92 protein-coding genes and 1 tRNA gene (2 of these 93 only partly in view) are annotated in these 115,343 nt (G+C 52.7%); 57 read left to right on the plus strand and 36 right to left on the minus strand.

What is annotated here, in order from left to right:
• From ABXT62_RS15385 to ABXT62_RS15400, 4 genes are all read left to right on the plus strand, one after another.
• A protein-coding gene (locus tag ABXT62_RS15385) for a winged helix-turn-helix transcriptional regulator (RefSeq protein WP_415356170.1) crosses the window boundary here: on the plus strand, positions 1–355 show its 3' portion. It extends 107 nt beyond the left edge of the window; only the last 355 of its 462 coding nucleotides appear in the window; the start codon falls outside the window, past its left edge; it ends in the stop codon at positions 353–355.
• Positions 352–1,116, plus strand: a complete 765-nt coding sequence (locus ABXT62_RS15390; protein ID WP_415356171.1) for an SDR family NAD(P)-dependent oxidoreductase — start codon at positions 352–354, stop codon at positions 1,114–1,116. Before ABXT62_RS15385 ends, ABXT62_RS15390 begins: the two co-directional genes overlap by 4 nt.
• 364 nt (positions 1,117–1,480) lie before the next feature.
• The gene (locus tag ABXT62_RS15395) at positions 1,481–2,773 is read left to right on the plus strand and encodes a spinster family MFS transporter (protein ID WP_415356172.1); all 1,293 of its coding nucleotides are present in this window, start codon (positions 1,481–1,483) and stop codon (positions 2,771–2,773) included.
• A 335-nt stretch (positions 2,774–3,108) separates the two neighbouring features.
• Entirely contained in the window at positions 3,109–4,203 is a 1,095-nt protein-coding gene (locus ABXT62_RS15400) for a cytochrome P450 (protein ID WP_415356173.1), read from the plus strand.
• Positions 4,204–4,221: 18 nt separating this feature from the next.
• On the opposite strand, the gene ABXT62_RS15405 is transcribed toward ABXT62_RS15400, so the two are convergent.
• The 4 genes from ABXT62_RS15405 to ABXT62_RS15420 all read right to left on the minus strand — a co-directional run bounded on the left by ABXT62_RS15405 (position 4,222) and on the right by ABXT62_RS15420 (position 9,872).
• Positions 4,222–6,174 carry an acetoacetate--CoA ligase gene (locus ABXT62_RS15405; protein ID WP_415356175.1) on the minus strand — a complete coding sequence of 651 codons (1,953 nt, stop codon included), beginning with the start codon at positions 6,172–6,174 and terminating at the stop codon, positions 4,222–4,224.
• Between the two features lie 90 nt (positions 6,175–6,264).
• Entirely contained in the window at positions 6,265–6,840 is a 576-nt protein-coding gene (locus ABXT62_RS15410; RefSeq protein WP_415356177.1) for a lipocalin family protein, read from the minus strand.
• Between the two features lie 19 nt (positions 6,841–6,859).
• Positions 6,860–7,741: a TIGR03619 family F420-dependent LLM class oxidoreductase gene (locus ABXT62_RS15415; RefSeq protein ID WP_415356178.1), complete on the minus strand. Its 882-nt coding sequence runs from the start codon at positions 7,739–7,741 to the stop codon at positions 6,860–6,862.
• A 226-nt stretch (positions 7,742–7,967) separates the two neighbouring features.
• A complete protein-coding gene (locus ABXT62_RS15420) occupies positions 7,968–9,872 on the minus strand; it encodes a TIGR00341 family protein (RefSeq protein ID WP_415356179.1) in 1,905 nt (634 codons plus the stop codon).
• A gap of 176 nt (positions 9,873–10,048) precedes the next feature.
• On the opposite strand from ABXT62_RS15420, the gene ABXT62_RS15425 reads away from it, so the two are divergent.
• Positions 10,049–10,405 (plus strand): DUF3127 domain-containing protein, encoded by a 357-nt coding sequence (locus tag ABXT62_RS15425; RefSeq protein WP_415356180.1) that lies wholly within the window; start codon positions 10,049–10,051, stop codon positions 10,403–10,405.
• Positions 10,406–10,603: 198 nt separating this feature from the next.
• Positions 10,604–11,557 carry a hypothetical protein gene (locus ABXT62_RS15430; RefSeq protein ID WP_415356182.1) on the plus strand — a complete coding sequence of 318 codons (954 nt, stop codon included), beginning with the start codon at positions 10,604–10,606 and terminating at the stop codon, positions 11,555–11,557.
• A 360-nt stretch (positions 11,558–11,917) separates the two neighbouring features.
• On the opposite strand, the gene ABXT62_RS15435 is transcribed toward ABXT62_RS15430, so the two are convergent.
• On the minus strand, positions 11,918–12,364 hold the full coding sequence (locus tag ABXT62_RS15435) for a hypothetical protein (protein ID WP_415356183.1): 447 nt from the start codon (positions 12,362–12,364) through the stop codon (positions 11,918–11,920).
• A 442-nt stretch (positions 12,365–12,806) separates the two neighbouring features.
• Positions 12,807–15,143 carry a Tex family protein gene (locus ABXT62_RS15440; RefSeq protein ID WP_415356184.1) on the minus strand — a complete coding sequence of 779 codons (2,337 nt, stop codon included), beginning with the start codon at positions 15,141–15,143 and terminating at the stop codon, positions 12,807–12,809.
• A gap of 368 nt (positions 15,144–15,511) precedes the next feature.
• Between ABXT62_RS15440 and ABXT62_RS15445 the strand changes: the two genes are divergently transcribed.
• The 4 genes from ABXT62_RS15445 (at position 15,512) to ABXT62_RS15460 (ending at position 19,740) form a co-directional block, all read left to right on the plus strand.
• On the plus strand, positions 15,512–17,107 hold the full coding sequence (locus tag ABXT62_RS15445; protein WP_415356185.1) for a DUF3336 domain-containing protein: 1,596 nt from the start codon (positions 15,512–15,514) through the stop codon (positions 17,105–17,107).
• 142 nt (positions 17,108–17,249) lie between these two features.
• Complete coding sequence (locus ABXT62_RS15450) at positions 17,250–18,023, plus strand: ABC transporter ATP-binding protein (protein ID WP_415356187.1); 774 nt, start codon at positions 17,250–17,252, stop codon at positions 18,021–18,023.
• Positions 18,020–18,793, plus strand: a complete 774-nt coding sequence (locus tag ABXT62_RS15455) for an ABC transporter permease (protein WP_415356188.1) — start codon at positions 18,020–18,022, stop codon at positions 18,791–18,793. The genes ABXT62_RS15450 and ABXT62_RS15455 overlap by 4 nt, the downstream gene beginning before the upstream one ends.
• On the plus strand, positions 18,793–19,740 hold the full coding sequence (locus tag ABXT62_RS15460; protein ID WP_415356190.1) for an ABC transporter substrate-binding protein: 948 nt from the start codon (positions 18,793–18,795) through the stop codon (positions 19,738–19,740). The genes ABXT62_RS15455 and ABXT62_RS15460 overlap by 1 nt, the downstream gene beginning before the upstream one ends.
• Before the next feature lie 166 nt (positions 19,741–19,906).
• On the opposite strand, the gene ABXT62_RS15465 is transcribed toward ABXT62_RS15460, so the two are convergent.
• Together ABXT62_RS15465 and ABXT62_RS15470 are read right to left on the minus strand one after the other, a co-directional pair.
• A complete protein-coding gene (locus ABXT62_RS15465; RefSeq protein WP_415356192.1) occupies positions 19,907–20,944 on the minus strand; it encodes an alpha/beta hydrolase in 1,038 nt (345 codons plus the stop codon).
• A gap of 45 nt (positions 20,945–20,989) precedes the next feature.
• On the minus strand, positions 20,990–22,690 hold the full coding sequence (locus tag ABXT62_RS15470; RefSeq protein WP_415356194.1) for a class I adenylate-forming enzyme family protein: 1,701 nt from the start codon (positions 22,688–22,690) through the stop codon (positions 20,990–20,992).
• A gap of 369 nt (positions 22,691–23,059) precedes the next feature.
• Between ABXT62_RS15470 and ABXT62_RS15475 the strand changes: the two genes are divergently transcribed.
• From ABXT62_RS15475 to ABXT62_RS15485, 3 genes are read left to right on the plus strand one after another with little or no spacing between them, the layout of a single operon-like run.
• Positions 23,060–24,658 (plus strand): FAD-binding oxidoreductase, encoded by a 1,599-nt coding sequence (locus ABXT62_RS15475; protein ID WP_415356195.1) that lies wholly within the window; start codon positions 23,060–23,062, stop codon positions 24,656–24,658.
• A gap of 29 nt (positions 24,659–24,687) precedes the next feature.
• Positions 24,688–26,289 (plus strand): glycerol-3-phosphate dehydrogenase/oxidase, encoded by a 1,602-nt coding sequence (locus tag ABXT62_RS15480; protein WP_415356196.1) that lies wholly within the window; start codon positions 24,688–24,690, stop codon positions 26,287–26,289.
• Positions 26,290–26,313: 24 nt separating this feature from the next.
• Positions 26,314–27,873 carry an FGGY-family carbohydrate kinase gene (locus ABXT62_RS15485; RefSeq protein ID WP_415356197.1) on the plus strand — a complete coding sequence of 520 codons (1,560 nt, stop codon included), beginning with the start codon at positions 26,314–26,316 and terminating at the stop codon, positions 27,871–27,873.
• Positions 27,874–27,992: 119 nt separating this feature from the next.
• Here ABXT62_RS15485 and ABXT62_RS15490 read toward each other — a convergent pair whose 3' ends face one another.
• The 3 genes from ABXT62_RS15490 to ABXT62_RS15500 form a co-directional block, all read right to left on the minus strand.
• A complete protein-coding gene (locus ABXT62_RS15490; RefSeq protein WP_415356200.1) occupies positions 27,993–28,562 on the minus strand; it encodes a hypothetical protein in 570 nt (189 codons plus the stop codon).
• 223 nt (positions 28,563–28,785) lie between these two features.
• Positions 28,786–30,510, minus strand: coding sequence for an N-acyl-D-amino-acid deacylase family protein (locus ABXT62_RS15495; RefSeq protein WP_415356202.1), 1,725 nt, complete (start codon positions 30,508–30,510; stop codon positions 28,786–28,788).
• Positions 30,511–30,691: 181 nt separating this feature from the next.
• Entirely contained in the window at positions 30,692–31,756 is a 1,065-nt protein-coding gene (locus ABXT62_RS15500) for a hypothetical protein (protein ID WP_415356203.1), read from the minus strand.
• A gap of 170 nt (positions 31,757–31,926) precedes the next feature.
• Between ABXT62_RS15500 and ABXT62_RS15505 the strand changes: the two genes are divergently transcribed.
• The 5 genes from ABXT62_RS15505 (at position 31,927) to ABXT62_RS15525 (ending at position 38,853) form a co-directional block, all read left to right on the plus strand.
• Positions 31,927–33,030 (plus strand): calcium:proton antiporter, encoded by a 1,104-nt coding sequence (locus tag ABXT62_RS15505; RefSeq protein ID WP_415356204.1) that lies wholly within the window; start codon positions 31,927–31,929, stop codon positions 33,028–33,030.
• A 72-nt stretch (positions 33,031–33,102) separates the two neighbouring features.
• Positions 33,103–35,127 carry a DUF3604 domain-containing protein gene (locus ABXT62_RS15510; RefSeq protein WP_415356206.1) on the plus strand — a complete coding sequence of 675 codons (2,025 nt, stop codon included), beginning with the start codon at positions 33,103–33,105 and terminating at the stop codon, positions 35,125–35,127.
• Positions 35,128–35,253: 126 nt separating this feature from the next.
• Positions 35,254–36,144 (plus strand): DUF6962 family protein, encoded by an 891-nt coding sequence (locus ABXT62_RS15515; protein WP_415356208.1) that lies wholly within the window; start codon positions 35,254–35,256, stop codon positions 36,142–36,144.
• A gap of 260 nt (positions 36,145–36,404) precedes the next feature.
• On the plus strand, positions 36,405–37,700 hold the full coding sequence (locus ABXT62_RS15520) for a sulfotransferase family protein (RefSeq protein ID WP_415356210.1): 1,296 nt from the start codon (positions 36,405–36,407) through the stop codon (positions 37,698–37,700).
• Positions 37,701–38,079: 379 nt separating this feature from the next.
• Positions 38,080–38,853, plus strand: coding sequence for a prolipoprotein diacylglyceryl transferase family protein (locus ABXT62_RS15525; protein WP_415356211.1), 774 nt, complete (start codon positions 38,080–38,082; stop codon positions 38,851–38,853).
• On the opposite strand, the gene ABXT62_RS15530 is transcribed toward ABXT62_RS15525, so the two are convergent.
• Positions 38,829–39,539: a lytic transglycosylase domain-containing protein gene (locus ABXT62_RS15530; protein WP_415356213.1), complete on the minus strand. Its 711-nt coding sequence runs from the start codon at positions 39,537–39,539 to the stop codon at positions 38,829–38,831. The two genes, ABXT62_RS15525 and ABXT62_RS15530, sit on opposite strands and share 25 nt — an antisense overlap.
• 300 nt (positions 39,540–39,839) lie before the next feature.
• Here ABXT62_RS15530 and ABXT62_RS15535 point away from each other — a divergent pair, with 300 nt between their 5' ends.
• Positions 39,840–40,055, plus strand: coding sequence for an RNA-binding S4 domain-containing protein (locus tag ABXT62_RS15535; RefSeq protein ID WP_415356214.1), 216 nt, complete (start codon positions 39,840–39,842; stop codon positions 40,053–40,055).
• A 103-nt stretch (positions 40,056–40,158) separates the two neighbouring features.
• Positions 40,159–41,586, plus strand: a complete 1,428-nt coding sequence (locus ABXT62_RS15540) for a TRAM domain-containing protein (protein ID WP_415356216.1) — start codon at positions 40,159–40,161, stop codon at positions 41,584–41,586.
• Positions 41,587–41,605: 19 nt separating this feature from the next.
• On the opposite strand, the gene ABXT62_RS15545 is transcribed toward ABXT62_RS15540, so the two are convergent.
• The 3 genes from ABXT62_RS15545 to ABXT62_RS15555 form a co-directional block, all read right to left on the minus strand.
• Complete coding sequence (locus tag ABXT62_RS15545) at positions 41,606–42,256, minus strand: HAD family hydrolase (RefSeq protein WP_415356217.1); 651 nt, start codon at positions 42,254–42,256, stop codon at positions 41,606–41,608.
• A 115-nt stretch (positions 42,257–42,371) separates the two neighbouring features.
• Complete coding sequence (locus tag ABXT62_RS15550) at positions 42,372–43,061, minus strand: PolC-type DNA polymerase III (RefSeq protein WP_415356219.1); 690 nt, start codon at positions 43,059–43,061, stop codon at positions 42,372–42,374.
• A 236-nt stretch (positions 43,062–43,297) separates the two neighbouring features.
• A complete protein-coding gene (locus ABXT62_RS15555; RefSeq protein WP_415356220.1) occupies positions 43,298–43,852 on the minus strand; it encodes a TIGR02281 family clan AA aspartic protease in 555 nt (184 codons plus the stop codon).
• Between the two features lie 301 nt (positions 43,853–44,153).
• Between ABXT62_RS15555 and ABXT62_RS15560 the strand changes: the two genes are divergently transcribed.
• Both ABXT62_RS15560 and ABXT62_RS15565 read left to right on the plus strand, forming a co-directional pair.
• Positions 44,154–45,233 (plus strand): metallophosphoesterase, encoded by a 1,080-nt coding sequence (locus ABXT62_RS15560; RefSeq protein ID WP_415356221.1) that lies wholly within the window; start codon positions 44,154–44,156, stop codon positions 45,231–45,233.
• Positions 45,234–45,276: 43 nt separating this feature from the next.
• Positions 45,277–45,909, plus strand: a complete 633-nt coding sequence (locus tag ABXT62_RS15565; RefSeq protein WP_415356222.1) for a class I SAM-dependent methyltransferase — start codon at positions 45,277–45,279, stop codon at positions 45,907–45,909.
• A 28-nt stretch (positions 45,910–45,937) separates the two neighbouring features.
• On the opposite strand, the gene ABXT62_RS15570 is transcribed toward ABXT62_RS15565, so the two are convergent.
• Positions 45,938–47,008, minus strand: a complete 1,071-nt coding sequence (locus tag ABXT62_RS15570; RefSeq protein WP_415356223.1) for a sterol desaturase family protein — start codon at positions 47,006–47,008, stop codon at positions 45,938–45,940.
• A gap of 202 nt (positions 47,009–47,210) precedes the next feature.
• Between ABXT62_RS15570 and ABXT62_RS15575 the strand changes: the two genes are divergently transcribed.
• From ABXT62_RS15575 to ABXT62_RS15610, 8 genes are all read left to right on the plus strand, one after another.
• On the plus strand, positions 47,211–48,014 hold the full coding sequence (locus ABXT62_RS15575) for an enoyl-CoA hydratase/isomerase family protein (RefSeq protein ID WP_415356224.1): 804 nt from the start codon (positions 47,211–47,213) through the stop codon (positions 48,012–48,014).
• A 27-nt stretch (positions 48,015–48,041) separates the two neighbouring features.
• A complete protein-coding gene (locus ABXT62_RS15580; RefSeq protein WP_415356225.1) occupies positions 48,042–48,917 on the plus strand; it encodes a crotonase/enoyl-CoA hydratase family protein in 876 nt (291 codons plus the stop codon).
• A gap of 134 nt (positions 48,918–49,051) precedes the next feature.
• A complete protein-coding gene (locus tag ABXT62_RS15585) occupies positions 49,052–50,272 on the plus strand; it encodes a TCR/Tet family MFS transporter (RefSeq protein WP_415356226.1) in 1,221 nt (406 codons plus the stop codon).
• A 143-nt stretch (positions 50,273–50,415) separates the two neighbouring features.
• Entirely contained in the window at positions 50,416–52,221 is a 1,806-nt protein-coding gene (locus tag ABXT62_RS15590) for an acyclic terpene utilization AtuA family protein (protein ID WP_415356227.1), read from the plus strand.
• On the plus strand, positions 52,218–53,840 hold the full coding sequence (locus tag ABXT62_RS15595; protein ID WP_415356228.1) for an acyl-CoA carboxylase subunit beta: 1,623 nt from the start codon (positions 52,218–52,220) through the stop codon (positions 53,838–53,840). The genes ABXT62_RS15590 and ABXT62_RS15595 overlap by 4 nt, the downstream gene beginning before the upstream one ends.
• Positions 53,841–53,864: 24 nt before the next feature.
• Positions 53,865–54,674 (plus strand): enoyl-CoA hydratase/isomerase family protein, encoded by an 810-nt coding sequence (locus tag ABXT62_RS15600; protein WP_415356229.1) that lies wholly within the window; start codon positions 53,865–53,867, stop codon positions 54,672–54,674.
• Positions 54,675–54,689: 15 nt separating this feature from the next.
• Positions 54,690–56,687, plus strand: a complete 1,998-nt coding sequence (locus tag ABXT62_RS15605) for an acetyl/propionyl/methylcrotonyl-CoA carboxylase subunit alpha (RefSeq protein ID WP_415356230.1) — start codon at positions 54,690–54,692, stop codon at positions 56,685–56,687.
• A 75-nt stretch (positions 56,688–56,762) separates the two neighbouring features.
• Entirely contained in the window at positions 56,763–58,796 is a 2,034-nt protein-coding gene (locus ABXT62_RS15610) for an FAD-dependent oxidoreductase (RefSeq protein ID WP_415356231.1), read from the plus strand.
• A gap of 134 nt (positions 58,797–58,930) precedes the next feature.
• On the opposite strand, the gene ABXT62_RS15615 is transcribed toward ABXT62_RS15610, so the two are convergent.
• The 7 genes from ABXT62_RS15615 to ABXT62_RS15645 form a co-directional block, all read right to left on the minus strand.
• A complete protein-coding gene (locus tag ABXT62_RS15615; protein WP_415356232.1) occupies positions 58,931–59,104 on the minus strand; it encodes a hypothetical protein in 174 nt (57 codons plus the stop codon).
• Positions 59,105–59,191: 87 nt separating this feature from the next.
• The gene (locus tag ABXT62_RS15620; protein ID WP_415356233.1) at positions 59,192–59,794 is read right to left on the minus strand and encodes a hypothetical protein; all 603 of its coding nucleotides are present in this window, start codon (positions 59,792–59,794) and stop codon (positions 59,192–59,194) included.
• Between the two features lie 41 nt (positions 59,795–59,835).
• Positions 59,836–60,198: a hypothetical protein gene (locus ABXT62_RS15625; protein WP_415356234.1), complete on the minus strand. Its 363-nt coding sequence runs from the start codon at positions 60,196–60,198 to the stop codon at positions 59,836–59,838.
• Positions 60,199–60,481: 283 nt separating this feature from the next.
• Positions 60,482–61,684, minus strand: coding sequence for a 3-hydroxyacyl-CoA dehydrogenase NAD-binding domain-containing protein (locus ABXT62_RS15630; protein ID WP_415356235.1), 1,203 nt, complete (start codon positions 61,682–61,684; stop codon positions 60,482–60,484).
• Positions 61,674–62,498, minus strand: a complete 825-nt coding sequence (locus ABXT62_RS15635) for an acetoacetate decarboxylase family protein (protein WP_415356236.1) — start codon at positions 62,496–62,498, stop codon at positions 61,674–61,676. The genes ABXT62_RS15630 and ABXT62_RS15635 overlap by 11 nt, the downstream gene beginning before the upstream one ends.
• Positions 62,499–62,591: 93 nt before the next feature.
• Complete coding sequence (locus ABXT62_RS15640; RefSeq protein ID WP_415356237.1) at positions 62,592–64,397, minus strand: acyl-CoA dehydrogenase; 1,806 nt, start codon at positions 64,395–64,397, stop codon at positions 62,592–62,594.
• 81 nt (positions 64,398–64,478) lie between these two features.
• Positions 64,479–65,264 (minus strand): Crp/Fnr family transcriptional regulator, encoded by a 786-nt coding sequence (locus ABXT62_RS15645; protein ID WP_415356238.1) that lies wholly within the window; start codon positions 65,262–65,264, stop codon positions 64,479–64,481.
• A 494-nt stretch (positions 65,265–65,758) separates the two neighbouring features.
• On the opposite strand from ABXT62_RS15645, the gene ABXT62_RS15650 reads away from it, so the two are divergent.
• The gene (locus tag ABXT62_RS15650; protein ID WP_415356239.1) at positions 65,759–66,310 is read left to right on the plus strand and encodes a DedA family protein; all 552 of its coding nucleotides are present in this window, start codon (positions 65,759–65,761) and stop codon (positions 66,308–66,310) included.
• 28 nt (positions 66,311–66,338) lie between these two features.
• Here ABXT62_RS15650 and ABXT62_RS15655 read toward each other — a convergent pair whose 3' ends face one another.
• Positions 66,339–68,210, minus strand: a complete 1,872-nt coding sequence (locus ABXT62_RS15655; protein WP_415356240.1) for an N-acyl-D-amino-acid deacylase family protein — start codon at positions 68,208–68,210, stop codon at positions 66,339–66,341.
• A 206-nt stretch (positions 68,211–68,416) separates the two neighbouring features.
• Here ABXT62_RS15655 and ABXT62_RS15660 point away from each other — a divergent pair, with 206 nt between their 5' ends.
• The 3 genes from ABXT62_RS15660 to nhaA all read left to right on the plus strand — a co-directional run bounded on the left by ABXT62_RS15660 (position 68,417) and on the right by nhaA (position 73,065).
• Positions 68,417–69,895 carry a protein adenylyltransferase SelO gene (locus ABXT62_RS15660; RefSeq protein WP_415356241.1) on the plus strand — a complete coding sequence of 493 codons (1,479 nt, stop codon included), beginning with the start codon at positions 68,417–68,419 and terminating at the stop codon, positions 69,893–69,895.
• Positions 69,896–70,014: 119 nt separating this feature from the next.
• Positions 70,015–71,634 carry a tRNA-dihydrouridine synthase gene (locus ABXT62_RS15665; RefSeq protein WP_415356242.1) on the plus strand — a complete coding sequence of 540 codons (1,620 nt, stop codon included), beginning with the start codon at positions 70,015–70,017 and terminating at the stop codon, positions 71,632–71,634.
• A 48-nt stretch (positions 71,635–71,682) separates the two neighbouring features.
• Positions 71,683–73,065 carry a Na+/H+ antiporter NhaA gene (gene nhaA, locus ABXT62_RS15670; RefSeq protein ID WP_415356243.1) on the plus strand — a complete coding sequence of 461 codons (1,383 nt, stop codon included), beginning with the start codon at positions 71,683–71,685 and terminating at the stop codon, positions 73,063–73,065.
• A 14-nt stretch (positions 73,066–73,079) separates the two neighbouring features.
• Here the strand turns inward: nhaA and ABXT62_RS15675 are convergent.
• Positions 73,080–73,156: transfer RNA gene (locus ABXT62_RS15675), tRNA-Val, on the minus strand.
• Positions 73,157–73,496: 340 nt separating this feature from the next.
• Between ABXT62_RS15675 and ABXT62_RS15680 the strand changes: the two genes are divergently transcribed.
• Both ABXT62_RS15680 and ABXT62_RS15685 read left to right on the plus strand, forming a co-directional pair.
• On the plus strand, positions 73,497–74,678 hold the full coding sequence (locus ABXT62_RS15680) for an acyl-CoA dehydrogenase family protein (RefSeq protein ID WP_415356244.1): 1,182 nt from the start codon (positions 73,497–73,499) through the stop codon (positions 74,676–74,678).
• Positions 74,679–74,690: 12 nt separating this feature from the next.
• A complete protein-coding gene (locus tag ABXT62_RS15685; RefSeq protein WP_415356245.1) occupies positions 74,691–75,824 on the plus strand; it encodes an acyl-CoA dehydrogenase family protein in 1,134 nt (377 codons plus the stop codon).
• Between the two features lie 22 nt (positions 75,825–75,846).
• Here ABXT62_RS15685 and ABXT62_RS15690 read toward each other — a convergent pair whose 3' ends face one another.
• Positions 75,847–76,842 carry an SDR family oxidoreductase gene (locus ABXT62_RS15690; RefSeq protein ID WP_415356247.1) on the minus strand — a complete coding sequence of 332 codons (996 nt, stop codon included), beginning with the start codon at positions 76,840–76,842 and terminating at the stop codon, positions 75,847–75,849.
• 184 nt (positions 76,843–77,026) lie between these two features.
• Between ABXT62_RS15690 and ABXT62_RS15695 the strand changes: the two genes are divergently transcribed.
• The 7 genes from ABXT62_RS15695 to ABXT62_RS15725 all read left to right on the plus strand — a co-directional run bounded on the left by ABXT62_RS15695 (position 77,027) and on the right by ABXT62_RS15725 (position 85,983).
• Positions 77,027–77,884, plus strand: coding sequence for a class I SAM-dependent methyltransferase (locus ABXT62_RS15695; RefSeq protein ID WP_415356248.1), 858 nt, complete (start codon positions 77,027–77,029; stop codon positions 77,882–77,884).
• Positions 77,885–78,000: 116 nt separating this feature from the next.
• Entirely contained in the window at positions 78,001–79,536 is a 1,536-nt protein-coding gene (locus tag ABXT62_RS15700; RefSeq protein ID WP_415356249.1) for an HAD-IB family hydrolase, read from the plus strand.
• A 26-nt stretch (positions 79,537–79,562) separates the two neighbouring features.
• Positions 79,563–81,896 (plus strand): glycerol-3-phosphate 1-O-acyltransferase, encoded by a 2,334-nt coding sequence (locus ABXT62_RS15705; protein WP_415356251.1) that lies wholly within the window; start codon positions 79,563–79,565, stop codon positions 81,894–81,896.
• Positions 81,897–81,938: 42 nt separating this feature from the next.
• Complete coding sequence (locus tag ABXT62_RS15710; protein WP_415356252.1) at positions 81,939–82,943, plus strand: NAD(P)H-dependent glycerol-3-phosphate dehydrogenase; 1,005 nt, start codon at positions 81,939–81,941, stop codon at positions 82,941–82,943.
• 149 nt (positions 82,944–83,092) lie between these two features.
• Positions 83,093–83,932: a D-alanyl-D-alanine endopeptidase gene (gene pbpG, locus ABXT62_RS15715; protein ID WP_415356253.1), complete on the plus strand. Its 840-nt coding sequence runs from the start codon at positions 83,093–83,095 to the stop codon at positions 83,930–83,932.
• A 23-nt stretch (positions 83,933–83,955) separates the two neighbouring features.
• Positions 83,956–84,672, plus strand: a complete 717-nt coding sequence (locus ABXT62_RS15720; protein WP_415356254.1) for an outer membrane beta-barrel protein — start codon at positions 83,956–83,958, stop codon at positions 84,670–84,672.
• Between the two features lie 222 nt (positions 84,673–84,894).
• The gene (locus ABXT62_RS15725) at positions 84,895–85,983 is read left to right on the plus strand and encodes a Rieske 2Fe-2S domain-containing protein (protein WP_415356255.1); all 1,089 of its coding nucleotides are present in this window, start codon (positions 84,895–84,897) and stop codon (positions 85,981–85,983) included.
• A 115-nt stretch (positions 85,984–86,098) separates the two neighbouring features.
• Here the strand turns inward: ABXT62_RS15725 and ABXT62_RS15730 are convergent, their stop codons facing one another.
• Both ABXT62_RS15730 and speB read right to left on the minus strand, forming a co-directional pair.
• Positions 86,099–87,283: an acyl-CoA dehydrogenase gene (locus tag ABXT62_RS15730; RefSeq protein ID WP_415356256.1), complete on the minus strand. Its 1,185-nt coding sequence runs from the start codon at positions 87,281–87,283 to the stop codon at positions 86,099–86,101.
• A gap of 31 nt (positions 87,284–87,314) precedes the next feature.
• The gene (gene speB, locus ABXT62_RS15735; RefSeq protein WP_415356257.1) at positions 87,315–88,244 is read right to left on the minus strand and encodes an agmatinase; all 930 of its coding nucleotides are present in this window, start codon (positions 88,242–88,244) and stop codon (positions 87,315–87,317) included.
• 178 nt (positions 88,245–88,422) lie between these two features.
• On the opposite strand from speB, the gene ABXT62_RS15740 reads away from it, so the two are divergent.
• The gene (locus tag ABXT62_RS15740) at positions 88,423–89,790 is read left to right on the plus strand and encodes an aminotransferase (protein ID WP_415356258.1); all 1,368 of its coding nucleotides are present in this window, start codon (positions 88,423–88,425) and stop codon (positions 89,788–89,790) included.
• 57 nt (positions 89,791–89,847) lie between these two features.
• Here ABXT62_RS15740 and ABXT62_RS15745 read toward each other — a convergent pair whose 3' ends face one another.
• The gene (locus ABXT62_RS15745) at positions 89,848–91,413 is read right to left on the minus strand and encodes a SulP family inorganic anion transporter (protein ID WP_415356259.1); all 1,566 of its coding nucleotides are present in this window, start codon (positions 91,411–91,413) and stop codon (positions 89,848–89,850) included.
• A 252-nt stretch (positions 91,414–91,665) separates the two neighbouring features.
• On the opposite strand from ABXT62_RS15745, the gene ABXT62_RS15750 reads away from it, so the two are divergent.
• Positions 91,666–92,247 carry a nuclear transport factor 2 family protein gene (locus ABXT62_RS15750; protein ID WP_415356260.1) on the plus strand — a complete coding sequence of 194 codons (582 nt, stop codon included), beginning with the start codon at positions 91,666–91,668 and terminating at the stop codon, positions 92,245–92,247.
• Positions 92,248–92,291: 44 nt separating this feature from the next.
• On the opposite strand, the gene ABXT62_RS15755 is transcribed toward ABXT62_RS15750, so the two are convergent.
• Positions 92,292–93,905 carry an FAD-dependent oxidoreductase gene (locus ABXT62_RS15755; RefSeq protein ID WP_415356261.1) on the minus strand — a complete coding sequence of 538 codons (1,614 nt, stop codon included), beginning with the start codon at positions 93,903–93,905 and terminating at the stop codon, positions 92,292–92,294.
• A 56-nt stretch (positions 93,906–93,961) separates the two neighbouring features.
• A complete protein-coding gene (locus ABXT62_RS15760; RefSeq protein ID WP_415356262.1) occupies positions 93,962–94,849 on the minus strand; it encodes a LysR family transcriptional regulator in 888 nt (295 codons plus the stop codon).
• A gap of 96 nt (positions 94,850–94,945) precedes the next feature.
• On the opposite strand from ABXT62_RS15760, the gene ABXT62_RS15765 reads away from it, so the two are divergent.
• The 9 genes from ABXT62_RS15765 to ABXT62_RS15805 all read left to right on the plus strand — a co-directional run bounded on the left by ABXT62_RS15765 (position 94,946) and on the right by ABXT62_RS15805 (position 106,556).
• Complete coding sequence (locus ABXT62_RS15765) at positions 94,946–96,082, plus strand: citrate/2-methylcitrate synthase (protein ID WP_415356263.1); 1,137 nt, start codon at positions 94,946–94,948, stop codon at positions 96,080–96,082.
• A gap of 163 nt (positions 96,083–96,245) precedes the next feature.
• The gene (locus tag ABXT62_RS15770; protein WP_415356265.1) at positions 96,246–97,883 is read left to right on the plus strand and encodes a peptide ABC transporter substrate-binding protein; all 1,638 of its coding nucleotides are present in this window, start codon (positions 96,246–96,248) and stop codon (positions 97,881–97,883) included.
• Positions 97,883–98,815, plus strand: a complete 933-nt coding sequence (locus tag ABXT62_RS15775; RefSeq protein ID WP_415356266.1) for an ABC transporter permease — start codon at positions 97,883–97,885, stop codon at positions 98,813–98,815. Before ABXT62_RS15770 ends, ABXT62_RS15775 begins: the two co-directional genes overlap by 1 nt.
• A 2-nt stretch (positions 98,816–98,817) precedes the next feature.
• Positions 98,818–99,705: an ABC transporter permease gene (locus tag ABXT62_RS15780; RefSeq protein ID WP_415356267.1), complete on the plus strand. Its 888-nt coding sequence runs from the start codon at positions 98,818–98,820 to the stop codon at positions 99,703–99,705.
• 4 nt (positions 99,706–99,709) lie between these two features.
• Positions 99,710–101,305: an ABC transporter ATP-binding protein gene (locus ABXT62_RS15785; RefSeq protein WP_415356268.1), complete on the plus strand. Its 1,596-nt coding sequence runs from the start codon at positions 99,710–99,712 to the stop codon at positions 101,303–101,305.
• Positions 101,306–101,403: 98 nt separating this feature from the next.
• Entirely contained in the window at positions 101,404–101,847 is a 444-nt protein-coding gene (locus tag ABXT62_RS15790) for a DUF2721 domain-containing protein (protein WP_415356269.1), read from the plus strand.
• 211 nt (positions 101,848–102,058) lie between these two features.
• The gene (locus tag ABXT62_RS15795; RefSeq protein WP_415356270.1) at positions 102,059–103,018 is read left to right on the plus strand and encodes an alpha/beta hydrolase; all 960 of its coding nucleotides are present in this window, start codon (positions 102,059–102,061) and stop codon (positions 103,016–103,018) included.
• Positions 103,019–103,055: 37 nt separating this feature from the next.
• A complete protein-coding gene (locus ABXT62_RS15800) occupies positions 103,056–104,636 on the plus strand; it encodes an AMP-binding protein (RefSeq protein WP_415356271.1) in 1,581 nt (526 codons plus the stop codon).
• Positions 104,637–104,672: 36 nt separating this feature from the next.
• Positions 104,673–106,556, plus strand: a complete 1,884-nt coding sequence (locus tag ABXT62_RS15805) for a DUF3604 domain-containing protein (RefSeq protein WP_415356272.1) — start codon at positions 104,673–104,675, stop codon at positions 106,554–106,556.
• Between the two features lie 5 nt (positions 106,557–106,561).
• Here ABXT62_RS15805 and ABXT62_RS15810 read toward each other — a convergent pair whose 3' ends face one another.
• The 5 genes from ABXT62_RS15810 to ABXT62_RS15830 all read right to left on the minus strand — a co-directional run bounded on the left by ABXT62_RS15810 (position 106,562) and on the right by ABXT62_RS15830 (position 112,315).
• Positions 106,562–107,773 carry an iron-containing alcohol dehydrogenase gene (locus ABXT62_RS15810; protein WP_415356273.1) on the minus strand — a complete coding sequence of 404 codons (1,212 nt, stop codon included), beginning with the start codon at positions 107,771–107,773 and terminating at the stop codon, positions 106,562–106,564.
• A gap of 156 nt (positions 107,774–107,929) precedes the next feature.
• Entirely contained in the window at positions 107,930–109,099 is a 1,170-nt protein-coding gene (locus ABXT62_RS15815) for an MFS transporter (RefSeq protein WP_415356274.1), read from the minus strand.
• A gap of 92 nt (positions 109,100–109,191) precedes the next feature.
• Positions 109,192–109,971 (minus strand): acetoacetate decarboxylase family protein, encoded by a 780-nt coding sequence (locus ABXT62_RS15820; protein ID WP_415356275.1) that lies wholly within the window; start codon positions 109,969–109,971, stop codon positions 109,192–109,194.
• Between the two features lie 119 nt (positions 109,972–110,090).
• Positions 110,091–111,062, minus strand: coding sequence for a Rieske 2Fe-2S domain-containing protein (locus ABXT62_RS15825; protein WP_415356276.1), 972 nt, complete (start codon positions 111,060–111,062; stop codon positions 110,091–110,093).
• A 38-nt stretch (positions 111,063–111,100) separates the two neighbouring features.
• Complete coding sequence (locus ABXT62_RS15830) at positions 111,101–112,315, minus strand: amidohydrolase family protein (protein ID WP_415356277.1); 1,215 nt, start codon at positions 112,313–112,315, stop codon at positions 111,101–111,103.
• A gap of 123 nt (positions 112,316–112,438) precedes the next feature.
• Between ABXT62_RS15830 and ABXT62_RS15835 the strand changes: the two genes are divergently transcribed.
• The 3 genes from ABXT62_RS15835 to ABXT62_RS15845 all read left to right on the plus strand — a co-directional run.
• The gene (locus ABXT62_RS15835; protein ID WP_415356278.1) at positions 112,439–113,062 is read left to right on the plus strand and encodes a TetR/AcrR family transcriptional regulator; all 624 of its coding nucleotides are present in this window, start codon (positions 112,439–112,441) and stop codon (positions 113,060–113,062) included.
• Positions 113,063–113,138: 76 nt separating this feature from the next.
• A complete protein-coding gene (locus ABXT62_RS15840) occupies positions 113,139–114,293 on the plus strand; it encodes a CaiB/BaiF CoA transferase family protein (protein WP_415356279.1) in 1,155 nt (384 codons plus the stop codon).
• A 69-nt stretch (positions 114,294–114,362) separates the two neighbouring features.
• Positions 114,363–115,343: the 5' portion of an NAD(P)H-quinone oxidoreductase gene (locus tag ABXT62_RS15845; RefSeq protein WP_415356280.1), read on the plus strand. 18 nt of this gene lie beyond the right edge of the window; only the first 981 of its 999 coding nucleotides appear in the window; its start codon is at positions 114,363–114,365; its stop codon lies beyond the right edge, outside the window.

Genomic DNA, 115,343 nt, shown 5'->3' on the forward strand with positions numbered 1-115,343 from the left:
TCGTCGGTTTGATGACATTCAGAAGAGCCTCGGCATCGCTAGGAACATACTGACCCAGCGGCTTAGCAAACTCACTAACGAGGGCATTTTAGTGAAGGCCCGCGGGAAAGCGGGTCGCATGGAATACCAGTTGACAGACAAAGGCTGGGATCTGCAGCCTTTACTACTATCACTGTTCCAGTGGGGTGAAAAATATCAGCCCCACCCCAAGGGTGAGCGGATGTGCTTTGTTGATCGCACCTCTGGAAATCCGATTCAGCCGATGGCGGTGCGCTCATCCGATGGCCGGCTGTTAAAATCAGCAGACGTCTGGGCCAAACGTGGACCCGGCTTGAACAAGGAGATAGTGCGATGAAGCCAGTATGTCTGGTTGTGGGTGCCGGTGCCGGTATCGGGGGAACGGTAGGCAAACGTTTTGCCGGCGAAGGGTATCACGTCGTATTGTGTCGCCGCAGTGATGCAGAGGGCCTCAATACATTGATTGCGGACATAAAAGCCGAGGGGGGAGAAGCCTCTGGTTGTCTGCTGAATGCCGCAGAAGAACACACACTTGAGGATATGATCAGCGCCACAGAGAAGGGTGTAGGCCCCATTGAGGTGGTGGTGTTCAATCTTGGCGCCCAAATCGGTGACCGCGCGTTGCAAGATACGTCCCACAAGGCCTTCGAGTTGTGCTGGCGCCTCGCGACGCTGAGTTTGTTTCGGGTCGCTTCAACTGTGTGCCCACTGATGGAAAAACGCGGCAAAGGTACCCTTCTCATCACGTCTGCAACAGCTGCCGTTCGCGGCAATCCCGGCCAGCATGCCCATGCTGCAGCAATGGGTGGACGCCGCATGCTGTGTCAGTCGCTAAACGCTGAATTTGGACCAAAGGGTATTCATGTCGCGCATATTCTTTTGGACGGCGCAGTCGACGCACCCGACACATTAGGTAAAATGTTGGGGCCGGAACGCTTCCAGGCCCTGCGCGAAAACCGCGGCATGGAGCACGACGGATTGATGTTGCCCACCAGAATCGCCGACACTTACTTGCATCTTGCACAGCAGCACCGTTCAACTTGGACGCACGAGATGGATCTTCGCTCGTTCACGGATCTTCCCTGGTGGAATTCATAGGGCAGCGGAAGACCTCATGCCGATCAGTAGCATAATATACAAGGCCTGCTCTATGACGGAGGCGCTATTAATCTGGGCATCTGGTACAACTAACACCCTGCCAATTATAGGTACTAGGGCTAATCATCACATATCGCCAAAGGCTGGCGCTATTCTCCATAAAGTGGAACTTTAAAGGTTGTTAGCGGTTTTATTGCTTTGTATCGGCCAGTCATCGCACTAGACTAAGAGCCGTGCTTCGGGCCAGCAACAGGACGCCGCCGACTGGAGCACGAAACAATAATAGCTATGCCCGTCGCCGCACCCATTACTGCAACGATGCCCGTGGGTGGTGGCAGGCGCTTACGCCTAGGAACCTTTGCTTATGCAGGATCAGGAAACGACAGACAACCCTTACGCGTCTAAAAAAAGCGCCTATTACGCTCTCGTCCTACTGACTATCGTCTACAGTTTCAACTTTATTGACAGGCAGCTTTTAGCAATACTCCAGGAGTCGGTGAAGGCCGACCTTGATCTCTCGGATAGCCAGTTAGGGCTTCTGACCGGCTTCGCCTTCGCCGCTTTTTACGTGATTGCTGGTATTCCCATTGCACGATGGGCCGACCGTGGCAATAGACGTAATATCGTCGCACTGTCACTGTTTGTGTGGAGTTTCATGACAGCTCTCAGCGGAGCGGTCCTCAATTATACGCAACTATTGCTGGTGCGCATCGGTGTCGGTATCGGTGAGGCCGGCGGCAGCCCGCCCTCTCATTCGATGATCTCCGATATTTTCCCTCCTACCGAACGCGCCAGTGCCATTGGATTTTATTCCATGGGCGTCAGTATCGGAATCCTGTTCGGCTTCTTGGCCGGCGGATGGCTTAATGAATATTTCGGCTGGCGTGTTGCCTTCATTGTGGTAGGAGCCCCGGGAATTTTACTTGCCATTGTCGTGCGCATGAGCATTGCAGAACCTATTCGAGGGCTCGTCGAGCATCGCCAAGTCGTTGATACGCCGGTTCCCATGATGGAGGTCGTATCGCTGCTATGGAGTCGTCGTTCATTCCGACATATGGCAATGGGCGCTGCGTTAAACGCCTTTGCGGGCTACTCCATCAGTAACTGGATTGCGTCCTTTATGATCCGATCCCACGGAATGTCTACCGGCGAACTGGGCACCTGGCTCGCCCTAACCATTGGGCTCGGGGGTGCGGTAGGTGTCTTTTGCGGTGCGTTGCTTGCCGACCGACTAGCGCCGCGTGACAAGCGCTGGTATATGTGGCTTCCCGCCTTGGCCGGTATAATTTGTGTGCCGTTCACGGCTTCCACGTATCTCGTTGCGGGGGCTTACACGTCACTGATGATGGGAATTATTCCAGGCATACTGTTCAATGTTTACCTTGGCAACACCATAGCAACCACTCATGGCCTGGTCGGATTGCGCATGCGCGCATTGTCTTCCGCCATTCTATTTCTCATCATTAATATTATCGGCCTAGGGCTAGGACCCTGGAGTATCGGTATGCTCAGTGACTACTTAGAACCCAGCCTCGGTATAGAGTCACTCCGCTACGCAATGCTATACCTATTGCCGCCAATAATGTTCTGGTCGGCCTGTCACTTCTTCCTGGCGGCACGAACATTGCGCGAGGATCTTGCAGCCGCTCCGCAGTGAAGAAATTTAGAGCCATGCGTTGTCCTAATGCGTGTGCATCATCACCCGCTCCGTCTATCTCTTTATACTAACCACCTATAACTAAAGCGTTGTATAGGCGATTCCTGTAGGTTAATTTGATGCCGCGCTAATATTAGGTATGCTCGATCCCGCAACTGCGACCTCTGTAAACAAGGTAGAAATTTATTACACAACAATGCCCCTTTGCCAATATTCTGGACCCCGATATCTACGTCGACGGTGGTCACCACGAACTGTTTGCCCAAGTTCGTGAACAGTCAGGAGGACTGGCATATATTCAGGACCCGATCACCAACATCCCCTACTGGGCCGTTTTGAAAAAAGACATTGCAGATTACGTGTGCAAGAATCCTCTGCTATTTTCAAGCCAGGCCAAGACCATTCTGCCGAAAGAAATGCCTGAGGAAGAGCGCGCGCTATCGAGGCTCATGCTAGTCAATATGGACCCGCCTGAGCATGTCAAATATCGTCGCATTGTGCGAAACGCTTTCACACCCAAAGCGGTACAGGGTTACGAAGAAAGATTCCGCGAGGTCGCTAAAGCGACCATTGATAGAATTGCCGCGAACGGAAAATGTGAATTCGTTATCGACGTTGCTGCGGAATTACCACTGATTGCGATCATGTCCCTGTGCGGCATTCCTATGGAGGACAAGAAACGCTTTTTTGACTGGACCAACACCATGATCTTTACTGAAGACGAAGACATGAGTGGCGTCGATGGGGCCATCGCCTCGCAGACAGCAGCGATCGAGGTCTATGCCTACGCAGCCTCGCTAGCGGAAAAACATAAGACCCATAAATTAACCGATATCGTTGGCGCGCTACTCGATGGCAGCGTAAACGATGAAAAGCTTACTCCTGACGAGTTTCAAGTGTTCTTCTTGATGCTCATTGCAGCGGGGAATGAGAGTACGCGTTCTGTTATCGCGCACTGCATGCGGTTGCTAATGGAGAACCCCGACCAGTTACAGAAACTGGTTGATGATCCATCGTTGGTGCCCTTTGCCGTAGAAGAAGCCCTGCGCTATAACCCCGCATTTGTTCAGATGCGCCGCACTGTCATGCAAGATATTGAAATTCAGGGCCAGCAACTGAAGGCAGGCGACAAAATGGTTCTCAACTGGCAGGCGATAAACCATGACCCTGACGTTTTTGCAAACCCTGAGACATTTGATATAGAGCGTTTCAAAAGAAACCCTGAGCTTACCAGTCAACACCGTGCATTCGGCAATGGCGAGCATTTCTGTATCGGTGCGCATATGTCGCGACTAGAGATGCAAGTGATGTTTGAGGAGTTGATACCGCGACTTAAAAATCCAAAATTTGCAGCACCCGTCGAGTTCGTACGTGATTATTTTGTGAACAGCATCAAGTCCATGCACATTACATTTGACCCTGAAACATAAACGGCAGACTTTTAGACTTCATATTCTGAGCGCGGATAGATCGCGAAAGAGATCCAGGGAATCGGGATTTTCCAATGCATTAATATTGGAAACCTCTAGCCCATGAACGATGTTGCGCACAGCTAATTCCACGATCTTGCCGCTGCGCGTTCGCGGAATATCGGCTACCTGCAGGATTTTTTCTGGCACGTGACGAGGCGTCGTGTTTTCTCTAATTAAGGTGCGTATCTTCACACAAAGCGCATCGTCCAGCGTAAGCCCTTCTCGCAAGGTGACAAACAGTACGACTCTGACATCATCCATCCACTCCTGACCAATCACAATGCTGTCGAGCACCTCTCTAACAGCGTCTAGCTGACGATAAATTTCTGAGGTGCCAATACGCACGCCACCGGGATTAAGGACAGCATCAGAACGGCCATGAATAATAAAGCCACCGTGTTGTGTGATTTCACCGTAATCACCGTGCGCCCAGACACCGGGCCAGCGATCAAAATACGCTGCGCGAAACTTACTATCGTCCGCATCATTGAAAAAACCTATCGGACAACTTGGAAATGGTGCAGTACAAACCAACTCCCCTTTGCGCTCTATAACGGAATGGCCCTCGTCGTCCCATATTTCAACCGACATACCCAGGCCAGGCGCCTGAATCTCACCCGCATACACAGGTAAAATCGGGCAGCCGCCCACAAAACACGACAGTATATCCGTGCCGCCGGATATACTAGAAAGACGAACGTTCTGCTTGAAGTCACTGTAGACGTACTCAAAACACTCGTGCGACAGCGGCGATCCCGTTGACAGTATGGCATTCAGAGACTTCAGATTATGGCTCTCGCAGGGTCTGTGGCCGGCCTTGTGCAGCGCGGATATGAATTTTGCGCTGGTGCCAAAAATACTGATCTTCTCCTCATCAATAGCATCGAGCAGGCGCAGACCATTGCGAGCAGAAGGTGAACCGTCATATAGAACCAGAGTGGCGCCACTGGCAAGGCCTGAAATAAGCCAATTCCACATCATCCAGCCACAGGTCGTAAAGTAGAAGAAGACGTCTTCGCGCTTAAGATCAAGCAACAGTTGATGCTCTTTTAAATGTTGCAACAACGAACCACCTGAGCCATGCACGATGCACTTTGGAGCGCCAGTTGTGCCGGAGGAATACATAATGTAAAGCGGGTGATCAAAGGGGAGCTGCTCAAACTGCACCCTAGTGGCCGCGTCGTCCAAATAATCCTCAAACAGGATGCCATTGCAAATATTTTCCAGGTCTGGCCGCTTACTCAACACAGGGACAACCACTGTCAGCTCAATACTATCAATACTCTCAACGATGGCAGAGGCGCGCTGCAGCGAATCACAGGCCTTACCATTGTAGTAATAGCCGTCAGCTACAAACAATACCTTTGGTTGAATTTGGCCAATACGATCCGTGGCGCCATTGATGCCAAAATCAGGTGAACAGGAAGACCACACCGCTCCAATACTGGTTGTTGCCAGCATCGCGACAACCGCCTCTTCGATATTGGGTATAAAGGCGGCGACTCGATCACCTGGAACAACGCCCTGCGCACGTAGCGCAGATGCCAACTTAGCAACGCGCAGGTAAAGATTAGCGTAAGAAATCTCACGCCGTTCGCCGTTTTCCCGCAAGGACACAAGGGCGATTCGGTCGTCTCGGTAACGTAACAAGTTTTCCGCAAAATTGAGGCGAGCCTGAGGGAACCATCGTGCTCCTGGGAATTTTTCCGCTTCCTCTAATACTGAGTCGCAACATTGACTCGCTGTGACCTCACAGAAGCTCCACAACCCTTCCCAGAATTCGCGCGGATTGGCAACAGCCCAATTATGCAGAGTGAAGTATTCACCGTCCAGAGCGATGCCATGACGGTCGTTAATCTTAGCAATGAACCGAGTAATTGTAGCGGCGGCTATTCTGCCACGGTCGGGGATCCACAGTGGGCTTGTCATGCTCAATTGACTCTTTCAAGCGATGTTGCGCGGACTGTCTGGTGTGGGTATCCACATCAAAAAAAAAATTCGCTATCACAACTGAAGAATCTATTTCTGGATCGGGAAAATAAGCTCTTCAGTATCAAAACCTAGGCTGGCGGATGTTTCAATAAAATGATCCAGCAACGCCTGCTCTACCGTCGGTGTTCTCGATAGCAGCCAAAGAAACGAGGTATCTGGCCCGGAAACGAAGGCATACTGATAACCGTCTTGATCCAGCTCAAAAATGACATACGAGGCGTAAAAAGGTCTGAAAAAACTCACCTTCAGATACCCTTCATCGCTATCGTTTACAAAGTACGCCCTGCCCTGTGCTTCCTTGTAGACCTTGTCCTTGGACAAAAACCCTCGATTGACGACATTTACGCCGCCATCGTCTCGCAGTGAATACACTGCTGTAACATTGTCTAGCCCTTCTTCAAATGAGTGATCCAACCGTGCAATCTCATACCACTTGCCAAGATAACGGTTGAGATCAAAGCCTTGAACCGGCTCCACAGAGGCTGGCACCCCGAGGCACCCTGATAGCATGGCAGCAGCAAGTAACGTCCAGGCCGATCGGACCATTATCCTAGTGCTCGTGTCAGTCACTGTAATCGCCGAGCCCCGAAAGAACGTGTTCATAGGCAACCGCCTCGAAGGGTCATTTATTACGGTAAGGCTGCATCACATTCTCTGCGTACCAATTGAGCATTCCGAGTTTCTCCTCTACTGACTGCGTATCGGGCTCTCCGTCGTATGGATTACGGAAAGCAATAATCACTTCCGTCACGCCAGCGTTCTCCAAGCTTTCCAAACCGTCGACGGTGTAAGCGGCCTCTGTCATAGCATGATACTCATAAGGAAGGTTTTCTCTTCCGTAATCTTTTCGAAATTCTTCTATCTGGTCAATCATCTGTGTTAATTCCTGCAACGACGAACCCGCAGAAATCCAACCGTCACCGAGTCTAGCCGCTCGGCGCAATGCCGGCTTCGCATGGCCACCGACCAACAACGGAATATGATGGTCTGGCACCGGACAGAGTTTGATCGGATCCATTTGGAAGATCTCGCCGTCGTAGCCAAAATATTCGCCCGTCATCAATCCGTTCACTATTTCCATCATTTCGTCCATACGCTTTCCTCTTTTTTCCCAAGGGATCTGGGAAGCGAGAAAATCCTCTGGCCAAGGACTGATCCCCACACCAAATCCAAAGCGATCGCCAATCATTACACCAAGGCTGGACAGCTGCTTCGCCACAATGACGGGTTGACGAATAGCGAGCTTAATAACCGAGGTTGTAAAACGAATTTTTTCGGTTGCGGCGGCAAGATAGGGAATCGCGACAAAGGGCTCTAAAAATGGCACGCCATCAAGGAAATCGCGTGTACCATCGTCGTTATACGGATATACGTCAGAACCTTCCTGTGGGTAGCAAATGCTATCCGGAAAAGTAAATGTATCAAAACCAATAGCCTCTGCAGCCTTGGCTAAAGGTAGATACTGATCGGGCGGACACATTGTCGGATGGTAGGCAAATTTCATGGTTTTCCTCGATTAACTCACAAGTGTATTTTTTTTACTATACGCATACGGCGCACCAGTGGATTACAATTCTATCGCAAATGGTGTCTCTGTGGATAAGAACAAATGTAACCCGCTGCAAGCAGGGATTAATATTCTGTCATTTATCTGAGAACCTCTTTAAAACTTCTCGATGCTATGGGGCTAGCAACGTCCAACACTGGGGTACCGTTCTGCTACGTTCAGCTCACCGTCGAATATTTGACTGTACCTCTAGCAGGATAGGCTCCCCCACCCGGTCACTAACGACCGCCTTCAGTTCTTCTACATCAGAGGTTCTCAGCATGCGGTTAGCGCTTAGCACCAGCCGCACCAGATGCGGTTGCTGGTTCAGAGCAACATCGACGCGACTGATATTCACAGTGACATCAGATAGTTTAATTTCCCCTGTAGGCACATGCTCCAGAATTCGGTCTTTCTGTACCAGGCTGTAAAACGAAAGGGTCAGGGGCGCACTGATCACCAGCATGATCAACAGGGAGACACCTATGCCGGCCCGCGCACGTCGGAACGGCGCAAAGCCCAGCACTAGGAATGTTGCACTGGCTGCCAGCGCAATACCCACCAGATTAGTTATCAGAAGTAACATTGCCCCGCCGGCCATACTCCAATCGCCCCAACCGAGCCCAATCCCGACCACACTGAGCGGAGGAACTAAGGCTACGGCTATAGCAACGCCCGCCAAACTCTTTGCTACTTCTTCTTTGGCATAGGCATAGGCTCCAGCAACGCCCGAAATCACGGCCACAAACAGATCCATTAAAGTAGGTGACATGCGTGCGGTCATTTCCGCAGTAGGCACATCCAGAGGCATTGCCCAAGCCACAAACACAGCACAGGCAAGTCCCCACAAGACTCCAACCGATAGAGTGTGCATGGAAGTGCGAATCAGATTAGATTCGGTGCGAGCCAGACCCATAGCCAGAGAGACAATAGGCAGCATCAGCGGTGCTAATATCATCGCCCCGATAATCACAGGAGCCGAGTTCGCATACATACCTGCCAGCGCCAGTAACACGCTCAGAATCATCAGTACCTGAAAGGAATGTGTAGCCTTAGCGTTATCTCGTAATGAGACAAACAGTTCACGATACTCTTCCTCTGTCGCATGGCTGAACAGCGGCAAAGGCACATCTGCTAAGGCGCGCGCCCCCTCTTCCACTGGCGTGTGATTAAGGCGCACGGTTTCCTTATCGACCACTTGGTGCTCTTCATGCTGCAGCAATAGTGCCGGCCCCGGCAACAGCCGCAAACGCCCTTCCTGCACCTGCAACTCAATCTCCCCGGCATGCACAGGTTTACCATCAATAATGTATTCCGCACCCTCGGGTGCACTAATATGCAATCGATCGGTCCGCACCAAACTGAGGGACGCTGGCAATTGCGTCAGGCTTATCTTTTGGGGCCACAGTAGACGCAGTAAAAACCACAGATAACTGAGAATACTCCGTGGGGCAAGCACCACGAGCGCAACGCGTCCATCAGCAATGCCCAGCTGCTCGCTGAATGCCCGCTCCACCAAGGCACTTTGGGTTTGCCCCAAGGCAACCATGCCTAGAGCAGCCAGCTGAATCACCCTGTCCTTCCCTGTGGTGATTTTGTAAGGGCTGAGCCTTAGCTTACTCAAGCCCTTGAGAGCGCCTGTCAGCGTACTCCAGGGCGTCTGTGGACGGTTGATATCACGAGGGCGCAGAGCCAAAACTCGCCCTATCACCACCGAGGAGAAAACCAGCTCTCCATTACAGGTCAGAGCATCGGCACCGATGACCGGCGCATTGAGATAATGATCAAACACAGCCAATATCTCGCCCTTGACGCCCATGGCCGCCATGGCCCTCGACGCCTCTGGGTGCGGTAAAATGCCAACCCCCCACTGTTGCTCCAACGCCTGTAAGGCCAGATCACGAATCGCCTCATCACCGAGATACAGCAGCACACGTGCCAGCGGGGGGGGATTGTCCCGCTCCGCCCAAGGCACAAAGATAATGTCTGCCAATTCAGACAACTCTTCAATGGTTTCTGGCTCAAGCCCAGCATCATGTATTAAATAGAGGCCAGCGGCGGTCGTATTGCGCAGCGTATCGTCTTTCAAAAGCTGATTCCCTACAGTCTCTGCGTTTAAACTTAGTTTACCAGAAATTTAGGCATATCCAGACGCTCTGTGCAACCCCGCCTCTGGCTCATCCGCCTTTCATTCTCCGGTCAACGGGTTAGACTATATGCCCTACTGGCACGAAGGTTTAATAGATTCAGGAAGAGGATAATGATGTGGCATATGATTTAACTGGGAAGATCAAAATCATTCAGGAACCGAAGACATTCGATAGTGGCTTCACCAAACGGGAGATGGTGGTGATCGTTGAAGACGGGAAGTATCCGCAGGAGATCAATATCGAGTTTGTTCAAGAGAAGGTGAGCCTCCTCGATTCTCTTCAGACCGGACAGACAGTTACCGTCACTTTTGACATCCGGGGCCGGGAGTACAACGGACGATATTTCAATAATCTTCAGGGTTGGAAGATCGCAACCATGGGCGAAGACAGTACATTTTCTAACGAAAGCGAATCGCCCATGCCCGAGAATTTTACCTCAAGTGATTTTGACGAAGGCGATATTCCGTTCTAGCACTGGCGGGATAATCCCTGCGAAATGTCCACTGTGGCAAGGTGTTTTCAAAGGCGTTTAGTCAGTGCCTGCTTGGCTCGCATCGTGCACACAGACACATCACACACTCGCTACAGGAACCTAACATGACTCTGCCAAACATTCCTGCTGCTCCAAAGGTCTCTTAAGATGACTCACCGTTAAAATGGAGGGTGCAGATTGACCTCCAGCCACGAGCTAGCCCGCATACCAAAATGGCAACACGCCTTCCTAGAGCGGCACCGCCTGGGTACTGATTATTTGGAGACAGCGCTGCAGTGTTTCACCCCTGTGGCACTCTCTCTTGTGAGACTCCAACGCAAAGTGAATCGACCAATATTGGTCGCACTCAACGGCTGCCAGGGGTCAGGAAAAACGACAGCCTCTGATTATTTATGTCACGTATTAACGGAAGAACAGGGCATGAACACCGTCGCCTTGTCACTGGATGACTTCTATCTGACCCACAGTGAACGGCGAGCGCTTGCAGCATCGATTCATCCGCTGCTGGAGACACGAGGCGTCCCAGGCACCCACGATATGAACCTTCTGCGGCTGACACTGGAGCAATTGCTCGACACTCATTCTAACAAGCCGATTGCGATTCCACGCTTTGATAAAGCCACGGACGACCGGCGCCCCCTATCAGATTGGGACAGCATTGATACGCCCGTTCAATGCGTATTACTGGAAGGCTGGTGCCTTGGAGCGAAGCCTGAATCTGGCGAAACTCTGGCTGAACCTGTGAATGATCTCGAGCGAGACGAGGACTCCCGTGTCGTATGGCGCGATTACTCTAACGCGTTTTTAGCTAGCCATTTTCTTCCACTCTATCCGCTTTTTGATCAATGGATCATGCTGCGAGCACCATCGTTTGATTGTGTTTTCAACTGGCGTCGCGAGCAGGAACGCAAACTTGCCGCCTCGCTTTCCCCAGAAAAGGCCAGAAATCTAATGGATGATGATGCACTGCGCAGGTTCATACAACACTACGAACGCATCACGCACAATTGCCTTGACGACTTACCCGACGCGGTTAATCACCTCTTCAACCTTGACGAGCAACGCCGGATCACGGGGTACAGTTACCGAACTTCCTACAAGCCCCAAAGCCTAGTATATCCGGGTCTATAGCGGCCAATAATCTATGTCGCACTTTAATGTCTAAAAGTTACGCCCATACACGCTCATGCTATCTTCAATCTGGTTCTTAAATAATAGAGGTGCAAGAAATGAAAACTCGAACTCACATTACCCAGCAAAATATTAAAAATGCGGCGCCCAAAGTCAATGCGTAGGAATGGCGCGATTCAGGTGTCATGGGTACCAAATCGTGAGCCCGATTATCGAGATAGACGTACACGCCATCTAGCACCAGGGTGTGGAAGTGGGTAGCCTTGTGTATCAGGCGAATGAAAATCGCCCGGTCGACTACGGCCAGCACCTTAGCTATTGCAAGCGGATGAGCGTCATACCGCCTCCCTCAATCTTTTATTATTTAACGTCCTCTGCTTTTATAAAGTTCCATACATAAATAATTGCAGCAGCCCCGAAAACAAAACTTGCGAGGTTTATAATCAACTCAAAAATCATGTCTACCTGACTGTCGTTACTGTAAAAAATAAAGGCATACTTGTCGTTCTGAATATTATACAGCGAATCCATCAATCCGAGGTACACAGACGTTCCCCCTGCTATAATCCCCCAGAGTATTCCTTTCATATTCTTTTTTAAAAGGTAATAAGCAGAGAGGAAGAATGCCAAGGCCATCCACATGTCCGCAGCAACAAATGCCTTTTCAAAGATCATGTAACTCGGTTCCTCGGGGAAAGACTGGACGCTGTCCGGCACGAAAAAGAAACATATCCAGTACACAATCGTAAGCACGCCTACCGCTATCTCCAGTACAATAAACGTTTTTGAAACATCTTTTTTTAACATGTATCCCCCTTATCAACCTATAATTCTCTGCGTTCGTGCCACATCTTTTCTCATTCCCCTCGCAGAATAAAGAGGAAAAAGATGCAGCAAGTATAGAACGGATAAAAGAGCTATGGTGAGAAATGTTGTTCCAGTATCCCGATGCTTTAGATGACGTGAACCGAGCGATGGCCACCGAGCGTGCTTTAATCGTAATTGCATTGGCCAACTTGCCAATCTTTTTGGGTCTACTTCAGGTTGCAAGCCCTCATGAGTTCATACCGGCGTATCTTTCACCACTGTCTCTACTAGGCACGAGTGAAAGCCGCAAAGGCTGAACCATCTCAAGCACACCCAGCACGCTTAATGCGAGTTTTTTTGGCTAGCGATTGGCCCGATTCCACAGCGCTTTAGTGCGGTTTTCGCCTGAGACCTAGCGTCTAATTTTAATCGCAGGAAATGCTCAATCCCTGTTTTTAGCCTTGGCGAACGCTGCAGCAAATGCACTATCAGGCTTATTTGACTTTTTTTGAGGTTGGGCCGACGTAGCGCTATTCTTTCGAGGCGAATTTTCGGAGGGTTTCTTGCTGCGCTGCTGATCACTGGTTCCAGGCGGCCGCGGCTCTGCACTATCGGTCAGTCGCATACTAAGCCCTATGCGCTGCCGCGACATATCAATCGCCATAACTTTGACCTTGACGATATCGCCGGCCTTGGCAGCATCCCGCGGGTCCTTAATAAATTTTTCTGACATCGCAGATATATGCACTAATCCGTCCTGGTGCACACCGATATCAACGAAGGCCCCGAAGCTGGTAACATTGGTCACAGTCCCCTCCAGAGTCATATCTACCTTCAGGTCGGATATCTTTTCCACACCATCTTGTAGCTTGGCAGTTTTAAACTCAGGCCGCGGGTCCCGACCAGGTTTGTCCAGCTCTTTAAGAATGTCCGTAACAGTCGGCAGACCAAACGCCTTAGACACGTAATCAGCGGCGTTGACAGACTGCAGAAAATTGCTGTCGCTGATAATACTGCGCACTGATCTCTGGCAGACCGCAGCAATTTTTTCCACGACAGCGTAGGACTCGGGGTGCACCGTAGAAGCATCCAGTGGATTGTCACCTTCCATTACCCGTAGAAAACCTGCCGCCAGCTGATAGGTTTTTTCACCCATTCCCCTCACCCGTAGCAGCGCTTTACGATCCGAAAATTTCCCCTCCGCATCGCGCATGGTAACGATATTGTCTGCGATGCGTTGACTTAACCCTGACACACGCGTCAGCAGTGGTGCCGACGCGGTGTTCAGATCAACGCCGACAGCGTTAACACAATCCTCCACGACGGCGTTGAGCTGACGTCCAAGCTGCACTTGACTAACATCGTGCTGGTACTGGCCTACACCAATCGATTGCGGATCGATTTTTACCAGCTCGGCCAGTGGATCCTGCAGGCGTCGCGCAATCGATACTGCCCCACGAATGGTGACATCTAGGTGGGGAAACTCGCGCGCCGCAAACTCCGACGCAGAATAAATAGACGCGCCTGCTTCGTTGACCATCACCTTGCGCACGGCCAAATCGGGACGTGAGGCAAGTACCTCACCCACAAAACGGTCAGTCTCACGGCTGCCCGTACCGTTACCGATACTGATTAACTTGATCTCGTATTTTTCAATCATTTCCAGCAGCGTCGCAGCGGCTTCTCGGATCTTATTTTGCGGTGGTGTGGGGAATATCGCACCATGATCCAGCACTTTCCCCGTGGCATCGACTACCGCCATTTTCACCCCCGTTCGCAGGCCCGGGTCCAGACCAATAGCCGCTTTGGGGCCGGCGGGTGCAGCAAGCAAGAGGTCCTTCAGGTTACTGGCAAATACCTTAATAGCGTCTTGCTCAGCACGCTCACGCAGCAGCGTGAGTAGATCCGACTGCAAATGCGTCAATAGCTTGACCCGCCACGTCCAACGTACGACCTCTGCCAGCCATTTGTCAGCGGCGCGTTGCTGACCCTGTATTTTCCAATGTGAGGCAATCATCGCCTCGCAGGGGTGAGCATCACCCGACGTCTCAGCGACCGACATACGCAGATCAAGCATCAATACCCCTTCCTTGCGCCCCCGAAACATCGCCAGGGCGCGGTGAGAGGGGGTGGTTTGAAAAGCCTCAGTGTGCTCAAAATAATCACTAAATTTTGCACCTTCCTGTTCCTTGCCTATAACTAACCGCGACGCCAGTAAGCTCTCAGACTGCAAAAAATTGCGCAAACGCGTCAGCAGATCAGCATCTTCGGCAAAGCGCTCCATAAGAATTTGCTTGGCACCATCGAGCGCCGCCTTGACATCGGAAAACCCCGCGTCTGGGTTGAGGTAATCTGCGGCGATAACATGAGGGTCGAGACTCGGATCCGACAATAGAGCGTCTGCTAGTGGTTCCAGACCTGCCTCGCGCGCCAGCATTGCCTTGGTCCGACGCTTGGTCTTATAGGGCCGATATAGATCTTCGAGTCGGCTTTTTGTATCCGCCAAATGAATCGCACGCTCAAGTTCCGGCGTCAGCGTCCCCTGCTCAGAAATACTACCCATAATAGTCTCTCGACGCTGTTCCATGTCACGCAGATAGCGTAAACGCTCTTCCAACTGGCGCATTTGGGTATCATCCAAGCCACCCGTGACCTCCTTGCGGTACCGGGATATAAACGGCACGGTGGCCCCGTCATCAAGCAGAGCCACCGCGGCGACAACCTGTTTTTCGTGAACTGAAAGTTCTTTTGCCAGACCACTGACGATAGATTGGGCCATATAGAGAGAGTATCCACAAAACAATAAAAATTTGGCGCAGAGTATGCGGCATATCCGTCAACGCTGGCAATAAAGCTAAGTCAAAAATCAATGTCAGTGTTGCCTGACGTTAGTCGCTAAAAGCAAATCAGATAGCCTTTACCGCTTTCTTCAGTCAGCGGTATCATTGTACGCTTGGAGCGAAAAACAGTGCCTATGCCGCTGCTGAACAATGCCTTTAGAATCGTCGAGCCCCTATCGCTCACTAGCGTATGAAATACAGTCAGGATATGATGCCGACAGTGCCTTACTTAGACTGAGGTGATCGGTTTAAATCGACGATGTCGGGGATCCCCGCTTACGTAACAGCAATCAGGTTGATGCAAGCAATGGCTAGTAGAAAAGAGACACAGAAACGAAAAAGCGTTAAGGCTTTTGACCAATCAGTATTAAATGCTGACACCTTTGACGAATGGCAGGCGCTAGCTGAGGATTATGACCGTCAGAGCGGCGGTGCTGTCTGGCGCGAGAAGGACGACTCTTCGCTTTATGACGCCGTCAGTATCAGCACACGCTTGCAACGGCTGCGCAGGTTACGCAAGTCTGGGAACAACCATGGCCTGCTGTTCGCGCTGAGTGAAGGCATACACGGTAATATGGCTGGGATGGGCAATGCAAAGCTGTATCAGAAGGCTAAAGCTGGGACAAAAGTTCTGATCAAGGACTACATCGACGAAATCTGCGATGCACTTACATACTTTTCACCAAGGTCTTTCAAGGGGATTCCTTGGGCAGATCGCCTGGAGTTTTTTCAGGGTGCCAGTCATTGCTATGGCCGCTCTGCACTCATGCTGAGCGGAGGCGGCACTCTTGGGTATTTTCACTTTGGCGTTTTGAAGGCCCTCATTGAGCAAAAACTGTGCCCAGTAGTGATTTCTGGCGCGAGCGCTGGTGCATTCGTTGCCGCAATCGTCGGCTCCCGCAGTGACGAGGAGTTTCTGGCGCTATTCGACAACAACACACTCGCGCGAGCGCTCACCGAAAACAACGACAGCATCAGAATCGGCTTTGGCATGAGCGAGAAAATTGATATGCGCGCGATAAAGCGGGAGATGGCCAAGTTAATCCCCGACATGACGTTTAAGGAGGCCTATGAGAAGACCGGGCGCAGCATCAATATCTCTATTTCACCTGCTGAACCGCGCCAAACATCGCGCCTGTTAAACCATATTGCCTCGCCCAATGTCACCCTCCGGTCGGCGGTGCTGGCCTCCACAGCATTGCCCGGGGTCTTTCAACCCGTGCAGCTGGAGGCGCGCAATGCCGACGGAGACATCAAGCCCTACCTACCATCCCGTCGCTGGATAGACGGCTCGTTTTCACAGGATTTACCGGCCAAACGTCTCGCCCGCATGTACGCGGTCAATCATTTCATCGTTTCTCAGGTCATGCCAGGCCTCGGCCGAGAAACGAACACGAAACCCGGACTGCGGAAAATTGTTTCGGATGCCTCAGTGGCAGCGACGAAACAGATCGTGCGCGGTTATCTCGATTTCTTTCAACGCTATGGCAAGGTGGGGCCACAGATGGGCACTGGCATGAACGCCATCAATGCACTGCTAGACCAGCAGTTCACCGGCGATATCAATATATTCCCCGGATATGGCCTTTCGAGCCTCGGCAAACTGCTAAAAATGATGTCCGAAGAAGAAATGAGGGATTTGATCAAAGCCGGAGAGAGGGCTACCTGGCCCAAAGTACCGGTCATCAGCCTCACAACCCGCATTGGTCGCACCTTGGATGGCATTCTCCACTCTTTCGAAAGGGATGAAGCCTACTGGTTGCGTACGGCACCGAAAAAAAAGGCGTCACGCAATACCACGACGCAGCGCAGGGCTAATGGCCACGACCCGGCGAAAAAGCAAAGCAGGAAACCGGTAACCGCCGCTATGAAGCAGAAGCATCAAAGGAAATCTGCCGCGTAGATCAATCATGCCGATAGCTGTTATTGCGGGGAGCCTGCCTAAGACGGGTACACGCTCGCTATCAGTCCGCTATTGATTGTGCCATGGTTCTGGCAGAGAATTGAGGGCAGTTATCGCAAACCTCACGAGCGGCGCGCATCACATGTCATCCATTGAAGTTCAACAGCTGGAAAAATCTTTTTCCAGCGATGCCCAAGCGCTCTTTGCCGGATTATCATTTACGCTTGATGGCGACGAGTGCCTGTGTCTGCTCGGACCTTCGGGCTGCGGCAAGACCACACTGCTGCGCCTACTTATGGGCCTTGAACAACCCAGTAGCGGTACGATACACGTGAATCCTGCCCTGAGTGCGAAAATGAGTTATGTGTTTCAGGAACCGCGCTTGGTACCATGGCGCACGTGCCTGGAGAATGTACTTTTACCTCTGGAATTAACTGCTGAAAACAATCCCGCTGCACGTGATCGCGCAGTCGAATTGTTGCAAAAGATTGGACTTGGCGATCGTCTTGAGCACTTCCCAGATCAACTAAGCGGCGGCATGCAAATGCGCGTTGCGCTGGCACGCGCCCTGATCACGCAACCGAAAATTATTCTCCTTGACGAACCGTTTGCCGCGCTCGACGAGCGAACTCGCTTTCACATGCAAGACTTATTACTCGAGTTGAAAGCGCGCTTGCAACTGCAATATATTTTTGTCACCCACTCGATCTCCGAGGCCGTCTATCTTAGCGATCGAATTTTATTGCTAGATAATACAGGAGCCGCTAGGGACATTCGTTCACTTCCCTTTAAAGAGCGCAATCAGCCCCTAAAATTGACACCGGCGTTTAACGATATAGTGAAAGAATATTCCAGCCTATTTAGCGACATGGAGGACAGCATGAAAAAATCTAACGCTGCCCAGTCGAAGCAATGATCACCACAATAAGGCAATGGATAGCGGATAAACTCCCAGCGTGGATTTTTCTCGCAGGGCTGTTATCAATTTGGCAATTAATCGTCGTACAGAAATGGGTGGCATCCTATCTGCTGCCCTCTCCCTTGCAGATTTTTGATACCACGCTAGAAATGTGGCCGGATATTTTCGCAGCGACATTGAGTACCGCACAGTCAATTCTTTGGGGTTTAGGATTAAGTTTAATCATCGGCGTGTCCTCGGCACTGATCTTTTTTTCGATCCCGATTGCACGCCGCGCAGTATTGCCCTTTTGCATTTTTTTTCAAACTGTCCCGATAATTGCCATTGCTCCTCTGCTGGTGATCTGGTTCGGTTATGGCCAGCCGACGGTCAATGCTTCAGCCTTCATTGTGTCGTTGTTTCCAATTCTCGCCAATACGTTAACCGGACTTCAAGAAACCGACCCCCAGTTGAAGGAATTATTTAGATTGTATAAGCCATCACGGTGGCAACTGGTTTTCAAATTGCAAATACCTTCTGCGATTCCCTACATCATTACCGGTATAAAAATATCTGCTGGACTCGCCGTGGTCGGCGCCATTGTCGGGGAATTTATTGCCGGCGGCGGACTTGGGAGCCTCATTGATGCGGCGCGCACTCAGCAGCGTGTAGACCTTGTATTCAGTGGCGTATTTATGTCGAGCGCCTTGGCATTGTCGCTAGTCTATACCATCAATTTAGTGACCGGCCTACTCTTTCGGAACAGGCCTTACTTAAGGAAACAATAATGCGAAAATTTTTAGGATTTTTGTTCGCCGTTGCCTGGAGCACGCAGTTGCTAGCGCAGCAGATAGGGTCGACCGCACCTCTGGTTCTCGCATTGAACTGGAAGCCTGAACCACAGTTCGGAGGCTTCTACGCCGCGCAACTACGGGGCTATTATCGGGACAATGCCCTTGACGTAAAAATTATCGAGGGAGGTTCTGGCACACCAACGATTCAAATGCTGGCGGCCGGGAAGATCGATTATGCGGTTGTTTCAGCGGATGAAGTCGTCATCGCACATGCGCGCGGTGCCACTAATATCGTCGCGTTATTCGCCACCTTTCAAATTAGCCCACAAGCCATTATGACGCATGCCCAGCGCGGCTTCACATCGATCGAAGAAATCCTGCATAGCGATGGCGTTTTATTGTGGCAGGCCGGCCTGCCTTACAGTCAATATTTGAAGAAAGAGTACTCGCCTATCGAGGTGTTTACAGCACCGTATCTCGGAGGCATCGGCAGTTTTCAAAATGACAGCAAGGTTTCACAGCAATGTTTCATCAGTAGCGAGCCGCTGACTGCGCTAGCGGCGGGACTCAAGATCAACACGTTTTTAGTCGCCGATACCGGCTACAATCCCTACACCACGGTGTTAGCCACTACTCGTGAACGCTGGAAAGCCTCCCCATCTGAAGTGAAAGGCATGATAGCCGCAGTGCGCAGTGGTTGGAATGATTATCTGGAAAAGCCGGAAGAGACCAATCGTGCAATGCAGGCGCTCAATAAGGCAATGTCGGCGGTTACTTTTACGCACAGTGCGCAAGCGCAGCAATCATTGATAAAAACGGACACCACCGCACGCGTCGGCGAAATGACGTTGGCACGCTGGCAGACGCTGGGCGATCAGCTGCTTGATCTAAAGATAATCCAGAAGCCGGTGTCGGCGAAAGACCTTTTTATTGATTTGTAACCTAAAAAAGCAGCTTCCAGAGGGCGACAATATAGTTCGGCATCTATAAGAAGCAATGCTTGGACAACAATGCGCGGGGACAATCTGTCGCCGTATGCGCAATCATCACCCAATAGCGGGCAGTGAAAGTGGCCGAAATTGGCCACCACCAGAGCAAGCGCTATACTTAGTCACCGCGGCAGAAAGCCGCTAGGTCGCGGGCAGTATCCCGACTGATATCGGGGCAACACATCGGAAATATCTCTGTCCCATGAATGGTGCCCATCACCTGCCGGCAACGCGCGTCAACGCCATTTTTTATCAGTAGGCGGTAGAAATTTACGCCTTCGTCACGCAGCGGGTCACATTCATTCACACTGATGACAATCGGGGGCAACCCAACCACATCATCGTCCTGTGCAAAACCAGGCCATGCTAGGGGATTACGGTTTTCCAATTCTTCAATGCCATAAGCCATTGCGCCGTTATTGTTATGCAGATCCAATAGCAAGCCATTATTCTCTGTCGAAGACGGGTTTTGAGGCAACGGCCAAACCCCTGCGATATAAGGACACAACGCATAAAGTCCCTGAATGAGACCAAGCATACCCTCACGCTTCAGTCGCATTCCGGTGGCCAGTGTTAAGTTCCCGCCACCGCTCTCGCCGGCGACAATAATTCTGGCAGCATCGATACCCAGTGACTCGGCCTGCCCGGACAACCATTTTAAACCCGCAACGCAGTCATTCAGTCCCGCCGGATAGGGAGCCACTTCTTCTGCGGAAGATGGCGTCAGAGCATTACGGAAATCCACCATAGCGACAGCGATTCCCTGCGCAGCAATAATCTTGCCCCATGCCCGATAGTTACCATCAAAACAGGACATCGCCTGCATGCCACCTCCGTGGATATAGTAAACACAGGGGAGACGCTCTTCCGACTTAGGTCGGATAAACTGAATCAAGATTTTATTCTCGTCCGGTACAGAATTAAATTCCAGTGTGCTGATTTCCAACCCTTCAGAAGGCGCAATCTCCGGAGTGTCACACAGCTCCATAAAACCTCTAAGCCCCTCTGCCATCTCCAGTGCCTGGGGGCTGTTGGCCCGCTCGAGCATTTCCTCGCGGCTATTGACGTTCGAGCCCGGAGGCAACAACATGCCCCCCATCAAAGCCTTGATGCGCGGATCGATACGGGGGTCATCATTCATATTGATATTGCTCATAGCACGCCTGGTCTCTTGTGTTAGGTAAATACTCGGTTTTTAGTGCTACTGTGCATCCGCCAAATCAAGTAAATCGCGTACTTCGCGTTTTACGAATTTTCCGTTGGCATTGCGCGGCAGCGGCGCATCCACGAGCCATATGTAGCGGGGTATCTTATAAGACGATAGTGTCTCCCTCAGATATGCGCGCAGTCCCTCCGTATCTACAGAACCCACTTGCGTCAAATAAATGGCTGCCGCAACCTCCTCTCCCAGGCGCTCGTCTTCAACACCAAAGACTACGCACTCTGCGACTGACTCGTGCTCAAAGAGTGCACTTTCTACTTCCGCACAGTACACGTTTTCACCGCCACGGAGCACCATATCCTTGGCGCGGTCTACAAGATAGATGAACTCATCTCCATCCATATATGCGACGTCGCCCGTGTGAAGCCAGCCATCCGTTATCTCCTGGGCCGTGGCCTCGGGTCGATTCAGGTAGCCTTTTATGACGCAGGCACCTCGCACCCAAAGTTCCCCAGCCTCACCGGTTGCAACGGTATCGCCAGTTTCATTCACACACTTGGCTTCAAAGGTGGGTAACGCACGGCCAACACTTTCTGGGCGGTCCACCAGATAAACGTCCGATAAGACTGAAATAACGCCGCAGGTTTCCGTCATACCATAACCGGCACCTGGCGCCGCATTTTTCATTACTTTATTCATTTTACGCGTCAGATCAGGCTGCACTGCGGCCCCACCACCGCCCATACTTTTAAGGCTGGAGGTATCCCTAGTGGCAAAATCAGGATGAAGCATCATTTCGCGTGACATCATAGGCACGGCACTGAAGGTCGTCACCTTTTCCTCCTCGATAATACGCAGTGCTTCGCCAGCATCCCATTTGTACATGTGTATTAATTTACCGCCTGTAGCGGCGATCCCTTGTGCCACACAGTTATTACCCGTCACGTGAAATAGAGGAGTGGCAACAAGCGCTATAGGGATCTGCTCGGGATCCATTGTGCCTTTCGCTTCGACACCTGCCCTGGCCAGGGCGGTGGACTGCAAAGTACGATTAAAACCGATATTCATCAAATTTGACACGCAGCCGCGATGCGTTAATTGAGCACCCTTGGGGGTGCCCGTAGTCCCAGAGGTGTAAAACACGCAGGCATCATCATCCGGATCGACAGACACCTCGGGCATGGCGCTCTCAGTATTAATGACCTCACGCCAGTCCACCACATTATCGGGCACGCCATCGCGCAAGCGCACTCCACAGACAATCAGACTCTGAAAGTCTTCGCGGATCTCTTCGAACCGTAAAAGACGCTCTTCATCGCAGATCATCACCTTAGGCTCCGAATCTTTCAATGCGTAGTGCATCTCCTTTGGCACCCACCATGCATTCATACCAACGACAGCAGCACCCATCGACACAACGGCCCAATAGGCCAGCATCCACTCCGGATAGTTTCGCATAGCAATGGCAACTCGATCACCGGGTTGCACACCCTGTGTCGAAAGCCAGTTGGCGATGGATGCCGTCATTTCATGAGCTTGCGTGTACGTGTAACGTTCGTCTTGGAACACAAGATATTCCCGATCCTGATAAGCAGCAGTACCCTGCCAGATCTCACGTAAAGATGCAGGCGCGTGTTTATAGCTGCGCACTGGATAGCCGCGCACTTCTAGGGTTTCGATCTCAAATAATTGCCCGGCGGCCGTCAATTCGTCCCAGACATTCCTTAACTCATCGTACATTCGGCTACTGCTCCAAAATGTTTATTGCGTATCACTCAGAATAGCCGCGACACCGATATCCATCAATAGATAATTCGAATTTAATCGACCATCCGATGGCCGGCATATTAGAGCGACAACTTCCGCAGTAGCGAGCTATGAGTTCACCCAGACTGCAACCGGCCTATCCGACGTTTTTAGGAGGCAGGAGAGGCGATTCTCTAAGGGATAGTGGACACACTTCTGTTTACGCAGAACTTTCTACTAAATCATCAAACAAAGGTTTAAAATCCCCGCTCACAAGCTTTGTCGAGAAGGCTCCCGTGGACAGCTGAAGACTCTGTTCAGCAGTGGAGGTTTTTGGGCTCATAACAGTATCAGGTGTCTAAGATGAAGAGATGGAATGGTTGGGGCGACGACGACAATGCGCTTGACTATGAATTGAGTGCTGCGGCCTTGCGCTTTCTGGAGGGTCTAATCGGGGAATCCAAGCCTCTTCCAGATGCAAGCTTGGAGCACGTTCTGGCCACTGTGCCCGCGTCGCGCCTTCCACCAGACGATCTCTACAGCCTAGATGCAGAGGACCGATTGCGGCACGCCCGTGGTCAAAGTCTACCAGATTGGCTTGCGTTACGGAGTGGCGCGGTGGGTGTTTTCCCCGATGCCGTAGCGTTTCCGCGCAGCACTGAGGAGGTTCGATCCTTACTTCAAATGGCAAACGAACGGCAGATTGACATTATCGCCTATGGCGGCGGCACATCTGTAGTCGGGCATATAAATCCGGAGGAAGACGGCCGCCCAGTGCTGACCATCGATATGACGCGCATGGATCAACTCATGAGCCTAGACAAAGAGAGTCAAATTGCGACCTTTGGGGCAGGCACTATCGGGCCCCGCGTGGAAGCACAACTCAAAACTGAAGGCTATACTTTGGGGCACTACCCACAGTCTTGGGAGCTTTCTACTATTGGGGGTTGGGTCGCCAGCCGTTCCAGTGGCCAGCAGTCATTACGTTATGGGCGTATTGAGCAGATGTTCGCCGGAGGCCGCATCGAAACGCTAAAGGGCACTTTGGATATTCCCACGGTTCCTGCTTCATCAGCGGGACCCGATGTGCGTGAATTTTTCCTCGGCACAGAGGGGCGCATGGGTATCATTACCGAGGTTAAAGCCCGCGTAACACCGTTACCCGAGCAGGAATCTTTTCACGTATTATTTTTCCCCACCTGGGAGACTGGACTGGCCGCAGTGCGTGAAATCGTCCAGAGTAAAATGCAACTTTCCATGATGCGCCTGAGCAACCAAATCGAAACTTTCACACAGCTTCGGCTAGCGGGCGGAGCTCAGGTAATTACCTTACTGGAGAAATATCTCAGTTTACGTGGAGCCGGTGACAATAAAGTTATGTTCACATTCGGTGTCACCGGATCTAAAGGCCAATGTCAGTCAGCACTGAAGCTTACCCGCCAAATTGCCAAGCGTCATGGCGGTGTAGGCGCCGGCCCTGCGCTAGGAAAAAAGTGGGAGCACAGCCGATTTCGCTCGCCTTATTTACGCCATGGATTGTGGGATTCCGGCTATGCCGTTGACACCATGGAAACTGCTATCGACTGGGTGCGAGTGCCCGAGGCAGCAGCAGGAATTCAGGCTGATATTACCAACGCCTTGTCAGACGAGGGAGAAGCTGTGCATGCCTTCACGCATCTTTCTCATTTCTATGGTCAGGGCTCAAGTATTTATACAACGTATATATTTCGCTGCGGCAGCGACTACGAAACAACCTTGGCTCGGTGGGAAAAACTGAAGGCGGCCGGTGCTGAAGCCATTGTCCGCTTTGGTGGCACTATCAGCCATCAACACGGGGTAGGAAAAGATCATGCAAAATATCTATCCGCAGAAAAAGGTGAGCTGGGCATTGAAGCCATTCAGACTCTGGTAGAACTGTTTGACCCACAGCAACAAATGAATCCAGGTAAGCTAGTTCCCTGAATGATATTCGATAACACAAAGGCTTAACAATGAACGTGCGAAGTACCACTTTTACTGATCGGAAGGCACTTTGGAAGACGCTCCAGCAGGGAGACTCTAACTGGGACATGGTGATTGTCGGCGGCGGCATTATAGGTGCTGGCATTTTACGCGAAGCCGCCAGGCGAGGGATTAAGGCCTTGCTGGTAGAACAACAAGACTTTGCCTCGGGCACATCCAGCCGATCATCCAAAATGGTTCATGGTGGCCTGCGCTATATCAGCCATGGGGATATTAAGCTGACCAAAGACTCTCTTCGTGAACGGGAGCGGCTATTGCGAGAGGTCCCAGGACTCATCGACCGCATGGGGTATTTTTTCACCCTTAGAAAAGGTCAGTTTCCCGGGCGGTTTGTGTTCGGTCTTTTGCTGGCCCTATACGACTGGTTAGCGGGCATCAAAAACCACCGGTACTTCAACAAAGCCTCAGTCCAGCAGCAGTTTTCTGGCATCAACAGTCACGGGCTCAATGGCGCCATGTATTACACCGACACAGTGACAGACGATGCGAGACTAGTACTGCGCGTACTTCAGGATGCTACGGAGGCAGGGGGCGTTGCGGTCAACTACATGAAAGTTGAATCCTTGCTCAAGACAGAGGGGCAAGTAACAGGCGTAGTCATCAAGAATACCGAAAATACAGAACAGGTTGAAATACAGTGTAAGTCGGTCGTTAACGCAACTGGAGCCTGGGCGGACCGGCTAAGAAATGAAGTTAACTCGGAAAAGCGTATTCGACCCCTGCGTGGCAGTCATCTTGTGCTTCCAATGTCGAAGCTCCCTGTAGAGGACGCGCTGACTCTTTTTCACCCTGTTGATAAACGTCCGGTGTTTATATTTCCGTGGGAAGGCACCACGGTAGTGGGTACTACAGATCTTGATCACAATGAAGATCTGGATGAAGAACCGGTTATCAGTGAACAAGAACTAGCGTACCTGCTGGAAGCCGTGGATGCACTTTTCCCACAACATAGCCTGTCTCGAGACGACATTCTTTCAACCTGGTCGGGGGTCCGCCCAGTAATAGGATCGGATGAAGCGAGAGATCCTTCAAAGGAAAGACGAGACCACGCGGTATGGCATGATAAAGGGCTTGTGACGGTCAGTGGAGGCAAGCTCACCACCTTTCGCCTGATCGCACTGGATGCCATTAAGGCGGCAGCCGAAACGCTTGGCAATATCGAGATACTGGAGAGCGATGATTGCATTTTCAAAGCCCCCGGGATTACAGCGACCGAACTCAACATAGCAGACCACCAATGGGCTCAACGGTTGATCGGCCGTTACGGGAAGCATGCCAAGACCCTGATGACTGAGGCTACCGATGCAGAGCGTTTGCCTATAGAAACTACGGCATTTTGCCTAGCGGAGTGCCGCTGGGCTGCACGCAATGAATCGGTGGTGCACCTGGATGACTTAATGCTGCGTCGCACTCGACTAGGCTCAATATTGGAACATGGAGGGGAAAGTCTGTTTCCGGCTATTGAACAGATTTGTGCGCAGGAACTGAACTGGGATGCCGAGCTTTGGAAAAGGGAACTGTCGCGCTACCGAGAGATCTGGAGAACACGCTATTACCTGCCAGGCGCATAAGAGCCAACCAGAAAGAGCAACCGCATGAGCAATAATAAAGAGTATGTACTGGCGATAGATAATGGCACGCAAAGTGTTCGAGCGCTCGTTTTCGACCTCGAAGGTCAACTGGTTGCTAAAAGCAAAGTCGAGATAGAACCTTATTATTCGAATCAACCCGGTTGGGCTGAACAGGATGCTGATTATTTTTGGGCCAATCTTTGTAAAGCCTGTTGTGCGCTCTGGCCACAGCTCGATTTTCCAAAAAGTGCTATTAAAGCGGTCGCCCTGACCACGCAAAGGGCAACCATTATTAATCTCGACCGTGATGGGAAACCGCTGCGCCCAGCCATCGTCTGGCTTGACCAGAGGCTGGAGCAAGATTTGCCTTCCATGGGACTGTGGAACATCCTCCTTACTTTAGCGGGAGAGAAGGACGCTGTAAGATTTTTTCGCAGCGAGGCTGAGGCTAATTGGATTAAGAATAAGCAGCCGGAAATCTGGAATAAAACAGCTAAATACCTACTACTGTCGGGCTACCTGACTTACAAACTTACAGGAAAGTATGTCGATTCAGTCGCCAGCCAGGTGGGCTATCTACCGTTTGATTTCAAGCGACATGATTGGGCCGGGCGACTCGACTGGAAGTGGCGAGCACTGCCTATTAAACGAGAGCAATTACCCGAGCTCGTCCCTGCCGGATCGCCTCTTGGCGCGATCAGTGCTGAGGCGGCACAACTGACGGGCATTCCCGAGGGCTTGCCCCTCATATCGGCCGGCGCGGATAAAGCCTGTGAAGTGCTTGCCTCAGGGTGTCTCACGCCCGACACCGGCAGTCTCAGTTACGGTAGCGCCGCGACGTATAACAGCACCAATGTCCACTATATCGAAGCGATAAAAAACGTTCCCGCCTACCCTGCTGCGATGCCCAATGCCTATAACACCGAGACTATTGTGCAGCGCGGATATTGGATGGTGAACTGGTTTAAACGTGAATTTGGTTTGCGCGAACAACGCATTGCCACAGAGACGGGTGTTGAACCTGAGTCACTGTTTGATGACCTACTTAGAGAAGCGCCTCCCGGGGCAATGGGTCTTTTGGTGCAACCTTACTGGTCTCCTGGCGTCCGTATACCCGGCCCGGATGCCAAGGGCGCCATCATAGGGTTTGGGGATGTGCACACGCGCGCCCATATTTATCGCGCCATTATTGAAGGGATTGCTTACGCATTGCGAGAAGGCAAAGAGCGCTTAGAGAAGCGCAGCGGACACAGCATTACCACCTTAAAAGTCTCCGGCGGCGGCTCACAGAGTGATGAGGCCATGCAAATTACTGCCGACATATTTGGGCTAACCGTCGAACGGCCTCATACCTATGAAACCTCAGGGCTTGGCGCTGCAATCAACGCCGCAGTCGGCGTCGGGCTCTACCCAGACTATCAATCTGCGCTAAATCACATGACACATGAAGGCGACCGCTTTGCCCCGATTGAAGAAAACGTGCGTATTTATGATCAATTGTATAAGGGGGTCTATCTGAAAATGTATGACCGGCTCAGTCCTCTGTACGGCTCCATTCGTGAAATAACCGGATACCCCTTCTAGCACCCAAGGAACCCCAGCGAAGGAGCCCGAGGAAAGATTTTGGAATGGGCTAGTCGGTGCTGACCGGCCTGAATCGAGGGCAAACGGTATCAGCTACTGCACCAAATACTCAGACAGGCCTAAGCGGCAGCTGACTCTTCTTTAACGTCTTCTTTCACGTCTTCTTTCACGTCTTCTTTATCCTCTTCAGGCTCCAGCACTGCCAATCGGGCCTCTAGCTCACTGACCTTTTGCTGTAGCTTGCCGTTTTCGGCTTTGGCCTTACTCGACGATTTTTGCAGCATTTCATTCGCTGTTGTTTTCTCAGCGAGTTTCTTTTTGCTGGCGTCCAAATTCTTTTTCATCGCTGCAGCATCGTATTGTTTCAAAGCCTTAATCTCTGCACGATCTTCCGCAAGATCTTTTTGCAGGCCTTTGATACGTTTCTTCTGCGTGGCGACTTCGTCTTCCAGCTTTTCACAACGATGGGTTAATTCGCGATTAAGTTGTTCCGTGCGTTTGTTTGCTGTGCCTTCGGCAGAGATGGTAGTCAGCTGCGCCAGCTGTTTTTCAATGACAACTTGCTGTTCTTGCTGTTTTTTAATCCCGCGCTCGATTTCGGCGGATTTTGCATCCAGTTGGTCCTGGTATTGGGATCTGAGGCTGTCTTCAAGTTCAATTATTTTTTCCAGTTTTGAGGCTGTAAGCATGTAGTGTGTCCTGCGAGTTTGTTAGTTTAGGTCGGGCAGTGGATCTGCCAAGCCCATTACTGCGGTAGATGCAAATCCGCGCGCACTATACACTAAAATGTCTTGGACTTCGAGAATTCCTCGTTTATCAATAAATTCAGATGGTTAGCGGGTCAGATTAGGTGCGGGATAGTTCACATCATCAACTGTCACCAAGCACTCCGTGCACTCGGTCCGCGGCCCATCAGGCCACCGGCTGCGGCTGCGGCCCTCTTACCAGCTTGCCTGGCATGGCACCCGTATCATGACCGTTTTCGCGAATGATCTCACCACTGCAAATCGTCAGCCGATACCCGTCAACCCGCTGTACCAGCCTTCGCGCATTAGCGGGTAGGTCATACACCATTTCTGGAGGGTGGATCGTCAGGGACTCATAATCGATCACATTAATGTCTGCCTTCATGCCTGGCGCGATTAATCCTCGATCATGCATGCCGTAGAAATTGGCTGTTGCTTGGGTCTGGCTATGGATAAGTTGCTCGATAGGAATACGCTCTCCCCGTGTCCGATCGCGCGCCCAATGGGTTAAGAGGTAGGTTGGCATGCTGGCGTCGCAAATCAGACCACAATGCGCACCGCCATCGGACAGGCCAAACACCGCATTAGGGTGCAGCATCATTTCCCGCAGCGCCTCAAAGTCACCATTGGAGTAACCCAACAGTGGCATATACAGAATTCCTTTGCCCTCGCGCTCCAACATAGTGTCGTATGCAAACTCGGCTGGGCTGCAGCCGTTCACATGTGCCTGAGCCAGAACGCTCTTCTCCGGCCCCGGCTCATAGTCAATAGGGTCACCTAGAGGGAACATATTGCCCCATGCGCTCAGCGTCTGCGTAAAGACTTCAGGCAAGCTGGCAAGGTCTGGGGGATTATCGAGTATTTCACGCCGTAAAGCAGGTTCTCGCAGCGCCACTACCCGTTTTGCCAGAGGCAACTGTGCGACTTTCTGATAGGCATCATGCAAAATAAATGGATGTCCGGAGCTCTCAAGACTGAACAACACACCAGCGGGACGCTGCGCTACCTGCGGTGTCAGCGTGCCACCGGCGGCTCGATCCTCATCAACCGCGGCGAGTAAACGTTGCCACTGCTCGGGATCACCATTGTTTTGCAGGCAGGCAAAAGTCACTGGCCGGCCCGTTTCCTGGCCCACTTGCCGCATCCATGCCAATTCTTCTTCTTCCGGGTTCAGGTCACTGGCCACTTCAAGCACACCATAGCCAACTTCACCCAAAACACGTCCAATCCCTATCACTTCCTCGCGATCTGCGGTGGTGCCCGGCGCGAGTTCTCCGTCTTTTGCGCGGTGCAAAATCGTGCGTGTGGTAGAAAAACCAAGAGCGCCGGCCTCAAGCCCTTCTTTAACAATTGCCGCCATGGCGGCGACTTCCTCAGCGCTGGCCTTCTCATTATTCGCCCCCCGATCGCCCATAACATAGGTACGCACAGCGCCATGGGGAACCTGGGCGGCGAAATCAATGGCGTGGGGTATACTTTCAATAACGTCCAGATACTGTGGAAATGTTTCCCACTTCCAATCGATGCCCTCAGCGAGCGCGGCGCCCGGTATATCCTCGACACCCTCCATAAGTTGTATTAAATAGTCTTCTTTACCTGGCTCAACAGGCGCAAAACCTACTCCACAGTTGCCCATAACAACCGTCGTCACGCCATTCCAGCTTGAAGGGGAGAACATAGGATCCCAGGTAACCTGACCATCATAGTGTGTATGGATGTCGACCCAGCCAGGCGTGACCAACAAGCCGGTAGCATTAATTTCCTTTTTGGCCGGTCCGATATTCTTACCAACCGCAACAATGCACCCTGCTGTTATCGCTACATCACTGTGCTGACCCGGTGCGCCACTACCATCTATCAGCGTTCCATTACGGATAACCATGTCGTACATAAGAATTTTATCTTCTTTAAAGAAACGGATACCGACAAGATAGCTCAATTCTCGGAGGAATGCCTACATGCATCTGCGCTGAAAAACTCAACCGTACCAACCACTTCAGCGGTTCATGGGCGGAGCTCTGCAATTCTGCTATCCAATCCCAAGGGTGGTCCAGGGCCTGCGGCGACAAAAGCTAGCCCGCCACGTAGAGGCTACCGCCGGCCAATAAAATCGACAAAACATACACTATCGGGAAAAGGTAGCGGGAGCGCTGATCCAGCCTGTCGCCTTGTTCGAAGAGTCCGCGACTGTCTAGCACCCACACCCTCAGATTGACGGCAACGCTGGCGCACATCGTCACAAAACTAATGATCATGAATAATCCCAAAACCGTGGGGTACGATATTTTCGGCAGGCTTCCGCTGAACATGATCTGATAGGCAACCACTGTCAAAATGCCCATAAAAGTAATATCCATGCGGTCGCCCACCGAAGACCGATCCATCCAGAAAACCGACCAGGACAAGATGACGAAGATGATGACAGGGAGTCCGACCAACCGCAGGGTGTATCGAGGGTCACGTTCGACATCGATCTGAACTCTAAAAGCGCTCAAATGGCCATCGCGGCCATCTAAGTAACTCGGCCTATACTCGACCACTGAACTAGACAACTCGGGTGAATACCACTGCGGTATTTCAACTTTGTGCTCATCATCGTCCCATATGCCACTGCTCGCAGGATCTACCCTCAGGAGCACCTCCTCACTTTCAAACCCCAGCACCTCGAAGATTGCCGCCAACTGCTGCCGGTCAAACGGGTAGCGTGCCAAATTAAAATGCGACTTAGCCACGGCTTCGATTTCTTCGGTGTAATATACGTTGCCGTCCGGCGTTATTCGCAGCACAATTCCCTGCTGCTCAAACCCTCCCGCTTCATTGGCTAGAAAGACCTGAGGCCACCAGCCCGTGAATACTTCGTTGAACTGGAAATACCCTTGGTAATAGAGGTCATCGTAGCCTGTTACTGCGGGGTCAAATGCCAACCTTGGATCCTTCCAATGCATACTGAGCACCCCCTCAAAGTGGAAGGTTTCATCCGCTTCGCTAATGAAGTTAACGTTACTGAGATAAAATCCAATGTCGACAACGACGGGGCCGTCACCATCAGGGGGACCTAAGATGTTGTTCTTTGCCTGTGTGCTAACACAGAATAAGACAAGTATGCTCAGTAATGCATATCGGGCTATTAACAACATTATTATTGGGCTCCTAAGACTCAACCGGTACAGGCATGCGAAGATTACTCATAACTTTATCCCGTGGCTAGCGGATCTCTGCGCTCAAAGAGGTAATGTTAAACAAAAATGACACTGGGCTCTAGAGGATATAGAGTTACCCTACAATCTTCATTTTCGAGTCATTTTTTATGCTGCGACGAGAACGAACACTTTTAGTGAGTGTTTTTAGCGCCATTCTATTCCTGCTGTATGGGGATCAGTGGATGACCATGCTGGGAAATCCCCTATGGTTCGCCGGAATTTCAATCTGGCTATTCGGGGTGATCTTGTTTGCATCGATTGGTGCAGTTCGACATGCCGAAATTCTCGCCGGTAAGTTGGGTGAACCTTACGGTACGCTGATTTTAACCATCGCAGTGACAACCATCGAAGTCACAATGATTGCCAACGTCATGCTATCGGGAGAAAACAATCAAGAGTTCGCTCGCGACACAATGTTTGCGGTGGTAATGATCGTAGTCAATGGCCTAGTAGGCCTGTCACTGTTGCTAGGAGCTCTGCGCTTTCATGAGCAGCAATATAATTTGCAAGGCGCCAATGCGTATCTGGTGGTGATTATCCCGTTAGCAGGATTCGGGCTAATACTGCCCGACTTCACAACGTCGACTTCAGACCAAAGCCTTTCAAACTTTCAGGCAGCTTTTCTGGTTCTGATGTCACTAGGTCTTTATCTGGCTTTCCTGCTGATCCAGACCAGACGCCATCAGAGTTATTTTGTAATGGGATTAGAGAGTTCTCAACAAGTTGCAGGTGAGACCACTCTGCGTTCTCCAATGATTTATTCGATGAGCGGCCATATATTGTTGTTGATGGGATATCTTCTGTCGGTCATTCTGCTCGCAGAGAAAATCGCTCGGCCCGTGGACTATAGTATTGAAGTTTTAGGTGCGCCCATAGCGCTGGGCGGTTTCTTTGTTGCATCACTCATACTGGCACCTGAAGCGATGAGTGGCATTCGTGCAGCAATGCAGAATAATTTACAGCGGGCTGTCAATATACTGCTAGGCTCAGTGCTTGCAACAATCAGTCTCACAATTCCTGCAGTCCTCATCATTAGCCTCATAACCAATCAGCATATCATTTTAGGTCTGCCTGATTCGCAAACTGTTTTACTCGTTGTGACTCTGATGGTCAGCATGATGACGTTCAGCAGCGCGCGAACCAATATTCTACAAGGGGCGGTACATATCCTGTTATTTTTGGCGTATATCATGTTAATTTTTCAACCATAGTTCAACACACTATCTACTATTAGCGTTTTAGAAAATGTACACTTAAAACAACCATAAGAAATGGGTAAAGCCATGTTGAAGAAGACCTTATTAGGCGTGCTGGTTGTGATTATACTGTCAACCTGTGCGCTGTGGTTAGCCGGCGGGGATGAAGTTTATGCGCTTTATCGCGCCACCTCGGTTTCCACTGCGCCGGCAGATTACGCTCTGCAAGATGACAGTCGTGTTATCGTTCCGGCGCCGCAACCCCACGTTAATCAATCTTACAACGCTCTCAAGAATGTCTACTGGGGCGACCTACATGTCCATACTGTGGAAAGCTTTGATGCTGTATTGTTTGGGACAACCCTGACCATTGAAGATGCTTACCGGTTTGCGCAGGGCGAGAGCCTGCGCAGTGCTGGGGGCGAACTTATGCAGCTATCGCGGCCGCTGGACTTTGTGGCCATCACAGATCATGCAGAGAGTTTTGGTTTAAGGACGCGTTGCGATGATACTAATCTATCGCTAAAGGAAAACCTGAACTGCTGGCTAATGGAAACGCCCAATGTCGTGACATTCCTCTTGTTGAAGGCAGTTGCTAACGAACCGGCAGAAAGACCCGCTAGCAATAAGGCGGCGGGCGTCTACCGCAACAGTGTCCGCAGTCATCCAACCCAGGCTAATTTTCCGATATGCACTCTAGATGAAACAGACCTTGAGCGCTGTTACCGCGACAGCAATAGTGACTGGTCGCAATACAAGCGTTTAGCGGACAAATACAACCAGCCCGGCACGCTCACGGTATTTTCAGCCTACGAGTACTCGCCACCCCTTCCTGACTCAGGCAAGCACCATCGTAACGTCATCTTTAATGGCACTGGGCTCCCGGAGCACGCCACGTCCTACTTTGATGTTGGCAACGCCATAGCATTATGGAAGGTCCTAGAAGACGACTGTAGCGGCGAGTGCGATTTTCTCACCATTCCACACAACATGAATAAGGGGTGGGGCCTGTTCTACAGTGAGAATACTTGGGACGGCGAAACCTACGACGAGGAAGGTTGGCTACTGCGACAGCGACGCGAACCGCTCGCCGAGATCTATCAGGTCAAGGGCTCTTCAGAGTGTGCGCTGGGTGTTGGGGCCACGGACGAGGAGTGTGGCTTCGGTCAAATATTAGAACCCTGTCAACTTGGTCAGGAAAGCGGATGTGCCTTCACCACCAGTTTCGCCCGTCAGGGGTTAAAAATCGGCCTTCAAATGCAGACTGATATGGGCTTTAACCCCTTTGCCTTCGGCCTGATTGGCTCCACCGATACCCACAATTCCAGCCCCGGTGATGTGGAAGAGTGGGATTTTGTCGGCAAAGTCGCAGCGGCTTCCTCACCGGCTACTCGCCGCATCACTGAATGGCCCGGCCGCAAGCCCTACGAATCCATTCTGCAGTTCCACACCTCCGGTGGACTCACGGGAGTATGGGCAGAAGAAAATACGCGGGATGCGATTTTTAAAGGCATGCAACACCGCGAGGTCTATGCAACTTCAGGGCCACGCATAACGTTACGGTTTTTTGCCGGCTGGGGCTTCGACGAGGATATTACCGACCAGCCTGATGCCATCGCTCTAGCGGTCGACGGAGGGGTGCCCATGGGTGGCGTTTTGACACCAGGCACAGAGCAAACGGATAGCCCCACATTCTTCGTCTGGGCGGCAGCAGACTTGATGAGTGCGCCACTGCAACGTCTCCAGATGGTCAAGGGATGGATAGACGCTGAGGGTGTTACTCATGAAAGCGTGCGCGACATCAGCTGTTCCGATGGTCTAAAAATAGATGCCTCCAACCTACGCTGCCCCGACAACGGTGCCTCTGTAAGCATCGCTAATTGTGAAGGTCTGGGTAATACCGGTGCGGCTCAGATGGCTGTAGCCTGGAAGGACCCTGACTATCACTCTGACCAGAATGCTTTTTACTACGTGCGCGCCCTCCAAAACCCCACCTGCCGCTGGTCGACCTACGACGCCCTGCGATTGGGCCAAACGCCGCCTTCCCACGTTCCTGCGACCATCCGGGAGCGGGCGTGGTCCTCGCCAATATGGATTCAGTCAGCGAACTGACATGCTACTTACTGCACCCGTATTATCTTGGATTGGCCGTCGCGCTCACATTGCTTCCACTATAATTTTTGGGGGCTGTACACCATCGCAAACGTTTTGCTGCGCGGCGAAATTTAAGGGGATGGCATGACCAGGTTGACGCTCACTGCCCTCAGTACGCTCATTTTAACCGGATGTGACCGGATCGACTCGCTGCTGTGGCAGCCAAAGACCACGCCAACGCAATGGTGTGAGAGCATGCCGTGCGTCGAACTCTTTTCAAGTGGCGTCACACTCACTCAACCTACCTCGACACTCTTGATCTACTTCTTAGGACTAATGTGGTTGTGGGTGGGGTGGCGATTCTGGCAACGGGATAACGAACAGAAATCCAGGCGCTGGTGGTCTATCGCCATGACCCTGGGGGGCATTGCTGCGATATCGGCCGGCACCAGCTATCAGGCATTTGGCTTCGAACTTAAATGTACTGAACGAGAATTTTGTACATGGACCAGCTGGTGGGAGATCGCCTATCTAGCGATGCAAGTCGGAAGCGTGAATGCCATGCTGGCAGGTGTTGCTTACGCCTGCACAAAAGGTCTAATGCGACGCCTGTTGCTTACGTATGGCCTCGCCAACACAGTCATTTACTGCTGCGTGGCAGCTGTCGGCGCATTCTTGCCAAACAGATTTATGATTTCTTTTGAAATGTTGGTGTTGTTCTCCACGCCAGCATTCCTTGCCTGTTTCCTTATTAACGGCTGGCGCTATATCAATAACAAGTCTAATAAAGACAACATTTTGCTGCGAGCGTGGATCATTATGTTCGTCACTAATGCCCTTTATTTCGGCTACCTACTACTCGGTTATACGCAGATTCTCTGGTCTAAAGGCTTTTGGTTTTCAGAAAACGATGTTTTACACGTGCTAATGCTGGTCTGGGTTTGGTATGTCGGGACCGCAGTTGTTAGCGTCATGGCCGATGCAGAATCGCAATCTCCGTCGCTGGATGATCACGCATTTATAAATAAGCACTAATTACTTTTGGTAGCTATAGACGAGTTTTAGCACTCTATTACTCTGCCTTCACATAATGGTCTGGCGACGAATAAGACCCTAACCGCACATAACCCCTTCGTCAGCAGTAGTACTGAGTCAATAGGACAGAATTTAGCATAGACTTAGGCGCCAGTATTAGGGATGCTGTAGTTAGCATCAACATATTAAGAGTCCCCTCAGCATCTGCGTCAAGTTTCTATATTGGGGCACTGCGATGTCAACCGCGGCATTCGATTCCGATGAATAGGTCTCAATTATCAATGGCATTGCCATTGCCCAGCAAGGCACTGAATGTGAATCCAAAACGCTCAAACCCTAATCAGCCCGTTTATGTCAAATTGATAAACCGTATCGGCGAACAGCTCAGGACAGCGGGCTACAACAAGCCAGACCTGAACGCAGATCTACTCATCAAGCAAGCGAAAAAAAAGACGGGGCTGCAAGACTTTGGCGACACGTCATTCAGAGATGGACTGGACATACTCACAGCTGAATTAAATGATCAGGCACAGCTCTCACAAATCGGACAGATAGCCGCATATTTCAATTTACTGGACCATCTCTGCGTTCGGCTGCGACTGATTGATTTTCGCGGCCGTCAGCCCCAAGTGACGCGCCAGATTATAAAACGACCACTATTTATTACAGGACTGCCACGAACCGGCACTACCATACTGTATGAACTGATTGCGCAGGACCCCTCTTTTCGGTCACCTGCAAGCTGGGAAGTTACCAGACCATTTCCGCCTCCCAAAAAAATATCGTATACCAGCGATAGAAGAATTCAAGGTGTGGACCGAATGCTGGCCTTAGCTGAAAAGCTGTCCCCCGGATTCAGGGCGATCCACGCCATTGGCGCGAAGCTACCGCAGGAATGCGTTTACATCCTTGCGTCTCATTTTATCAGTGAACAGTTTGGGTATATGTATAATATTCCGAAATACAGGAGCTGGGCGCTGACCCAGGACATGACTGCATCTTACCAATGGCACGCTCATTTTCTCCAGCATCTGCAAGTCGATTTCGGCGCCGGGCATTGGGTGCTGAAAGCTCCGGCGCACCTCGCTTATCTGAAATATCTGGTCGCACAGTATCCGGACGCACGGATAGTCTGGACCCACCGTCGACCCCTTGAGGCGATCTCCTCATTCTCAAGCCTCGTATGTAAACTACAGAGCGGCTTCAGTAACGCCATTAATCCACGGGCTATCGGCGAACACGAAGCTCGACATTTTTCAGAAATCGCAAGCGCGGGAATGTCAGACCGCGGTGCTCTGGATCAGCGTCAGGTTTTTGATGTGCGTTTCAGCGCGCTCTGTTCAGATCCAATTTCTGTCATAGCGAGTCTATACGAACACTTTGAGATGCCGTTGAGCGGCGAGGCTGAAAACCGAATGCGTCAATATCTGAGACAGAACCCAAGGCACTTGTACGGCAGACACACCTACTCCCCTGAAAACTTTGGATTGGACGAAATACGTGAACGTGAACTGTATTCAGAATACGTTTCATGCTTTGACGACTATCTGTATTAGCTCATTGCAAACATAATTTCGCTATGGTGCTGCAGTGAAATGGCTAGGTAATCACGGCACCTTATTTTATACTTTTATATTAATCAAACTACCCAGTACACAGTTATCTACTGACGTTGAGTTGACGAGATGCGGCGAGAGAGACTACCGGCCCCGCAAACAGGCTGATGAGAGAAAACCCTATAAAAGAATCTTTCCTCCTTTGTCCCGCTTTGGTGAAAATTGCCCTACATTGCTTTTTCACACGAATGTTTTTCTGTAGTAATGTGACTAGAACGATTATAACCCGCTACGCTCAGGCTGCTAATAGCGCGCGATATGCAAACCGCGGTATAAGCCATAGCAACCTTTTCGCTGCCACTGAACCTAGGCTTTAACTATGTATCCCAGCGGACTTTTCGGTCTAGATGCTCTGAGAGTACTGATTTCGCCCATTGCGATTTTTGGTATTGTTTTTTTTATACTCTATCTTCGCAACGACCATATTAGAGCGGGCCGAGCAGTTCTTCTGCTGTTAGCAATAGGCGTTTTTGCCCTGTTGGGCGCAAAATTATTTTCACTGCACGTGCGAGGCTGGGAGGTATACGAGCCGCTTTCCAGTGAATTGCGTGGCGGATTACGCTATCCGGGCGCTCTACTGGGCATGATTCTGGTCGGCCCGCTACTAAAACGATGGATTTTACCCGACCTGCCGCTTCCTCGTTTCCTCGATGTACTGGCAATAACCGTTTGCTTCTGTTTCGCTCTGGTACGATTCAGCTGTCTTATGAACGGTTGCTGCACGGGGCCTGAGTGTGATGCGATTTACTGTCTCAGTTATGAACCCGGAAGTCAGGTTTGGTATGTGCAGCTCCAGCAAGGCTTGCTTGATCATTCTTCCCATCCTAGCAATCCCGTATTCCCACTGCACTTCCTGTTCATGGCAGCATCGCTTGGCGTTGGCGTTTTTCTCATGTGGTTCGATACGAAACGTAGTTTCAATGGCCAAATCGGCCTGCTGTTCCTCATTCTGCACGATGGCGCCAAGGCAATTCTTGAGTCTTTCAGAGTGCCGTATGTAGGCGAGCTGCAACTGACATCATTTTCAATTAGTGCGGCGGGCCTAGTCGCTCTGATTATTGTTTTATATTATCGGCGTGTTAATTCAGCCTGAGACACCCAATGACCAGAGAAAGTCTTAGTCAACGCCTTTTTATAGCGATCATGTAAGATTTTGACCCTTTTGACGTAGGTCTGGGTTTCCTCGTATGGCGGGATACCGTTGTGCCGTTTTACCGCACCAGGGCCCGCGTTATAAGCGGCTGTCGCCAGCATGGTATTCCCATGATTTTCTTCAAGAAGCCACGCCAGATATCGAACGCCGCCCTGAATATTGTCTTCCGGCACTAGGGCATCCGTGACGCCCATATCTTTTGCCGTATCGGGCATCAACTGCATTAAGCCGAGCGCACCCTTTTTTGACCTGGCCCCGGGCTTAAACGCAGACTCAGCATGAATAACAGCTCTAACCAATGCCGGATCTACCCGATATTTCTCGGCCGACATATTAATCGCAGCCTCAAAAGCGTTCAATTGGAGCGCCGTATTGTTCCAGTCCACTTTAGACTTCGGATTACAGGCGAAGCATGAAAATTGCACCATCTCGTACTTAATGCCCATGGGAGCGCGGTCGGAATAGGATTGCACACCAGATGGGTTCCTGTATTTGTAGATTTTAATGGCGGGTTTTTCAGAAGAGGCATCGGGCACTTGCGGGGCATTGGTCAGGACAGAGGTAGTCTGATCCGCCACTGCATGTGCAGTGAAGAGCAATAATGCACATGCAAAAATGCCAAGCAAACCTCTCACGTCATTATTTTCCTGTTACACCTCTAGGCACATTGTAGCCCAGCTTCGAGCGGGAGACACCGCATCGAGTGTCAAAATTGACAGGACTGGGCTCACAGACACCAGCACAGATGGGAAAAAACACAATATTAAACCGACTAATTGCTCAAATTTCTTGAGAAAGCGATGGGCCGGCCCTTAATTCGGGCTACACTACATCCTTCTATTTCTTCAGAAAATGGAAGATTCACTTGCACCACCATCACTAAACATAATCTGTAGTTTACAAGACTGACCACACAGGAATGATCAATGCGACAAGTAGACATCAACAAAGAGCCTGTTGAGCTGTTCAAAATCCTAAAGTTTGAAGGCATCGTGAGCAGTGGGGGCCAAGCAAAATTAGTGATTAGCGATGGTCAGGTGACGGTAAACGGCGAGGTGGAGACCCGCAAGAGGAGAAAGGTAGTCGCCGGCGATATTATTGTCTTTGCGGAAGAAGAACTACAAATACGTCTCGCACAATAAAAACATTCACGAGTTTTCGCCCTTTACCTCACTTGGAACCGCACCGCAGGGTAACGCGTTCACAGTACAGACCGATTCTTCCTCGCCCTTAGGATTTCAACTTGTGACCAGACCTCGATCAACACGCAAACGCTCACCGGCCTCCCCCACACAACAGCGCCAAGTTAGCCTATGGGGCAAAGACACAGTAGTCATCGAGCGGATGAGTCAGGAAGGCCGAGGTATAGCCAATCGCCAGGGAAAGATCGTCTTTGTTAGCGGCGCGCTAACAGGAGAGCAGGTGCGAGTACAGTGTACAGCAGTGAAGCGAGACTTCGACACGGCCGATATGATTATGTTGCTGCCGGACTCTGCACCCTCTGCGCTACGCGTTCTCCCCCAGTGCCGAGTTTACGCTGAGTGCGGCGGGTGTACCTTACAACACTGGTCACCGGTAGCACAGCAGCGACACAAACAAGAAGCGTTGCTAGCGATGCTGCTGCCAATTGCACCGGGCCTGATACTTGCGCCGCCGATAATCAGTTGCTCAAGTGGTTTCCGCCATCGAGTACGCCTTCTCGTGACACGCAATACTGACAAAACGTACTCTCTTGGTTTTCGGCAGCGCGGGTCGCATGATGCGGTCAGTCTCCAGCACTGTGTAGTCGCTAATGCCGCGGTCAATACACTGTTGCAAGTCCTACCAAAAATTTTATTCGCTGCGCCCGAGCTGCAAGGCCTGCGCGAAATAGAGATCGACGCCGACAGCGACAACCAACTGGGTCTGTGCTTTTACTTCGCTGCACATCCTGGAGAGAAAATCCTGTCTGCGCTGCGTACAGCCGTACTCTTCGATTCCGTCATTGCTATGCGAGTTCGCCTAACTGCCAGAAGAAAATCACGCAGTGATGCACTCTACGATGATGGAGGGGAGCAGCTTAGACAGCTGCAGGAACTTTACGAAGAAGGTGAATTAACGCTTCGACTGCAACCGATAATTGAAGACGACAGTATTGAAATTGAAGAGTTACAGTTAGCCTACCTGCCCGGCGATTTCACTCAAACCCACTGGAGCGTCAATGCGGCACTGGTCTCCCTCGCGCTAAACTGGTTAAAGCCCGGCTCAGATGAGATCGCTCTCGATCTCTTTTCAGGCATAGGAAATTTTAGTTTGCCTTTTGCTCGCCGCACTAAAACCGTCCATGCGATCGAAGGTGATAGTGATATGGTCTTGCGCGTCGAAGGCAACGCGCAGCGAAACGGTATAGAAAATATTAGCGCGAAAATGCTCAACCTTATGACAGACACAGTGACCCTACCCAAAGCGGATATCGCCATTGTGGATCCGCCTCGCGCCGGCGCAAAGTCGGTCTGTGCGACACTGGCGCGCTCAAAAATAAAGCGCCTCGTGTATATATCGTGTCATCCCGCAACGCTGATGCGCGATGCGCGAGTGCTCTGCGGTGCCGGATTTCAGCTGACCAAAGCCGCAGCGGTGGACATGTTTCCTCACAGCGGACACAGCGAGGCTATAGTCCTATTTGAACGATAGACGCTGCGCGTTGCGCTTTTTAGCGCAACAGCAGAGCGTCCAGCGTCTCTATATCCGCCAGCACGTCGGCGCCAACCAAAATAGCCTGCAATCCAAGATCCCGTGCAGCATCCACATTGGCCTGATAGTCATCTAGAAAAACAACTTGTCCTGGTGAAATATCACCCAACTGCTCCAGGGCAAGTTGGAAAATACGAGGGTCGGGTTTGCGTATGCCCACGCTGCTAGAATCCACAACAAAATCAAACAATTCATCAACCGGAATGAGGCTACGCCAGCCATCGCCAAACTCCTTTACATTGTTAGTGATGATGCCAGTGGTATAGCCCTCCTGCCTAAGAGAGCTCACCCGCTCTACCAGCGGCTTCCTCTGATCTGCGCCGGCGTTATTACCCGCCATTCGTGCAAATAGCTCGTAAATATCAATCTGTAGATCGAGCTTCTGACCCAACCCCAGAATCTGATTACGGGCGTTTTCAAGGGTAATCTCACCACGCTCAAGCTGATGCCAAGGATGGTCACCATCGTGTTCATAGGAACCAAACACTATGCGGGTGATCTCTACTGGCTCAACACCCAATTCCTCACCAAAATCATGAACGGCATGAAAAGGTGAATCCGTAAAGACGCCACCAAAGTCAAAGAGCACGGCTCTAATTTTTTCCAACATTCTTCCTCTCCTCATTAACGCAACCCCCTGTCGGTAAATGCCCTTCATAAGACTGTTTCTAAGCTGGACCTGCTAGTGTTGCTAGCACCTGCCAATAGCGCTGCGCAGCCAGTCCTCAGCAGCAGCCCTTTAATAACGCATGAACAGCGTGCCTAGGGGTCTTGGTCAGTTTCTGCATGAGCTTGAAAGGTATTACCGAAAGGCCATATTGCTCTTTAATGCTGTTCAACATGACTAACCACAACTTGGCTGTCATTTCTGAATCATAGAGAGCTCGATGGAGCACTCCGTCCATTGGAATATTCAGATAAGCGACTAATGACCCTAACTGATGGTTCGGAGAGTGCTGGCACAACCGCCGCGCAGCGAGCATAGAGCAAGAAAATTGCCCCGAGTAATCTATAGAGACCCGCGAGAACTCGGCATCGAGAAAACGTTTATCGAAAGATGCATTGTGCGCGACTAGATTAAAACCTTGTATGAATTCAGAAAAGTCTCGCATGACTTCACCACAGGGACGCGCCTTAGCAAGCATTTCATTGCTGATGCCCGTATGCGATTCTATAAAGCCACTAATGCGTTGGCCGGGATACATCAACTCCTGAAAGCGTCCTATTACCTGACCACGTTCGATTTTTACCGCGCCGATCTCTATACCACGATCACCCTCGCCCGGGGATAGCCCTGTGGTCTCAAAATCGAGGATAACAACGGTATCAGCCGCCGCACCGTGATGAGAAATCTGCTCACCCGTTTTAGTATTGGTCGCGACCTCATTCGCTGTTACACAACTTGAGCCTGTCATCGGTATAGGTCCATTTTGGGGTCGCAATCATCTATGACTTCGAGCTCCATCGAAAAAGGCCCGCCGCTGTCTATTTGATTGTACGCACAAATCATATGAAAAGTTGCCTATAGCTTGTCTGCATGCGCATAAATGACGCACGCGGGCTGCGAAACGGTGTGCGTTGAATAATTCAGTGGTGCTAATAACGTCGCAATATTTTCTTCCGTGAAATTTCGTTATTCTACAAATAAATATTACTGTCGGAGTATCAGTGTGTCTCCTTTCTGTGAGAATTCAATGTGTTTCAGAAAAGACATCCCAAGGAGTACCTCTTCCATTTGCAGACCCGGAGCAATTGCGGCGCGTACATTCTGCAATTCGATTTCACCTACACTGACACGGTCTAAGTTCGCAGCATAGCTGGTGGATCTACCGTTGGCGGTCTGTGTTGAAAAGGCTCTGCCGCGCGGTATTCCCAGATAAGATGCTATGTCTTGTGGAATTGCCACACCGGTGGCGCCTGTGTCGAGCATAAAGGTAACGGACTTACCGTTAATTTCTCCACTTGTTACATAATGTCCAAATTTGTTGCGCTGCAGTACCACTTCCCGCACACCTCCCTCCGAATGTCGCGTCTGCAGATTCTGATTTGGATTGTACTGTTTATCGAGGGCATCACTAAAAAACACGATGCCCAGACCAATGAAAGCCAGCCACGCCAGCGCCTGCATGACCGCTCCCATGCGCTTGTGACCCTGAACCTCGTCGTCTGCCCTCACTCCTAAATCCTCGACCAGTCTTCGGGACACTGTCCCCGACCGGACCCCATTTTAATGCCAAAATCGTACACGACAGCGGCAGCGAAGATCACCCCTTTTGCTGCCAAAAGAGGGAGTGTACGCTAAATATTATTAAACGCTGCAAATGTTCTTGCCCTCAATTATACTCCTCAACTAACCGGGTGAGCAGTTCAAAATAGCGATACGCTTGGTGTCTATGGCGCGTCAGCATAAGAGGCCGCTTTGGAGTCTTATAGTATGATGCACTCCAAAGAGTCTCCTGGCGTCCTATCACTGCTCCTCTTGAATCATTAACAGACAGATAAGTGAGATGAAAAGACGCCATCAGTTCCTAGCGTTTGCGCTGCTACTCCAAATCCCGCTATTTGCCTATCCAATTTTGCGGCTCTGTCAGTGGTTGCGCATGGACAGTGTGCAAACTGCAGCTGTGTTCCTGCCACTGTTCTTTAGTCAAATCGTGGCGAGGCTCTACCTACAGCACGCAAGCCACGGTCCGATGTTTTGGCTGCGGCGTGGTGCAGATTTGTGGCTGGGCATCAGTCCTTTATTATTGTGCATGCTGGTGGCCACAGAACTTCCGGTCGCACTGGGCTGGATAGCCGAATATACCGCCGCTCAGGCGCTGGTTTGTTTGGCTTTTGCGCTAACGGCATACAGCGTTTTTAACGCCTACTCACCTTCTGTGGTGGAGATAAAGCTATCCAGCACAAAGGTTACCTCTACTTTACGATTCGCGCAGATCACTGATGTGCATATTGGTTCTCGCACTAGCGCTTTCTTAAGTCGTGTCATGCAAAAGGTTAATCGACTAGATATCGATTTTCTATGTATCACTGGCGATTTTATCGATGCTACTGGGGTTAGTGAGCAAGCATTGTCAGCCTTGCGCAGCTGTCGCGTGCCTATGTATTTTAGCATAGGCAATCACGAGCGCTACGAGGACCTTGACGCTATTTTGCAGCGTCTTAACAGACTAGGCGTCAGGGTTCTGCGCTCGCGTACCACCACGCATGGCGAGGTCCAATTGATTGGCATAGATGACGCAGATAACCCGTCACAGGTCCAGCGGGAATTGGCAACACTGGATATCGACCCTAAACGGTTTGTACTCCTTCTGTATCACCGCCCACGCGGACTCAGGGCCGCAGCTGAAGCCGGGGTAGACCTGATGATTTCTGGTCACACCCATAACGGACAGATAGTGCCGTTTAACTTTGTAGTAGGCCGAGTATTTAAGAAAACCGTTGGCCTGTTCCAGGAGGGTATGACGCGGCTGTATGTCTCTCCAGGAACGGGCACTTGGGGCCCGGTGATGCGCCTGGGCAGTCGGGGCGAGGTGACTTTATTCGAGATACGACCGCTCACACAGTCGATTAACGTTGCACCATGAGTAGCGGCACCCTGTCCACCCAGCTCATTCGAGAAAGAGCCATATGTCAAAAACGTTAAACGATAAAAAGTTGGCCGAGATCGTCAACCTCACGCTATCGCATTACGAGGATAATGCATTGTCGTTTCGGGAGGGGACAAAAGATCACGATGTAAGCCAAAACTACGATAATTTTTTGGCCCCGTTTGAAGCAACACGGAAACTGGATATTTTAGACTTTGGCTGCGGCCCTGGCAGAGACCTCGCCTATTTTAAATCCTTGGGCCACCGAGCCGTGGGGCTTGACGGGAGCTTCGCTTTTTGCTCGATGGCGCAGGAAAAGACCGGCTGCCCCGTTCTGCATCAATCATTCCTAGCGCTTGATCTCCAAGAGACAAGGTTTGATGGCATCTTCGCAAATGCGTCTTTATTTCATATTCCGAGGCAGGAATTTCCGCGTGTTTTACGACAACTACACAGTGCTCTGCGACCAGGCGGAATTCTATTTTCCTCCAATCCCCGCGGTAGTGGTGAAGACTTCTCTGGTGAACGTTACGGCCACTTTATGGAATTCGGCGTCTCCAGCACCTATCTAGAGGATGCAGGCTTTAAGGTTATCGACCATTATTATCGTCCACCTGGTATGCCATGTGCCGCACAACCATGGCTTGCCATAGTGAGTCAAAAGTCTAGCTGATAACACTGTGTCCTCTGTGATCGCTGGTTTACGACTGCTCTCTTTCGGACCTGTGGCCCCTTGAAGCTCGGGGCTTTAGCATTTTGTACCAGTCACGAAAAGGCCCCGTCGTATTTTGCCAAAAGGTTTGATGCTCAGATTGAGAGTCCGGACCTAGACCCCAGGGCGTGTATTCATCCACCTCCGGAATATACAAAGTGCCGAACATCCTGTCCCAGATACTGGTGAATACGGCCAGATTCTTATCGTGATGTTGCTGCAGGTAACTGTGATGGACATGGTGCATTACAGGACTTTGCAGCCATTTTGACAGCCATACTGGATAATGGAACTGCACATGGTAATGGCGAAATGATCCATTGAAGCCAAATAGCACGGCGAAAAAACCAAGATTAAGCAGGGTGGCTTCAGTAATTCCACCATTGAACAGGAAGCCAAATATTCCGGCTGCGAACCCGTAACTAACTGCGCCGCCAACAACCCAGATTGGGCCATCGATAAAATGCTCGCGATACCGTGTCAACGGCGTCAATACCTCAGCAGAATGGTGGATCTTATGCAGTGCCCACAGGGCGGGCACCTTATGCATGGCATAGTGCGTAAGGAAGAAAACGAAGTCGTAGCACAGTAGCGTCACCAAGCTATACAGCAACATCCATGCGAGGTTGGAATGTAGCTCCGGGGAGTTACCAAAAAGCCATTTCAGCGCGCTGATTACTGACTGTTCCGTCGCGGGGCCAACGGTGGCCAGTAGCGCTATCGCCCAAAATGGGTAAAAAATTCGTTCTGTTACCCACAACCAGACATCTACTCGAGCAGACGCATGAGTATAAATATCTTTGGGCAAGAGGAACTGAAGTAGGCCCGCTTTTCGGACTCGGCCATCAACGCCCTTTGATCCGTGGCCACCGCGAAGGAACCAAAGCAGGCCCGCGATAGCGAGCGTCAATAATACGATCTCCCACTCAAGGTCCTGTGGAATATTGGTGGCCGCTGTATTCCAGACAAACTTCGCAACGGTCTGGCTCATTTGTGTAAACGGGCCAACAATATTGTCGGCGCCATTTGCGGTGTCAGTGTGTGTACTTACTAAAGACATAGGCGCGGAAGACTTCTCAAATTCCTCAGAAACGACGGTGATTTTATCATCTTTGCAGAACAATACTCTATCAGCGCGATGTTTCCAAACGGGCATAAAAAAGCAGATCGATCAATGGCGCTATATAGGGGCTAGGCAAGTAAGCCGGCCATAGGCGATACTAGAGTACAACCTGAACGGGTAGGTTTAGAGGGAGAGACATATGGATAAGGTACATTGGGAGTATCTGAGCCTGCACCGCGAAAACCGTGTGTTGGAAGTCACGTTTCGCTCCCCTAACAAGGTAAACAGCCTCAATAATGCTATGATGCGCGAGCTGACGCGTCTGGCACAGGAACTGCAGTTCGACAGCGAGCTTAATGTCATCATCCTAACCGGAGCTCAGGACATTTTTAGCGCTGGGATGGATCTTAATGATCCGGAAGCCGCCAATGCCGGCAATCTAACAGTGGCCCAAAGACGCCAGCTGGTCAAAGTTGGGCCCGCGATGTGCGCCGCATGGGAGGCTCTTGAACCAGTAACTATCGTCGCTATCGAAGGTTGGTGTATTGGTGGCGGCACTGCTCTGGCGGTTGCTTGCGACTGGCGCGTCGCGGCTGACAACGCCTCTTTCTACGTGCCGGAGCTCAAGCTGGGCATGAACATGAGTTGGCAGAGCGTGCCTCGCTTCACTCACCTGATCGGGCCGGCAAAGACCAAACAGTTACTGATCCTCGCCGAGCCACTGGATGCTGCCACTGCAGAGCGGTGGGGATTGTTAGACTACGTTTGCGCGCCTGGTCAGGCATTGAGCCGCGCTCGCGAACTTGCGGCCCAGGTCGCCGCTATGCCGCCGGTGCCCGTACGCATGGCCAAGAGAGCGATAAATGCCAGTGCGACGGCCCTGGACAGTGCTGTCAGTTTTATGGACGCCGACCAATTTTTGCTCACCCAAGACACAGAAGATGCTTTGGAGGGCGCAACAGCCTTTCTTAAAAAACGGCCGCCTCAGTTCACAGGCAACTAACCTGTCAGTCAGTAATCGGAGAACGAGATGTCCTACAATACACTGCGGTATGAGACCGCAGATTGCATTCTCACCCTTACACTTAACCGCCCTGAGCATCTTAATGCATTCACAGTTGAGATGGGGCATGAACTCATCGAGGCTTTTAATCGCGCTAGTAGTGATGACGATGTGCGCGCGATAGTTGTGACTGGACAAGGTAAGGCTTTCTGCGCAGGCATGGATCTGTCGGTGGACGGCAATGTATTCGGCCTTAACGAGGCGCTAACGCCCACCATGGAAGACATGGACAAGCGCCTGGATGACCCTGAGATAGTTGCAGGTGTGCGCGACCTCGGAGGCCGGGTCACGCTGGCAATCTATGATTGCAACAAGCCGGTGATCGCGGCGATCAACGGCGCGGCGGTTGGCATCGGCGCCACCATGACCTGCGCCATGGATATACGTCTGGCGGCGGAGCACGCTCGTATCGGTTTCGTCTTTAACAAAATAGGTATTACGCCAGAGGCCTGCTCTAGTTGGTTTCTGCCGCGCATTGTGGGCATCTCACAGGCACTAGAATGGGTTTACAGCGCAGATGTCTTGAAAGCCGAGCAGGCGCTGGCCGGAAAGTTTTTAAAAGCAGTCGTGCCAGCAGATCAGCTACTGGAAGAAGCTTACAGCATCGCGCGACGTATCGCCCAGCATAGTCCGGTGGCGATCGCGCTGACGCGCCAAATGATGTACCGAAATGCAGCGCAACCGCACCCCGTTGAGGCTCACAAGGTAGATTCACTTGCGATTTTCTACACCAGTTTAAACAGCGGCAAGGAGGGGGTACAATCGTTCCTGGAAAAACGCCCGGCTAACTTTACCCAACGTACATCTACTGACATGCCACCTTTTTATCCCTGGTGGGAATGAATCGAAACGCAGGGAAGTATCATCAGGCCCTGCACCCGCGCCGAACTCTCGAGTCTCATCAATGGAGCACCTCCACGATAATTCATTGCTGCTAATTTGAGCGTGGTAGGCTGTAGCCCCCTTTGGAGTCACCCATGCGACCACGGTTAGCATTTGCTTTTATCTTTTTCACGGTACTGCTGGATGCAATTGGGCTTGGCATCATTATGCCGGTTGTCCCGCATCTCATTATGGATATCTCCGGGGGCTCGCTGACCAACGCCGCGCGCACCGGCGGCTTTTTGATGTTCGCGTTTGCTAGTATGCAGTTTATTGCCTCCCCGTTACTGGGCAATCTGTCGGACCGCTTTGGACGTCGCCCTGTATTGTTATACTCGTTGCTGGCAATGGCCCTTAACTATCTGCTCATGGGTTGGGCCCCGACACTATTCTGGCTTTTTGTGGGTCGCATTATTGGCGGCGTGTCTGCCTCTACCTATGGAACTGCCAATGCCTATGTGGCAGACACCTTCCCAGCCCACAAACGCGCCCAATACTTTGCGCTATTGGGCGCGGCCTTTGGTGCTGGGTTTATTCTTGGTCCTGCTATCGGTGGATTTTTAGGGGAATACGGGGCCCGCACACCTTTTTACGCCGCCGCAGGCTTAACGTTTATTAATATTATCTACGGCTACTTCGTATTACCGGAGTCACTGAAAAACGCTGACCGTCGGCCGTTTCAATTGTCGCGGGCCCACCCGCTGGCAGCCATTAATCAACTGCGACAATACCCAGTGGTGATTTCGCTCGTGCTGGTCTATTTCTTTTACCAACTGGGCCACTTTGCGCTCCCCAGTGTGTGGGCATTTTTTACCATTGAAAAATTTGGATGGTCACCCCGCGACATTGGTTTCTCATTAAGTGCTATCGGCGTGGCAATGATCTTCGTGCAGGCCTACCTTATCCGCTTAGTATTACCCAGATGGGGCCCCACCAAAACCGCCGTCGTGGGATTAATAGCAACGGCCTTGAGCTTCATCGGCTACGCCTTCGTCCCTTATGGATGGATGATGTACCCAATAATAGCGATAAGCGCGCTGCAAGGATTTGTGGCTCCATCCGTACAAAGCATCATGTCAGCACGAATCCCCGCCAACGCACAGGGCGAGCTACAAGGCGCGATTGGCAGCATGAGCGGCCTAGTGGCCATCCTCAGCCCACCGGTTATGACCCAACTCTTCGCCTACTTCAGCTCTAGTCAAGCTCCTACCTATTTTCCCGGTGCGCCTTTTTTTGTGGCTGCTATTCTTACACTGTTGGCGTTGGTCGTGCTATTGCGCTCGGTCGCGCTCGGTCGAGGGTCACACGAAAGCTAGAGCATAATAACCGCCAATGACGTGAGCACATAGCGCTGCAGTAGTTGGCGCAAAGTCCCATGCAGATGTCATCCAATCCCATGTGCTGGACTAGCTGATCGAGTACCATATTGCGTCATACGCGCTTAGACAGGATCTACGATATGACAGACACGGTATTGCGCATTGGCGGCGCCAGTGGTTTCTGGGGTGATGCTGCTCGAGCCACGCCTCAATTATTAAGTGTTGTGGGCCTTGATTATATCGTTTACGACTATCTTGCTGAGATCACCATGTCCATCATGGCCCGGGCTAGAGCCAAAGATGAACTCAAAGGCTACGCACCAGACTTTGTCAGCGCGGCCATGAAACCAAACCTCTCAGTAATCGCCGAGCGCGGCATCAAGGTCATCTCCAATGCGGGCGGCGTCAATCCCGAGGCTTGCGCTGGAGCGCTGCGCCAGATCATCGCCGAACAGGGGCTGAGCCTCACTGTGGCCTGCGTGGTGGGTGATGACCTGGTTGGCCGTAAGGAATCGCTGCAAACCTCTGGCATCACCGAGATGTTTTCTGGCACAGCCTTTCCGCCGAGTGAAAAAGTATTGAGTATCAATGCCTATCTGGGCGCCTTTCCGATAGCCCACGCTCTTGCATCAGGCGCCGATATTGTCGTGACCGGCCGCTGCGTTGATAGCGCCGTCACATTGGGCGCCTGCATTCACGCCTTTGGCTGGGGGCGCGATGATCTCGACCAACTGGCCATGGGTTCTCTGGCGGGTCATATCTTGGAATGCGGGCCGCAAGCCACCGGCGGCAATTTTACCGACTGGGAGCAGGTGCAAGGTCTGTCGGATATGGGCTATCCCGTCGCAGAAATCTCCTCTGACGGCAGTTTTGTCTGCACCAAGCCTGAACATACAGGCGGCCTGGTCTCCGTAGGTACAGTGAGCGAACAAATGTTGTACGAGATCGGCGACCCGCAAGCCTACATGCTACCCGACGTGGTCTGCGACTTCTCAACGGCACGGATCGAGCAGATTGGTGAAGACCGTGTGCAGGTGTCCGGCGCAAAAGGTCGAACGGCCCCCGACACCTACAAGGTCAGTGCAACCTACGCCGATGAATTTCGCGGCGGTACCTATATGACTTTTTATGGCATCGATGCCAGTAGGAAGGCGCGCGCACTCGGTGAAGCGATATTCAAGGCGGCACGCAGAGTCTTCAGGAACGCAGGCCTAGCTGACTTCAGTGAGACCAGCATAGAGTTATTAGGCACAGAGACCCACTACGGCGCATTCAGTAAAGTGAAAAACAGTCGTGAAATTGTGATGAAAATTGCGGTGAAACACCCGGACATCGGAGGTATCGGTATTTTTCTTAAAGAAGCGGTAGGACTTGGACTGGCAACACCGCCGGGCCTTTCAGGCTTTGCCGGTAGTCGCCCTAGCCCCTCCCCTGTGGTGCGACTGTTTTCCTACACAGTGCCAAAGGCGCAGGTGCAGGTAAAGATACTGCTGGGCGATGAGGTCATCTCCTGCGATGAAGTCTACGGTGAAGTGCTGAACATCAAAGCCATTTCTCGTCCAAAAACGCCAACTGCTGATAGAAGTCTGCAGATGGTCAAGGTTCCGCTGATTGCGCTGGCCTGGGGTCGCAGTGGTGACAAAGGCGACAAAGCTAATATCGGCATCATAGCGCGCAAGCAAGAATACCTTCCTTACATCTGCGCTGCATTGACGGAGGCCATAGTGCGCAAACGCTTTGCACACTTTCTCAGCGACTCAAAAAAAGGGAACGTCGAGCGGTATTTGCTTCCGGCGTCCAACGCAATCAACTTCCTGCTACACGATGTGCTTGGAGGCGGGGGCGTGGCCAGTATCCGTAACGACGCACAAGGCAAGGGTTACGCACAGCTACTTCTGTCCTGCCCGATATCCGTGCCAACCGCCATTGCAGAGACACTGTCATGACGATTTTTAATTCAAAAATAAACGTCAATTCTGAAGGCTATGCGAAAAACCGCAGCGACATGCTCGCGCACATCAGCAGGCTGCAGGAGCTCAATGCGCGCGGCGCAATGATTTCCGAAAAACGTAGACCACGCTTTGAAGCGCGCGGACAATTGACACCCCGTGAGCGATTGGCGCGCCTACTAGACCCGGGCATGCCATTCCTGACGGTCGGCAATCTCGCCGGCTATCTGTTGGATAGTGATGATCCAGATAAATCGATCGCCGGCTCCACTATTATTTCGGGCATCGGTTTTATCAGCGGTATACGCTGTATGGTCGTAGTCGATGACAGTGGCATTCAAGCCGGCTCCCTGACTGCCGCCGGCGGTTACCGCGTGCGCCGCTGCGAAGAAATCGCCCTGCAGCAAAAGCTACCCTTCGTGCATCTCGTTGAAAGCGCAGGGGGAGACCTCCTAAACTACACTGTAGAGGGGTTTTCCCTTGGTGGAATGCTGTTTGGCAATCTGGCCAAGCTAAGCAAGGCAGGCATTCCTGTTATATCCATTCTGCACGGCTCCTCCACTGCCGGAGGGGCTTACATGCCCGGTCTCAGCGACTACGTTATTGCGGTAAAAAATAATGGCCGCGCTTTCCTGGCCGGCCCCCCTCTGCTAAAAGCTGCAACGGGTGAAATTGCGACGGAGGAAGAGTTGGGTGGCGCCGAAATGCACGCCTCTGTTTCCGGCCTTGCGGAATACCTGGCAGAGAATGACGGTCAGGCTGTACAGATGTGCCGGGAGCTGATGCACCGGCTACAATGGAATAAAGACTGCGCCTCACCCAAGCGACGCAGTTATCGAGAACCGCTATACGACAGCGATGAGCTAGCGGGCGTCATCCCCTGCGATTATCGCAACCCCTATGACATGCGTGAACTGGTGGCCCGGATAGTTGACGGCTCAGACTTTATGGACTTTAAATCTCGCTACGGTCCCGCGACCGTTTGCATTCAGGCAGACATCTACGGACTGCCCTGCGGCATTCTCGGCAACAACGGCCCTATCGACCCCGAGGGCGCCACCAAGGCGACGCAGTTCCTGCAACTGTGCGACCAGTCGAATATTCCCGTACTATTCCTGCAGAACACCACTGGCTATATTGTAGGCACCAAGTCAGAACGCGCAGGCATGATTAAGCACGGTTCGAAAATGATTCAGGCGGTGCGCAATCTAGAGGTCCCGCGCATTACGATGATGACCGGTGCCAGCTTCGGTGCTGGAAACTACGGTATGTGCGGCCGCCATTTTGACCCCGACTTCCTGTACACCTTTCCTAATGCACGCACCGGCGTTATGGGCGGCGAACAAGCGGCAAAAACAATGTCCGAAGTGGCGCGCAGTAAGGCCGCTGCGCTAGGGGTGGATGTTGATGAAACCGCATTATCAAAGCAAGAGGCTTATCTCGCCAATATGTTCGACAGCCAGTCTAGCGCCTACTATACCTCGGGCCACCTGTTGGACGACGGCATGATAGATCCGCGTGATGCACGCAAGACGCTCGGCTTTCTGTTGGAAACTGTATGGGAAACTCGTCACCGCATCGTACGACCAAACAGCTTTGGCATCGCGCGAATGTAATCACGATATTTGGAGGTACCAAACATGACAGATCTACCCGAAACCAAAGACCTTATTCTGGAACCCCAGGGTAGCGTACTGACCATCTGGTTCAATCGGCCTGAGGCTAAAAACTCCCTGTCCAGCGAAATGGTCAGCGAGCTACACGCCGTTCTGGATGTCGCGGCGCAAGACGCCTCGCTGCGCACGCTGATTATTCGCGGTAAAGACGGAATTTTCTGCGCCGGCGCAGATATCAAAGGGTTCAAATCTGGCCTGCAGGACGTCGAGCCCAACGCTGATGACGTGGCGCGCGGCAACCGTTTTTTCGGCGACCTAATGATAAAACTCAACGAACAGCCACAGACAGTCATCATGCTGGTAGAAGGTGCTGCCATTGGCGGCGGATTGGGCCTGTGCTGTATCGGCGATGTCACTATCGTGACACGGGATGCCAAATTCCGACTTTCGGAAACCAGTCTCGGTATTCCCCCGGCACAGATTGCACCGTTTGTGACAGAACGTGTCGGCCTCACCCAAGCCCGACGTTTGATGTTAACCGGTGCGCGGTTCACAGGAGTGGAGGCGGTCCACTATGGTATTGGCCATATGTTGGCGGATGACTCAGCGGATATGGAAAAAAAATGCGCAGAGGTGCTGGAGCAGATAGCACTCTGTGCACCCAGAGCAAACGCGGTCACCAAGAGTATTATATTCGAGGCCACTCGACGTCCACGGGCGGAGGCGCTCGATTTTGCATCGCGCGGATTTGCATCCTGCATGCTCAGTGAAGAGGGCCGCGAGGGTGTCACAGCTTTTGTCGAGAAGCGCAAACCTAAATGGGCCAACGAGTAAGCCACGGAGAACACGATGACAAGATTTACCAGCATCCTGGTGGCCAATCGCGGGGAGATTGCCTGCCGTGTGATTCGTACCGCTAAGGCCCAGGGCTACCGCACGGTCGCCGTATACTCTGATGCTGACGCCAAGGCACCTCATGTACAAATGGCCGACACCGCCCTACACATCGGGCCTAGTCCGGTCAACGAATCCTACCTAGTACAAGAGAAAATTTTAGCCGCCGCAAAAGCCAGCGGTGCTGAAGCGGTTCATCCAGGCTACGGTTTTCTCAGTGAGAACGCCGAGTTTGCCAAAGCCTGTGAGGATGCCGGCCTCGTCTTTATCGGCCCAACGCCCGATGCGATTCACCTTATGGGCAACAAGGCAGAGGCAAAACGCCGGATGATTGCAGCCGGTGTACCCTGTGTGCCCGGCTATGAAGGAGAAGACCAGAGCGATACAACCTTGCTCAGCGAAGGTGCGAAAATTACGTTGCCCCTGATGGTAAAAGCCGCTGCCGGTGGCGGCGGCCGCGGCATGCGTATCGTGCACAAGAACAGTGAACTGTCCAACGCCATAAAGCTGGCGCGTGCAGAGGCGTCCTCTGCCTTTGGCAGTGGTGAGCTGATCCTCGAGAAAGCCATCATGCGTCCACGGCATGTGGAGATACAGGTATTTGGCGACAGCCACGGCACCATCGTACACCTCGGTGAACGCGATTGTTCGGTGCAGCGCCGACATCAAAAAGTCATCGAGGAGGCGCCTTGTCCTGTTATGACCGACGCATTGCGCAATGAAATGGGCGCCGCCGCCATAGCCGCCGCCCAGAGCATAGGCTATCGCAGCGCAGGCACAGTCGAATTTCTACTGGATGAATACGGCACGTTTTATTTTCTGGAAATGAATACGCGCCTGCAGGTAGAGCACCCTGTCACCGAGCTGATTACAGGCCTGGATCTCGTCGCACTGCAGCTGCAAGTTGCTCAAGGTGAACCGCTTGGATTTACCCAAGACGAGGTCACACTGAGCGGTCATGCTATCGAAGTCAGACTGTACACCGAAGATCCCGCACAAGATTTTCTGCCCACCTCCGGGCCTGTCGATCTCTGGTCACCGCCCTCCGGCGTGGGCGTGCGAGTGGACAGCGGCATTTGCAGCGGCGAGGAAGTTTCACCCTTCTACGACCCCATGGTTGCCAAGATTATCGCCAGCGGTCCAAACCGGGAGATCGCCCGCCTACGATTGATAGAGGCACTCCAGAACACCGTCTTATTTGGCACACGCCACAACCGTGACTTCTTGGTGGCCTGCTTAGAGAAAGACTGTTTTGCGGCGGGACGAGCAACCACTGCGTTTATCACTGAAGAATTTTCTGAAGGTGAAATCGCGGACCCACAACCCACTTTCACCGACAGTGCGGTGGCCGCAGTTCTCGAGCTCACCCTGCAACACAAAACCCTGCATGGCAACAGCATTCTCGTCGCGCCCCAATTGCGCGACTGGGCCAGCGCCAGCCCACTGGTCTCGCGCAAACTGTACATTCACGGCGAGCAGGTTCACGATCTATCTGTAACACCGCTGGGGAATAGCCGCTATCGGGTGTTCGATGCCGATAACGCAGCGGTGATCGAGCTCCTGACGGTGTTAGAGGACACGGCACAGGTCAGTATCGACGGCGAACAGCATCTTGTACGACACTTTTCGCCCGATGAAAGCAAACTGTATCTGTCTATCGATGGCCGCGCCGCCACATACTGTGACCAGATCCGTCTTGCTGGCGTACAGGATGACGCAGCCGGCAGCGGCAGAATTATCGCGCCCATGCACGGATTGTTACTGGAAGTGCGCGTCAAGGCGGGTGACCGCGTTGAGTCAGGCCAAACCTTGGCGATACTGGAAGCGATGAAAATGCATTATGAGATTGCTGCCGACGCAGCCGGCGAAGTCATCGAAGTCCTTGCCGTAGCAGGGCAGCAAGTGGCCGTTGATGACTTGTTAATTGACATCGACACCGCTGAGAATCACTGACTTGAAATCTTCCAAAACGAGGACAGGGTGCCAACACATGGCATCGTTCCCTCAAAACTATTTAAGGACTCTGCAATGATCGGCGAAGAACGCTACCCGCACCTGTTTTCACCCCTAGACCTCGGTTTCACCACAATCAAAAACCGCGCCATCATGGGCTCGATGCATACGGGTTTGGAAGAGGCTGAGAATGGCTTCGAGCGCATGGCGGAATACTTCGCCGAGCGCGCCCGCGGCGGTGTTGGCATGATTATCACCGGCGGTATCTCGCCCAATGAAGAAGGCGGTTTCGGTGCAAAGCTGGCTACAGCGGACGAAGCAAGGCAGCACCGCATCGTCACTGATGCCGTACGCGCAGCTGACCCAGAGGTCAAAATCTGCTTGCAAATTTTACACGGCGGGCCGTTGGCGTTTGCGGAGCATGCTGTCGCACCGTCAGCTGTCAAATCGCGTATATCCCCCACCATGCCGACCGCCCTGGACGAAGCCGGCATCGAAAAACAATTGTCGGACTTCGCAAACTGCGCCAGCCGCGCTAAGGAAGCGGGCTATAACGGCGTAGAAATTATCGGCTCTGCCGGTTACCTACTCAGTACTTTTCTGGTCGAGAAAACCAACCAACGCACCGACCGTTGGGGCGGCTGCTATGAAAACCGCATGCGCTTTCCAGTAGAAGTGGTGCGCCGTGTTCGCGAGGCCGTGGGCGAAGAATTTATTGTGATCTTCCGTATCGCCGCCATGGATATGCTGCAAGGTGGCATGTCATGGGACGAAGTAGTGCAATTAGGCAAAGCGATTGAGGAAGTCGGTGCTAACATTATCAGCACGCACTTTACGTGGCATGAGTCAGCAGTGCCGACCATTTCTACTCGTGTTCCACGGGCTGCATTTGCGCGGGTGACCGGACGTTTGTCAAAAGAATTGGGCATTCCCACCATTACCAGCAACCGTATTAATATGCCCGATGTTGCCGAAAATGTGTTGGCAGAGGGCCACGCTGACCTCGTCTCCATGGCTCGCCCCATGCTGGCTGATTCAGAGTTCGTCAAAAAAGCGCGCGAAGGCCGCGAAGACGAGATCAATACTTGTATCGCCTGCAACCAAGCCTGTCTTGATCACACTTTTACCGGGCGGGAGGTCAGTTGCCTAGTGAATCCACGGGCCTGCCACGAGACACTACTAAAATACGAACCCACTACCGCACCGAAGCGTATCGCAGTAGTTGGAGCCGGCCCGGCTGGACTCGGGTTTGCGACTGTCGCCGCACAGCGCGGCCATACGGTAACGCTTTTTGACAGCGCATCTGAAATAGGCGGACAATTTAATCTGGCGAAGCGGGTCCCAGGAAAAGAGGAATTTTATGAAACGCTACGCTATTACGCTCGTATGATCGAGGTACTGAATATCGACCTGCAGCTGAATACCCGCGCAACATCAATACAGCTGCACGATGGCAACTTTGACCAAATCGTCATCGCCACCGGCATCGAACCGCGCATACCAGAATTGGAAGGCATCAATCATCCCATGGTCATTAACTATATCGATGCGATTATGGGACATAAACCCGTGGGCAAGAAAGTCGCCATCATGGGGGCCGGCGGTATTGGCTTTGATGTGGCTGAAGTGATCCTACACAAAGGCACCTCGGCGGCGCTGGATATCAACGTCTTCGCCCGCGAGTGGGGTATCGACTTCGAACGTCATCCTCGTGGCGGCGTCACCGGCGTAGAGCCGGTAGTAGAGAAAGCAGATCGTGAAGTCTTCCTACTGCAACGAAGGTCCACACGCATAGGTCGTGAACTTGGAAAAACCACCGGCTGGACGCATCGCATGGCTTTAGCCCGGCGCGATGTCAAAATGATTAACGGCATTGACTATCAAAAGATTGATGACGATGGGCTGCATATCACTATTGATGGGAAATCCCAGTTGCTGGAAGTCGACACCGTCATTGTATGCGCCGGACAACTCCCTCTGCGCGCGCTGTACGACGAATTACAGGGGAGGCATCCTAATGTCAGCCTTGTCGGCGGCGCCTATGAGGCAGTAGAGCTCGACGCTAAACAAGCAATCAATCAGTCAAGTTACCTAGCGGCGACGGTCTAGCGGAGCCACGACCAACCCAGAGATAGCTGACTCTGCGGGCCGAGGAAAATATCGCCTTTAGGTGATTTCCCGAAAATGGATTGTTCTGCGTATTTGTATTATTTCGCCTACGAGGACTTGCTCTACTGAATCCCTTAATTGACAACACAATCGAGAAAAACGCGATTATTTTTACGGCCTTGCTCTGGCACTATAACGTCTCCCCCCATTGGTATACGAGCTACCGGAAGGTGCTCTTTAATATCACCCTGAACCAGATCAATAATGGTGTTGGCGATGATCAGATGGATCCCGGGCTGCTTGACCACCTATTTCTCCTCTAGCAAAGCTAATTATATATCGGAGGTCGTTAACAGTCTGCCTGGGCCGCAGCGGTCGCGCCTACAATACGACGCTTACTTTCTTTTAGACCCTACGAAACCAGCAAGCCCAAGACCCGTTAGCGACAGTAAAAGAACGATGCCTATCACGCCAAAAATAGTGTCGGGAAAAGGGCGACCTAGCCATTGCAAATAGTGAACCTTGTACAGATTGTTGATCAGCACAGTGTCGCGACCCGACTGAGCAAGAGACAGATTGCGCCAGTCCAGTGTGATTTCGACGCCTGTCGAGGTTTTCGCTTTGTTTCCTGAGATGTTTACCAGCTCGCCATAGCGTTCGGGATTTACGCCTATGGCATCTTCGACGAGTCGTTTCATATCAGCGGCTGATGGTGCCTCTTTCAGCTGCATATTGACCGGATCAAGATGTATCGAATGACCCTTGTCGCCCGCCAAAAGGTGATAACCAAGAACGGTTCTTAATAGCCGCGCCTCGTGCCAATCACTACTTGGGCCAATCTTGAATGCACGCTTCAACGGATACGTTTTCACGCTCAATATCTGATAAGCACCGTCATATCCTGGTTTCACCAAAAACACGACGCCCGTCAAAGACCAGGCAAGTAAGGGTGCCGCCAGCAAAATTCCGATCCATTTATGAACGATCTTTGTGCTCATTGAAAAACGCCCATATCTTGCATCAACATCGTTACGCGTATCTAAGGAAGCTGCGCCATTGACTCTAATTGCTCCAGAACACGACCCTGCCGATAGGCGCTCACCACCCCAATGACCCAGCACACGAGCAACACTGTCGTGGCCACGTTCGTCGTCTGTGCGCTGGCGCTTAACTGCTGGGATACAAGATTGGCAATGACGCCGATATCGGCAGGAATTATACCGCTCTGTATCTTCGCACTCAACTCCAGAGCGATCGTCAAGGTGACGCTGATAATAAAGTAGGTCGCACTCGCTGCCACTCCCATCAACAGCAAACCGAGGCTCCATCGCTTCAGGTAGAGCTGACCTATACCTGGGAACACTAATGCTGAAAGCATAACAGCCGCCGTCGATTTCCGCATGAATCGTCTCCGCTAAACCTCAGGTTAATCTAGAAAGGGGTTTTCGCTCGTTTTTGTAAGGTACTGTCTACGCACTGCGGTACAACTATAACAGTGCATTTGTCATCGGTGAAAGGTCCATCAATTGTAACGCCATATTGGCAGACATTTTGATAGGTCCCAATGTACGAGTTGACGCCTATTATACAATGCTAAAGGTTTTAGAAGAGCGAAGGGAACGTGTCTGTGTCACCCACCACGCACAGGCCACCAGCGCAATAAAGTGCCTGCGGCGAAAAATCACTTAGCGAGAAATTTCAGCTCGGCGGTCATGCTGCGTGTTCGCCTCATATTGATCGAGGTAGTCGAGGGCACTGCGCGCTCTTTCAGAATCGAACCGACTCGACTCGACATGCTCTGAGAATGCCTGCCGAAACTCAACGACACCCATTTTCTCCAGAATCTCAAATGGTCCTGCCTGCAGCGCCATGCCCACACGCCAGGCTTGGTCGATCACTGCAGGTTCGGCGACCTCACTGGCCGCGACTACCAGAGCACTTCCCAGCAGTGCCAGTTGCAATGGCTTGTAAAGATCATCTCGCTCCCGCTCCGCCTCCAGGAAATTTGACTGCTGGTAGACCGGATCCGGATAGCGGTAAAAACCGCAGCCAGAGCGCATACCTAACTCATCGCGCTCCACATAAGGCCACAACAGTTCCAACACCTGAGTTCGCAAGCCCGGTATGAGTTCCTCGTCTTCACGGTCCAGCCAGCTGTCGTATACCAGGCTTATTCCAATTAGATCGAGAATGCCCAGTGGCCCCATAGGCGCAGAGTGCGCGCGCATCCAAGCTCTGTCCACTTCCGTGCAGGTCGCATTCTCAGCGACAAGGAGATACATCGACGTGGAAAGTACCGGCCCCAGCATCGCGTTTAGTATATAACCGGGATACTCTTTTTTTAGCACAAGCGGCACTGTATTCATACTCAGCGCGTAGCGCTTGAGAATCTCGAGTGTAGCCGCACTTGTCCGCACCCCGCCAACAATATCTATGAGTGGTGAAGCCATGTAGGAATGCAACGCAGCAATACGATCACCTCGCTCTACAACATCTTCGAAGTCCGACAAGCAAAGGAACGAAGTATTGCTCGTCAATATCGTACTGGGGGGACAGACTTGATCAAGCGTCCTGTGGACCTCTCGCTTGACATCCAAGCGCTCGGACACCGACTCACTCACCAGATCCGCATTCAAGGTAGCCTCGGCGAGATCTGCTACCAGTGATACACGCAACAGGGCCGAAGGAATATCCCCCGCAGCACAGTAACCACTGCTCACCAAGAACGCGGCGGATTCCTGGTGCCGGTGTGCGACTTGCGCCAGCATCAGTTCGTCAATATCGTAAAGCACCACATCGTAACCCGAAATTGCCGCCTTGAGGGAGTTGAAGCAACCCATGGCGCCGGCACCTACAAAGCAGACCTTCTGTATTTCTCTAATTGTCACGGTGCGGCGCGATCGCTCTAGAGGGTCTATGAGGCAACAAGAGATCAGCGCTTCCCTTGGCCACCATGGCGGGCAACTCAACCAGAACCGGCAGCGCGGCTAGCGCATTGACGATATGGTGCTGCGTAGGATTCTGTTCCCAGGTCAGGTGCTGCCAGTCGACTTTGCCCTGCCCTATCCAGATTTCAGAGAGTGTTGTCTTCGACGGAAACGTGGTGAGCTCATCAACGCCTTGACCGCAGCCGCCAATCGCCGGCAGGAAACGCCAGCCCATAGGATTATCCTTCCCTTCGCCAGGCTTACCGTATACCTCAGCCTCGTCTGGCGTAGGGGCTCGCAAGTCTGAAATAGACATGTCCATTATCTTATGACCAAAGTGGCTGGCACTAGTGGACCAATCCCCAGCAATAACACTATGATCCTGAATGTCCGCATATATTTTGGGGATGCCCTGCGCTTCTCGACCTATGAGAATGGGATCGGCCAAATTTTCCCAGATAACCAGAGTATAATTGCCCTCCAGCCTTTCTTGCTCGCCATTAAAGACAACGGCCGCACTCACACCGATCATGTTGTAGCCATGACCAGCAAGAAAATCGACATTCCTGTTGCACGCATACGTTACCGTTATAAGCGCATTATCAGCAACCTCCAACGGCTCCGGTAGATACTGTGCAAGGCTGTCCCGGTCTGTTAGGAACGGGACTGTCATCGACGTGATGTCGTTGTAACGGAAACTAGACTTCGGGGGAGACGGCCGTGGTCCAAAATGCGCAGGCATCATATATCTCTTGCCGGGTTCGAGCTTAAACATGACTTACACCTTGTGATTATCGCGTTTCATCCACCCCCAACTAAGATCGGATGCCAATGCAGCGCGTTCTCGATCTTACGTTTCAGACTGCGGCTAAAACCAATCGACTTGCATCGAATGGGTGGTATCGTCAAGTGCCATTAAGAGATTGGCCCAAGCATTAATCTCTGGCAGCTCGTAGCGAAAGAAATAGCGCATCGCCTGAAGTTTTCCGCGATAAAAGTTCTCATCTGCGACAGACGAAGCACACGCCAGACCCTTTGACGCCGCCACGCCCTGTTTCAGCCACATCCAAGCAATCACCACATTGCCAAAGACATCCAGATACTTGACTGAATTGGCTAGCACCAGGTCAATGTTCTTTTCCAGCATCGAGCCCAACAGAAAGTCCGTGACCTCCTTCAAAGTACCCACCGCAGATTCAAGTTCATCGGCAAAGCCGTCTAGCTCATCGCGGCCTCTAGCCTCCGCAATAGTTTCGTGGATGGCTTCAATGCAGGCCGTGTAACCCGCTAAACCGTTCTGCGGCACTTTACGCGCCAACAAGTCCAGAGATTGTATGCCGGTAGTCCCCTCGTGGATGGGGTTAAGACGATTGTCCCGGTACATCATTTCTACGGGATGCTCGTTGACATAACCGGAGCCGCCCAGCACCTGAATGGCAAAATAGTTTGCTTTCGGGCCATACTCCGACGGCCAGGTTTTAATGATGGGCGTCAGGAAATCCAACAAGGTGTGAGCCTTAGTACGCTCCTCCTCCGTGGGCGCCGTTTGCTCATCATCCGCTAATTTAGTGCCAAGCAGGCAAAGGGCGTAGGCGCCCTCTGCATAGGCCTTTTGTGCCAGCAACATGCGCCGCACATCGGCATGCTCGATAATATTGACGGGCGGGGATAACGGATCCTTGTTCGAGGGCAATCGTCCCTGTGGCCTCTGTTTGGCATAATCCAGCGAATACTGGTAGCCACAAAGCGCTAAAATGGCAGCGCTACTGCCAACCATAATCCGCGCCTCATTCATCATATGGAACATATACACCAGACCGCGATTTTCCTCGCCCACCAGATAACCCACTGCGCCGTCTTTCTCGCCAAAATTCAGTGCGGTAGACGTCTGTCCACGACCCCCCATTTTATGAAACAGACCCGCCAGCGTGACATCATTGCGTGCTCCCAGAGAGCCATCATCATTCACCAAGAATTTGGGTACGATAAACAGCGAAATACCTTTAATGCCTTTTACAGCGCCTTTCACGCGAGCAAGCACCAAATGCACGATATTCTCATTCAGTTCGTGGTCACCTCCAGAGATCCATATCTTGTTACCGGTTATGCGGTAGGTGCCGTCTTCAGCAGGAACAGCATAGGTGGTCAGGTCTGAGAGAGTGGAACCAGCGCCCGGCTCGCTCATTGCCATTGTTCCGGCAAAGCGTCCGTTAAGTAATGGTTCCAACCATTTCTTCTTCTGCTCCGCAGTGCCATGAGCAGCGATCAAGTTGGCATTGGCATTCGTTAAAGCGACATAGCCCATTGTGGTGCTGGCCGCAGCACTGAGGTAAGCCCCAGCCGCAGCAGCCACCAGCGCTGGCAGCTGCATTCCACCCAGTTCATAGTCCGCTCCGGGAGACGCCAAGCCTGCCTGTGTCACAGCATCCAGCGCTATCTTGATCTCCGGGATCATATGCACTTTGTGGCCATCAAACGTAGGCTGATGCGTATCGACTTTCTGACGAAAAGGCAGGAAGTATTTTTCTGCCACGACGCGAGAAGTACTAATAGCCGCATCGAAAGTTTCACGGTTATGGTCTGCGTAACGTGTGCGGGACGTCATCGCCTCGACATCAAACAATTCGTACAACATGAATTCCAGGTCGCGCTGGTCAAGAAGAGGAGCTGCCAAAAGAAATGCCTCAGGGTGAATTAAAAGCGATAGGCTAACAGGGATAGTGCAAAGTTGCCTGTCACCTAGGTGACCAATCTATTAAAAAAGTCCGAATTCCTGCTCAAAGGCCGCCATATCAGGGATCAGGAGCAGTTTGTTATGGGTCTCTATCAGGCCCCGTTTACTCCAATCACGAAATATTCTGTTAACGCGCTGGCGGGAGCCCTTGGCGAGACGGGCGAGGTCGCTCTGAGTCACTTTTATCGCGATGAGCACGCCCCGTTCGATCGGTCTCCCATGCTCTTTCGCCAGCTCAATCAGGCGCTTGGCAACTCTAACTTCGAGTGGCTGAAACATGCCACCCACTATCTTAAAAAGGCCACGACAGACTACCACCTGATGCAGCCATAGATTGCGATACAAAAGAGGCCAATGTCCAGCCGCCAAGAGTACAGCTTCCTTAGGGATTAACAGTATTTCCGAAGACACAAGTGTACGCGCGCCGACTGTGCGAGCATCGGTATCTTTTAAACAAGACTCACCCCCCCAAGAGCCGCGTGGCAGATCAGTGACGGCGAATTCCTGGCCCATGGCGGCGGACACATATATTTGCACTCGACCCGTCACAACGCCAAAGATTTCCGTATTAGTGTCACCCATGCGCCACAGGTGACTGTTAGCATGATAGTGCTTTAGCGTGGACGCGCTGGCCAGCGCATCTAGGGCATCGTCAGGAGCATCATGGAACCACGCAGATGCCGCAATGAAGTCGCGAATAGAAGGCATGTCCATTAATACGGATACCGGTCTTGTGAGGGCAGGGTTAAGCGTGTCGCCATGGTAACTATCAGACCTCCTAACCAGCGCATAAGCTTTGCCCGTCAAAAATATACATTTGCCCCCAGTTTGGGAATTACGCAGGGGTTACCTGGCCGGATCATACAAAATGAGAAACTAAACTGACGCGCACCAGCATACAAGCACTGTCTTTGATGCTTACTCTGTGATGTGCGGATGCTTCGGCAAGTCTTCATGAGTTGACCTGGGGCGGCGGCCCTGCGGAATTCTCCGTCTCTAAAGTTCACTCAGTGCGACCACTGATGGTGGCGATGGAGGGTGAGAAGCGGCCAACACATGAAAAGTACTCCCGCAATAACTGTCTAGCAGCTATAATGATTAGCCATTGTACGTGGCAACGACCAGTACCATTGTGTCGTTTAAACATAAGGAGTTGGTGATAAACAGCGGCGGAGGCGGAACCTCGAGCTTCGTGCGCGCACTTAAGCTACAGGCTATGGGTCATTAGCCCTTGAGAAGCTGATTAATAGCCCAATCGACACCACCAATCCAATTACAGATCCTGACCGGATAACTGAAAAATGTCTCTGCAAGAACTGGTATCTAACTATGGCTATCTAGCGATCGGCGTTGGTACGTTCCTCGAGGGCGAAACCATTCTCGTCCTCGGAGGATTAGCCGCACATCGCGGATTTCTGCAACTGCCGTGGGTTGTTGCGTGCGCATTTCTGGGCGCTTTCTCGGGGCATCAACTGTATTTCCATATTGGTCGCCATAAAGGTGAGAAATTACTCGCGAGACGACCCGCTTGGCAAGCGAAGTCTGCGAAGGTATTTGCTATGGCGGAAAAACATCAAATCTGGTTGATCCTGGGTTTCAGTTTTATCTATGGCGTACGCACAGTGACACCGTTTTTACTTGGGGTTGCAGGAGTATCGCCCATGCGCTTCTTCCTGCTGAGTATGATCGGCACACTCGCGTGGGCTGCCGTCGTCGCCAGTGTGGGTTATTTTTTTGGTTATGCATTGGAATCCATGCTCGGCAATGTCAAACAATACGAATTACTCATTTTCGGGGTATTCGCGGGCATCGGTATCATCATATGGCTGATACGCCACCTTAGACATCGTTAACGCTATCCGTCGTTAACGCGGCGCAGGGTTAGGCGGCGCGCAATGCCCGGCCCAGCCGCTGACCGCCCAAGGCGCTGGTCGCCTCCCCGTCCTGCCAAACAGGCTCACCGTGAATCAAAACTGTCTTCACTACACCCTCAGATCGATTGAACATCTGGTTGTGCTGGAACAGCTCACGATACTCAAGTACGCGCGTGTCGTTGGAGTCCCAGGCCTGAAGCGCTTCTGGATCCAATAAAACAATATCTGCCTGCGCACCGATGTCGAGGCTGCCGACATCCAGACCGAAAAAGGCCGCGGGCTCGCGCGTCAATCGCCTGACCATCAGGCTGACCGTTTGCAGAGATTCCGCTTGCGCCAGTTTTAGTGACATTAGGTTCGCATCAAAAAAAGCCATGTTAGTAATATGCGCACCGGAATCGTTAAAGCCTGGCATCGCGTGCTTGTACTTGAGAAGCTCCAGTGTCGCTTTGTTGCCCGCATTGCCCACATCGACCCAGAAACGAAATGCTTTATCGTAAGTCCGCAGCATATGCAACATGAAGTCTGCGTCATCGCGAATAGGCCGCGGAAACAATTCAAAGGCCGCGCGCTCCTCATCTGACCGTGCGTCTGCCTGAGCGCCTTGCTGCCAACGCTCCAACCGGTCATACACCGCCTGCATACTCTCCCCGTCCCAGTCCGCAACGGGGGCGCCGTCAAAAATCATTAGGTACAGATCACGAATTACCAGGTTGTCCGGAGCACCAAGTTTGGTTTTGAGGTGCGCCAGAGTGCGACCGCGACGACCATGGTGCCAGTCCTCACGGAAACGGAGAGCAAAATCCGGGTCGTTAAGCAGAGCCATACGCCCTTCAACATCATCGTATTCCTTGGCAATCAATTCACAGGTAGACCCAAGTTCTTCATACAAGGGGGAGACTATGCCATCGGACCAGATACGAAAGTTAGTCCCCAGCGCCTGGAAGTGAATATTGCCCTTCATCAAGCGACTGTTCATGAGTGCCGCAAACCCGAGAAAGCTTTTGTGCGCCCCTGGCATTAACACGAATTCCATGACCGACAATGCCGAGGTCTTCAAGGTTTTGCCGAACAACCGTCCACTGGTCAACATAAAGTAGAGAAACGCTTTTGCGCGATTTTCAATAATAGGCGTGGTCTGCCATACCCGGTCATATTTACGCAGCACCTTGAGCAGACGCTTCATTTCGCCAAACGTGGCGAACTGAGTAGGAATACGCTGAGCCGTATGAGGCTCACTGGCCAAATAATGAAAAGGTAATCCGTCAGTACTCATCCCCACATAACCCTGCTTCATGCCCTGTTCCAGCAACTGCTCCATACGCGTCAACTCGGCCTCGGTAGGCTCGCGGCTTATACTGTCTTTAAGCCCCATCACTTCTATTCTGAGCATCGAATGAGGAATAAAAGCACCGATATTAGGTCCCAGAGGAATGTCCTCGAAGTGATCCAGATAGTCTTCGGTATTATCCCATTGCACGGCCTCAACACATTGCCTCAGCACTGACTTAGGAATGTTTTCGACCCGAGTAAAACAATCAACAATAGGATTCTGGTCGCCGGTCTGCTGGCGGCCGAAACAAGTACCGAGACTGCAGTTGCCGACCAGCACTGTGGTCGTCCCATGTCTGACGACCTCCGGCAGACCTGGCTCAAGATCAACCTCCAGGTCAAGGTGCGTGTGGATGTCCAGCAAGCCTGGCATCAACCACTGGCCCTCTGCCTCTATGATATTCAGCGCCTCACCAGTAGGCAGGCTGCTGCCACAGGCGGCGATACGCCCCCCTTCGATAGCAATGTCCATTTCACGGGGCTCGGCACCCGTGCCGTCAAACACCAGTGCATTTCGAATTAGGGTATCCCAGGCTGATTTCGCCATCGCATGTTTCCTCTTGTTAAGCGCTATTACCGGCGTGTATAAAGCCACCACAAAGTGTTGCAGTCAACCAGCGCAAAGCCAATCATTTCCACTGGTATCCAGACGTTGCGGCATGCTTTATGCTCACGTCTTTGCAAAACCTAGGCCGTTACGCGACCCGGTAGCTGCAGCCAGCCAATTATAACCAATCCTGAGGAGTCCGGCGAATGAGCCCTATCACCTTCGACAATAGCTATGCACGCCTCCCCGAGCAGTTTTACGCCCGTCAGGCGCCGGTACCCGTCACCGCGCCGGGCCCCATTAGAGTCAATCGTCACCTGGCAGAACAACTTGGAATCGACGCTAACTGGCTGAGTTCCGAGGCCGGCACACAGGTCGTTGCAGGGAATGCCGTTCCCCCGGGGTCTGAGCCGCTCGCTAGCGTCTATGCCGGACACCAGTTTGGTGGCTACAACCCGCAGCTGGGAGATGGTCGTGCTATTTTGCTGGGTGAGGTGTTGTCTCACGAGGGCCGCCGCTTTGATCTACAGCTGAAAGGCTCCGGCCCCACACCCTACTCCCGCGGTGGCGACGGTCGGTCTCCAATCGGCCCCGTGCTGCGCGAATATATCGTGAGTGAAGCCATGCACCAGCTCGGCGTACCCACCACCCGGGCGCTGGCTGCGGTGACGACAGGAGATTGGGTGCAGCGCGACGGCTCCCTTCCTGGAGCCGTCCTCGCGAGGGTGGCCAGTAGCCATATCCGCATTGGTTCGTTCCAATATTTTGCGGCACAACGCGATATCGAGTCACTGCAGCTGTTATCCCATCACGTCATCGACCGCCACTATCCTGATGCCAAAAACAGTGACAACCCGGTACTGGCGATGCTCGAAGCGATAATCTCCCGGCAGGCACAGCTGATGGCCCACTGGCAATTACTGGGCTTCATTCACGGCGTGATGAATACCGACAATATGCTGGTTTGCGGCGAAACCATTGACTATGGCCCCTGTGCATTCATGGACCAATTCAATCCCGACCAGGTGTTCAGCTCCATCGACCATGCCGGACGTTACGCCTATCGTCAGCAACCGGCCATCGCCCATTGGAATCTGTCTGTTCTGGCCCAAGCACTACTGCCGATTCTGGATAACGAGCAGGAGCGCGCTGTTGCTCTGGCTCAAAAGGCCATCAACACCTTTCCAGACCAGTTTCTGCAAGCCAACACGCAGGGCATGGCGCGTAAGCTGGGCTTACAAGCCATTAAAGAGCAGGACACGGGGCTGGTGGAAGACCTTTGGCAACTGATGGCAGAACACACTCTAGACTTTACCCTGACGTTCCGGCGACTAGCAGATCTGGCTGACAAGAACACAGAAGCCAAGAGCAGTGTGGCCGAACTGTTTGAATTTCCGGACAGTGTGCAGCCATGGTTGGAGCGCTGGCACACCCGGCTGGCACAGGAATCCACATCCAGCACGGAGCGACAGGCATTGATGTACCGCAACAATCCTGTCTTCATCCCACGCAATCACCTGGTGGAAGCCGCAATCGTCTCGGCCACTGACAGGGGTGACCTAAGTACGTTTGACCAATTGGTGGATACACTCGAAAAGCCGTATCAGTACCGCAAAGCGCTGGCGCTTTTTGCAACACCTCCAAAGCCAGATCAGGTGGTGAGACAAACTTTTTGCGGCACATAAGGTTTTTTCTATGCCGGAGTGGACGATACTGGCAACGCCAAGGTCGTTTATGACCCACTAAACCCGTATAATCGATTCACTGTTAATCCGCTGACCCATCGGCGCGTGAGCCCGCTATCTTGAACATGGAATTTTTTGGTAAAACACTGTCCGGTCCGTTCACCATTCCCTCGGGCATCGTTACAACCGCAACACCCATCATTCAGTATATTTTTGATCATTTACCCGAGGTGGGTGTGGTCACGACTAAAAGCATCGGACTGGAACCGCGCGAGGGCAATCGAGAACCGGTGTATAGCCAATATGCGCCGGGTTGCTTCGTTAATGCGGTGGGGCTGACCAATCCAGGAGCACACCAATCGCTGGCGTTACTGGCGGCCCTCAACATCCCCAAGGACCGCTTCCTACTGACCTCAATTTTTGGCGGCAGCATCGAAGAGTTCGTCACCGTGGCCAAGATCCTAGCGCCAGTATCGGACGGTCTGGAGCTAAACCTGTCTTGCCCCCATGCCAAGGGCTACGGCATGGCCATGGGTCAGGATCCCGATCTGGTGCGACAAATCACCGCTGCTGTTAAAGCGGTGGTTGATATTCCGGTCATCCCTAAACTCACCCCTAATACACCTGATATTGCGAAGATTGCCGAGGCTGCTATCGCCGGCGGCGCCGATGGCTTGTGCGCCATTAACACTGCTGGGCCGGGGTACACCTCGTCACACGGATACCCTGTATTGACCAACGGTGCCGGCGGCATGTCAGGCAAAGGGGTATTGCCCATTGGCCTGCAATGCGTGCGAGATATCGCCGCGGTAACAGATTGCCCGATAATAGGCTGTGGCGGCGTCAGCAGTGCCGCTGATGTACGTGCTTACTTCGACGCCGGCGCTTCTGTCATCGGAGTAGGCTCGTCACTTACAGGGCTTACTACAGACGAAGTTAGCGCTTACTTTAAGGCGCTCAGCAAGGATCTTGATACGGATAATAATCGCGCCGAATCACATATTCGCTACGACATCGATATGAACTTCCGCCCCGTCATTCTGGTGGAAAACAAACGGATTTGTGAGGATATCTGCATCCTCACGTTCGATCGCAAGATCAATATTCAGGCGGGAGAATTTGTCTTTTTGTGGATACCTGGGGTGGGCGAAAAGCCGTTTTCGGCTCTCACCGACGACCCTTTCACACTGGCCGTTATTGATGTGGGGGAGTTCACTCACGTTTTGATGGACCTGCCGCCCGGCACCGAGGCCTACGTGCGTGGCCCACACGGTATTCCCGCAGCGCCCCCAGAGGACGCAAGAATTATGGCGGTGGCCGGCGGCACTGGCCTAGCCGCCGTGTACCAGCTCGCGCGAGATTTCGGTAATGCCGAAGTGTTCACTGGAGCGCGCAGCGCTGAGCGGCTTTACTACTTGGACGAGTGTCGTCAGGTTGCCGAGGTACACGTTGCCACGGATGACGGCAGCGCGGGATATCACGGCGTGGTAACCGAGTTATTGCGGGAGCGCCTGCAGGAGATGTCGCCACAGGAGCTTAAACAACTGATCTTTTATAACTGTGGCCCACAACCAATGGTGCACGCGGCTATTGCGGTACAACGTGAGTTCTGCGGGCAAGAGCAGATCTTCAGTGCCATCGACTACCTCACCAAGTGCGGCGTGGGTATTTGCGGTGCCTGTGCGACACCTGACGGACGCCGGCTGTGTGTGGATGGCCCATTCCTGGAAGCCTTATGACCCTCTCTGCTACGGCTCAATCGACCCAACAACAAAGGCCTGCTCATCATGTCCGCCGGTAAGGGAATCTATAACGCACCTTGGGAAAAGTCCTTTGATCGGATACTGACGCCACTGGAAGAATTCATCCACCGCCAGACTACCAGCGGTGTGCTATTGATGATTTGCGCGGTGGTCGCGCTGGTAATCGCCAACGGGCCGTTGCATACCCGGTACGAGCATTTATTGCATACCGAGATCGGCCTTAGCATGGGTAACTTTGCCTTTTCATTATCGATTCATCACTGGATCAACGAACTACTGATGGCTGCGTTTTTCTTCATCATGGGCCTGGAATTGAAACGTGAGCTTCTGGTGGGAGAGCTGTCATCACCCAAGCAGGCGCTCTTGCCCATCATGGCCGCTATCGGCGGCATGGTCATTCCCGCTCTGTTTTACGTCGCCGTCACCGCAAACACCTCGGGCATCAGTGGCTGGGGTATTCCCATGGCGACCGATATCGCTTTTGCCATCGGGGCCCTGAGTTTACTTGGAGCACGCATTCCCAAAAATCTGATCACCTTTCTCATCGCATTGGCGATCGTCGATGACCTGGGTGCAGTCGCGGTGATCGCGGTGTTCTATACAGAGAGCATAGACCTGTTTGCCCTTGCCTGCGCGGGAGGCTTCACGGTCCTCCTGATTGCGCTAAACATGGGTGGAATCCGCCGACCGCTGCCTTACGCTGCTATCGGCGCTCTGCTGTGGATCGCAATGCTCGCCAGTGGCATACACGCTACGATCGCCGGGATCGTGGTGGCCTTTGTCATACCCATCCGCCCCAAGTTCGAACCGGAGCACTTTATCAATCGCGTAAAGGACACGACAGTCCAAATGAAAAAGGCCATCACAGACAATGCTGACATCATTCACAACACTCGCTTTCGTGCCCTAGTAGCCTCTCTGGATGATGGCGTACGACTGGTGCAAGCCCCTGCACAGCGTCTGGAGCATAGCCTACACCTGCCAGTTGCCTATCTTGTAATACCGATCTTTGCGCTCGCCAACGCAGGCATTCCAGTGGATTTTGACAGTTTTGGACAGTACGTTCAGCATCCCATCGCACTGGGCGTTTTAGCTGGATTGCTGCTGGGCAAGCCACTGGGCATTGCCGGTTTTACCTGGATTACGGTGAAAATGGGCTGGGCAGAATTACCCGATGGCATGAATATGAAACATGTTTTAGGCGTAGGCTTGCTGGGCGGTATCGGCTTTACTATGTCGATTTTCATTGCAGATCTGGGCTTTACTAACTCACCCGAAGATTTGCTTATGGCCAAAACCGGCATTCTGTTGGCTTCTGCCCTGGCCGGCTTCGGCGGATTTTTCTGGCTGATGTTGCAGACTCGGCAGAGTGCCGTTAATGGCCCCGATGAAAAACGTACCCAATAGCGAGTTTTGTTGTTTGGTAGGGCCTGGCGGACTCGAACCGCCGACCCCCTGCATGTCATGCAGGTGCTCTAACCAACTGAGCTAAGGCCCTATTTTCTCCCTATAGACACCCTTGACGGCGGTCATTACCGTGTCAAGGTAGCGCTCCAACCAACCGAACTATCGTCCTATGAAGGACGCGCATTATAAGGGTCAAACCGTATTAGCTCAACCGTCTAATAGGGCGATAATTTTTCGCTGAAGATTTTGTGCTGAAGAAAGTCTGCAAAGTGTTCGATGATCGCTTTTACCACTTCTAATGGCACGAGCGGACAGTTGATCGGATGTATAGGTGGCGTAAAGTGCTGCACTATGTTTACCAACCACAATAAGAATATTAAAGGGAAAGGGGCAGTGTCGCTTTCCAAAACTACTGGCAGAGGACCAGAACGATGAATATTGAGTTGACCGCCCAGCAGAAAGGTCTCCAGCAGGAGGTCCGCGAGTACATGAAGACCGTCATGACGCCGGAGCTTCTTGAGGAAATCAAAATCCCTGAGTTCAAGGAAGGTGGCGGCCCGGAGTTTCGCAAGCAATACGCGCGCATGGGCGCTGATGGCTGGATCGGTCTGAGCTGGTCCAAGGAGCTGGGCGGAAAGGAACTGTCACACATTGAGCAGTACATATTTACCGATGAAGTCGTGCGCTCGGGTTTCGCTTACCCGTTTCTGACTACCGAATCTACAACGCCGGTCATTGCCGCCAACGCCAATGCCGAAGTGCGCGAAGAAGTGGTCGGCGGGGTAAAGCAAGGCAAGGTGGTTATTGCCATCGGTTACTCCGAGCCCAACGCGGGCACTGACCTTGCTAGTCTCACGACCAAAGCAGTGCGCGACGGCGATGACTGGATCATCAACGGCCAGAAAATGTGGACAAGCCTGGCAAATTACGCCGACTACGTGTGGCTCGCCGCGCGCACTGACCCGGACGCGACCAAGAAACACAAGGGGCTCACCATGTTTCTGGTACCCACGAATATCGAGGGGTTTTCGCTGACGCCAGTTCACACCTTGGGTGTGCGTACCAACGCGACGTACTACAGCGACGTCAGACTCCCGGATAAATACCGCGTCGGTGAAGTTAATGCGGGCTGGAAACTGATTACTGGCCAACTCAATATCGAGCGCCTGTCCTTGTTTACCCATGGGCAGGTGGATTCACTTTACCAAGGTGTCTGCGAATGGGCGGCACAGACCGCTGTACCCAAAGGAGGCAAACTGATTGAGCAACCTTGGGTTCAGCATAATCTGGCGACGGTGAAAAGCGGTCTGGAAGTGGTCAAACTGATTTGCTGGAAGCAGGTCTGGGCAATGGACCAGGGCCCTCTCAATATGGCTGATGCCTCGGTGGCTAAGGTCTACAGCAGTGAGTTTTTTGTGGAGTTGTATCGGTTGTTATTGGAGGTCATGGGACAGGCAGGCACCATTGCCGCCGACTCTCCCGGAGCCGTGCTCAGGGGGAAGATCGAGTTTCGATGGCGGGTGGGTGCCGTTCTCACTTTCGGTGGCGGCGCCAACGAAGTGCAAAGAGATATTATCGCAATGGCAGGGCTGTGGATGCCCCGCACACGCTAGGAGGACGAGACCGTGAATTTCACTATTTCTGAAGAACAACAAAGCGCTCAGCAACTTGCCCAGCAGATCCTGAGCGATTTTACTGACGTTGATAAGCTCAAGGTCATTGAGCAACAGCAGGAGAACTTCGACACTGGACTCTGGCAGGCGCTGGCAAAGGCTGGTTTGTTGGGGCTGGATATCGCAGAAGATCAGGGCGGCACTGGGCTGGGTTTTTACAGCCTGACCACGCTGTGCGAGGAGGTGGGTCGCACTGTAGCGCCCGTCCCGATCATTCCAGTACTCGTATCCGCCGCCGGCACCTTGCGGCGGTTCGCAAGCGATACCCAGAAAGACCAATGGCTTCCGGGCATCGCTAGCGGCGCAACTCTAATCAGTGCCGCACTGGAGGAATACAATAACGACGATCCCACGATACCCTCTTGCTCCGCGCAAAAAATGGAAGGCGGCTACTCCATCAGCGGCACCAAGATTTGCGTTAGCCAAGCACCGTCAGCCGCTCGTATTCTGTTGTCTGCCCAGACGGACGCCGGAATTGTGGTGGCCCTGGTAGATCCGCGTGCCGCTGGCGTCACCCTGAACGCGCAAATAGTCACCACCGGTGAGACCCGCCATGAGCTGGTCATGGCCAAGGTGCAGGTGCCCACAGAGGACATCGTCGCAATCGGCAGTGAGGCTCTGGCGGCGATGGATTGGGCACACCTAGCGACTCGGACTGCACTGGCCGCTATGGCGGTAGGTTTGTGTGACAAAATGATGCGTATAACCGGCCAGTACACCTCCGAACGCGAGCAGTTCGGTCGCCCAATCGCGACGTTCCAAGCCGTCAGCCATCGGGTGGCAGACTGCTACATTGATGTCGAGTGTCTGCGCCTAGTGACGCAGCAGGCGGCATCGCTGATCAACGAAGGTCACCCCGCTAGAGATGCAGTGCAGATAGCGAAAATCTGGTGCGGGAATGTGACGCACCGCGTCAGCCAAGCATCACAGCATTGTCACGGGGGTACCGGCGTAGATCGTGATTACCCATTATTTCGCTACTGCCAGTGGGCACGCCAGATAGAACTAACCTCTGGTAGTAGCGCCCAACTCACCGGCGAGCTAGGCCAAACTATTTGCGCTGAGTACCTATCCAAAGCCGGTTAAAGGGCCCTTGTAAAGCTGACGCTCAGGCGTAGCCATTATCGCGGAACCACTTAACCGAATCAGCCACCGCGGTTTCAATGGGTGTCTGAGGCAGACCCAACTCCTGCACCGCCTTGGCCGGATCGACATAGCCATGTTGCAGGACATAACGGGTATTCTTGTAGGTCGTTATCGGCGCACGGCCGCTAATTTTTGACCACATCTCAGCAAATTTCGCCACGCGTAACATCACATTACCGGACACCTCAGTTTGCGCAACATTAGACACGCCCGCAATCTTCCCTATCATCGTTAGAAGTTCTTTATTAGGCATATTCCCGTCCTTATTGGCCAGGATATAGGACTCACCAATACGTCCCTTCTCCATAGCCAGAACATGACCGGCAGCCACATCACGGACATCCACGGCACAAACTCCGCCGTCCCAATAGTTTTTCATTTTTCCTTCCAGCGTGCGCAAGATCATAGTGCCGGTGGGCGTCGGCATGCGATCTCCGGGACCAAACGGCATGCCCGGCATCACCATGGTGACGGGGAGTCCATCACTGACCATACCCTTTACCATCTGGTGGCTAATAAATTTAGACAAAATATACTCACTGGCCCAAGGCCAGCTGTTAAAGGCCGTTTCCTCTGTCGCAAATCCACCATTACCGACAATGCCGATCGCTGCAACGCTGCTGGTGAAGACAATTTTTTCAACACCAGCGGCCTTCGCCGCTTCCATCATAGTACGCGCGCCGTCCACATTGATTTTAAAGTGTAGGTCCGGATCCTTGGTCCAGATCGCAAACAGCGCCGCAAGATGATAGAGCTGCTGCACGCCCTGCACGGCTCGGACCAGCGACTCAGGATCCAGCAGGTTACCTTCTACGAATTCCACATCCATACCTTGCAGCGGAGACCGGTCTTCGCCTGGCATGACCATAACCCGCACATCATCACCTCTTTCAAGGCACAGCCGGGTTACGTGGTTGCCAATGAAGCCTGTAGCGCCAGTAATGAGCACTTTGCTCATAGTCATCTCTCCTTTCAATGGATTGGGTTGCGCATATCTTACCAGTCCACCGAGCGGCAGGTATGGCGGAATCGGTCAATCTAATGGCATTAGTGGACTATCGGGCATCAGAAACCACTTTACAATTGTGTCAGGCCACCTGACAGTTACTGATATTGAACACTCACTGTAAAAGGAAATCTCAATGTCTATTCTGCGAACGTGTCTATTGGTAATAAGCCTTGCACTGACAGGGCTCATTCAAACAGCTTACGCCGTGACTGAAACCGACACCCTGAACGCGGTGCTAGCGTCACGCAGTGATGAGGACAAAGTTCGCGATGATGCGCGCCAACCGCTGGAAACTCTGACCTTTTTCCAGATTAAGCCAGGCATGACGATTGCCGAGGCACTACCTGGCGGCGGCTGGTATACCCGCATACTGGCAAACTACCTGGGGCAAGACGGCACTTTGTATGGCGTGAACTATCCTGACAGTCTATGGCCCATGCTCAGCTACGCCTCCCCCGAGTGGATCGCAGAACGCATTGCCGCTACCCAAAACTTCACAGCCAAGGTCGCAACTTTCACTGACAACGGTATCACAGCACAGGGCTTCACTTTCGATACTGTCCCCCCTGAGGTGGAGGGCACGGTGGATCGGGTGCTGCTGATCCGCGCCCTACACAATCTCAATCGCTTTCAACAAAAAGCAGGCACCCGCTCACAAGCGCTTGCCGCGACCCACGCTATGTTAAAACAAGACGGCCTGGTCGGCGTCGTGCAGCACCGTGCACCGGCAACCGCCAGTAAAGAGTGGGCTGACGGCAACAAGGGCTACCTCAATGAGGTGGCAGTCATTGCCATGTTTGCAGAAGCGGGCTTTGCGCTGGTCGCGCAGAGCGAGATCAATGCCAACCCAATGGACCAACCTTCTGGCGAGGATAACGTCTGGCAATTGCCCCCCTCGTTGCGCGGCAATAGTGACGACGAGCAGCGCGACGCAATGGTTGCCATTGGCGAGTCTGATCGCATGACGCTACTGTTTCGCAAAGCACCCTAGAACTGACTATTGATTATTTTATAATATCAATACCTATCATATCGTTATTTCTTGAGCGCTTGCTGCTGCTTATACTGAAAATACGCTATGCTTCCATTGCTAAATAAGGAAGTCTCATGAGTGGCATCAAACAGCTTTTAAACGATATTGAGAACGCACCCAACGGTTCGCACGTAGTCGCCATTTTCGATTTCGATGGCACTCTTATCGCTGGTTATTCAGCCACAGCCTTTATCCGCGAACAACTCAAACGCGGCGATCTGTCCGTGCGTCAGTTTGTCGAATTGATGCGGGCCATGACCAATTTTGGACTCGGTAATATGAGATTTTCGGGCATGATGGCCATCAACGCCCAGTTCATGCGTGGCATTGAGGAAGAGACCTATCACGAGGTGGGAAAGCAACTGTATACCAAACAGATCGCCCGCCTAATCTACCCTGAATCGCGTGCACTTGTAGAAGCACATCGGGCCAAAGGGCACACTGTCGCCATCATATCTTCCGCTACACCTTATCAAGTAGTAAACGCCGCTGCAGACTTGGGCATTGATCACGTGCTGTGCACACACCTGGAAGTTGAAAACGGCACGTTCACCGGCGGCGTTGTCAGCCCTACCTGTTTTGGGCAAGGCAAGGTCGACGCCGCAGAATCGCTAGCGACGGAGCTTCGCGCTGACCTAAACAAAAGTTTTTTCTACTCAGATAGTACGGATGATCTGTTATTGCTCGAGAGAGTGGGGCACCCACGAGCGCTGAACCCCAGCGACAGACTGGAGCGAATCGCACGCGGGCGGCAATGGCCCGTTACAAAATTTGGCAGCCGCGGGCGCCCTACTTTGACCCAATTTATTCGCTCCATAGCGGCCACCACATCGCTAGTGACCAGCTTTGTAGCGGGCCTGCCGGTCTATGCCCTGACAGGCTCCAAACGCGAATCACAAAACTTTTCCTTCTCCCTATTTGCCGATACAGCCAGCGCCCTTGTCGGCATGGATTTAGACGTAACAGGAGAAGAGCACCTGTGGTCCCACCGCCCCGCCGTTTTTGTTTTCAACCACCAGAGTAAGGCAGATGTCATTATCATCGCCAAATTATTGCGTCGCGATATCGCCGGAGTAGGCAAAAAAGAAATTAAAAAAGACACACCGGTTCTGGGTAAGGTACTAGAGCTAGGCGGATTAGTTTTTATAGACCGCGCCGACGGCCAGAGTGCGATCAACGCGATGAAACCGCTAATAGATGTGATACGCAACGAAGGGAAATCAGTGGTAATGGCGCCGGAGGGCACCCGCACCGTTTCTCCGGCCATGGCACCTTTCAAAAAAGGTGCTTTCCACCTGGCAATGCAAGCGGGGGTTCCCATTATACCTATCGTTATTTACAACTCGGGGGATGTTGCGCCCAAAGGTGACTTCGTCCTCCGCTCTGCGACCGTCAAGGTAGAAGCATTGCCGCCGGTTGATACCGGTCAATGGTCACTGGAGACAATGGATGAACATGTACGTGAAGTGCGCAATATGTTCGCTCGAGCATTAGGGCAGCCAGAACAAACACTGCGCAAAACACTCACCACCAAGACCAAACCAAAAGTGAAACCCAAAGCAAAGCCAAAGGCGGAGGCCGTACGCAAACGGATAGTGAAAAAACAATAAATACATCACAGAAGCAGGCTGGATGGATGAATACAACAAGGAAATACCAGCAGGGTAGTCCGTGGCCGAGCGGGAATCATCCGCAAGTGCTATTCATACTCGATACCTGTAACAGTTTTGAGCAGGATCTCCTGAAAGGATGGATAGAACATCACAGGGAGTCCGGGGGAACAGCAGCGCAAACAGTCTGCGTCGATCTGAGCGACGATCATCGCAGCATAGACAGTGTGCTGTTGGTTAATGCACTGACACTGCCGATCGACACCGTGGTCGCTCCTCTGCGGATCGCATGGTTGCCGTCGCAGGAATCCATTCATTCAGGACCCCGACTGCGCGACCTAATATTCGGTGATCCCCGGCACCCCAACCCCCGGCGCGGCCGCAAGATTCTTAAAACGGCGCCGCAAAGAATGCATCTTCTGAGCGGGAAGCCCGACTCGGTGGCTAATTTGCGCGCGCGCTTTGAGCTGCATCACAAAATAGATAACCGCGATAGTCAGCGAGACTTTGCTGACTTCGTCGCGCGTCAGGCCTCGGTAGTGCTGGACCTCGCTGAACGTCGACTGCAAGGTGGTCGCTACAAAGTGCCGCGCTATGTCGCAGCTAACCTGATGGCCAGTACCAGTTACAACGAGGCACTGGACACTCTCTCTGCAGAATCGGGCATCGCCAAGGCACAGCTAGTGAAAGATGCCAAAGGCTACCTGGATGAAATGGTGTCTAGGCCCAGTATGTTCTGGCTAGACGTATACGCTAGGTTCAACAAGTTTTGCCTCGGCCTAGGGTACGAAGCGGAGATTGTCTGCGATCAAGAAGTCGTAGAAAAACTACGCCAAATCGTACGTGAATATCCTTCGATGCTGCTTTGGACACACAAGACCTATCTCGATGGCATGGTTCTACCCAAGCTGCTTTACGACAACGATTTTCCTATGCCCCATATGTTTGGTGGCGCTAACCTGAATTTCCCAGGACTCGGATTTTTACTGCACCGGTCGGGTACCATTTTTATTCGACGCAGCTTTCAGGATAACGAGTTATACAAAATGACGCTGCGCCACTACGTAGGCTATCTCATGGGAAAACGTTTTCCCATGAATTGGGCTTTCGAAGGCACGCGATCCCGTCTAGGGAAATTAATGCCGCCGCGCTATGGGCTGCTTAAATATGTGCTGGAGGCCTGCGACGCGACTGATGCCAGGGACATTCACATCATCCCGATTTCCATCAGCTACGACCTGATCAGAGATGTCGAGGAGTACGCCACCGAACAGACAAGCCACGGCAAAGGCGCCGAATCTCTGCGCTGGCTTATCGGTTATCTTCGCAGCCTGACTCGACCGATGGGCAAGATCTATGTGGATATCGGTGAGCCCGTCGTACTGAATAAGGCGCCAGACCCCGATGACCGCCTCGCGCTGTCTAAGATCGCCTTCGAAGTCGCCGTGGAAGCCAACCATGTCACCGCCATTACGTTTCCCTCGCTGGCGACAATGAGCTTGCTCGGTGCAGCACCTAAGGCACTCACTGAGAAGGAGGTGGTGGCCGATCTAAATGCGCTGCTGCGCTGGGCAAACGCCAGAGACATACGTGTGTCAAAAGATTTTAACTTGACCTTCGCAGACCACATCTCGAGCTTGTTGGGCATCATGCTGAATGAGGGCATCGTCACACTCTATGACGAGGGCCCCGAAGTGGTGTACGGCATCGGCCTGAATCAACACACAGTGGCAAGCTATTATCGCAACACGGTCATCCACTTTTTTGTCAACAAAGCTATTATCGAACTAGCCCTTTTAAAAGCCAGTGAAAACGAAGGGCCTGACGCATTGAATGTTTTTTGGGCAGAGGTAGACCAGTTACGTGACTTGTTCAAATTTGAATTCTTTTACGCCCCTACCGAGATATTTCATCAACAGATACGCGAAGAGCTGAGTCGCTATGACGAGGACTGGCAAACGCTGCTCAGCCAGGGCACATTTGCGTTCGGCCAATTACTCAACCGTATGACACCGCTGGTCTCTCATGTCACGCTGCTCATTTTCACAGAGGCCTACTCCATTGTCGCCGCTCTAGCCGCACGTATGGCTTACTCAGAAACGCTAGTGGAGCAGGCGTGTGTGGCTGATGCGCTGAAACTGGGTCGACAGGCTTACCTGCAACGTCGGATCAACAGTGAGGCATCAATTGGTAAACTGCTGTTCAACAATGGCTTCAAAATGTTACAAAACCGGGGGCTAACGGACGCCGGAGAACCGACGCTCGCAAAAAGACGACTTAAGCAGTCACACCAGTTACGCGATCTATTGCGCCGGCTAGACCTGATTCGCGCGATCGGCGTGGCCAGTCGCGGTAGTTAACAGGCATCAATCAACGAGCATTTATTTGCAGGAGAGCAGACAATGGCAAATCTTAATGTCACGGTTTTAGGTGGCGGGTCCTGGGGTACAACAGTGGCATCACTGGTCGCTCGCAATGCACCCATCACTTTGTGGGCACGCAATCCGACTACGGTGGCAGAGATCAACACGCATCATACCAACGAAGTGTTTCTGCCTGGCGCGATACTACCAGAGAAGCTTTTCGCTACCACCGATTTGTGTAAAGCGGTGCGGGGTGCCGATGTCATCGTGATGGGCATACCCTCACAAAATTTTCGCCAAGTGTTACTTGAAGTCAAAAAAAATATACGAGCCTGGGTGCCCGTAATCAGCCTAACCAAAGGGTTAGAGCTAGACACTCGTATGCGCATGACAGAAATCATTACCGAGGTACTGCCGGGACACCCGGTGGGCGTTCTTACAGGGCCAAACCTGGCACAGGAAATTATAGCCGGGCAAGCCGCTGCCAGTGTGATCGCAATGGAAGACGAGATTATTGTGCAAGAGCTGCAAACCGTGTTTAAAAGTGGTTTGTTCCGAACTTACACTAACACCGATGTGATCGGCTGCGAACTTGGTGGCGTCCTGAAAAACATTATCGCCATTGCCGTAGGCATGGGTGATGGTCAGGGTGCGGGTGACAATACCCGCGCCGGCCTGATCACCCGAGGGCTGGCCGAAGTGACCCGGCTTGGCGTAGCGATGGGCGGCCGGGCAGAGACCTTTGCCGGACTGGCTGGCATGGGCGACATGATCGCCACCTGCACGAGTCCCCAGAGCCGCAATCGCCACGTGGGCATTCAGCTGGGCATGGGGCGAAACATGGAGGAGATTGTCAGCGAAATGGTAATGGTAGCTGAAGGCGTGAAGAGTGCGCCGGCCGTGCTCGCACTGGCCGAACAATACAAAGTGGACACACCCATTTTCCGCGATGTCTACCGCGTACTTTCGGGAGATACTTCGGCCACTCGCACCTTCCGCGGCCTTCTGCGAGTAGAGGCTGGAGCTGAGTCAGAACCCGGTTAACGCAACATCAAAAAGCCAATACAAAGTGGAGATTTTCCCTCATCTAAGGCATAATTTTGCACGTGCAGAGTGAGTCGAAAACACACGCTCTCTGCTTTAGCGGGAAAAACAAATAACAGCATTAACGGAGTCAGGTGGAGTGGTGAGCGATGGGAATCACGAAGGCGATCTGCTTTGTATTAGTCCTTTTTTTTACCGGGTCTATAACGGCCAACAACTCAAAGTTTTCTGCCCTCAAAGGTAACCCTGGACTCCGTTCAGCGTCTGCTATCGTGCTTGATTCGGGTGGCAACCTGATCTACGGGAAAGACATAGACACGGTTAGACCCATCGCGTCCATCACCAAACTAATGACCGCTATGGTCATACTGGACGCCGGCTTGGATCTTGAAGAAGACATCGTCATCGCCGACCAAGATCGCGACTTCATTCGTATGACGGGTTCGCGCCTGAGTGTCGGAGCGACTCTGCAGCGCCGCGAACTGCTGCTACTCGCGCTGATGTCATCGGAAAACCGAGCCGCTGCCGCCTTGGGTAGAACCTACCCCGGAGGTCTTGAGCGCTTTGTAGCAGCAATGAACAGCAAGGCTGCCAGTCTTGGCATGTACAATAGCCAGTTCGCAGACCCTGCTGGGCTCAATGCGGACAACGTATCGACTGCCAGCGATCTGGCTAGAATGCTGGCCGCCGCCCAGGGTTACCCCATGATCACAGACGCAACTACGACCCTCCATCGTGATGTACAACCTTATGCTAGCAGAGGCCCCCTCACGTTCAATAACACCAACCGACTGCTGAAAAATGCGAACTGGAAGATTGAACTCAGTAAAACAGGCTATATCAATGAAGCCGGGCGCTGTTTGGTGATGAGCACCAATATCGATGGCGAAGCTGTGTCTATTGTGTTGCTGAATTCCTTTGGGAAATTAACGCCCTATGGCGACTCGAATAGGCTGCGAAAATGGATGCTGGCCAGTAGTCGAACGTAATACACACAGGATACCTGACACCCGTGAAGCATAGATTCGCTACCGTCTGCAGTGCACTGTTTTTCGCACTACACATAACCACTGCCCAGGCCGAAGCACCCAGTGACTCGGCACCTTTGGTGCAGATGTCCTTTGGTATTCTGGAGTTGGATAATCAAACGACCAGCCGGGACGGAAAGTCACAGGGCGCGGTGGACATTGATTTCAGCTCCCTCCCCAGCGGCGGCCTCGAGGTAGAGTACACGTTCGCCAAGGGGTGGGTGCACTGGGGTCTCAACCCCGGCGCAAGTGTTTCATGGAAAACGGATGACACGAGATTCTCCGGCAGCTCGACCAACGGCAATGGTGGCACCGTAGTGCTGGAAGCCGACAGTTCGCTGTTTTTGGCTGAGATTCACCTTGGCGGCTATGTGCGTGGACGACTAAGTGATCGCATCACGACCTACGCCGCCGCTGGTCCGATGGTGATGTACGGCTCACACGATGTGAATAATGAAAGCAGCATGTCCGCTCCACCACAGGTGACACCATCCAACACCGTAGTTTTCAAGGAAACCGACAGTTCCGATATTAATGTCGGGTATTACTTACGGGCAGGTATCGATTTCAGCATCCGGAAGAACCAGCACATCGGCTTCGGAATTCGCTACATGTCCACTGAGTTGGATTTCAATAAAACGGTTGGCAAGGTTGATATTAAGGGCCCTCTGTATGTCCTGACTTTTAGTACTCAGCTCTAGATGCTAGCAGATTTTATCCTGGCCCTATGCCTTGCTACCGCCGGCATTGATCCGAGACGACGCTTCCTCCACATGAAGCCCACAGTAACGACATCTGTTACCCCTCTTAAGTTGAATAGTTAAGCCACGGGACTTTCCTTCACCCTGTGGCTCAAACAGGGGTAGCAGAAGTGCTCACGCAGTCTATACTCGTGTATTGTTATAAAGAGACAAGGTGACACCATGGCAACGGCAGCTGACTACAATCTGGGCCCCAATACCTTTCCCCGGGGCTGGTTTATCGTGGCGGAGAGCAAAGAGCTGGATAAGGGCCCTATGGCCGTCCGTTATTTCGGTCAGGATCTAGCGTTATATCGTGGAGAAAGTGGAAAGCCGGTGTTACTGGACGCCTATTGCTCCCACATGGGCACACACCTGACCGCAAGTACCAGCGCCATGATTGTGAAAAACGGCGAGCAGATAGAGGGTGACTCTATTCGCTGTCCCTATCACGGCTGGCGCTACAACTCTGAGGGTGATGTTGATGACATTCCATACCACGATGGCCCTTGCCCAAAATCAGCTTCTATTCGCTCCTACCCAGTGGTGGATAACATGGGCTGCATCATGGCTTGGTATGATGCGGATGGCCGTGCGCCAGACTACGAGGCCCCGTCTTTACCGCAGTGGGATGACCCGCAGTGGGTGCGCTGGGAACTTGACCATCTGGGTGAGTTAGCAATACACACTCAGGAAATCCTAGACAACATGGCGGATGTTCGACACCTCGGGCCCACTCATGGCGCTCCAAGCGAGTACTTTGAGAACGAGTTCATCGATCACATCTATGTACAGCGGCAGGGCGGCCCAATGCAGCTGTACGAGACTTACCTTTACACCACCACTTGGTACACCGGCCCAGGAATATTACTCTCCAAACAGGTGTTTTCCGGTAACGTCATCTTCGAACTGATTGCCAATACACCTGTGGATGACGGGCTCACCAAATGCTTCCACGGCTGCCTGTTCAAGGGCAGCGCCGCGCAAGCAACGGATGAAGATCGCGAGATAGCCAAGCAGGCTCAGGCTGGAGCGTTAGAAGCCTTTGGTGCAGACTTCAATGTGTGGCAGAACAAGAAGCCAGCACTCAAAATTATGCAGATGAAAACTGACGGTCCGTTCCGTATCGGGCGTAAGTGGTATTCCCAGTTTTTCGCGGCTCCGGATAACGTCCTGTCAATCCAACAGGAGCTCAATGGCATAGTCCATACCGAAGGCATGCCGACACCGGCGGACTCTAACCACAACATTGATGACGGATTACCGTTTTAGCAGGGTGAAGCAACGCTGGCACCAACACCGTTTACAAAGTGTCAGTGGCTAGCCATGCTGCGCATGTCAAGAAATCGTCGGGGTCCGGCTTCGACAAGCGATTGAGCGGGCAACGTCAAAATGCAGGTATATCGGTCTGCGTGCGCCCGAGTATCAGCGCGTGAATATCCTGTGTGCCCTCATATGTGTTGACCACTTCGAGATTGACCATGTGGCGCATCACTGGATACTCATCGGAAATACCATTGCCTCCGAGCATGTCCCGCGCCTGGCGGGCAATGGCTAGGGATTTGCCACAGGAGTTGCGCTTGATGAGGGAGATCAGCTCTGGGGCGATCTGTCCGGCATCCATCAGCTGTCCGGCACGGAAACACCCCTGTAACGCGAGACTGATTTCAGTCTGCATATCCGCCAATTTTAACTGCACGAGCTGGTTCGCAGCCAGCGGGCGACCGAACTGAGTGCGCGATAGGGTGTAGTCCCGCGCGGTATGCCAGCAGGTTTCGGCGGCGCCTATTGCGCCCCAACTGATCCCGTAGCGCGCATTATTAAGGCACCCAAAGGGACCCTTCAGACCCTCAACATCCGGCAGCAATTGCGTCTCAGATACGAACACGTCCTGCATAATAATTTCTCCGGTGACGGAAGTACGCAGGGCGAGTTTTCCTTCTATCGTGGGCGTACTCAGTCCGGCCATGTCCCGTTCCAGAATAAAACCGCGAATTTTATCGTCGTCCGTTTTTGCCCAAATGACAAAGACATCCGCAATGGGGCTATTGGTAATCCACATCTTTGCGCCGCTGAGCCGGAAACCGTTGTCGACACTTCTAGCCCGCGTCTCCATGCCACCGGGGTCGGAGCCATGATCCGGTTCAGTCAAACCAAAACAACCAATCCATTCACCGGTGGCCAGTTTTGGCAGGTATTTCTCACGCTGCGCCTCACTGCCATAAGCATAAATAGGGTACATCACTAATGACGACTGGACGCTCATCATGGATCGATAACCAGAATCTACCCGCTCCACCTCTCGGGCGATAAGACCATAGGACGTGTAGTCCACGCCCGGGCAGCCGTAGCCATCGATGGTAGAACCCAACAGTCCCAATGCGCCCATCTCGCGAAAAATAGCCAGGTCGGTCTGCTCATTGCGAAAAGCCTCCCGCACCCGTGGCAGCAATTTTTCCTGTGCGTACTGACGCGCGGTATCGCGCACCATGCGCTGTTGCTCAGTCAGCTGCTGCTCTAGCAAGAATGGATCCTGCCAGTTCAGCGCCTGCCATTTTATCTGCTTTGCCATTTTTAAAACCTTCCTGTTCCGCTTCTTCGTATCAGCCGCGACTGGCTTTCATGTAAAGAAATTCCAGCGCCAGCGAGGCGCCCGCCAAGGCGGTCACCTCTGCATGATCGTAGGCGGGTGCTACTTCAACCACATCAAAGCCAACAATATTCAGATCTGCGATGCCACGCAAGATTTGCAATGCTCTGGAGGTACTCAGTCCACCGACGACCGGCGTACCCGTGCCCGGCGCAAAAGCCGGATCCAAGCAGTCGATATCGAAACTCAGGTAGGCCGGCGTATCACCGACCCTAGCCTTGATAGCGTCGATAACCGCCTGCGCCGACTGTTCATTGGCCTGGTCCGCGTTAATAACCTGAAACGCGTGATCGGCGTGATCGTACTCGGTCCGTATGCCAACCTGAACGGACCGAGAAGTATCAATGAGGCCCTCCTGCGGTGCTCGATAAAACATGCTGCCATGATCGTATTTTTCATGCGCAGAGTAAGTATCGGTATGGGCGTCAAAATGTATCAATGCCAGCTTGCCGTGCGCAGCGACGTGTCCGCGCAACAGTGCTAGCGTGACAAAATGATCGCCGCCCAGGCTAACCAATGTTTTCCCCGCACCAGTAATGCGCGCTGCGTGGGCCTCAACCTGTAACAGCATGTCATCACTATCACCCGCAGAGAATCGTATGTCACCATAGTCAATCGCGCGCAGGCGGCTAGCCAGCTGAAAATCCCAGGGCCAGCGTTGCTCCTCCCAGCGCAAGTTGGCGCTGGCCTGACGAATACCATTGGGACCGCTGCGTGCACCAGCGCGGCCACTCGTGGCCAGATCATAGGGAATGCCCATAACGACTGCGTCCAGAGCGGGCTGGTCGATGTCACGACTGAGGGGCAACCCCATAAAGCTGAAAACATTGGCGTAGGCGGAATCATCTGCCAAGGGTACAGCGCTCTCTATATCACCACTCACCGGGACCTCCTGATATCCTTGCGATTATACATGCGTCAAAAAAACTTACTTTAGGCCTGATCTGCGCGCAGCGCTAATATGGCTGACTGTCTACGGTGCCGCAGACTAACACCACTGGCTCTGCTGTCGTAAGATGATCAGGCAGCGCCATTATAGCGCCCAACGTGAGAATCACAGAATGAATAATGACACCGATACCGCCCGGTTGCGCAAATTGGATCAGGACCACCACCTGCATCCCTTCACCAATTTGAGCAGACACAGCCAGCAAGGTGGCCGTATCATTTCCCGTGCCGAACATATCTACATCTATGATAGCGACGGCAATAAGATGCTAGACGGCATGTCTGGGCTGTGGTGCTGCAATCTAGGCTACAGCCAAACCCTTATAAAAGATGCGATTTATGCGCAGTTACAGGCGCTGCCTTACTACAATAACTTCTTCCAGTGTGCCAACGAGCCGGCCGTCGAGCTCGCACGCGCTCTGGTGGAAATCACGCCCGCCCAGTTCAGCCATGTTTTTTTCACCAACTCCGGCTCTGAGGCGAACGACACCAATATTCGACTCGTTCATCGTTACTACAACCTACTGGGTAAGCCAAAAAAAACCCTCATCATCAGCCGCAAAAATGCGTATCACGGCTCGACCATCGCTGCCACATCACTCGGAGGCATGGGTGCCATGCGCAAGCAGACGCAGGGCCTCGACTACGTCCATCACATCAACCAACCCTACTGGTTTGCAGAGGGCGCCGACGAACTGCCTGACGAATATGGCATTCGCGTGGCCCGCGAACTCGAACAGAAAATCGACGAACTGGGGGAGGACCGAGTCGCCGCCTTTATTGCTGAGCCGGTGCAAGGTGCGGGTGGTGTCATTGTTCCTCCTCAGTCCTATTGGCCCGAGATCAAGCGCATCTGTAACGAGCGTGACATCCTCCTCATCATGGATGAAGTCATCTGTGGATTCGGTCGCACCGGAAATTGGTTCGGCAGTCAGAGCTATAATCTGGAACCTGACCTAATGACTTTCGCCAAAGCAGTGACCAATGGCTATATTCCACTGGGCGGCGTGATGGTGGGAGACAGGGTAGCCGAAGTTCTACTCAGCCACTCGGGCGAGTTCGCACATGGCATGACGTACTCGGGTCACCCCGCTGCCTGCGCTGCAGGTATTGCAACGCTGTCCGTGTTGCGCGAGCGCAACATTATCAAATCGGCGGCAGACGATATCGCACCGTATTTCCAGCAGCGCCTGCAGACACTGAAGGATCACCCCATCGTGGGCGAAGTGCGTGGTATTGGCATGCTGGGCGCAGTGGAATTGGTCAGGGACAAACACTCACGGGAGCGGTTAGCGCCGGATGCAGCAGGCGCCGTCTACTGCCGCGACAGAGCTAATGCGACAGGGCTGATGGTGCGTCAAAGCGGCGATACGATGATCACTGCGCCACCGCTGATCTGCAATCACAGTGAAATAGATTCTCTAGTGAATATGCTAAGCAAAACGCTGGACCAGACTGCTGAACACTTCAACATTCGATAGTCACGGGAGCCTCGCAAGACACCTTGGCGCGGATAAACACGGAAACGCCACTGGGGCTCAACCGAGAATATCATCCGCGACAAAGTACTTAGGGTCTTCGATCACATTGACTTCCACGAGGCTGCCGGCCTTGCGCAGTAATTTCCGACACTCTTCGCTCAGATGTACCAGATGCAGCGTCTTGCCGACGCTAAGATAGCGCTCGGCAAGTGTGTCTATGGCCTCAAGACCGGAGTGGTCGGCCACCCGAGAACGCGCGAAATCGATGACTACATCATCATTGTCCTTGGACGGATCAAAGCGCTCCAAAAAAGAGGTCACCGATCCAAAAAATAGCGGGCCGGTAACCGCGTAGACCGTTGAACCCTTATGATCTTCGCGTGCTTCCACCAGAATATGCTTGGCATGCTCCCAGGCAAAGACCAGTGCAGACACAATAACCCCCACAACAACGGCAATGGCAAGGTCAGTGGCCACAGTCACAGCGGACACCAGTAACAGGACCAGCGCATCGCTGCGCGGTACTTTGCGAATCACCCGGAAACTACTCCACTCAAAGGTGCCTATAACCACGATGAACATCACACCGATCAGAGCGGCCAGTGGAATTTTTTCAATCAGTGAAGACCCCACCAGAATAAAAAGCAGCAAACACAATGCAGCAGTGATGCCCGAGAGCCGACCACGACCACCCGAGTTCACATTAATCATGCTTTGGCCAATCATAGCGCAGCCACCCATGCCACCAAACAGACCCGTCGCTGTATTGGCGATGCCCTGAGCAACACACTCCTTGTTTCCGCGGCCCCTAGTTTCGGTGATTTCATCGACTAGGCGCAGCGTTAACAACGACTCAATCAAGCCAATCGATGCAAGAATAACCGCATAGGGAAAGATAATGATCAATGTATCGAAACTAAAGGGCACCGAGGGGATATGAAAGCTGGGCAGTCCGCCCTTGATCGAAGCCACATCACCGACCACTCGAGTTTCCAGATCTAACCCGAAAACCAATCCGCTGACTACCAGAATAGCCACCAGAGACGACGGCAAAGCCCGCGTATAACGTGGCAGGAAATGAATAATCGCCATCGTCAGCGCGACCAGCCCCAGCAAGACATGCAATTGCGAACCCTCTATCCAAGAGACATCAAGAATAGATCCCTGCATAAACGTATCCTGCAACCAACCCGGTTCTCCGGCCACGCCGAACTGGCCCAGTTGCGCTAGAAAAATCACGATCGCCAAACCGTTCACAAAGCCGAGCATAACCGGGTAGGGCACCATGCGAATGAATTTCCCCAGCTTTAGGACCCCAGCACTAATCTGCAGGACCCCCATCAACACCACCGTCGCAAACAGGTACTCCACGCCGTGATCGGCCACTAGCGCTACCATTACCACGGCAAGCGCACCGGTAGCGCCGGAAATCATGCCCGGACGGCCACCAAGACAAGCGGTGATCAAGCCCACCATAAACGCGGCATACAGGCCGACCAGCGGCTGAACACCGGCTACAAAGGCAAATGCCACGGCTTCCGGCACCAGCGCCAAAGCCACAGTCAACCCGGACAGGATGTCGTTTTTGGCGCTCGCGATTTTGCTCGGCTGAATCTCAAACATCTTTATTTCTCGTCAACAGGAAGCGCCCACCCGAATGATAGGGCAAGGAACTGGATCAAATAACTGGACCAATCGGCGAAGGTGTTCTTGTTATGCGACCACAGGAGGGGACGGCATTCTAGTGGATGGACCTAGGCAGTACAATCGCAGGGAGGCTGACTGTGAAGATGTCACAATTTGCCTACTAGCACCTATAATCGGCTGACAAGTCCATAATTAGTACATCTCCCCTTATTTAACGAGGAATGCAGAATGAGCGAACGCCAGGTACTCAATAAAAAGAATCTCGGAATAACCGCTGGCCTGCCGTTAAAGGCCAGCGAAGGTAGCATTGAAGAACTGCGCAACGATATTCAACGACTAATGGACATTGAGGCTATTAAGCAGCTTAAACACGCATACTTCCGCTGCGTAGACACCGCAAACCTCGAAGAGTTAGCCACCCTGTTTCACAACGACGTCACTGTGCATTTTCGCGGTGGTAACTACGAGTGGAAACTTCAGGGCAAGCATGAGTATGTCGCCAGCATCGGTCAGTCTTTCACCACCGAAGCCGTAGGGCAACACAACGCGCACCACCCGGAGATCCAAATCTTAAGTGACACCGAGGCCACAGCTCTTTGGTACCTCGCAGACAATATGTGGATTCTCAACCACAATTTCAAAACCCACGGCACCGCACTCTACTGGGATCGCTATCTGAAAGTGGATGGCAGGTGGCTGATCAAAGACACCAACTACGAGCGTATCTACGAGATCAATGACGCGTTGGAAGAGCGGCCCAAATTCAGCTCACATTATCTGGGCGTGCACGGCACTAAGCCACAGACCTAAAGTCGACTGAGCCAAAGATACTCAGGCCACTTCAGTGGCCGCTTTTATTTGGACCCGGGGTTGAGATACTCATGCAGACGCACTGCAGATTGTTGCCCGAATAAAATATCACAGGCCTCATGCAGGCCCGGAGCACCGGCGATATCTTCACGGCGCACAACCTGCTCTATTTTGGATCGACGACGCATAAAGTCCTCTAGTGTGACAATCATCTCCCGGCGGGCAGCCAACTCAATTTCGCAACGCGTGTATTCTGCATTCTCAATTAACAGTGCGGCACTACTTTCGTCTTCGCGAATACGCTCAAGCAAACCAAAAGCACTTTCGGCATAGCGACGCCAGAAGCGTTCGGATAATGGCTCCGAAGATGAAGGATCCGTCAGCGCATCCAAGTCCATCAGCTTTGCCTGCAACATGAATTCATCCCGCAGTTCCGCTCCAGGCTCGCCGTACCATCGATTGCCTGCCTGAGGCACAGCCACACCCAAGCGCTCGACCCACGCCGCCACCTCGTCCCCCACATTGAGGCAGTCGGTTAATTTGCCGCCGAAGATACTCAAGTGCCGGTGTGCTTCATCCACTTCGATAACATGCTTGCGTGACAGCTGCACCCAATCAGCCTCTCCACTCTCCCCCTTGATAGCCAGTGGCCGCACACTCGCCCGTTCGGCTATTATGCTCGCTCTGGTGAGCGGCTGATCAAGGTTCAGTAATACGTTGGTATTTTCCAACAAAAAATCGCGATCTTCATCGGTCACCTCGACGTCAGGAGAATAGACCTGAGTATCCGTTGTACCGATACACGTTTTCGGTCCCATAGGAATCAGAAAGAACATCCGCCCATCGCTGGCAAAGAACGTCAGCACCCTTGGGCTGTCGGTGATCTGATCAACAATCAGATGGACACCCTTTGAAAACAGATGGTGATACTGCGTCTGTTGGGCCTCGATACGGTTTTGCGCATCCACCCAAGGGCCACAGGCGTTTATCACAAGCTTTGAGCGTATTTCGAATTGCGCTCCAGTAGTCATTTCCCGCGCACGAGTCACCCACTGCCCTTCCTCTCGACGAGAGCTTACGGACTCCACATAGTTAGCGGCGATGCATCCGAAGTTTAAACTCTTGCGAATGAAGTTGAAGACGAAGCGGGCGTCATTGTCGTACAGATAACAGTCAGAGTATTCCAGACCGCCCGTCGCTTTGCTGGTGTCAATCACAGGCTCTGCAGCCCTGATACCACGCGCGCTAATGTAGCGCGGTGCCCGGGTGGCAAACCGCCCCATAAGCCAATACAACACACTACCAAGGTAAATGAAAAATGGCGGAAAGCGAAAACCGCGCTGGATAGTAGTTAGAAAGCGAATCTCTTTCACCGTGGATGGGTATGCGCGCATTAATCGGTTGCGCGATTTACACAGTTTGTTGACCAGAAAAAACTCCAGGCTCTCAAGGTACTTGATGCCACCCCAGGCCAGGTTAGAAGAGTTGGAACTCACACCGCCGCCAAAATCGCCCCGGTCAATCAAGGCAACCCGTACACCTCTGCCCGCCAAAGATGCAGCGCTAACAGCGCCATTAACACCGCCTCCAACGATCAGCACGTCAAAGGGCTGCTCGGCGAGTTTTTTCACATTATTGTCGCGCAGTGTGACTGGCATTTAGCTCAGCTCCATAGTCAAAGTTTTCGGAGATTCTCGCTGCAACCGAATCGACCCTATAATTTCCAGTAGCGCCGACAAAGAACAATAAAGTTTTTAGCACTGCCACTGAGGTTCTTGCCCACGCGAAAATAAAGTCCCACCTGCTTGTCGATGCGACCGAAGGATACATCATCCATGATACGAAAATTGGCGCAACTAGGATGCTCCTCTAGCAACTTGCGGTCGATGAAGGTCACACCCATACCCTCTTCTACCATATGAATGCGCAGCGGCAGGCTACTCACTTCCCAAACGGTACTGAACTGATCACGCAGCCGCTGGATGGAGGGGCGCAGTTCCGGGTTGTCTAATGCTGAAGCAATCAGAGGTGTCAGCTTGAGCGCTCCTTCATCTCCATTAATCATTTCCGCATACTGCGGGTGCCTGGGACTCACCACCAAATGGCGCGAGTCTCCATAAAGAGGAAGTGTTTCAAACGCGACCATATCTTTTTGAAAAGGTCCAAGGCCCAACTCTGCATTGCCCGAGAGCACGGCGGAAATAATACTGCGGGATGGCATTTCTGCCACCTTCATTCGAGTATGGGGGTTTTCCTTATAGTACGCGCTGATTAATGCGGGTGCGTCAAAACGATTAACGGAGGCGCTCAGTGCCAAGCTCAAGGTCTCGGTCTTCCCCTGTTTAAGCTGCACAATATCTTCCAGCGTTTGCTGCTCATCCAACAAAACATCTACCGCATGGTCAAACAGACGTCGGCCCACGTCGGTCAGCCTGAGCTCTTTGCCGCGCTGCACCAAAGGGGCCTCCAGCTTGAATTCTAGCCCCGCCACAGCCTGACTCACGGCGGACTGACTGATATGTAACGCGTCCGCCGCGCGCCTGAAGCCACCTTCTTCTATTACAGCCCGGAAGGCACGCAACTCGCTATTTTCTAATCTCATATTAGCTATTCTAATACATTGATAAGTATAATTAACTCTTCTAATTGGCTTGGCAGGCCTATAATGCGAAATATTACCACTTTCGAGTAAACGCGCATGCCTTCTGAAGAACCCATTTTTTCAACTGATTTAGCCGGAATTATTGTCGGAGAAACGACAATATCGGACGTGCAGGGCGAAATCGGCCTGCTCAGTTATCGCGGTATCGACATAAATGATATGGTCGGAGTGCCCTTTCTGCATGTGGTCTGGATGGTGCTGTTCGGAGAATGGCCCACCGAGCAGCAGAAAAGTCAGCTGAAGGCATTTATGTGCCGCCATTCTCACCTTAGCCGCACCGAAATCGACCTTTTGCAGCAGGTTCCAAACGGTATTCACCCAATGTTGATGCTGCAAGGATTAGTGCCACTACTCACTCTGCCTGAGGAAGAGACGCTAGAGATCGGCCAGGACGCTGAACAGGGTCTGTTTCTGGCCGCGAAAATTTCTGCACTGGTCGCCGCCCGCCATCGCCTGTCCCAGAACAAAGTGATCCTGCAACCGGTGCCCGGAAAACTGTTCCATGAAAACTTTTTAACCATGCTACACGGCACTGCCCCGAGCAAGGAACAAGTGCGTATGCTAGATGCTGCCCAGATATTACAAATGGAACACAGTTACAACTGCGGTACCTTTGCCGGTCGCGTCTGCGCCAGCACCCTCGCACCGATCCAGTCTTGCATATCAGCCTCTATCGGTACGTTATTCGGTAAATTACACGGCGGCGCCGATCAGGCCGCACTGGAAATGGCCATCGCAATCGGCAGCCCTGAGAAGGCTGATGCCTATGTCAAAGAGTGCCTCGCGAACAAAGTCAAAATCATGGGCATGGGCCACCGTGAATACCGCACTGTTGATCCCCGCGCCAAGATCCTCAAGCCGATGGCCGTAGAACTGTGCAAGGATGAAGAGAGCAAAAACCTACTGGCCACGCTGGTCGCGGTAGAGGAGGCCTGCCAGCGCGAATTTGCCAACAAGGACAAGGAAATCTGGGCCAATGTGGAGTTCTACAAGGGCGCGGTGTTTCACAGCCTCGGTATTTCCGCCCCCAATTTCACCGCTATGTTCGCCATGTCGCGCGTCTATGGCTATATCGCCCACTTCCTGGAATTCCGCCGCGATAGTCGTCTCATTCGACCGCGCGCACGCTACACCGGCCCTGCTGTTAACCCACGAAAAAAATCCGCCGCCTAAACCGACAGCGGTGCCGCCGCTACCGGTGGCACCTCACCCTCTGTGATACAAAACGATGTCATCGCAACGACTTGCGGAAACCTTATGGTTGCTCGTGTTTAGTGTCATAATGCTTACCACTGACACCGAGCGCTTCTGCACGTTTTTGGATTGAACCGACCCTATGCGATTTGGCGTACTTAAATTTTTATGCCTCGTTCTCACCTGCCTTGCCCTGTTGGCCTGCGGCGGCCGTGAATCCAATGTCGTTCAGGGCAATCGCGATGGCATATTGCACTTCGGAAATGGCGCAGAACCACAGGGCTTGGATCCTCATGTTGTGACCGGAATTCCAGAAAGCCTGATTATTAATGCGCTCTTCGAAGGACTTACCGTCAAAAATCCGCACACCCTGGAATCAGAGCCGGGTGTAGCACAACGCTGGGACATCAGCGACGATGGCCTGACGATTACATTTCACCTCAACCCTGAGGCCAAGTGGTCCAACGGCGACCCCATGAACGCCGAGGATTATGTCTGGTCATGGCGGCGCGCGCTGAATCCCGCTATGGGTAATCAGTACGGTTATATGCTTTACCCACTGAAAAACGCCGAAGCGTTTGCCACCGGAAAAATACAAGACTTCTCTGACGTCGGCGTCAAGGCTATCGACGAACACACTCTACAGGTGCAACTCAACACACCCACGCCCTATTTCATACAACTCATGGACCATCACAGCACCTTCGCTCTGCACCGGCCTACCATCGAAAAGCACGGTAAAGCCACTGACCGCTTTACGCCTTGGACCAGAGTCGAGAATATCGTCAGTAATGGCGCTTTCCGCCTCAAGGACTGGCAACTAAACCGCCGCCTGAGTGTTGAAAAAAGTGACACCTATTGGGACCGGGACCGAGTGCAACTTAACGGTATTGTGTTCTATCCCACAGAAAATATTGCCAGTGAAGAACGCATGTTTCGGGTGGAACAACTGCATTACACGCAGACCATTCCACTAGAGAAAATCCCCGTGTATCGCGCAATGAAAGACAGCCCGTATGCCAACGCACCTTATCTCGGCACGTACTACTATCTTCTCAATATCAATGAACCACCGCTGGATGATGTGCGCGTGCGGCAGGCACTTTCCATGGCACTGGATCGCGAACGTCTCAACAATACCGTGCTACACAAAAGTAATGTGCCAGCCTACAGCATTACGCCTCCCGGCACTTTGGGCTACCAGCCACCCAAAGTGTTCGACCACAATATAGAAGCCGCGCGAGAACTACTGGCAGAGGCGGGTTATCCTAACGGTAAAGGATGGCCGGGACTGGAACTCACCTATAATACCAGTGAAAGTCATCTGAAAATCGCAGTGGCGCTGCAACAGATGTGGAAAGACGCACTCAACATCGACATCACGCTCACCAACCAAGAGTGGAAGGTCTATCTCGACTCAGTGGACCAGATGGATTTCCAGATGGCGCGGCGCGGATGGATAGGGGACTATGTTGACCCCAACAATTTCCTCGACCTGTTCCTGTGTGGCGGCGGCAACAACAGCACTGGTTTTTGCGACCCTGACTATGACGATATGATCCAGCATCAAGCGCCTCAAGCCAAGTCGCGGGAGGAGCGCTATGCAATCTTCCATCAGGCAGAGACACGGCTGATGGAACAGATGCCAATTATTCCTATCTACACCTATACCAGTAACCACCTGATCCACCCCAGTGTGCGGGGCTTGCCACCCAACCTGATGGATTACGTAAACTTCAGATACATCTGGCTGGATAAAAACCAGGAAGTCGCTGAGTAATGTGGCGGTTTATCGTCTCTCGTCTATTACAAGCTATTCCAGTATTACTGGTGGTCATCACTGTGACCTTTTTCCTCATACGAATGGCTCCTGGCGGACCCTTCGACAGCGAAAAGGCCGTTATCCCAGAGGTTAAGGCAGCACTTGAAGCCCAATACCGATTAAACCTGACGCTATTTGAGCAATACACTGCCTACCTAAATGATCTATCTCATGGGGACCTAGGACCCTCCTTTAAATACCCTGGGCGAAGCGTCAACGAGTTGATTGCGGCCGGCTTTCCCGTCACCGCAGAACTTGCGCTATACGCGCTGTTGGTAGCACTCGTCATCGGTGGTGTGGCCGGGGTCGTGGCCTCACTGAAGCCCAATACTGCGCAGGACTATATCCCCATGTCCGTTGCCATGATCGGCATCTGCATGCCGTCACTTCTACTTGGACCGATCCTGATACTGGTCTTTGGCGTCTATCTGGATTGGCTGCCGGTTTCAGGCTGGGGCGACAGTCCGGGAGACAAGATATTGCCGGCGATTACGCTCGGGGCTGCCTATGCGGCCTACATCGCCAGACTCAGTCGGGCCGGCATGCTGGAAGTGATGTCGCAAGATTATATTCGCACCGCCCGTGCCAAGGGCCTCCCCGAGTGGCAGGTGGTCAGCCGTCACGCCCTGCGCGGCGGAATGATTCCGGTCGTGGCATTCCTGGGACCGGCCTTCGCAGGGTTGCTGTCAGGTTCCTTTGTGGTTGAAACCATCTTCCAGATACCCGGTCTCGGTCGTTTCTATGTGCAGGCCGCCTTCAATCGCGACTACACCATGATCCTGGGTTCTACGGTATTTCTGGCAACGCTCATCGTGGTTTTTAATCTGCTGTCCGACATACTCGCCGCTTGGATGAATCCGCGCCTGCGTAACCAGTTAAGGGCGCAGTAGTGATGACTGCACCGGCAATGAATAGTATCGCGCAAACGGAACAGGGGACCTCGCTATGGCGAGACGCTTGGCTGCGCCTGCGCCGCAATCGACTGGCCGTATTAGGACTCACGGTGTTATTGCTGTTCATTGTCATTGCTGCTGCCACCCCCTGGATTGCGCCTTATGATTATGCGCAGCAGGACCTGGAACTAGGCGCTACGCCACCGTCTGCAGCACACTGGTTGGGTACAGATATTTTCGGCCGCGACCTGCTCACACAAATTATGTTCGGTGGCCGCATATCCTTGGCGGTAGGGTTTATTGCCACGGCCGTGGCTTTGTTGATTGGCGTAACTTGGGGCGCCATTGCCGGCTACATGGGCGGTCGCGTGGACACCGTAATGATGCGTCTAGTAGACATCATCTATGCCCTGCCTTTTATGATTTTTATTATCTTGTTGATGGTGGTATTTGGCCGGAATATGCTGCTACTGTTTCTCGCGATCGGTGCCGTAGAGTGGCTGACGATGGCGCGTATTATGCGCTCACAGGTGCAGTCCCTGCGCCAACAGGAATTTGTTGAGGCGGCGATCTCCCTGGGCCTGCCGACCGCCGCCATTATTCGCCGCTACCTAATCCCCAATGCACTAGGGCCCATTATCGTGTACACCACGCTAACCATTCCCAGCGTCATGTTGTTGGAAGCTTTTCTTAGTTTCTTAGGCTTAGGCGTGCAGCCCCCCGAGACCTCATGGGGACTACTCATTTCGTATGGCGCAGAATCTATGGAGGAGTATCCCTGGCTATTATTGTTTCCTGGTCTTGCCCTGACGCTGACACTGTTTTCGCTTAATTTCCTCGGCGACGGACTGCGCGACGCGCTGGACGTGCGCGGCGCAAAGGACTGATCCGATGCTTGAAGTACACAATCTAACCGTCAGTTTTGTCACTCGCATGGGGACCAACAAGGCCGTAGACAATGTCAGCTTTACCGTAGACTCCGGAAAGATCACTGCCATTATTGGTGAATCAGGCTCGGGGAAGTCAGTGGCCTGCTGCAGCCTACTAGGACTTATACCGCAGCCGCCCGGGCGCATCGATAGCGGCCGCGCCCTGTTTCAGGGTCAGGACCTGTTGCAGCTCAGCGAGGCCCAACTGCGCAAAATACGTGGGCGTGACATCGCCATGGTGTTTCAGGATCCCATGACCTGCCTTAACCCTTACATGACGGTTGGCGATCAGCTAATGGAGCCGCTGTTGTATCACAAAAAAGTATCCCGCGCCGACGCCCGCCCGCGCGCACTCGAACTGCTGGAAGAAGTCGGTATTCGAGACTGTGCCTCTGTCATCGACCACTATCCACACCAGTTCTCTGGCGGAATGCGCCAGCGGGTCATGATCGCGATGGCGCTGATCAATGAGCCGAAGCTGTTGATCGCAGACGAGCCGACCACGGCTTTAGATGTCACCATACAAGCGCAAATACTTGAGCTGTTGGCGGACCTACAGAAACAGCGAGAGATTGGCATTGTCTTTATCAGTCACGATCTGGCAGTGATCGCCGACATCGCAGATCAGATTGTTGTGATGCAAGAGGGTAAGGTGGTAGAGACCGGAAGCTGCCACGATATCTTCCACAACGCCCAGCATCCTTACACCCAAAAACTGTTGGGGGCGATTCCTAGGGGTGGCAAGCAAACTACATTACCACCCTCAGCACCACTGCTTCAGATTCGAAATTTGTGTACCTGGTTTCAACAGGGCAACGCACCGGTAAAGGCCGTTGACGATGTGAGTTTCGATATCTATCGTGGTGAAGTTCTGGGTCTGGTAGGAGAGTCAGGCAGTGGAAAGTCCACCATCGGGCGCTCAATTTTGCGCCTCATTAAAACCACCTCCGGGCAGGTCACCTTTGATGGAATCGACGTCACTGAATTACGCCCCAGCGATCTTAAAATCCTGCGGCGCAGAATGCAGTTTATTTTTCAGGACCCGTTCGCCTCACTGAATCCACGTATGACAGTGTATGAGACACTGGCTGAACCACTTTTACTGCACGGCATCAAAAGTCGAAGTACCGTCGCAGCTAGCGTGCTACAGCTAATGGATGACGTAGGCCTGGCTCGCGCATTCGCGCGCAAGTACCCCCACGAATTTTCCGGTGGCCAGCGCCAGCGCATTGCCATTGGCCGCGCTCTGGCCACACGTCCTGAGTTTGTAGTGGCCGACGAACCGGTTTCCGCTCTGGATGTCACCATTCAGGCGCAAATACTGGAACTGATGCGGGAGCTGGGACGCGAATATGGGCTCACCATGCTCTTTATCTCGCATGACTTGGCAGTTGTGCGTCAACTCGCAGATCGCATTGTGGTGCTGCAGGCAGGGAAAGTTGTTGAGCAGGCCAGCGCCTGGAATTTATTCGAACACCCGCAACAGGCGTACACCCGTCAATTGTTGCAGTCGATTCCCGGTCGCTCCCTGATGGGGGCCGAGCTTGATCGTGCTTGATCGCGCTTGATTATGTCTAGCTTGCCCGCTGAACCAGAGGCTGTGTGTGCTACGCTTAACAGCGGTCAGGCTAATAAAATTTAAAACAGGGACTTTTGATGCTAGACATTATTGCCAATTCATCCACAGCGGTCGATCCGGTAGTGCATGCTATCGAGCACTCGGTTGCACCGGCTTTTTTACTGACCGGAATCGGGGCTTTATTATCCGTCCTAACTAATCGCCTTGCGCGAGTCGTCGATCGTTTCCGCGCGCTCAATACCAAACAAAAAGAAGGCCTCGACTTTCGTAGAGAAAAAACCACCTTGGCACAGCGCGCGCGACTCATTCAGTGGGCTATCAGTTTGTGCACCGTTGCTGCGCTACTAATTTGTATTGTTATCGCCGCATTATTTATTGGGTCATCGTTGGATGTCGCTCCATCTGGGATCATTGAGCTTTTGTTTATTGCCGCCATGCTTGGGGTCATCAGCGGCCTTTTGTGTTTTCTGCGCGAAATTCGTTTGGCCACCGGAGTCATTGAGTTGTCGAGCGAGAACTAAATGTTAGTCGAGTTCGGGTTTGGGCGAACGGTTCTGGCGACAGGCAATACAGTTCACAAAAGTATCGTTTCTTATACTCTTGAGATACCGTTTTAGTCTGGACAGTATAGGCTGTCACGTAGACTTAAGCCTGATGGTACTTGAGGCCGATTCTGCCATTTAGACGAAGCGCAAATCATCCACACCACACCTCTTTGGAGAAGGGACGCTAATGAGCTACAATTACGATCCTGAATTGGCATCCCTGCTGGAATTTTTGCCGGACGTATCATTGGGCATCAGCGAGCCCGTTAAAGCACGTGCCGGTTTTCTGGAATTGGTCGCACAGCTTAATGCGGATATCGACCAACACGGCGTTGCCATTCATAACCGCAGTATTCCCGGGCCGACGGGTGCTCCGGATGTGGCGATACGTCTATACTCGCCCGAGGGACTGGAGCAGGCAGTGCCGGCAATACTGCACATTCATGGCGGCGGCTTTGTCATAGGCGACCTAGACAGTGAACTGGGATCTTGTGTCGCCTTATGTCGCCAGTTGGGCGTTGTCGTAGTCTCAGTCGACTACCGACTCGCGCCAGAGACACCGTATCCTGGACCGCTAGAGGATTGTTATGCCGCCCTTGAATGGGTGAGTAGCAACAGCGCACAACTGAGTACAGACCCCACACGAATCGCCGTTTTCGGACAGAGCGCGGGCGGCGGACTTGCCGCCGCAACCTGCCTCTTGGCCAAGGATCGCGACGGTCCGGATATCTGCTTTCAGTATTTGGGCATCCCCGAGCTGGACGACCGTTTGCAAACGCCCAGCATGCAGCGCTTTGTTGATACTCCTATGTGGAATCGGCCGAACGCTGAGCTAAGCTGGGACTTTTACCTGGGCGATCAGTACCAGCGCGGTGCAGATGATGTGCCTTACCATGCTGCGCCGGCTCGCGCGGAGGATCTTACGGGCCTGCCGCCAGCCTACATCAGTACGATGGAATTCGATCCGCTGCGCGATGAAGGTGTACAGTACGCTCTAAACTTGATGCAAGCAGGCGTCGCCACTGAATTACACAGCTTTCCTGGGACCTTCCACGGCTCCGCGCTTTTCTCTACGGCCCAAGTGAGTCAGCGCGAGTCAGTAGAAATGTTTGCCGTTCTGCGGCGCGCATTGCACATTGAGCACTGAAAAAACGTAACCATAACCCCTGATATCTGGAGACACCATGACCGCCGACGCATTACACCACCAGCCCCTTATGCCTGATCTGCTTATCGATGGCCTCAATCGCTATAACGACGAGCCGTGCTTGTTCCTCGGTGACAAAGTCGCCACTTACAAGGATGTGCGCGAGAGTGCCAGCCAGATGGTGCAGGCCCTTCAATCCAAAGGCTTGGGCGTAGGAAGCAGAATTGCCATCATTTCCACCAACCGTCCAGAAGTGCTATCAAATATCGCCGCGATGCAACTCAACGGGTGTATCGGTACGCCTCTGCACCCTCTGGGGTCAGTCGATGATCATGCGTACGTACTGGAAGCCGCCGAAATCGAAACGCTCATCTTTGATACTTCCGTGTTTACAGAATTAGCGGAGGCGCTAAAGCAGCGCGTGCCGACATTGAAAAATCTGCTGGGCTTTGGCCCAAGTGAGGTGGGTGACGATTATCTGGCGTTGGCGGCAACTTTTGAGCCAAAACCCTTAGTCGCTCCAGACGTCTCGCCGGACGATATCGCCTCAGTCAATTTCACCGGCGGCACGACGGGTAAACCCAAAGGCGTGATGAGCACCTACAGCGTGACCTCCTATATGACGCAAATTCAGATGGCCGAATGGGAATTCCCCGAGGAACTGCGCATGCTTATGGCGACGCCGCTGTCGCATGCAGCCGCGGCCTTCTTCGTCCCAGTACTGCAAAAAGGCGGTGCGTTCTATGTCATGCAGGGCTTCAGCCCCGATGAGTTCTTCGACATGGTAGAACAACACAACATCACCTGCACTATGTTGGTCCCGGTAATGCTGTATTTCCTGCTGGACTCGCCGCGGTCTGCAACCGCCAACATGTCCAGCATGGAAACCATTTTCTACGGCGCCTCCGCGATGAACCCGACTCGCCTAGTGGAAGGCATTAACAAGTGGGGCCAGATTTTCTACCAGTTTTTCGGCCAGTCAGAGTGCCCGATGGTCATCTCAAACATGACCAGAAAGGAGCACGACCTGTCCAAGCCCGAGCGCTTATCCTCCTGCGGTCGTCCCAGCCCGTGGATTCACTTGAGCCTGCGCGATCCCGAGGGCAATGAGGTGCCACGCGGAGAGCCTGGCGAAATCTGTATTCGCGGTCCTCTGATTATGAAAGGCTACAAGGATATGCCAGAACAAACTGCCGAGGCGTTTGCCGGCGGATGGCTACACACGGGGGATGTCGGCAAGTTGGACGACGATGGCTTTCTCTATATCGTAGATCGCACCAAGGACATGATCGTTACCGGCGGTTTCAATGTATTCCCACGCGAAGTCGAGGATGTCCTAGGTACACACGAAGCAGTCGGGCAGGTTGTCGTCATCGGCGTCCCCGATGAGCAGTGGGGCGAAGCCGTAAAAGCCGTTATCGTGCTCAAACCCGACTTTGAGGCCAGCGAGGAACTCATATCGTCCATGCAGGCACTGGTGAAAAAAGCCAAGGGTTCGGTGCAGTCACCCAAGTCTATCGATTTCGTAGCGGCTATTCCGCTAACGCCGGTGGGTAAACCTGACAAGAAAACGGTGCGGGCACAGTATTGGGTGGATAGTGATCGTGGTGTTGGCTAAGCGCTATCCATTTTTTTCCTCGGTTGAGGGGCCGTCGTGAATTCAGGCAGCATACTATCGGGACTCGCGACGGTGCCGGCAACGGCAGTAATGGCTGTCCTCATCGTTGTTGCAGCCTGCAGCCCGGTAGAAGACCCTAGCCTATTCCCTGAGTTCAATGCGGCAAGCGCAATACCACCCCCAACCAAAGAAAACACTGCGTTCAACCCTGAGCGCAACCTCTACTGGGGCGACCTGCACATTCACACCAGCTACTCCACCGACGCCTATATCAGCGGCGTAAAGGCGACGCCGAACGACGCCTACACCTTTGTAAAAGGCGGGGAAATCAAGCATGCCGGCGGCTACGGCATTCGCATGAGCAGGCCGCTGGACTTCGCCGCAGTCACCGACCACTCGGAGTACATCGGTGTGCTGCGTGCCACTGATCCTGACCTGCCACTTAAAAAGCGTGGACTGCGCGAACGACTACTCAAAGACGGCCGCATCAGTAACACCTTGCTGATGGCCCAGACGATGTTGGGCTTCGACCTGGAAAACGCACTAGTCCCCGGCTGGAAAGATTTCAGCCGAGCCGCATGGCGTGACATTGTAGCAACGGCAGAGAAACACAATGATCCCGGTCGCTTTACAGCGTTCATCGGCTACGAATGGAGTTCCATGCCGGGAGAGCGCAATCTGCATCGCAATGTCATTTACCGCAGTGCTCACGTGCCAGAACTACCATTCAGTTCAGTGGATTCTGAAGATCCCCGAGATTTGTGGACCGCGCTGGAACAACAACGCAAACAGGGCATGACGTCTTTTGCGATTCCTCACAATGGCAATGTCAGTGACGGGCGCATGTACGACGAGGTGATGTACGACGGGAAAGTGATGGATGCCAGCTATGCGCGCAGACGGATGGAAAACGAACCTCTGAGCGAAATATTTCAGGTCAAGGGCTCCTCGGAAACACACCCACTGCTTTCCAATGAAGACGAGTTCGCAGGGTTTGAAATTTATGACACCCTGCTGTCACAGAGCCAAGAAGACTCGCGCGCTAGGGGCAGTTATATCCGCGATGCGCTGCGCACCGGGCTGGAAATGTCACACAACGAGGGTTTCAACCCCTACCGCTTTGGTGTGATCGGAAGTTCCGACGGACACAATGCCAGCTCGCCAGTCGACGAAAACAACTACCATGGCAAATTGCCTATTCTCGATGGCAGCGCCGGACTGCGCATGGGAGAAGCCAACTTCTACCCCGCCAGCATGCCGGGTGGCCAACGCTGGAGTAGCGCCGGACTGGCGGCGGTGTGGGCTCAGGAGAACACACGGGGATCGCTTTACGATGCGATGCTGCGCAAGGAAACCTACGCCACATCTGGGCCACGCATAGTTGTACGTTTTTTTGGTGGTTGGAATTATCCCAAAGACTTGTTTAAGCAGCAGAACTGGATAGCGCAAGCAGAACAACACGGCGTCGCTATGGGGCAAACATTGCCTACCGGTGATGCCGCAGCACCCGCTTTTGCCGTGTGGGCCATGCGTGATCCCCTCAGTGGCAATCTGGACAGAATACAAATCATCAAAGGCTGGGTAGACGACGCTGGTAAGTCTCATGAAAAGGTATTTAATGTCGCATGGTCGGGGCTGCGGAGTCTAGACACTGCAGGCAACTTACCCGGGGTCGGCAACACGGTCGATGCAACAACGGCCACTTATGCCAATAGTATTGGCAGCGGCCAATTATCTGCAGTCTGGACAGATCCGGAGTTTGATCCAATCCAAGAGGCGTTCTACTACGCCAGAGTCATAGAAATCCCAACACCGCGCTGGTCTACCTACGATGCGGTGACACTCGGAGTCCCGGCGCCCGAGCCTATCAGCCTGCAGGAGCGCGCTGTTACTTCAGCGATCTGGTACCAGCCGCAATAGAATACCTACGCTGGTTTTGCGATGCTCGTCAGGATTTGCATCACGTTTTTACTGTCCAATAAGCGTGGCACTGGATACGTCGCGCCCTCTTGAATCGCCTGCTGCGTGATGGCTTCAAAGTCTACGCGTTTAATCACATCCATCTGTTCTGGAATCCCCACTTCTGTGCGCAGTTCTCGCACCGCGTCGATAAACTTCCGTGCGAGAACAGCTGGGGCCTCACCTTCGCTGCCAACGCCGACCAGTAGGCTCAACTCAGCAAGGCTTTGTTGTGCTTCCTGACAACAAAATTCAAGCACGTGCGGCAACACCAGCGCGTTTGCCAGTCCGTGTGGAATCCCGTACTTACCGCCAAGTTGATGCGCAATAGCGTGCACATTACCGACATTGACCTGATTGATCGCAAGACCAGCATAGTAGGCTCCCATAGCCATACCGTTACGCGCATCCAAATTCTTGCCGTCATGATAGGCCGTTGCCAAGTTATCAAAAACCAACTTGATCGCCAGGCGCGCATCCTCTAACCGTGTGCCACGCTCCCACACACCGATATAGGCTTCAATGCCGTGGGTTAGCGCATCCATACCCGTTGCTGCTGTGATGTGCGGCGGCAGGCCTAACATGAGATCTGCATCTAATGCGGCAGCAAGTGGCAGTAAACAGTCGCCCATAATAATCGCTTTCTCATGGGTTGCCGCATCAGAAATCACCGCCCCTATGGTCGCCTCTGAGCCCGTTCCCGACGTTGTAGGAATGGCGTAAAGCTTTAGAATAGGATGCTTTATTTTACCAATGCCTACCCAGTCTACTGGGGATGCATCACTGGTCGCCGCCGCAGCAATGACCTTCGCGGCATCGATGGACGAGCCGCCACCGATGGCCAAGACCACCTCACTGCCATGGGCCTTGGCCACCGCCGCGCCCTCAACAACCTGAGCGAAAGTGGGGTCAGGTAATACACCATCGTAATAGGCGACATCGACATCCGCCGCCAGAAGTACTGCTATCGCACTCTCGACAACGCCGAGTTCACGCAGAGGCTTATCGGTGACGACGATCACTTTTTTAGCGCCGGTACGAATAATGTGTTCACACAGCTGACCTGAACTCCCGGTGCCGGCAAACACCGTGTGCCGCAAAGAAGGCGCGAAAAAAACCACCACGGTCATTATTTTTAGGTACGCGGCATGTAACATCTTTCGAATAAACATTGGCATAAAGCACTCCACTGACGGGTTAGATATTTGCACTCGCTTTCTATTGTAGGGCATCAGCAAAAATCTGCATCAACTCAAGCGATTATAAGCCTGTTTAATACAAGGACGTAAATCAATGAGAATCGATCACGGGCGGCAGCGCAGAAGGGGGCTTGCCTACTTCGCCTGTTTAGGTAACCCCAGCGCCAGCAGAGCGGCTAGGCAAAGTGTCGCTGCAAGCGATATTAACACTGCATCATAATTGCCCGTCTGATCAAAGGTATAACCCGCGAGTGGCGCTCCCACTAAACCGAAGGGCAAAAACAGCGGCATTTGTGCGCCGTTTACCTGGCTGATAATGGCCGCATCAAAATATCGACTGTTGAGGTAGGGGTGCATCGGTATAAAAGCGCCACCGCTAAAGCCTAACAGGCACATAGCGGGAATCATCTGAGACGTATCACTGGCGATAAAAAGTAGACCCAAGCCTGCGCTTTGCAGGAACAACATAGCCGCTGCAAGCCATTTTACGTAGTGCCGAACACCATCGCCCAACCATGCAAGGCAGCTCTTACCCACTAGCCCGCTAACGCCACCAAGTGCCAGAAACCAGCCAGCATCTCCCATGGTATATCCCTTGCTAGCAAACAAAGGCGGGTAGCATACCGCCAGCACGATAGCCACATTCAAGGCCAGGGCCACACATAAGCCAATCAACCAGAAAGCCTTATTACTGTAAAACCCTTTGGCAACAGTGGCTTTGTCCGTGGTCGGTGTCAGCACAATGCCCTTAGGTATACCTGTCAGAATGGCCAGCCACAAGATCACTAATGCTCCTGCTGCCAGACTCAGCAGTGCCAAGCGCCAACTGGTGTGCTCCAGCAGTGTTCCCACTAGAGGAGGCAAAATAGCGGACGCCAAACTGATGCCAATAGCGACTATTGCCAGAGCACGTGCCTCACGTCCAGAGTAGAGCTTAACCATAAGGCCGTTAATTACGACGGGGCCATAAAGCGTAAGGCCAAGTGAAAATGACAAAAAACCCAACGCCACTAACCACAGCGCTGGTGCCGCAGTGATGGCCATAAGGGATAGCATGCCGAGAGTTACGCCGATCAGCAGGATATTTCGAATCGGCAGCTGGTCCGCCATTTTGCCGATCCAGCTGCCTAAAATTGCGGGCACCAGCAGCAGCGCTACTGGACCCACATTTAGCATCGCGACGCCAACATCGAACTCTTTCGACAATGGCTCAACGAAAAAGCCATAGATTCCCATCATCCCAGGGCCTAGCGCTAAACAGCACATACCGGTCAGCACAGGACGCAACGGGCTTAGGATCTGCATAATTTTTCCTGACTAATGAATCCGCCCGTTACTGCGTTGGCTAAAGAAATACTTAGATCAGCATGGCGATAGCCTGCAGATCCAGTAAAAAATCAACCGCGCTTAGGGCCCCCATTAGTGCCAGGCCACCGTGAACCAGAGATGGTATCGGTAAACGGCAGGAACGCTTGTGGATCGAGCTTGCCGGCTAATGTCATCTCACGATCAAGAAAAGTCGGCCACCAGAGGTAGGATTCGAGTTGCTCACGCATTGGCAATAGGCTTGTCAGTGGGTCCCAAGGGCTGTCACGCAACACCAATGTACCCTCAACCTCCTCGCGCCATGCCGTGCCGTACTCACTGCGCACTCGGACCACGTGGGGCGGAAAGTCAAAATCAGTAGCAGGGCCGCCCACACTTACCGCGCGGGAGTACTTTAACCACCATTCATTCTGCTGATGCGGCTCTCGTGGTCCCGAAGGGCCAGTAGAAACGCCATTGAACTCAACAAAGGTGTATCCCTGATGTATGCAACGCGCTTTAATTTGCGGCCCGAGGCGATAAAATTCCGTGGTGCAGGGGTATTTTGGCTGCCCATTAGTTTCCTGGCTGACGAATATAGCTGACTCTTGGTCGATACCATAACCCAGTGTAAATTCGCCGGCAACGCCATCGAAATCTGCGTCAACACTGGTAACGATTCCATACTCGGGCTCATCCGGTACCGGGAAATTGTAAATAGTGAGATTGACGTGGGGATTGGCTCCCGGGGAAATACCCGGCGGCAGCAACGCGGCTATCTTGTCCGGATCCGTCCGATATACGATCTTCAGCATGGGCCAATTGACAATATCTCCCGGATTTCCTTGGGGTGCACCTGTTTCAGTGGTCATATTCTTTTCCTTATTGATTATCGTTGCTGAATTAAACGCCCACTGCATCGGGCGCTGGTGTCTCTCGGTTGAGAATTAACGGCTCATGCCGCCAGTGATGATGGCCGCCCTATTCAAGCCTAGGCGATTTCACGCTTGTCGTTTGACGTTAGGTAGAACTGACGCACCCATTTGCGGAACATCACCAAGCTCTTATCCTCTTTACAGAAAAGCGGCCGATGCTTGTGCACCTTATTAGCCCAGATCGGGTAGTCGTCGTCCAGCCCTGCAATAATGCCTTCCATGACATCGTCGCCCGCCAGATCCTCAATGGCTCGACTGACTGTCAGCGTCCACCGCATCAGAGTTTGGTGCTTGCTAATAGGCTGGGCGCTGTTATACATCACCATTTCAGCGCCTGGCGCGTAAGTGTTGCGCACCATAGCAAAGCCAGGGCTGTACACCGTGGCATGCAGATGCGTGCTGACGCCTGATTGTTCTGCATCGGAATGCAGGTGCAGCGTGCGACCGTCAGCATCAATTGTGACCACTGATGGCGGCACGTCCTCCATTTTGTGTACAAACTGAAAATGCACCGGGTCACAAGAATTTTCAGCAATGTCCTGAACATGGGCGGGCACCAGAAACTCGGTGTAGCGCGGACTCGTCCAATCGGGGTGACCGAGTTCCGGAAGAGACGGCAGCTCCCACTGCGGTCCAGTATTTTCCCGATGGAACCAGATATAGACCTCTCCGTTCTTCTCCTCACAATGCCAGGTGCGCAAGCGTGCGCGATCGGGAATTTCATCGCTATAGGGGATATGTTCACACATACCGTCCGTGCCATAGCGCCAGCCGTGGAACGGACAACGGATAGACTCCCCCACCACCCTGCCCTTCACGCCTAAATGCGCGCCCAAGTGTGGGCAGTATGCGTCCTGTATCACCGGCACCCCGGACCGGGTGCGGTATAGCACCAACTCTCGGTCGAAGGCCTGAACTGACTTGACTTCACCCACCAGCAGTTCGCTAGAACGCGCGACGGAATACCAGCCCATGGGGAATTCAGGTGTCGTATTGGTCTTGGATTCACATGCTTCTACGATCGTCATATATGCCTCTATAAATGCCTACTGCCTACTGCTTAAACTTAATTGAAGAGTGCGGCCGTGGGCCCTATCTCATTGGCGATCACTTGCAGTCGCTGACGATCCAACCCGTAAAAGTTCACGGCGTTCTCGCCTAGAATCTTGCGACCATCGCGCTCGGGAAAATTACTGAAGTTGTCCTTAAAATACTGCGCGGTGTTGGGCCAGCTGCCCTCGGGGTGTGGAAAATCATTCCCCCACATGACCTTGTCCAGGCCCACTTCATCACGCACATCCAAGTCGGGACGCAGCACACAGGAAGCGCCCACACCGATATTACGCGCAAAATACTCGCTGGGTCGCAGCGACAAATGCTTGCGGAAGTTTCCCAGCTTGGCAGAAATTTGTCCTTCTGTGTAATGGAAGTCCATCAAACGCAACCAAGAAGGCAACATGAACATCGTGCCGCCTTCAACAATCATGGTCTTGAGCTTGGGGAAGCGCTCGAAGACTCCGCCCCAAATCATGAATGTCAGCGGTCGATATAGCCACCACATTACCTCGGACACATAAATGCCCATGGCACCCGGCAGCTCGTCACGCTTATCCTCCACAGGGAAGCCTGCTCCGAAGTACTCCAAGTGGGGGGCTGGCCCAGAGTGAAAGTGAACAATCACTTCAAGGTCTTCACAGATCGCCCAAAAGGGATCATATTTGACGTGATGATAAGGGTCATGCTCGCCCCATAACGTCGGAATCATGACCGCTCTGAGGCCATTGTCCACACACCATTGCACCGCCTCCACGGCCTGTTGCACATCCCACAACAGCGGAATCGAGGCCACGCCTATATGACGGGCGGAATCGTTAGCGCACCATTCGGCCAGCCAGCGATTGTGCGCCATGGCTCCAGCCCATTGTAATTCCGGCACCATATCCCGCGGCGACAAACCGAGGCCAGCACCGAAGGGCGGCGTGTTCTTCTCGGTGATACCGTCGGGAAAAATAACCTCAGCGGCAATCCCGTCACCGGCCAACATATTCAGACGTTCATTATAATCCCAGGCGCCCGTAAGCTGCTTCTTAATGGGCGCACGCCAAGCGTCATTGATTTCCTTGATCAGGAAGGTGGACTCGGCTTTATCCATCATGTCGATCGTGATGGGCACCGCCATATCCATCATCTCGTGGTACTTTGACTCCACGTAGGGTTTATAGTCGGCGATCGGCAGGCCGGCGTGGCAATCGGCAGAAACCACAATCAGATGGTCGGACATTGTATTCTCTCTTCATTGAGCTCAGTAAAAGATAGCGTATCGCTTCCCATATGAGCAAACTTGCACATATGTATACAAAATAGTTTAATGCAGTAGCGATTGCAATAGTATTACGGAAATTTCATGGACATGGCAGAGGTGCCTTTAGGGCGCCGCAAAAAGCGCAAACAAGAAATCCGTAGCCGCATAGAAGAAGCGGCCTACCGACTTTTTCGTGAGCAAGGCATCGAAGACACCAGCATCGAGCAAATCTGCGTGGAAGCCGATGTCGCCAGGCGCACCTTTTATGGGCATTTCCCCAACAAGCACGCCCTTCTAGGAGGGCTGGGCATCTCCCGCCTCTATGATCAGTCAGAACCGATGTTTCGCCTGTTAATGAACAACCACCAGGCAACACGAGACCGACTGGAAGCCATGATCGACTATATCGAGTCCAATTTTGCCGACTATGAAGACATTGATCGCCAACTGATCCTGATTGCACCGTCCACTTTCGCCGAAGATGCCGAGCGGCAGCGGGAAATAGGTGACAGCGCAATTGCGAGCTTTGTTCACCTAATCGCTGCAGGAATCGAAGTGGGAGACGTTAAAGCCGACTTCTCACCGGAAATACTTGCTGCGATGGTGGTGGGTACACTCAATATGCTCACCATCAGCTGGGCCATGAACAGCGACTACCCAATCTTTGCCAAGCTTGAGGAAGCGCGAGTCATGTTCGAACACTTGATTTGCAAGGACAACCCGTAAGCACTGTAACCCCATTGCCGCAGCAAGAAGCAAGCGACAATATCCTGTTCGCCACCCACCATCCGGAGCATACGCCATGGGACCACTTCAGGGTCTGACCATTATTGAAATTTCGGGTATCGGGCCGGGGCCCTTCGCCGCCATGCTACTGGCTGACATGGGCGCTGAGGTGATTCGTGTAGAACGACCCGGAGGCAGTATGTTCACTGCTTCCCACAATCCAAAGTTGGACTTCCTCAACCGCAATAAACGCTGCATTAGTGTCAATCTGAAGAAAAAAGATGGCGTTGACACCGTGCTGACCCTGCTGGAAAAAGCCGACGCACTGCTGGAGGGGAATCGTCCCGGTGTTATGGAGCGGCTAGGGCTGGGGCCTGACATCTGCTTGGCGCGCAATCCAGCACTGGTTTATGGCCGCATGACCGGCTGGGGGCAAGAAGGTCCGATGGCAAAAGAAGCGGGGCACGACATAAACTATATCGCCCTCAGCGGGGCACTTCATGGTATTGGTCGCGCGGGAGAAAAACCCGCCATTCCCCTCAACATGGTGGGGGACTTCGGCGGCGGCGGCCTAATGCTGGCCTATGGCATGGTCTGCGCACTTCTGGAAGCGAAGGGCTCAGGCAAAGGCCAGGTCGTGGATGCCGCGATGATTGACGGTGCAGCCACTCTAATGGCCAGTACCTTTGCCGCCAACCAGGCCGGATTCTGGTCTGATGAGCGAGGTACAAATTTGCTTGATTCGGGTTCACATTTTTACGAGGTGTACGAAACCGCTGACGGTAAATACATTTCTCTGGGCTCCATCGAACCGCAGTTTTACGCGACCCTATTAAACAAGTTGGGCGACGACGCCAAACATTTTGAGAACCAGTTCGACATGGGCAATTGGCCGCAGATGAAGGCCAAAATGACCGAGATCATCAAAGGCAAAACGCGAGATGACTGGGATGCGGTCTTCGCCGGCTCGGATGTCTGTTATGCGCCGGTACTGTCGATGAGTGAAGTTCGCCACCACCCTCATCATCAAGCTCGAGGCACCTTTATTGACGACGGTGACGTGTGGCAACCGGCACCCGCCCCGCGCTTCAGCCGCACAAACGGCGAACTACGCTGCGCTGCCGCTACGATTGGAGAACACACAAAGGATGTTCTGCGCGAATTCGGTTTTAGTGATGAAGACATTCAGAAACGGCTTGAAAGTGGCGCAATTCATAGTCATTCAGCCTAGAATGACATGCAGATATAACCCCAAAGGCGACACCAACGCCGCCGCGATAGCAACAGGATAAACACTTCAATGAGTGCAACAAACCAGGTCCCCGATCAGTGCCGCCATATCGCTGTTAGTGCTGAAAACCACCTGAGTATAGAATCCGGACCAACCCCGACACCAGGCGCGGAAGAGATTTTAATAAAGGTGCATTCCGCCGGCATCAACAGGGCCGATTTGCTGCAGCGCAAAGGGCTGTACCCGCCGCCACCGGATGCCTCTCCCATCATGGGACTGGAGGTCGCAGGCACCATACAGGCTATCGGTAAAAATGTTCGCACATGGCAGGTAGGTGACAGCGTCTGTGCGCTAACACACGGCGGTGGTTATGCCGAATACGCGGTGGCTCCGATGAGCCAGTGCATGCCGATTCCAAATGGTTTTAGCAAAGGCGAGGCCGCGGCACTGCCGGAAGCGCTACTCACCAATTGGCACAACTTATTCCAACGTGCTGGGCTGAAGCCTGGAGAAAAAGTTCTCATTCACGGCGGAGCCAGCGGCATGGGCACAATGGGCGTAATGATCTGCGCCACACTGGGTGCCGAGGTCTATACCACCGCCGGCAGCAATGAGAAGTGTCGTGCGCTCGAAGCCCGCGGGGCGACACGCGCTATTAACTACAAAACCGAAGACTTTGAATCTGTTCTGACAGAAATGGGATTGAATAACCGTATTAACGTCATTCTCGACATGATCGGCGGCGACTACATCCAAAAGAACCTCAACATCGCTGCGCCGGAGGCTCGCATTGTTAACATCGCCTACATGAAGGGATTCAAGACCGAAGTCAATTTCGCACCCTTACTGATGAAACGCATCACCATGACAGGTTCTACGCTGCGCGCCCAGACCTTTGCCCAAAAAGCGGTGATGGTGCGGGAGATCATGGAGCATATCTATCCTCACCTAGAGAGCGGCAGGATCAAACCAATCATCGATAGTATTTATCCACTCGAGCAGGTTGAGCAGGCCCACGGGCATATGGAAGGCGGACAACACATGGGTAAG

The organism is Halioglobus sp. Uisw_031, from assembly GCF_047729875.1.
Taxonomy (GTDB): Bacteria; Pseudomonadota; Gammaproteobacteria; order Pseudomonadales; family Halieaceae; genus Marimicrobium.

Bases quoted from the DNA above. Each gene is read 5' to 3' on its own strand.
- pbpG (WP_415356253.1), top strand. From the start codon at position 83,093: ATGGGAATCACGAAGGCGATCTGCTTTGTATTAGTCCTTTTTTTTACC.
- ABXT62_RS15575 (WP_415356224.1), top strand. From the start codon at position 47,211: ATGGATAAGGTACATTGGGAGTATCTGAGCCTGCACCGCGAAAACCGT.
- ABXT62_RS15790 (WP_415356269.1), top strand. From the start codon at position 101,404: ATGCTAGACATTATTGCCAATTCATCCACAGCGGTCGATCCGGTAGTG.
- ABXT62_RS15660 (WP_415356241.1), top strand. From the start codon at position 68,417: ATGAGCCCTATCACCTTCGACAATAGCTATGCACGCCTCCCCGAGCAG.
- ABXT62_RS15600 (WP_415356229.1), top strand. From the start codon at position 53,865: ATGACAGATCTACCCGAAACCAAAGACCTTATTCTGGAACCCCAGGGT.
- ABXT62_RS15705 (WP_415356251.1), top strand. From the start codon at position 79,563: ATGAATACAACAAGGAAATACCAGCAGGGTAGTCCGTGGCCGAGCGGG.
- ABXT62_RS15770 (WP_415356265.1), top strand. From the start codon at position 96,246: ATGCGATTTGGCGTACTTAAATTTTTATGCCTCGTTCTCACCTGCCTT.
- ABXT62_RS15455 (WP_415356188.1), top strand. From the start codon at position 18,020: ATGATCACCACAATAAGGCAATGGATAGCGGATAAACTCCCAGCGTGG.
- ABXT62_RS15740 (WP_415356258.1), top strand. From the start codon at position 88,423: ATGAATAATGACACCGATACCGCCCGGTTGCGCAAATTGGATCAGGAC.
- ABXT62_RS15765 (WP_415356263.1), top strand. From the start codon at position 94,946: ATGCCTTCTGAAGAACCCATTTTTTCAACTGATTTAGCCGGAATTATT.
- ABXT62_RS15505 (WP_415356204.1), top strand. From the start codon at position 31,927: ATGCTGCGACGAGAACGAACACTTTTAGTGAGTGTTTTTAGCGCCATT.
- ABXT62_RS15730 (WP_415356256.1), bottom strand. From the start codon at position 87,283: ATGGCAAAGCAGATAAAATGGCAGGCGCTGAACTGGCAGGATCCATTC.
- ABXT62_RS15445 (WP_415356185.1), top strand. From the start codon at position 15,512: ATGGCTAGTAGAAAAGAGACACAGAAACGAAAAAGCGTTAAGGCTTTT.
- ABXT62_RS15815 (WP_415356274.1), bottom strand. From the start codon at position 109,099: ATGCAGATCCTAAGCCCGTTGCGTCCTGTGCTGACCGGTATGTGCTGT.
- ABXT62_RS15515 (WP_415356208.1), top strand. From the start codon at position 35,254: ATGACCAGGTTGACGCTCACTGCCCTCAGTACGCTCATTTTAACCGGA.
- ABXT62_RS15390 (WP_415356171.1), top strand. From the start codon at position 352: ATGAAGCCAGTATGTCTGGTTGTGGGTGCCGGTGCCGGTATCGGGGGA.
- ABXT62_RS15760 (WP_415356262.1), bottom strand. From the start codon at position 94,849: ATGAGATTAGAAAATAGCGAGTTGCGTGCCTTCCGGGCTGTAATAGAA.
- ABXT62_RS15415 (WP_415356178.1), bottom strand. From the start codon at position 7,741: ATGAAATTTGCCTACCATCCGACAATGTGTCCGCCCGATCAGTATCTA.
- ABXT62_RS15785 (WP_415356268.1), top strand. From the start codon at position 99,710: ATGCTTGAAGTACACAATCTAACCGTCAGTTTTGTCACTCGCATGGGG.
- ABXT62_RS15655 (WP_415356240.1), bottom strand. From the start codon at position 68,210: ATGGCGAAATCAGCCTGGGATACCCTAATTCGAAATGCACTGGTGTTT.
- ABXT62_RS15405 (WP_415356175.1), bottom strand. From the start codon at position 6,174: ATGACAAGCCCACTGTGGATCCCCGACCGTGGCAGAATAGCCGCCGCT.
- ABXT62_RS15690 (WP_415356247.1), bottom strand. From the start codon at position 76,842: ATGAGCAAAGTGCTCATTACTGGCGCTACAGGCTTCATTGGCAACCAC.
- ABXT62_RS15525 (WP_415356211.1), top strand. From the start codon at position 38,080: ATGTATCCCAGCGGACTTTTCGGTCTAGATGCTCTGAGAGTACTGATT.
- ABXT62_RS15395 (WP_415356172.1), top strand. From the start codon at position 1,481: ATGCAGGATCAGGAAACGACAGACAACCCTTACGCGTCTAAAAAAAGC.
- ABXT62_RS15465 (WP_415356192.1), bottom strand. From the start codon at position 20,944: ATGAGCAATATCAATATGAATGATGACCCCCGTATCGATCCGCGCATC.
- ABXT62_RS15680 (WP_415356244.1), top strand. From the start codon at position 73,497: ATGAATATTGAGTTGACCGCCCAGCAGAAAGGTCTCCAGCAGGAGGTC.
- ABXT62_RS15520 (WP_415356210.1), top strand. From the start codon at position 36,405: ATGAATAGGTCTCAATTATCAATGGCATTGCCATTGCCCAGCAAGGCA.
- ABXT62_RS15755 (WP_415356261.1), bottom strand. From the start codon at position 93,905: ATGCCAGTCACACTGCGCGACAATAATGTGAAAAAACTCGCCGAGCAG.
- ABXT62_RS15545 (WP_415356217.1), bottom strand. From the start codon at position 42,256: ATGTTGGAAAAAATTAGAGCCGTGCTCTTTGACTTTGGTGGCGTCTTT.
- ABXT62_RS15800 (WP_415356271.1), top strand. From the start codon at position 103,056: ATGACCGCCGACGCATTACACCACCAGCCCCTTATGCCTGATCTGCTT.
- ABXT62_RS15435 (WP_415356183.1), bottom strand. From the start codon at position 12,364: ATGTTAAAAAAAGATGTTTCAAAAACGTTTATTGTACTGGAGATAGCG.
- ABXT62_RS15825 (WP_415356276.1), bottom strand. From the start codon at position 111,062: ATGACGATCGTAGAAGCATGTGAATCCAAGACCAATACGACACCTGAA.
- ABXT62_RS15635 (WP_415356236.1), bottom strand. From the start codon at position 62,498: ATGTTTAAGCTCGAACCCGGCAAGAGATATATGATGCCTGCGCATTTT.
- ABXT62_RS15470 (WP_415356194.1), bottom strand. From the start codon at position 22,690: ATGTACGATGAGTTAAGGAATGTCTGGGACGAATTGACGGCCGCCGGG.
- ABXT62_RS15590 (WP_415356227.1), top strand. From the start codon at position 50,416: ATGACAGACACGGTATTGCGCATTGGCGGCGCCAGTGGTTTCTGGGGT.
- ABXT62_RS15595 (WP_415356228.1), top strand. From the start codon at position 52,218: ATGACGATTTTTAATTCAAAAATAAACGTCAATTCTGAAGGCTATGCG.
- ABXT62_RS15495 (WP_415356202.1), bottom strand. From the start codon at position 30,510: ATGTACGACATGGTTATCCGTAATGGAACGCTGATAGATGGTAGTGGC.
- ABXT62_RS15745 (WP_415356259.1), bottom strand. From the start codon at position 91,413: ATGTTTGAGATTCAGCCGAGCAAAATCGCGAGCGCCAAAAACGACATC.
- ABXT62_RS15750 (WP_415356260.1), top strand. From the start codon at position 91,666: ATGAGCGAACGCCAGGTACTCAATAAAAAGAATCTCGGAATAACCGCT.
- ABXT62_RS15475 (WP_415356195.1), top strand. From the start codon at position 23,060: ATGAAGAGATGGAATGGTTGGGGCGACGACGACAATGCGCTTGACTAT.
- ABXT62_RS15780 (WP_415356267.1), top strand. From the start codon at position 98,818: ATGACTGCACCGGCAATGAATAGTATCGCGCAAACGGAACAGGGGACC.
- ABXT62_RS15450 (WP_415356187.1), top strand. From the start codon at position 17,250: ATGTCATCCATTGAAGTTCAACAGCTGGAAAAATCTTTTTCCAGCGAT.
- ABXT62_RS15500 (WP_415356203.1), bottom strand. From the start codon at position 31,756: ATGTTGTTAATAGCCCGATATGCATTACTGAGCATACTTGTCTTATTC.
- ABXT62_RS15480 (WP_415356196.1), top strand. From the start codon at position 24,688: ATGAACGTGCGAAGTACCACTTTTACTGATCGGAAGGCACTTTGGAAG.
- ABXT62_RS15775 (WP_415356266.1), top strand. From the start codon at position 97,883: ATGTGGCGGTTTATCGTCTCTCGTCTATTACAAGCTATTCCAGTATTA.
- ABXT62_RS15560 (WP_415356221.1), top strand. From the start codon at position 44,154: ATGAAAAGACGCCATCAGTTCCTAGCGTTTGCGCTGCTACTCCAAATC.
- ABXT62_RS15795 (WP_415356270.1), top strand. From the start codon at position 102,059: ATGAGCTACAATTACGATCCTGAATTGGCATCCCTGCTGGAATTTTTG.
- ABXT62_RS15605 (WP_415356230.1), top strand. From the start codon at position 54,690: ATGACAAGATTTACCAGCATCCTGGTGGCCAATCGCGGGGAGATTGCC.
- ABXT62_RS15840 (WP_415356279.1), top strand. From the start codon at position 113,139: ATGGGACCACTTCAGGGTCTGACCATTATTGAAATTTCGGGTATCGGG.
- ABXT62_RS15835 (WP_415356278.1), top strand. From the start codon at position 112,439: ATGGACATGGCAGAGGTGCCTTTAGGGCGCCGCAAAAAGCGCAAACAA.
- ABXT62_RS15550 (WP_415356219.1), bottom strand. From the start codon at position 43,061: ATGACAGGCTCAAGTTGTGTAACAGCGAATGAGGTCGCGACCAATACT.
- ABXT62_RS15700 (WP_415356249.1), top strand. From the start codon at position 78,001: ATGAGTGGCATCAAACAGCTTTTAAACGATATTGAGAACGCACCCAAC.
- ABXT62_RS15810 (WP_415356273.1), bottom strand. From the start codon at position 107,773: ATGCCAATGTTTATTCGAAAGATGTTACATGCCGCGTACCTAAAAATA.
- ABXT62_RS15725 (WP_415356255.1), top strand. From the start codon at position 84,895: ATGGCAACGGCAGCTGACTACAATCTGGGCCCCAATACCTTTCCCCGG.
- ABXT62_RS15570 (WP_415356223.1), bottom strand. From the start codon at position 47,008: ATGTCTTTAGTAAGTACACACACTGACACCGCAAATGGCGCCGACAAT.
- nhaA (WP_415356243.1), top strand. From the start codon at position 71,683: ATGTCCGCCGGTAAGGGAATCTATAACGCACCTTGGGAAAAGTCCTTT.
- ABXT62_RS15620 (WP_415356233.1), bottom strand. From the start codon at position 59,794: ATGAGCACAAAGATCGTTCATAAATGGATCGGAATTTTGCTGGCGGCA.
- ABXT62_RS15695 (WP_415356248.1), top strand. From the start codon at position 77,027: ATGTCTATTCTGCGAACGTGTCTATTGGTAATAAGCCTTGCACTGACA.
- ABXT62_RS15610 (WP_415356231.1), top strand. From the start codon at position 56,763: ATGATCGGCGAAGAACGCTACCCGCACCTGTTTTCACCCCTAGACCTC.
- ABXT62_RS15510 (WP_415356206.1), top strand. From the start codon at position 33,103: ATGTTGAAGAAGACCTTATTAGGCGTGCTGGTTGTGATTATACTGTCA.
- ABXT62_RS15650 (WP_415356239.1), top strand. From the start codon at position 65,759: ATGTCTCTGCAAGAACTGGTATCTAACTATGGCTATCTAGCGATCGGC.
- ABXT62_RS15565 (WP_415356222.1), top strand. From the start codon at position 45,277: ATGTCAAAAACGTTAAACGATAAAAAGTTGGCCGAGATCGTCAACCTC.
- ABXT62_RS15710 (WP_415356252.1), top strand. From the start codon at position 81,939: ATGGCAAATCTTAATGTCACGGTTTTAGGTGGCGGGTCCTGGGGTACA.
- ABXT62_RS15585 (WP_415356226.1), top strand. From the start codon at position 49,052: ATGCGACCACGGTTAGCATTTGCTTTTATCTTTTTCACGGTACTGCTG.
- ABXT62_RS15460 (WP_415356190.1), top strand. From the start codon at position 18,793: ATGCGAAAATTTTTAGGATTTTTGTTCGCCGTTGCCTGGAGCACGCAG.
- ABXT62_RS15625 (WP_415356234.1), bottom strand. From the start codon at position 60,198: ATGCGGAAATCGACGGCGGCTGTTATGCTTTCAGCATTAGTGTTCCCA.
- ABXT62_RS15440 (WP_415356184.1), bottom strand. From the start codon at position 15,143: ATGGCCCAATCTATCGTCAGTGGTCTGGCAAAAGAACTTTCAGTTCAC.
- ABXT62_RS15830 (WP_415356277.1), bottom strand. From the start codon at position 112,315: ATGTCCGACCATCTGATTGTGGTTTCTGCCGATTGCCACGCCGGCCTG.
- ABXT62_RS15490 (WP_415356200.1), bottom strand. From the start codon at position 28,562: ATGCTTACAGCCTCAAAACTGGAAAAAATAATTGAACTTGAAGACAGC.
- ABXT62_RS15485 (WP_415356197.1), top strand. From the start codon at position 26,314: ATGAGCAATAATAAAGAGTATGTACTGGCGATAGATAATGGCACGCAA.
- ABXT62_RS15535 (WP_415356214.1), top strand. From the start codon at position 39,840: ATGCGACAAGTAGACATCAACAAAGAGCCTGTTGAGCTGTTCAAAATC.
- ABXT62_RS15580 (WP_415356225.1), top strand. From the start codon at position 48,042: ATGTCCTACAATACACTGCGGTATGAGACCGCAGATTGCATTCTCACC.
- ABXT62_RS15820 (WP_415356275.1), bottom strand. From the start codon at position 109,971: ATGACCACTGAAACAGGTGCACCCCAAGGAAATCCGGGAGATATTGTC.
- ABXT62_RS15410 (WP_415356177.1), bottom strand. From the start codon at position 6,840: ATGAACACGTTCTTTCGGGGCTCGGCGATTACAGTGACTGACACGAGC.